This window comes from Streptomyces sp. NPDC048142 (genome assembly GCF_043202835.1).
Lineage (GTDB): Bacteria > Actinomycetota > Actinomycetes > Streptomycetales > Streptomycetaceae > Streptomyces.
Map to the genome: position 1 here is coordinate 1 of NZ_JBIDBC010000028.1, position 104,804 is coordinate 104,804.

Here is a 104,804-nt window from a genome sequence, read left to right on the forward strand (position 1 = left end):
TCCAGCGTCAGGTCATCGGCGAAACGCCGGTCACCGGTCGCGTCGGGCACGTACTTCACACAGACAACGATCCTCAAGCTCACGCCGGCTCTCCTACTGCATCGTCTTTTCCGGGCTGCCTTGTTGCACGCAGCATAGGCGCCTTGTCGGGTCGAATCCGGTCAGGACGACCGAGGCTCCGAGCCCGATATTACTCACCAGTACACCCAGTCTCTTACCCCTGGGCAAGCGCCGCACATGTGACCTTGCCAACGCGGCGGGCCTGTGCGTGCGTGGCCTCAGTCTCGCAGAGCCGTGAACCGTCCCTGGTGGTAGACCAGCGGGCGGCCGGCTCCGGAGGGCGCTCCCGCCACGGCCTCGGCGATGACGATGCGGTGGTCCCCCGCCGGGATACGGGTCACGACGCGGCAGACCAGCCAGGCGGACACGTCGGCGAGGAGCGGAACGCCTTCGGGGCCGCTGCTCCAGTCGGTCGACGGGCCGAAGCGGTCGGCTCCGCTGCGGGCGAAGGTCGCGGCCAGTTCGCGCTGGTGCTCGCCGAGTATGTGGACGCCGACGTACTCGGCCCCGGACAGCACGGGCCAGCTGGAGGACGACGTACCGATACCGAAGGAGATCAGCGGGGGTTCGGCGGCGACGGAGGTCAGCGAGGTGGCGGTGAAGCCGACCGGGCGCTCCCCCGTGGCCGTGATCACGGCCACGCCCGCGGCGTGGCGGCGGAAGACCGAGCGGAAGAGTTCGGGCGTGGCGGCCCTCGGGTCGGGGGCGAGGTCGGGCGTTGCCGTCATGGACGTGTCCTTCTGCGAAAGCGGCGTACGGGTCCGTGGGGGCTCAGACACCCGGACAGCGCGCATTCGCATGGCGTGCGAGGTCCACATGGGCCCGGCCGTGAAGAAGGAGTTCTGGCGGCATAACGTCAGACTGACGATGCTTGGTGGGTGCAGTCAAGAGCGTGCCGGAATGTGGGAGATGCGTCACGGTCCGTCATATGGCGTGCCCGAGCGCCGCGACGACGTCGACCGTGCGGGGCTGGCCCGATGCCCGGCGGACCACCTCGCCCTCGGCGTCGAGCACCAGGACGGTCGGCGTCTTCGTGATGTCCAGCTGCCGCACCAGTGCGAGGTGGGCCTCGGCGTCGACCTCGATGTGGACGACCCCGTCGACCATCCCGGCCACCTCGTGGAGCGTGCGACGGGTGGCCCGGCACGGCTGGCAGAAGGCACTGGAGAACTGGACGAGCGTCGCTCGCTCCCCGAGTTCCGCGCCGAGTCGGGATGCGTCGAGCCGCTGTCCGTGCGTCCCTCGGTCCACCTGGTGCCTCCTGATCAGAGCTCTTCGTAAGGGCTCAGCACCGACCGCCGCCCGAACATTCCCGCAGCTCCCGGGGGATGTACACGTGACGAGAATCTCGCGCCCTACGTCCGCCGGGACTGGCCAGCGGCTCGCGCATGGGGCACCATCGCCACAATGCCGAAAACCTACGGCTGCGTAACTTCCGCCGGGAGAACCCTCCCCAGGCGCTGAAGAAGGGTCTTCTCCAGATGGCAGAACTCGTCTATCGACCGGTCGTCGGCGCCGCTCGCACCCTGTTCAAGGCGCTCGACCTGAAGATCGACACACAGGGTTCGGAGCACATCCCGAAGACCGGTGGTGCGGTGCTGGTCAGCAACCACATCAGCTATCTCGACTTCATCTTCACCGGCCTGGGCGCGCTGCCGCAGAAGCGGCTGGTCCGGTTCATGGCGAAGGAGTCCGTCTTCCGGCACAGGATCTCCGGTCCGCTGATGCGGGGAATGAAGCACATCCCGGTCGACCGCGACCAGGGCGAGGACGCGTACGCCCACGCGCTCCGGTCGCTGCGTTCCGGGGAGATCGTCGGCGTGTTCCCCGAGGCGACCATCTCGCAGTCCTTCACGCTGAAGAGCTTCAAGTCGGGTGCCGCGCGGCTCGCCCAGGAGGCCGGGGTCCCGCTGATCCCGATGGCGCTCTGGGGTACGCAGCGGATCTGGACGAAGGGGCGGCCGCGCAATTTCCGGCGCAGCCACATCCCGATCACCATCCGCGTCGGCGAGCCCGTGGAGGCGCCCTCCGACCAGTACGCCGGTGCCATCACCCGGCGGCTGCGGGAGCGGGTCCAGGAGCTGCTGGAGGCGGCGCAGCGGGCCTACCCGGTGCGCCCGAAGGACGCGGGCGACACCTGGTGGGTGCCGGCCCATCTCGGCGGTACGGCCCCGACCCCCGCCGAGGTGCGCGAGCTCGGCTGACGGCCGCCCCGCGACGGGGCGGCCGTCATGTCGCCGCGGTGCGTGGACGGTGATCCGCGCCCCGGGACTCAGCTGCTCCAGGGTCGCGGCGAGTTCGGCGCCCGCGGCGTCGAGCTCGCCGTTCGTCATGGGTGCGAGGCCCTCCAGGCGTTCGGCGAGCCTGCGGGCGGCGTCGTCCAGCAGGGCGGCGCTGCGGGTGTCGCTGGGGCCGTTGACCAGGCCGTGCGCCTCGACGGCGAGGTGGGTGAAGCCCGGTGCGATCGTGCGCACCTCGTCGGACACGGTGAGGGTGATCGTCTGCCTTACTGCCTGGCCGGGTGCGGTGGCTCGGCGCGGTGGTGCGGGGTACTGGGTGGGTTCAGAGGTCTCCGGGGAGGTTCCGCCAGAGCTCCGAGCGGTCCCGGGCACCTCTCAGCGCGCGAAGAATCACCTCGGGCGGTGCAGCATAGACTACCGGATAGTCGATTTCATTGAACTCTTTGCGTGCCACCCAGGCCAGTCGCTCCCGCTCCGGCGAGAACTGCGCGTCGATACCCGGCTTGTTGCCCCGGGGATCCACCCGCGCCCAGCGCCCGGCCCCGGGAAGCCGCAGCGCGACCAGGCCGTGGACCACCGGGTTCGCTCCGTCGCCGTCGGCGAGGCGCTGGTAGCAGAGACCGGCCGGGATGCCGCGGGCCCGCAGCAGGGCCGTGAGCGCGATCGATTTCGCGTGGCAGATGCCGTTACGGGTGGCGAGCACCTCGGATGCGCGCCAGGCGACCCGCGGGTCCCCCGAGTCGGCGGAGTGCGCAAGGGCGTCGCGGACATACTCGAAGGCGGCCCGCGCGTATGCGTATGCGGTGTCGGCGTCGAGCGCGAGGCGGGTCACCACCTCGCGGACCTGGGGATGCTCATGGTCGATGGCTTCGTCGGCGGCCAGATACGCGCCGATGTCCGGGGACTGCTGCGTCAGCTCCATGCTCGGAGAGCGTACGAAGCGGCCGACCGGAAGTCCATCGATTTCCGATCGGCCGCATAACTATGCGCGAGATGCGCTAGCGCGCCATTTCTTCCTTGAGCGCCTGGAGGAAGGCGTCGACATCGTCCTCGCCGGTGTCGAACGCGCACATCCAGCGGACGTCCCCGGCCGCCTCGTCCCAGAAGTAGAAGCGGAAGCGCTGCTGGAGCCGCTCGCTGACCGCGTGCGGCAGCCGGGCGAACACGGCGTTGGCCTGGACCGGGTAAAGGATCTCCACCCCGTCGATCGCCCGGACGCCCTCGGCGAGCCGCTGGGCCATGGCGTTGGCGTGCCGGGCGTTGCGCAGCCACAGGTCCTTGGCGAGCAGCGCCTCCAGCTGGACGGAGACGAAGCGCATCTTGGAGGCGAGCTGCATGGAGAGCTTGCGCAGATGCTTCATCGCCCGGACCGCGTCCGGGTTCAGCACGACGACGGCCTCGCCGAAGAGCGCGCCGTTCTTGGTGCCGCCGAAGGACAGCACGTCGACGCCGACCGCGTTGGTGAACGTGCGCATCGGCACGTCCAGGGAGGCGGCGGCGTTGGCTATCCGCGCCCCGTCGAGGTGCACCTTCATGCCGCGCTCGTGGGCGTGGTCGCAGATGGCGCGGATCTCGTCGGGGGTGTAGACGGTGCCCAGCTCGGTGTTCTGGGTGATCGAGACGACCTGCGGCATGGCCCGGTGCTCGTCGTCCCAGCCGTACGCCTGCCGGTCGATGAGCTCGGGGGTGAGCTTGCCGTCCGGGGTGGGCACGGTGAGGAGCTTCAGCCCGCCCATCCGCTCGGGCGCGCCGCCCTCGTCCACGTTGATGTGCGCGGACTCGGCGCAGATGACGGCGCCCCAGCGGTCGGTGAGCGCCTGGAGTGCCACCACGTTGGCTCCGGTGCCGTTGAAGACCGGGAAGGCCTCGGCCGTGGGGCCGAAGTGGCTGTGCATGACCCGCTGGAGGTGACCGGTGTAGTCGTCCTCGCCGTAGGCGACCTGGTGGCCGCCGTTGGCGAGGGCGATGGCCGCGAGTACTTCCGGGTGCGCGCCGGCGTAGTTGTCACTGGCGAAGCCGCGTACCTGCGGATCGTGGTGACGTCGTGCGTCGGTCCTCACGGTTGCGGAGTCAGCCACAGGCGCTTTCCGTTCACTTCGGGGGCGGGCTTGTCCCAGACGCCGGCGATGGCCTCGGCCAGCTCCGTGACGTCGGTGAAGCCCGCGAACTTCGCATGCGGGCGCTCGGCGCGCATCGCGTCGTGCACCAGTGCCTTGACCACCAGGATCGCAGCAGCGGTACGCGGCCCCTCCTCGCCCCCCGCCTTGCGGAAGGCGTCGCCGAGCGCGAGGGTCCACGCCTCGGCGGCGGCCTTGGCGGAGGAGTAGGCGGCGTTGCCCGCGGTGGGCTTGCTGGCCCCGGCGGCGCTGATCAGGAGATAGCGGCCCCGGTCGCTGCGCTGGAGGGCTTCCTGGAAGGCCAGCGAGGTCGACTGGACGGTGCGGATGAGCAGCTTCTCCAGGGCGTCCCAGTCGGACAGCACGGTCTCCTGGAACGACTTGCTGCCGCGCCAGCCGCCGACGAGGTGGACCAGTCCGTCGATGCGGCCGAACTCCGCCTCGGTGCGCTTGGCCCAGTCGCGGGTGGCGTCGAGGTCCAGCAGGTCGACGGTCTCGCCGGTGACGGTCGCGCCCCCGTGGGCGTACCGGGCGGCGTCCACCGCCTCGGCGAGCCGTTCGGGGTTCGCGTCGCATCCGACGACCGTCGCGCCCGCCTCGGCGAGCCGCAGCAGCGTCGCGCGGCCCGCGGGGCCGGCCGCTCCGGCGACCGCGACCACGGCTCCTTCGAGCACACCCGTCCCCTCGCCCGTACCGTTCGCGTTCATGGCCACCGCCTCCTCGGGAAAATGGTTCACGCGGCTGCCCGCTCGTCGTTCGCCGCGGTGATTCCCTTGGTGGAGGCAATCACGTGTTTCAGCTTCTTGGCGAGCGCCTCATAGAACATGCTCAGGGGAAACTCGTCCGGAAGCACGTCGTCAACGAGCTTGCGAGGAGGAAGTGTGAGGTCCAGGGCGTCGGGGCCCTTGGCCCAGCGCGATCCCGGGTGCGGGGCGAGGTAGGTGGAGACCAGGTCGTACGCGGCGAACCAGTGGACCAGCTTGGGCCGGTCGATGCCGTCGCGGTAGAGCTTCTCGATCTCCGCGCAGAGCTGGTTGGTGACCTGCGGGGCACGGTCCCAGTCGATCTTCAGGGTGTTGTCGGTCCAGCGGACCACGTCGTGCTTGTGGAGGTACGCGAAGAGCAGCTGGCCGCCGAGACCGTCGTAGTTGCGGACGCGCTCGCCGGAGACGGGGAAGCGGAACATCCGGTCGAAGAGCACCGCGTACTGCACGTCACGGCCGTGGGCGTTGCCCTCGGACTCCAGCTTCACGGCCTCCTTGAAGGCGGTGAGGTCGCAGCGCAGCTCCTCCAGTCCGTACATCCAGAACGGCTGGCGCTGCTTGATCATGAACGGGTCGAACGGCAGGTCACCGTGGCTGTGGGTGCGGTCGTGGACCATGTCCCACAGGACGAACGCCTGCTCGCAGCGCTGCTGGTCGCCGATCATCTCGCGGATGTCGTCGGGCAGCTCCAGGCCGAGCAGGTCGACGGAGGCCTCGGTGACGCGGCGGAAGCGGGCGGCCTCGCGGTCGCAGAAGATGCCGCCCCAACTGAAGCGCTCGGGGGCCTCGCGCACGGCGATGGTCTCCGGGAAGAGCACCGCGGAGTTGGTGTCGTACCCGGCGGTGAAGTCCTCGAAGGTGATGCCGCAGAAGAGCGGGTTGTCGTAGCGGTTCGCCTCCAGGTCGGCGAGCCACTCGGGCCAGACCATCTTGAGCACGACCGCTTCGAGGTTGCGGTCGGGGTTGCCGTTCTGCGTGTACATCGCGAAGACGACGAGGTGCTGGAGGCCGTCGGTCCGGTCCTTCGCGGGCTGGAAGGCGAGCAGCGAGTCCAGGAAGTCGGGGACACGGAAGCCGTCGGCGGCCCAGCGGCGCAGGTCGGTGACGAGCGCACGGTGGTAGGCGACGTCGTGCGGGAGGAGCGGGGAGAGCTCCTCGACCGCCGCGATCACCCGGTCGAGGACCTGCTCGACGGTGGCCGGGGACGGGGCGCCCTCGGCCTCGAAGTCGATGGATCCGTCCTTGGACTGCCAGGGGCGGATTTCCTCGACGGCATCCTTGAGCACGGGCCAGGCCGGGTGCTCGACCACCCGCTGGGCCGTAGCTATCGCGCCGTCGGTGGCGTTGTGCACAAGAATTTCCGTCATAACACTTCCTCCACGGGAGAACCTCGCGTGGATTCACCGTAGCCGTGCAGGGTTCCTCCCGACAAGGGGGCACTGAAAATTATCCTGCGTACCCCCCATGGTCACCGCTGTTTTTCCTGTCGTATTCCGGGAAGGCGCACAGTTCCCGCCGCCGCTCCTGGGCCCCGGCAACCGGGCCCGCACGGCAAGGGACATCGCGGGCCGTGGCCGCTACCCTCACCGGTGCCGTAGTGCCGTAGTTCCGCGCGGGCAGGAGCGGTCGACGGACAGCCGCCGACGGAAGCGAGGTCGCCTTGTCATTTCTCACCCTGGGTCATCGCGGAGTGATGGGCGTCGAGCCCGAGAACACCCTGCGTTCCTTCGTCCGCGCCGAGGCCTCCGGAATGGACGCCATCGAGCTGGATCTCCACCTCAGCAAGGACGGCGCGCTCGCCGTGATGCACGACGCGGAGGTGGACCGCACCACGGACGGGACCGGCCCGATCGCGGCCAAGACCCTGGCGGAGCTGCGCGAGCTCGACGCGGGGCAGGGCGAGCGGATCCCGGTCTTCGAAGAAGTCCTGGAGGCCGTGTCCTCCCCGCTCCAGGCGGAGATCAAGGACGTGGCGGCGGCCCGCGCGCTGGCGGACGTGATCCGGGAGCGCCGGCTCGTCGGCCGGGTCGAGGTGTCCTCGTTCCACGACGAGGCCGTCACCGAGATCGCCCGGCTGGTGCCCGGCGTACGCACGGTCCTGATCGCCAGTCGCTGGGGTGCGGACGTGGTGGACCGGGCGAGGACGGCGGGCGCGGCGACGCTCGCGCTGAACATCCGCCGCCTCACCCTGGAGGTGGTGGAACAGGCGCACTCCGAGGGCGTGAAGGTGATCGGCTGGGTGGTGAACACCCAGGACCAGCTGCGCCTCGCGCGGGCGCTCGGTCTGGACGGCGCGACGACCGACTTCCCCGAGATCCGCCGCACCGGGCGCTTCACGGCCTGAGAGCGGGCGCTCTCACGCGCTTTCCCCGGCGTTCTCGACGAGCGGGCCTTCCCCGATGTTCTTGACGAGCAGCTCGAAGGCCAGGTCGTCGCGCTGCGGAATGCCGAAGCGCTCGTCGCCGTACGGGAACGGGGTGAGCTGTCCCGTACGGCGGTAGCCCCGGCGCTCGTACCAGGCGATCAGGTCCTCGCGCACCGAGATCACCGTCATATGCATCTCGCCGACGCCCCAGGTCTCCCCGGCGATGCGCTCCGCCTCGGCGATGATCAGCTTGCCGAGTCCGCCGCCCTGGTGTCCGGGACGGACCGCGAACATGCCGAAGTAGGCGGCTTCGCCCCGGTGTTCGAGCTGGAAGCAGGCGACGAGCTCGCCGCCGCGCTCGACCGTGAGGAGCCTGCCCGCCGGGGCGTCGAGGACTTCGCGCACCCCCTGCTCGTCGGTCCGCTGCCCCTGGAGGATGTCGGCCTCGGTGGTCCAGCCGGTGCGGCTGGAGTCGCCGCGGTAGGCGGACTCGATGAGGGTCACCAGCGCCGGGATGTCGTCCTCGGTCGCGTCGCGGAAGGTCAGCCGGGCCGAGTCGGGGGTCGTCGCGGTGTCCATGGTGGGGCGCTCCGTTTCTCTGCTGCCGTACGCGCTCTCTGCTGCCATACGTATTTCTCCGCTGCCGTACGCACTCTCTACTGCCGTACGTAAGGCTCCGCTGCCGCGCGCACGGTCTCGCGGTCTCCGCCGTCGCGCGTGCGGTCGAGAGTAACGCGACCCCGTGCGCCCTGGGCGGGCCCCGGGCGCACCTCCTTCACACCCCCGTGCGCCGGGTTCGACGGCGGCCGCCCGGGCATCGATGGGGCGACCCTTAACAGTGGGTACGTCCGATCGGGGGGAGGCGCGCCGTGCACGGAGGGGCCCTGACCGGCTGGCTGCTGATGGCGTTGTGCGCGGTGAGCGGCGTCTACTGCCTGCTGTGCACGCGCGCGGGAACGCCGCAGGAGCGCCGCACCGCCCGCTCGGAGGCGCTCATGGGCTTCGGCATGGCGGCGATGGCCGTTCCGGCGGCGGCGCTGTCGCCCCCGGACTGGGCCTGGGCGGTGTACGCCGTGCTGTTCGGCGCGGCGGCGCTGCGGGCGCTGCGGCCCGCCCTGCGCGGCGGCCACCACCGGCACCATCTGGTCGGCTCGCTGGCCATGGTCTACATGGCCGTGGCGATGGCCCCGGCGGCAGCAGCAGGGAGCGGCGGGGGCGGGCATACCGGGCACGGGGCGGGCGGCGGAGCCGGAGGCATACCCCTGCTGACCGGGGTGCTGCTCGTCTACTACGCGTTCTACGTGCTGGGCTCGGCCGGCCGTCTGGTGCCCGGGACCGCCGTGGCCCCGGCCGGCGGCCCGGGAGTCGCCGGGCGGGGCCCGGGAGGCTTCGGGGGCGGGACGGACGGACGGCCCGAGCTCACGACGGCCTGCCGACTGACGATGGGCATCGGCATGTTCGCCATGCTGCTCACCCTGTGAGACAGGAAGTGGGACAGAACCCCCGCCGGACCGTGGTCTGCGTCACTTGCCGGTCGGGGCCGTACTCCGGCCGACCCGCCCCTCCTAAGCTGGAGCCATGCTGGTCTCCCTCGCGCTGCTGCTGCTCGGTGCACTGACCGCCCTGGTGACCCCGCGCCTGATGGCACGCGCCCGGTGGCCGGAGCGCGAGCCGGTCGTGGCCCTGTGGGTCTGGCAGTGCGTGGTGGCCGGGGTGCTCCTGTCGTTCGCCCTGTCCATGACGTTGAGCGCGGCCGCCGCCTGGCAGGCGGTGCGCGGCCATGTCTTCGCCCCCGCCCCGCACGCCGTCGTCGAGGCGTATGCCCTGGCGGCGTACGGACCGTGGTCGGCGGTCATCGCGGTGCTGCTGGCACTGGGCGGGCTGTGGACCGGGGCGATGCTCCTGCGGGAGATCCGGCGGGCGCGGCGTCGCCGCGCGCAGCGCCGGGCGGAACTGCTGGTGCGGGCCCCGCTGATGCCCGGCGAGGAGCCCGGCGCCGACCGTCTCGTGGTGCTGGAGGGCGAACGCCCCGACGCCTGGTGGCTGCCCGGCACGGCTCCGCGACTCGTCATCACCACCGCCGCGCTGGGCCGTCTGAAGGGACGCCAGCTCGATGCCGTGCTCGCCCATGAACAGGGGCACGCCCAGGCCCGGCACGACTGGCTGCTGCACTGCTCGTCGGCGCTGGCGATCGGTTTCCCGCAGATCCCGGTGTTCGCCGCGTTCCGCGACGAGATGCACCGGCTGGTCGAACTGGCCGCCGACGACGTGGCGTCCCGCCGCTTCGGCCGGCTGACGACCGCGCTCGCCCTCGTCGGACTCAACGAGGACCGGGGGGTGTTCGGCCCCTGCCCCACCCCGCACGCCCAAGTGCCCCTCCGGGTCAACCGGTTGCTGTCACCGGTCGATCGGCTGACGGCGGGCCGCAGGATCCGGCTGACGGCCGCCGCCGCACTGGTGCCGGTCGTCCCGCTGGTCGTGGCCTTCGTGCCGGGGCTCCGCGCGCTGGGATAGCCCCCGGGGCGCGGGGAAGCCGACTCCGCCGCCTTCCCCGCCGGGCCCGCCTGACGGCCGTCGTGAGCTGCGGGCCGCTCGTCCGGCTGCGCCGGGCGTACTGGATGCATCTGGGGGTGCTCCGGCTGACCTACGTCGTGGGCGGTGCGCTGCGGGGAGCGACCGTGGTGACGGCGAGCACCGCCGGGTACTCCCGATACGCGGCGCGCCCCGGGCTCCGGCCGGAGGGGAAGCGGCCCCTGCGGGCCCGAGAGGGGCGCTCTTGTCCGCACGGGGACGGAGCGGGAAGGATCGGCCCCATGGTGATCAAAGGCGTGCTGTTCGACTTCTCCGGAACCCTGTTCCGTATCGAGCCGGTCCGGGACTGGCTCGCCGCTGTGCTGCGCGAGGAGGACATCGACGTAACCCCGGAGGATTTCGAGCGGTACGTGAGAGAGCTCACGGCGGCCGGCGCCCTGCCGGGCGGCCCGCCCCCGGTCCGGGTCCCGCAGCAGCTGGCCGGCGCGATGGCACGCCGGGACCTGAGCGCCGCTCTGCACCGCGAGGCGTACACCGGTCTGGCCCGGGGCGTCACCCTGCCCGATCCGGGGCTGTACGACGCGCTGTACGACCGTCATATGCGGCCGGAGGCCTGGCAGCCCTACCCGGACACCGCGGAGGTGCTGGCGGCGCTGCGACGGGCGGGGACCCCGGTCGGCGTGGTCAGCAACATCGGCTGGGACCTGCGCCCGGTCTTCCGCGCCCACGGGCTCGACGCCCTGGTCGACGCCTATGTCCTGTCCTTCGAGCACGGACTCCAGAAGCCCGCCGCGGAACTGTTCCGCACCGCCTGCTCACTGATCGGCCGGGACCCGGCGGACGTGGTCATGGTCGGTGACGACCGGAACGCGGACGGGGGCGCGGCGGCGCTGGGCTGCGAGGTCCGGTTCGTGGACCATCTGCCGGCGCCGGAACGGCCCGACGGCCTGCGTTCACTGGGGCTGGTCCCGCGCTGAAGCCCGCAGCGAACAAGGGAAATCGGGCCGAAGTGTGAGGCATATCCCGCTGCGGATGGGGTAATGGCAGTCGCTTGTGGCCGTAGCCTGGTGGACATGTCCCCGATGCCGTCGTCCGTATCCGCGCATTCCGCCGTATCCGTGCGTCCCGCAACCGAGGTCAACGCGGAGATCCGCGAGCTGTGGCAGCGCTCGGGCGGCTGCCTGACGCCGCAGGACGAGGCGGAGTATCAGCGGCTGCTGGTGGAGTGGTCCGCCGCCACCGGCGGGAGCGTCCGCGCCGCCGCCTGACCTCCCTGGCGCCGCGGCCGAAGGCGGGGTGGGGAGATCGCGCCCGATCCGGCGATCCCCCGCGTCGCCGGATCCAGGCGCACCCTCGGCGTGCCACGTGGGACACGGCCGGGGGCCGCGCCGGGGACCGGAGTTGCGCAGTCCGCCGTCGCAGGGATCCAGCATGTCCCCACCCGGCTCATCGGTCAATGAATTTCCGGCGGCACACGCACCGGGGCCGGTGCCGCACGGGCGGATGACCGCCCGGGAGACACCGCCCCCGGAATGCGTGACGAGTCGGCTACCGGAACCGCTGACGGATCAGCGCTCGAAGTAGTCCGGCTGCGTCTGCACGTTGAGCTCGTCCAGCTTGACCCGCTTGGCCGGGTTGGTGCGCCGGTCGTTCAGCTTCAGCACGTCGAAGCCCTTGGCGATGTCGCTGGAGTAGATGTGGCCGTTGTAGTAGTACGCCGACCAGGGGCCGGCCGTGGTGACCCGGTCGAGCGTGACCGGGCCGCGCTCGAAGAAGGCGATCTCCTTGGGCTTGGACGAGTCGGTGAAGTCCCATACGGAGATGCCGCCCTGGTACCAGGCCTGGACCATCAGGTCGCGGCCCTTCACCGGGATGATCGAGCCGTTGTGGGCGACGCAGACCTCGACGTCGGCCTGGTGACGGTCGATCTTGAAGTAGCTGCGGAAGACCAGCTTGCGCTTGTCGCCCTTGCCGACGATGTCGTAGATGCCGTCGGCGCCCCGCTCGGGACCGACCTCCTCGTTGCAGGTGGCCGCGCCGCCGCCACCGAGCTCATCGGTGAACACGACCTTGTTCGCCCCCTGGTTGAAGGTCGCCGAGTGCCAGAACGCGAAGTTCACGTTGTCCTGGACCCGGTCGATGATCTTCGGGCGCTCCGGGTCCTTGATGGAGAACAGCAGACCGTCACCCATGCAGGCTCCGGCGGCCAGGTCCTTGGACGGCAGCACCGTGATGTCGTGGCAGCCGGTCGTGCTGGAGACGCCCGGGTTCTCGGGCGCACCGGGATTGCCGCCGTCCGGGAAGAGCACCGGGAAGTTGACGATCCGGGCCCTCTGGGGCGCCTTGAGCGGCACCTTGATGATGGAGATCCCGTCGTGCGGCGGCCGGCAGTCCGGGAACGCCTCGCTGGGCGAGTACGAGGAGACGTACACGTACACGTTCTTCTTGCCGTCCGGCACCAGCGTGTGCGTGTGGGAACCGCAGGCGGTCTCCACGGCGGCGATGTACTCCGGCCGCCGCTTGTTGCTGATGTCGAAGATCTTCATGCCCTCCCAGGAGGACTTCTCCGTGGCGGGCTGGGTGGTGCTGGAGCAGGAGTCGTCGCTGCGTGAGGAGTCCGTCGACAGGAACAGCAGGTTCCCGGAGACGGAGATGTCGTTCTGCGAGCCGGGGCAGAGGACCTGGGCGACCGTCCTGGGCTTCTTCGGCTTGCTGATGTCGTAGATGACGAAGCCGTCGTAGTTGCCGACGTAGGCGTACTTGCCCTGGAACGCGAGGTCCGTGTTGGTGCCCTTCAGGGCGCCCTTCGGCACGTTCGTCAGGTGCTTGATGTTGGAGCTGTGGACGATCTCGTCCACGCCGGGTATGTCACCGCCGGCTATCGCGGCCCTGGCCTCGGCCTGCTCGCTCCTGGTGACGGAACCGCGGTCGGCCGGGGCGTCACCCGGGTCGGGGGTCGCGGCCGCTGTGGTGGCCGTCAGCAGCGTGGCGAGGAGTCCGGCTGCGGCTGCCACCGCGCCCAGACGTCTGCGCCGCACGCGGGTGGTGTGCAACGAGGTCACTGCGTCCTCCCTTGTATCCGTTCGGGGTCGAACGGTTCATGGACCCCCGGCAGTATCGTCCCTCCCATGTACACATCAACAGATGGCAACACAGACGTAGGAAGAGTTTTTGATCTTTGGCCGGTGGAAGCGTGTTAGGACGGTCCGCAACAAACCATGTGGCACAGGAGGTCTCCGTGTTGATCCATCGCCGGTCCGCGACTCTGCGCTCAACCGCTCTCGCGGCGGCGGCGGTTGCCGTCGTACTCGCCCTGGGAGCCTGTGACGCGGACAGCAGTGACGGGGCGTCGAACCAGGCCAAGGACGCAGGTCCGGGCGTGGTCGCGCCCGGCAGACCGGGTGAACCCGCCCGGACGCTCTCCGCCGAGGAGGCCGTGAAGGAAGCCGGTCAGGACACGGCCAACTCCGCGGACTTCCGCTATACGCAGATGATGATCGAACATCACAGGCAGGCGCTCGTGATGACCGACCTCGTCCCGGAACGGGCCTCCTCCACCACCGTCGAGCGGCTCGCCGAACGTATATCGGCCGGTCAGAAGCCGGAGATCGGCGCGATGGAAGGATGGCTGAAAAAGAACGGCGGCGACCGGCGCCAGCAGCAGCACGACCACTCCGGGATGCACGGCATGGCGACCGACGCCCAGTTGAAGAAGCTGCGCGCCGCCGAGGGCAAGGCCTTCGACGTGCTCTTCCTGAAGCTGATGATCACCCACCACCAGGGAGCGATCACCATGGCCACGGAGGCGCTCACCGAGGGGAACGACGTCATCGTCGAGGAGATGGCGAGCGACGTGATCGCCCAGCAGACCGTGGAGATCAACCGGATGCGCGGGCTGATGGACTGAGCCGCTCGCGCACCCGGCCGCCTGCCCCGTGCATGCGGCGGTGCGGATCGGCCCGGTGGTGCGATGCTGGAAGCAACCTCCGGGAAGAGGTGCGCCGTGCTCTCAGTCGCCGTCGTCGGTTCCGGTCCCAGCGGGGTCTACACCGCCCAGGCCCTGCTCCAGCAGTCGCTCGTGCCCGATGTGCGCGTGCACGTCCTGGACCGGCTGCCCACCCCGTACGGACTCGTGCGGTACGGGGTGGCGCCCGACCACGAGAAGATCAAGTCGCTGCAGAACAGTCTGCGGGCGGTGCTGGAGGACGAGCGGGTCACCTTCGTCGGCAACGTCGGCGTCGGCGGGGCGGACGGGGTCTCCCCTGCCCGGCTCGCTGAGCTGTACCACGCGGTCGTCTACTGCGTCGGGGCGTCGGCGGACCGCCCGCTGGCGGTGCCGGGCGAGAGTCTGCCGGGCAGCTACTCCGCCACCCGCTTCGTCTCCTGGTACAGCGCCCACCCGGACATCGGCTCCGATCCGTTCGAGCTGGACGCCCGCTCGGCCGTCGTGATCGGCGTGGGGAACGTGGCGGTCGACGTGGCCCGGATCCTGGCGCGCGGCGCCGACGAACTGCGGACCACCGACGTACCCCCCGCCGCGCTCAGCGCGCTGGCGGCCAGCCGGGTGCGCGACGTGCACATCGTGGGCCGACGGGGCCCCTCCCAGGCCCGGTTCACCACCAAGGAGCTGCGTGAGCTCGGGGCGCTGCCCGGGGCGCGGGTCGTCGTCGACCCGGCGGAGCTCGCGCTCGACCCGGCGTACGCGGCTCCGGACGGCCCGCCCGGATCGCTGCCGCTGCCCGCCGTGGTGCGGCGGAACCTGGAGGTTCTGCGCGGCTGGTCGGCGGGCGCGGCCGAGGATGTGCCGGGCGGGGCTCCGGGCGCGGCCGGTGCCGCGCGCCGTATCCGGCTGCGGTTCTTCCTGCGGCCGGTGGAGGTGCTGGAGCGTGCCGGGCGGGTCGCCGGCGTACGGTTCGCCCGGACGGCGCCGGACGGCGCGGGCGGGGTCCGGGACACCGGGGCGTACGAGGACGTCGAGGCCCAACTGGTCCTGCGGGCGGTCGGCTATCGCGGGGTGGAGCTGCCGGGGCTGCCCTTCGACCCGGCGCGCGGCACGGTGCCGCACGCGGCGGGCCGGGTGCTGAGGGACGGGTCGCCGTCGCCGGGTGAGTACGTGGCGGGATGGATCAAGCGGGGGCCGACCGGGGTGATCGGCTCGAACCGCTCCTGCGCCAAGGAGACGGTGGCCTCGCTCCTCAAGGACGCGGCCGGACTGACGCGGCGTGCGGCGGCGGACGATCCGCTGGCCATGCTGCGGGCGTGGGGGCTGCGGCCGGTGGAGTGGGCCGGCTGGCTGTCGATCGAGCGCGCGGAGGCGGAGCTGGGCCGTTCGCTGGGGCGCGGCCCGGTGAAGATCCCCGACTGGCCGGGGCTGCTGGCCGCGGCCCGGGACGAAACCCGCTGAGCTGCGCCCCGCCCGCGCTATCGCTCCCGGGTCGCCACCACCAGCCGGGCCCGGGGACTGCCGTCGGGGCGCGGTCCCAGATCGGTCAACGGCAGCAGCCGCACGGAGAATCCCGCCTGCGTCAGGTCCTCCAGCACATCGCCGAGCCGGAACGTGCGGTAGTACATGATGAACCGCGGCCGCCACAGGGCGTTGCGCACCCGCATCGCGGCGTCGAAGCCGAGCAGCGACCAGTAGGCGCGTGACCCGACCGGGGGCGGTGCGCCGAGCGGGAAGACGAACTGTCCGCCCGGCCGGAGGGATCCGTGCACCTCGGCGAAGAGGCCGAAGCGTTCGGCGGGCAGGAAGTGGCCGAACGCGCCGAAGCTCAGGGCCAGATCGAAGACGGGCGCGAAGGGCAGGGAGCGGGCGTCGGCCCGTACCCAGTCCACCGCCGGCCCCGCGCTCCCGGGCGGGAAGGCGCCCCGGGCCTCGGCGAGCATGCCCGCGCTGAAGTCGACCCCGACGGCCCGTTCCCGGCACAGCTGCCGGAGCACGCCCACTCCCGCGCCGGTGCCGCAGCAGACGTCGAGCCCGGTGTCGAAGGGGCCGAGCTCGCGCACCGCCCGGGTGACGGCGTCGAGCACGCGGTCAGGGGTGCGGTAGGGCGTCCGGTCGAACTTCGGGGCGAGGAGGTCGTATCCGCGCTCGGTCGATGAGAGCGCCTGGACGGCCAGTTCGCGCACGGTGGGGCCCTGTTCGGTGAACATCAGTGGCCACCTTACCGACATCGCGCACGCAGCGCTGACGGTCGCGGCGCAGTGCGGGGACCCGGACGCGCCGGGTGCGTCAACGGCCTTCGGGGAGCCGCCGCTTGAGGGTGATCGCGGTGTCGGCGGCGTACGCCTGGGTCCAGCTGCGGCCTGCTCCGGACTTCCAGGTGACGTGGACCGTGGAGCCGTCGGTCCGGGCGCTCTCCACGGTCATGGCCCGGTCGCCGTCGCGCACGTCGCCGCGCCGCAGTTCGCCCGCCTCGACCGTGACGGGTCGCTCCCCCGGCGCGTTCTCGGTCTCCTCGGCCGCCCGGAGGAGTGCGGCGGCCAGCTCGCGGGCCGCCTCGGGAGTGCAGGACCAGAGGAGCTCACCGGCCTGGGGCGAGAGCCGGATGCCGACGCGGGGAGCCGGGCCGGCCTCGCCCTCGACGACCGTGACCGGAGCGGGCTCGTCTGCGGTGACCTTGACCGGGGCGGGCTCCCCCGCGGTGACCGTGACCGGCACGGGGTGGCCGTCGGCGTCCGTGATCCCGCTGCCCATCATCGTCTCCTCGGTGTCTCCTGCGCCGTTCCCGGACTGCTGTCCGGGCCGCCCCCGGGTTGCTGTCCGGCCGCTGTCCCTCCTTCGCCAGCATGTCAGCTGCCGACGGCGGGGCGCGCGGGCGGGGCGCGCGCCGGCCTGGTCCGCCGGGGGCTTGGGACCGCCCGGGGGCTCGGGCGGTCCGGCGGGCGGGCTCCGGGCAGGGGAACACGCCACCGGCGGGCCGCGGGCGTGTGCGCGGGCCACTGTCAGTGGCCGGGTGCAAACTGACACTGTTCCGGCACAACAGCGTTTCGGGAGGTCCAGGACCATGACCGACGTACTGCTCACCGCAGGCACCCGCAAGGGTCTCTTCATCGGCCGCAGACGCGGCGGGACCTGGGAGATCACGGGCCCGCACTTCAACGCGCAGGCGATCTACTCGGTCGCCGTGGACACCCGGGGGGACACTCCGAGGATCCTGGTCGGCGGGGACAGCGCGCACTGGGGACCGTCCGTCTTCCACTCGGACGATCTGGGTGAGACCTGGGTCGAGCCGCGACAGCCCGCGGTGAGATTCCCCAAGTCCACCGGGGCGTCGCTGGAGCGCGTCTGGCAGCTGCACCCGGCCGGCCCCGAGGCGCCGGACGTGGTCTACGCGGGCACGGAGCCGGCCGCGCTGTTCCGTTCCGAGGACCGGGGCGAGTCGTTCGAGCTGATCCGCCCGCTCTGGGAGCACCCGACCCGCTCGCGGTGGGAGCCGGGCGGTGGCGGTGAGGGGCTGCACACCGTCCTGACCGACCCCCGGGACGCCCGGGCGGTGACCGTCGCCGTGTCGACGGCGGGCGTGTTCCGGACGAAGGACGGCGGTGCGAGCTGGGCTCCCTCGAACAAGGGCGTTTCGGCGGTCTTCCTTCCCGATCCGGACCCGGAGTTCGGCCAGTGCGTCCACAAGGTCACCCGGGACGCGGCCGACCCGGACCGGCTCTATCTGCAGAACCACTGGGGCGTGTTCCGCAGCGACGACTCCGGCGACCACTGGAGCGACATCGGTGCGGGCCTGCCCTCCGACTTCGGGTTCGCCGCCGTCGCGCACCCGCACCGCGGCGACACGGCGTACGTCTTCCCGATCAACGCCGACGCCGACCGGGTCCCGGCGGAACACCGCTGCCGGGTGTTCCGTACGAGCGACGCGGGGCGCACCTGGGAGCCGCTCACGCAGGGCCTGCCGGACGGGGCGCACTACGGCACGGTGCTGCGGGACGCGTTGTGCACCGACGACGCCGATCCCGCCGGGGTCTACTTCGGCAACCGCAACGGCGAGCTGTACGCCAGCGCGGACGACGGGGACAGCTGGCGGCAGCTCGCCTCGCATCTGCCGGACGTCCTGTGCGTGCGGGCGGTGACGCTCGGCTGACGGCAGTTGATCGGAGTGGTCGTATCAGCAGTAGAGTGCGGGCCGTGGCAGCACGACCGTTGAAAGAGATCATCGAGCCGGGGTGGGCCGACGCCCTCGAACCCGTCGCCGAACGCATCGCCGCTATGGGCGACTTCCTCCGCGCGGAGATCGCCGGGGGGCGCACCTACCTGCCCTCCGGGGCTCACGTACTGCGGGCGTTCCAGCAGCCGTTCGAGGAGGTGAGAGTGCTCGTCGTCGGCCAGGATCCGTATCCCACCCCGGGACACGCGATCGGGCTGAGCTTCGCGGTGGCCCCCGACGTCCGGCCGCTTCCGGGCAGTCTGGAGAACATCTTCCGGGAGCTGCACGCGGATCTGGGGCTGCCCAGGCCGTCCAACGGCGATCTCACGCCGTGGACGCGGCAGGGGGTGCTCCTGCTCAACAGGGCGCTGACCACCGCGCCCCGGCGGCCCGCCGCCCATCGGGGCAAGGGCTGGGAAGAGGTCACCGAGCAGGCCATCAAGGCGCTGGTGGCCCGGGGCACTCCGCTGGTGTCGGTGCTGTGGGGGCGCGACGCCCGCAATCTGCGCCCGCAGCTGGGCGACTTTCCCGCGATCGAGTCCTCGCACCCCTCCCCCATGTCCGCGGACCGGGGTTTCTTCGGTTCGCGGCCGTTCAGCCGCGTCAACGAACTATTGGAGCGCCAAGGGGCTCAACCGGTGGACTGGCGGCTTCCGTGAGCCACCCCCCGGCGTCGCCCGGTCCGGCCGGAACGGGTCCGCCCGGAGCCGGCGCACCTGTCCTCGGGGTCGACTCCGGGGGCTCCGGGCTGCGGGTGGCGCTCGGCCGGGTGGGGCTGCCCGGGGCTCTCTCGACGACGGTCTGTGCCGAGCCGGTACGGACGGGGCCCGGCGGCATCGACGCCGGACATCTGCTGGACCAGCTGCTGCCCGCCGCCCGGGAGTTGCTGGCGCGGGCGGCCGTGTCCGCGCCCGACGACGCCCCGACGGGCGAGATCGCGGCGCTGGCGATCGGGGCCGCCGGGATGGCCACCCTGGGCGAGCGGCTGCGGGCGGAGCTGCCCGGCGCACTCGCGGACGCGCTGGGGGTACGCCGGCTGGCGCTGGCCGCCGACGCGGTGACGGCCTACGCGGGCGCGGTGGGACAGCGCCCCGGGGCGGTCGTCGCGGGCGGCACGGGCATGATCGCCCTCGGTACGGACCTGACGGAATGGCACAGGGCCGACGGGTGGGGTCATCTTCTGGGTGACAGTGGCGGCGGTGCGTGGATCGGCCGGGCCGGGCTGGACGCGGCGATGCGCGCCCATGACGGGCGGCGCGGCGGTTCCCCCGCGCTGCTGGACCGGCTGCGGGCCGTGTTCGGACCGGCCGAGGCACTGCCGGGGCTGCTCTACCCGCGCTCCGACCGGCCGGCCGTGCTGGCCTCGTTCGCCCCGGAGGTGGCGGCGTGCGCCGGAGCGGATCCGGTCGCCGCCGGCATTCTGCGGGCGGCCGCCGGCCATATCGCAGAGGCGGCGGCCGCCGTGTGCCCGGCGGCCGCGCGCGCGACGACCGCCGGGCAGGACGGCGAGGCCGGTGGGGTCGGCGAAGTGGCCCTGACGGGCGGCCTGTTCCGGATGGGTGACCCACTCCTCCTGCCCCTGCGTGAGGAGCTGGCGCGTCTGTTGCCAGGGGCGCGCGTGACCTCGGCGGCGGGCGATCCGCTGACAGGCGCACTCCGGATCGCGTGCGCTCTGGCGGCCGGGGATCTGCGCTTGCCGCGCCACCCGACGATGCTGTTCGTGCCCCGGGAGCACGAGACCGGACAGCCCGTCGGAACGACGGTGCGCGACGAGCCCCGTACGGAGTGACGGGCCGGGGGACGGAGAGGGAGGCGGAGCGGAAACGGACGCAGACCGGGCGGAACGACGAGCCGACAGACAGGGACACTCCGGTGGTACATGACTGATCGGACATAAGCGGATAGTTAACGCTCGACCGGACCCTCCCCGAACAGAGGGGGAGGCAAAACCAGTAGCATGCGGCGCCATGAGCACCCCCACTGGGCCCGCTTCCGGCCTGCCTGTACGAATGCCGCGACCTCGCCAGTCCGGACGGCACCGCCGCCCGGAGCCCGTGGTCGCACCCGAGGGCGCTGCCGCGCTCGTTCTCGCCGTTCCCGGTACCCCCTCCTCGGCCACGCGCAGCCTGGCCGAAGAGGTGATCAGCATCGCCCGTTCCGAGCTGCCCGGCCTCAACGCCCGGATCGGCTACCTCGACGGCGACGATGCCGAGTACCCGACCCTTGCCACCGTTCTCGCCCACACCGCCGCGGAGCGCGTCGCGCGCTTCGAGCAGGCCGTCGCCGCCGGGCGTGAGGTCGCCGAGCCCGCGGGTCCGCCCGCCGTCGTGGTCCCGCTGCTCGCGGGTCCCGACAGCGCGCTGATCCGGCGGATACGGCAGTCCGTGATGGACAGCGGTACGCAGGCCGAGCTGACCGATGTGCTCGGCCCGCACCCGCTGCTCGCCGAGGCCCTGCACGTACGGCTGTCGGAGGCCGGTCTCGCGCGCGCCGACCGCGCCAGGCTGTTCACCGTCGCCACCGCCGCCGACGGCATCGTGCTGGCCACCGTGGGCGGCGAGGAGGCCGTGCAGGCCGCCGGGATCACCGGCATGCTGCTGGCCGCCCGGCTCGCCGTGCCGGTGATGGCCGCCGCGCTGGACGTGGAGGGCTCGGTCGCCTCGATCGCGGAGCAGCTCCAGGGCTCCGGCTCCGCGCAGCTGGCGCTGGCGCCGTACCTGGTGGGTCCGGAGGTCGATCCCGGTCTGCTGGACGCCGCCGCGAAGGAGGCGGGCTGCGCGACGGCCGAGCCGCTGGGCGCCTACCCGGCGATCGGCAAGCTCGTGCTGTCCCTGTACGCCACGACGCTGGGCATCACGCCGGCGACGCCGCAGGGCGCGCAGGCTCACTGACCGGACGCCGTCGCCGTCGGGCGGCGGCTCGGGAAGCCGGACAGCGCGGCGGGCCCGGACCGGAGGAAATCTCCGGTCCGGGCCCGCTGTGCTGTCGGGGCGGCTGCGCTGTCCGGGTCGGCCGCTGTCAGACGAGGACGACGCAGGAGGCCGCGGGGACCTCGACGGAGCCCGCGTGCTGCGGGACGCCCGTCCCGGCGTCCACGGCGAACCAGCTGACGTTCCCGGAGCGCTCATTGGCCGCGTACAGCCACTGGCCGCTCGGGTCGAGAGTGAGGTCGCGCGGCCAGCGGCCGCCGCAGCCGACGGTGGCCACCAGGGCCGCCTGCTCGCCGCTCTCGTCGAGGGTGAGCACGGAGATGCTGTCGTGGCCCCGGTTGGCGGTCCACAGGAAGCGTCCGTCGTGCGCGACGACCACCTCGGACGGGTAGGTGCGCGCCGCGTCGTCGGCCGCCTCGCGCTCGGGCAGCACCGGCGTCTCCCCGAGCACGTCGAGGCGGCCCGTCGCCGCGTCCCAGCGGCACACGGTCAGGGTCGGCTCCAGCTCGCCCAGGACGTAGGCGAGGGAGCCCGAGGGGTGGAAGGCCAGATGGCGCGGTCCGGTACCCGGACGCAGGGCCGTCTCGCCGTGCGGTCGCAGGGCGCCGGTGGCGGGGTCCAGGGCACAGACGTGCACGGAGTCGGTGCCGAGGTCCACGCTGACCACCCAGTTCCCGGAGGGGTCGGCGAGCACCTGGTGGGCGTGCGGCGCCTCCTGGCGTCCGGCGTCCGGCCCGCTGCCCTCGTGCCGGAGCACCGATGACGCCGCCCCGAGCGATCCGTCGGCGAGGACCGGGAGTGCGGTGACGCTGCCGGAGCCGTAATTGGCCGTGACCAGGTGGTTCGCGGCGAGCGCGAGGTGGGTGGGCGCTTCGGCGTCGACAGCCCGGACGGGGCCCAGGAGGGCAGGTACGTCGCCGTCGAGGGCGAAGGCGGCGACGACACCCGGGGTGCTCTCGCCGACCGCGTACAGGGCCGTACCGCCCGCCTGGGGGCCGACGGCGAGGAACGAGGGGTCGGGCACGGCGTCCGTGGATCCGAGCACGGTCAGCGCACCGGTGTCCCGGTCCACGGCGGCGGCGGTGATTCCGCGCCCGCCCGCCGAGGTGAACGATCCTATGAATGCCCGCCCGGCGCTGTTGCCGATCATCGCGCTCCCCCTCTTCACCGTCGCCGCGATCCTCACGGCCGACGGTAGCAGGCAGCCCGCCGCGGTCCAGACCAATGCGGGCGGAGGGAATCGGCGGCTGCGGGACCGCGGAGGCGCGGGCCAGGGCTTCGGCAACGGTCACCTTGTGTTCAGGGGCGACGCGGGCAAACACACCGACGTCATCGATGCGGTCCGTGAGCTCCTTGTCGCTCATCCGGGTCAGCTCGGCCCCCGAGACGATGTCTCCCGTGATGCCGAGTTCAGGGGCGATGGCGGCTGCGGTGTCCGTATGCTCCCCGGTGACCGTCTTGACGGTCACACCGGCCGCCTGAGCCAGGCCAACCGCGTCACGGCCCTGGGGACGTGGCGGATCGGCGATCCCTGCGATGGCTGTGAAGGTCAGCCGCGCCACCTCTCTCGGTCAGCACATGGGTGCAGCGGTCCAGAAGGACGTCGACGGCTCCCTTGGCATGGAAGCTGACGCGGTCAGGGCCACCGCCCGAAGGGCGAGGTCGGCGAGCTCTTCGCCCCGTAGGAGGGCCACGAGGGCGTAGGCGGCCACGGCCATGCCGCTGACACGGCCAGGCTCCGGCCCAGGATGTCCATCTGTACCTGGAGCGGGCTGGAGGGTTCCGCGCCGGTGCGCAACGCCTCGGCGATCGCGCCGACCTCGGTACGCATACCGGTGGCCGTGACGATCATCTCGGCGCGACCGCGAGTCAGCGCGGTGTTCATGAAGAGCATGCCGGTGCGCTCGGCAACGGGTACGTGCTCCTCGGCGATGGCCGGGCGCCCGTCGTCCGGAACACGGTCTCCGGCTTCCAGAAGGACGGTGTCGCCGCGGACCAGAAAGCCGGCCGGGACCACCTGGGCCTCGCCGTCGCGGCGCACTCGGTCAGTGGGGACGAGCATCCGGCACAGCGCTTCGAGGCTGCGCTCGGCACGGCGTTCTGCAGGCAACCGATGGTGGCGTTGACGAGCAGGACGACGACGATGACTGCGGCGGCAAGCAGGATGCCGATCTGCCAGCTGCGGAACTGGTCCAGCAGGCGCAGCCCACCGCTGCCGGCGGACCGGTTCGGCCAGTTCGTCGGCTCCCCGGGCGTCGGCCCGCCGTTCGGCGTCCGCGGTGGTCAGGCCACGTTCCGGAACCACTTGCGAGCGAGCCCGCCACGTCGGCGGCGTCGCGTCGATGGGCATCCGGCTGCGGGCCCCCGGTACCGGCAGAGCGCTGCTCTCGGTCGTGTGGTCTGCTGAGGCACGGTCATTCCTGGCCGCGGACCACGGTGACGGGGCAGTGGGCGTGGTGCAGCAGAGCCTGACTGACCGAACCGAGCAGCAGTCCGGTGAAACCACCGTGTCCCCGGGCGCCGACGACGACCAGTTGGGCGTCGCGGCTGGCGTCGAGCAGGGCCGGGCGGATCCGGGCACGCTCCAGCCTCCGCTCCACCCTGACGTGGGGAAAGACCTTCTGCCAGGGCGCGACCGTCTCGTCCAGCAGGCGTTGCTCGGCCTCTCGGAGCCGTTCGATGTCCACCACCATGGCGTTGAGGGGGTCGCCGGGGCCTTCGTAGGCGCGCTCGCTCCAGGTGTTCCAGACGTGCAGGGCCACCAGTGGTGCCCCGCGCAGGGCGGCCTCGGCGAACGCGAACTCCACCGCCGACCCACCGGCATCGGAGCCGTCGACGGCCAGCAGCACCGCTCCGGACGGATCGGTGCGGCCTCGCACCACCATCAGCGGGCAGTGGCCATGTGCGGCCAGATGGACCGCGGTCGAGCCCAGCAGCAATCCCGAGAACCCGTTCAGTCCCCGGCTGCCGACGACGGCCAAGGACGCCGACCGCGATTCGATCTCCATCACCTCCAACGCCTCCCCCGCCACCACCGACCGAGTCACGGCCACGCCCGGTGCCGCCGCGTGGGCCCGTTCCTCGGCATCGGCCAGCATCCCCCGGGCCATCGGCTCCAGACCGTGGTCGGCCGGGCTCCACGGCGGCCCGCCGGCCGGACGGTGGCCGGGCGCGTGGCCGAAAGCGTGCACGATCCGCAGCGGGGCTCCACGCAGGCGCGCCTCACGAGCCGCCACGTCGACCGCCTCAAGACCCGAGGCGGAACCGTCCACCCCCACGATCACCGGATCAGTCATTGCATTCTCCCGTCCTGGACGCCGCCGATGCGCGGCTCATTGACCCCCATCCTCGGCGCGGCCACTCCGTTGCGCCCAGGGACCAACAGGCCGCCTTCAGGACCACTCGGCCCTGCCGAGCGGCCCTGAAGCCGTCGCGACCGAGCAGGGCTGCGCCCCCCGCCGTGCGTACGTACATGCCGCGCGGCGTCATCACCGTCTGTTCGGCAGTCCGCGTCCGCACCTCAGAACGCGTCGGCGGGCCCCGCGCCAAGGCGTGGTCAGTGCCGAGCGCCCGCCGCCCGCACCACGACGACCGGGCAGTGGGCGTGGTGCAGCACGGCCTGGCTGACCGAGCCGAGCAGCAGTCCGGCGAACCCGCCGCGTCCTCGAGCACCGACCACCATCAGCTGTGCGGAGCGGCTCGCGTCGATCAGCGCCTCACGTGTTCGGCCGTGCACCACCCGGCGCTCCACCACCACATCCGGATACCGCGCCCGGTAGCCCGCGAGCGCCTCGGACAGCAGCGTCTCCTCCTCCTCGGCGAGAGCGCCCGGCGGGTTGGCGTACGGAGCGGACGCGTCCTGCGGAGCGGGCAGCGGCGCGTTCCACGTCGTCCAGGCGTGCAGCGCCACCAGGGGGACCTTCCGCCGCTCCGCCGTGGCGAAGGCGAAGTCCACCGCCGGTTCGCCCGCGGCCGAGCCGTCGACGCCCAGCACGACCGGACCGTCCGCGAGGGGCTGCTCGCGAACCACCAGCACCGGACACCGCCCGTGTGCCACCAGGTGCACCGCCGTCGACCCGGCCAACAGCCCCACGAACCCGCCCAGCCCTCGGGACCCCACCACGACCAGCTCGGCCGCACGGGACTCCGCCTCCAGGACGCTCAGGGGTTCACCCGTCACCACGGCGTGGCTGACCTCGACTTCCGGCGATTCCGCCCGCGCACGCCCGACCGCCTCGGCCACCAGCCCCCCGGCCATCTTCCGAAGCCCGTCCTCGGACGGGTCCATCGGCGGCGGCCCCAACGGCGACGCGCCCCCCGGCGAAGGGCGCGGAAGCACATACGTCACCGGCCAGACCAGCGCGTGCACCACCCGCAGCCCCACCCCACGCGCCCGCGCCTCCCGAGCCGCCGCCTCCACTGCGGCGAAACTCGACTCCGACCCGTCCACACCCACAACCACCAGACCACTCACCATGCCTCCTACGTCCGGACCGCCTGACTCTCGTATCCCAGTCCACCCCGCACATGCTCCTCCTGCCATGGGGCATGTGGGCCACTTTCAGGGCCAACCGTCCCGACCCACTCGTCCGACACGACCGCTGCCAGCGCCCCGGTCGGAGCCGGCCCCGCATGGAGGCCCGTCCGGCCCTCCGTGCGGGGCCGGACGGGCCCTGCCGGCCCAAGCGCAACGAGAGGAAGAGTGACCAGTGGGCCTCCGCGGCCGAGGCCGGAGCTTGAGCTGCCGTCCTCGGATGCCGAGTACCCAGGGCAGGGCGGTCGGGATACCGAGCCGCACGACAACGATTTCACGGCGGACGGGATGAGTGCGGGTGGACGTCAACGAAGTGCTACTGCCGGGTGTGGGGCTGCTCTACGAGTTCGTCAATCTGGAGGGTGACAAGGTCGGCGTGGTCGCACGGCGCTCGGGCGACTTCGAACTGGCGGTCTACGGAGAAGGGGACCCGGACCAGGCACGGGCCGTGTTCCGGCTCACCGGCGAGGAGGCCGACGTCCTCGCCGAGATCCTGGGCGCGCCGCGCATCGCCGAGCGGTTCGCGGATCTGACCAGAGAGGTGCCCGGGCTCAGCGCCGGGCAGGTCGAGGTGCTCGCCGGCACCCCGTTCGTCGGCCGCCCGCTGGGAGAATCCAGGGCACGGACACGGACGGGCGCGTCGATCGTGGCGATCGTTCGTGGTGAGGAGGTCATCCCGTCCCCCGGGCCGGAGAAGGTCCTCAGTGCGGGGGACGTACTGGTGGTGATCGGGACCCGTGAGGGGATCGCCGCGGTGGATCAGCTCGTCCGGGGCTGAGCGGATGCACATCTCGGTCGCCTTGCTGCTGGAGCTGGGCATCATCCTCGCCTCCCTGAGTCTGCTCGGCACGCTGGCGCGACGCTTCGCGCTGTCCCCGGTCCCGTTGTATCTCCTGGCAGGCCTGGCGCTGGGCGAGGGAGGAATCGCCCCCGTCCCGGCAGCCGGCTCCTTCGTGGAAACCGGCGCGGGCATCGGCGTCGTCCTGCTGCTGCTGGTGCTCGGTCTCGAGTTCACCGTGCCGGAGTTCACGGTCAGTCTGCGCCGCCACCTCCCCTCGGCATGGGTCGATCTCGTACTGAACGCGACCCCCGGCGCGGTGGCGGGATGGCTGTTCGGGCTGGACGCCGGAGGGATCCTCGCGCTCGCCGGGGTGACCTACATCTCCTCCTCGGGCATTATCGCCCGGCTCCTGGGCGACCTGCGGAGGATGAGCAACCGCGAGACCCCGGCAGTACTGTCCGTGCTGGTGCTGGAGGATTTCGCGATGGCCGCGTACCTTCCGCTGCTCGCCGTCGTGGCCGCCGGAGGCACCTGGCAGCAGGCGTTGCTCGGAGTGCTGCTGGCCCTGGGCGCGGTGGCGGCCGCGCTCACCATGTCCTACTGGTGGGGGCATCACCTGGGGCGACTGCTGTCGCACCCCGACGCGGAGCAACTGCTGCTGCGCGTCCTGGGCGTGACACTGGTCGTCGCGGCCCTCGCGGAGGCCGTCCACGTCTCGGCGGCGGTCGGCGCCTTCCTGGTCGGGCTCTCCCTCACGGGCGAAGCGGCCGACCGGGCACGGAAGGTACTGAGCCCGCTGCGAGACCTGTTCGCCGCCGTGTTCTTTCTCGCCATCGGCCTGTCCATCCCACCGGACTCGCTGCTGCCGGTACTTCCGGTCGCCCTGCTCCTGGCCGTGGTCACCGCCGCGACGAAGGTGGCGTCCGGTTGGTACGCGGCACGCCGCGAAGGAGTGGGACGCCGAGGACGGCTGCGGGCGGGGACCGCGCTCATCGCTCGGGGCGAGTTCTCCATCGTCATCATCGGCCTCATGGGCAACGGCCATGACCGGCTCGGCGCCCTGGTCGCCGCCTATGTCCTCCTGCTCGCCGTGGCCGGCCCCGTCATCACCCGCTTCACCGGACCGCGCCCGTCCGATGCGAAGCGCTCACCGCGACGCGGCACGCCCGTGTCCTGATCCGGCAGACGGCAGACGGCACCGCGATCCCCGCACGGGGGTGGCGTTCAGCCTCGAAGGACCAGCGTACGAGCCTGCGACAGCGCCGGGGGCCTCATGGCCTGGTCGCCCGGCCGAGAGCCCCGGGCCCGCGGTACGGATCCGTCCACCAAGCGGAACTCCGCTGCCCTCCTCCTCATTTGGCACCTTGCCTGCCTCGACCAGGGGGGGGCAGCCTGGGTCAAGAGTCGTCGCAGTAGGCGAAAGCGTTTCCGACCAGCAGCACGCCCCGACCGGACAGCCGCTGGAGGAGGGCCGGCCCGCAGACCGGTTCTGGGTCATCCGGAGCGGCACCATCTCTCTCGACTCGCACCTCCCCGGACGCCGGGCCCCGGCCATCGAGTCGCTGGGTCACGAGGATCTCCTCAGTTGGTCCTGGCGCTACCCGCCCTATCGGTGGCAGCTGGGCGCCAAGACTTTGAGCCCAGCATCGCCCTGCGGATCGGTCGACACGCGCAAGAGCGCTAATGACCCACAGTGGCCTTCGGCCCAGTTCTCGCGCTGCCACCGTACGGAGCGGCCGACGGCCCACGGGCAGCGCCCGCCGTACCAGCCTCCGGGGCGGCCCGATCGGTCACGGCCGGGGGCAAGCGGTGTCTCGGCCGCCGGTCCTGCAGTTCGTAGCGCACCGGCCTCTCTCGGCGGTTCGCTTCCGGTACCCGGCGAAGGCGGCGTAGATCTTGTGCACGTACGCGGCGAACGGCTTCGCTCAAAGCAGTTCCCGCAGTAGGTGGCCGGCTCTGCACCAGGCACGGCGGCGGGACGTCGTCGGAGCCCGGGTGCGGTCCCGAAGACGTCCCACCTGTCCCCTCGTCCACACCGGAGCCCTCGCACTCACTTCACGTCCGGCACGACCACGACAGGGCAGCCGGAGTGGTGCAGGACCGTGTGGGCGACCCGTCCGAGACGGGGCCCCGGGCGGCCGGGACGTCGTCGGCCGATGACGAGGAGGCCAGCGTCTCGCGAGGCGGCCAGGAGGACCCTGTGGGCGGGCCCCTCCACCGTGCGCCGCCGCAGCCGCACCTCCACGGGAGCGTCGGCGAGAGTCTCCTCCAGCTCCTTGGCCGCCCGTTCCTCGTGCAGTCGGTCGGGACCGCCCGTGAGCAGAGGGTGGTCGACCGTCTCGTGCATGGGGCACCGCCACGCCCGTACCGCCTCCAACGGGACACCACGCCGCTTCGCCTCCTCGTAGGCGAAGCGCACGGCCGCTGTCGGCCCGTCGGCCACTCCGACGACGATGTGATCCCGGCCCCCGCCCACAGCGCGGTTGCTGTGGTTGCCACCGATCACGACGACTGGGCAGTCGGCTTGCGCGGCCACCGTCAGGCTGACGGAGCCCAGAAGCAGATCGGCGAGACCACTGCGTCCTCGGCTGCCCACGACCACGGCGGACGCGTCGCGGCCTTCGCGCACGAGGGCGTGCCCAGGCTCCTCCAGCACGTCGGCGGTCGTCACGGGCAGCCCGGCATGATGGCGCAGCGCCCGCAGGGCCGCGGCCGCGAGGATGTCCTCCGCGGCGACACGTCCGGACGAGCTGCCGACCTCCGGCGCGAGAGCGGGCCCCTCGTAGCGCTCCCACAGGGAGGCGTACATGATCCGCAGGGCCACCCGGCGCAGGGCTGCCTCGTCGGCCGCCCAGTCGACGGCCCGCAGGCTGTGCTCGGAGCCGTCGACGCCGACGAGCAGGGGCAGGCTCACCGCTCCCGGCCTCCCGCGCCGAGGTCGAAGACGATGCGGGCCTTGACCTGGCCGTGCAGGACCTCGTCGATCGATTCGTTGACGGCGGTGAGCGGGCGGGTCTCCTGGATGACCTTCGTCCGGCCGGCCACGTGGAGCTGGAAGACCTCCGCGAGGTCCTGGCGGGTGCCGACGATGGAGCCGATCACCGAAGTGCCGTTGAGCACGGTGTCGAAGATGGGCACCTGGATGGTGCCATGCGCGGGCAGGGCCACCATGACGAGCTTCCCACCGCGCCGCAGACCCGAGTTGACGGCCTCGAAAGCGGCCGGGCTGACGGCGAGAGCGAGGGCGGCGTGGGCGCCGCCGTGCCGCTTCAGCTCCGCCCCGACGTCCTGGGTACGGGCGTCGATGAGGATGTCGGCGCCCAGTTCCCGGGCGAGTTCGAGCTTCTCGTCGGTGACGTCGATGGCCGCGACGGTGGCGCCGGCGATCTTCGCGTACTGCACCGCCAGATGGCCGAGACCGCCCACGCCGGAGATGGCGACGAGCTGTGCGGGCCGGACGCCGGCGACCTTCAGGGCCTTGTAGGTGGTGACGCCCGCGCAGGTCAGCGGGGCGGCGTCGACGGCGCTGACGCCCTCGGGCACCAGCTGGGCGAAGTCGGCCCAGGCCAGCATCTTCTCGGCGTATCCGCCGTCGCAGCCGTAACCGGTGTTGACCTGGCTCTCGCACAGCGTCTCCCAGCCCGACAGGCAGTGCTCGCAGCGCCCGCACGCGCTGCCCAGCCACGGCACGGCGACCCGTTGACCGACGGCGAGATGGCTGACCCCCTCGCCGAGCTTCTCCACAAGGCCGACACCTTCGTGACCGGGCACGAACGGCGGGGTGGGCTTGACGGGCCAGTCGCCGTGGGCGGCGTGGATGTCGGTGTGGCACAGCCCGGACGCCTCGACGCGGACACGGACCTGTCCGGGGCCGGGCTCGGGGTCGGGGCGCTCCTCGATGACGAGGGGCTGACCGAATTCCCGTACGACCGCTGCCTTCATGATGTCCTCGTTCTCTTGTGTCCGGACGTGCGTCAGTCGTGCGCGACGACGGCGACGGGCGCGGTGGAGTGGTGGAGCACCGCGTGGGTGACGGCACCGATGTGGGTGCCGAAGGGGTTACGGCGTACACGCCGGCCAACGACGACGAGGGAGGCGTCACGGGAGGCATCGATCAGGAGAGCGGCGGCGCTGCCCGGGCGGGACACCTCGACGACCTCGACGTCCGGGTACTTCTGCCGCCACGGACGCAGGGTCTCGGCGAGTGCGTCGGCTCTCCGTCGGGAGAACTCCTCGTGGTGCTCGAAACCCGGCCCGACGGTGTAGACGGCATAGGGCCACGAGTCCCAGGCCTGGACCGCGTACAAGGCGGCCTCCCGACGCTTCGCCTCCTCGAAGGCGAAGGCGATGACGGCGCCGTCGGGGCTGCCGAGGCCGAGGACGACGGGGCGGAAAGCGGTGGCGGCGGACGGAATGCCGGCAGGGTCCATGACGTGCTCGTCGGCGGCCTGTTCCCCGGCGCGCACCAGGACCACGGGCACCTGGGTCCGGGCGATCACGGCCTGTCCGACGGAGCCCACGAGGAATCCGCCGAGCCCGCTCAGCGCTCGGGACCCGAGGACCAGCAGCTCAGCGTCGCGGGCGGCTTCCGCGAGGGCCTCGGTCGGCGTCCCGGTACGCTGCTCGGTGCTCACCTCGACCCCCGGGTGGCGCAGCCTGAGCCCTTCGGCGGCCTCGCGGGGGACCCGCTCGGTCCAGTGCTGCTGGGTCTCTGCTCCCAGCAGAGGTGCCTGAGCCATCGGCTCCGGCACCGGCATCCACACGTGGATCAGCCGTACCGGCAGGTCACGCAGCTTCGCCTCGCGCGCCGCCCATTCCGCGGCGGCTCCGCTCTCGGCCGATCCGTCGAGCCCTACGGTGATCGTGCGGGTCATGATGGTCTCCTCCGGTGTCGGATGCTCTGGTTCCAGAGTCGCGTTCGGCAGGTTCTCGGGGCAGGGGCCGCTGGTCCCCCGCGGGGGCCGACCGGCCCCATCGGTGCGGGTGCGCGGCGGTCCGAGGGCGCCGGGGGTGCTCAGCCGCAGTCATCCGTTGCCTCGGACGGCCGGAAGCGGACGGCCACAACCGCGCCAGGTCGAGCGGCACCGGACGGGTACCGCTCGGGCCGGGCGCGAGCGAGCGGTCCGGCCGGCGCGGGAGAGAAGGCATCGCACGCGCCTTCGTGCGCACGGTGAGGGGATGTGGGCGACGGCCCTACCCAGGGGGACAGTCGTGAGGCACGACCGCAACGGGGGCTGTGGCGTGGTGCAGAACGGCGTGGGTGACCGGGCCGAGACGTCGCAGGCCCGCCTCGTGGCTGCGCCGCCCGACGACCACGAGGCCGGCACCGACGCTATTGGACAGCAGGACCTCGGAGGCCGAGCCGATCTCGAAGTGCTCGACGACCTCGACCTGCGGATACGTGTCGCGCCACGGCTTGAGGGTCTCGGCCAGGACCTCCCTGTTGATCTGCTCCAGACCGTTCGCCTCGTCGACCAGATACAGCGAACCCGGACTCCAGGCGAGGGACATCGGTACGCTCCAGGCGTGTACGACACACAGGGTCGCTCCGCGTTCGGCCGCGGCTGAGAAGGCGAACTCCAGGACCGCGTCACCGATCTGCCCGGGTTCCACGCCGACCACCACTTCCTGATCCTGCTGGGGCGTGCCGGAATGCGGCTTCCCGACCATGACGACCGGCCCGGCCGCATGGCGCAGCACCTTCATCGAGATGGAACCGATCAGGTAGCCGGCCAGGGTGCCGTAACCGCGCGATCCCAGCACCAGCATGTCGGCGCGTGCGGCTTCGGCCAGGAGGGTGGGCACCGGGTCGTCGACGATCAGCTCGGTCGTGACGTCCAGGGCCGGATGCTCCCTGGCCACGCGGGACCGGGCCTCGTCGAGCATGTTGCGCACCCAGCGCTCCTCGGCCGCCCGGTCTCCGACGTACACCACGTCGGTGGGGCGCCAGACCCAGGCGTGCACCAGTCGCAGGGCCGATCCCCGGCGCTCTGCCTCCTGGGCCGCCCAGTCCGCCGCCGCCGAAGCGTGGTCGGTCCCGTCCAGTCCTACGGTGATGATGCCGGACATGTCGCCTCCTGATGCTGCCGCTGGTAGGGGAAGACCCCAGCGGACGTAATGACGTGATGGTGTGAGCCTCACACGGGGCCCGGCATCCGGTACTGGGGCCGATCGTCCCCGGTGTGGGCCTGAGCGGCCCTGGTTGTGCTGCCCGACGGGGCCTCGAACCGGTCTCGGGCCGGGTGGACGGCGCGACCGCCGGAAGGGCCGATCCGGGGAGCTGATGTGCCATGGAAGCGGAGACAGCCGGCCCCGGCGGTCTCTCTGTCCGCGTCGAGCCGACCGTACGTGTTCACAGGTGGGGGACCACTGCCACTGGGGCCGCGGCGTGGTGCAGCACCGCGTGCGTGACCGGCCCGACGTGCGTGACGAACGGTGCTCGGCGTATACGCCGCCCCACCACCAGCAGTGAGGCTTCCGCGGAGGCGTCCACGAGGTGGTGGGCGGCCCTGCCGACGACAGACTGTTCCGTGACCTCGACCTGCGGGAACGTGCCGCGCCACGGCCGCAGTACGTCCGTGAGCACGCTCGCTTCGCGCAGTCCCCGGGCGACACGATGGCCGGGGTCGGCGGCTGCGGGGTCGTGGTCGAAGACCGCCGGGGCGGTCCAGCCATGGATGACCCGCAGCCCGGCCGCGCGAGCGGTGCCGGCTTCGAAGGCTCAAGAGATCAACTCGTCACACGGCCGGGAGAGGTCGAGGCCGAGCACCACACCGAGGAACTGCCTGCCGGCCGCGCTGCCACCGGCTCTGTCGTCCTCGACCCGTTCGCCGGGCCGCACGACGACAACCGGGCGCTCGGCACGTGCGATGACGCGCGTGGACACCGATCCGGCCAGGAAACCACCGAGGACACCGAGCCCTCGCGATCCCATCACCAGGACCTCCGCCTGCTCCGTCGCGGAGAGCAGCACCTCCGCGGGGCGCCCGATGACCTGCTCGACGCTGACGTCGAGGTCGGGATGCCCCTTCGGGCAGCCCACGCCGCTGCGGCGAGCGACTCGGCCGAGCCGTCCACAGCGGCGATGACGGTACGTCGTGACATGGTTTCCTCCGAATACGGGGTGCGTCTGGTCGAGGAGCGGCGGCAGCGCGAAGGCGAGGGCAGGGCGAAGACCCGGGCGCGGTGCCTGGCGGCGGCGCGCGGGCCGTCGACCGCGAGCTGTCCGATCCCCCAAGGGGCGGCGCGGTGGTGAGTCGGTTACCCCCACAGGGCCGGGGCGATCAGGACGCTCAGCGGTCCCTCGAAGTCCCGTTGTCGGCCGGTGGTCCCGAGCGACGCCATACGCTGCCGACCGCCGACAGCGTCCCGGTGAACCACGCTGTCGTGCCCTGGGACCAGGTCGGTGAAGAGCCAGAAGTCGTGGTCCATGGCCTCCAGGTCGATCACGGCGTCCTGCGGTGTCTGCCGGGCCAGGCTGAACGACTTGTGCCGGATGCTGCGGCGCTCTTCGGCCGGAAGGTGCTGTCGGTGCGGGCGGTGCTCATGACCCGAGCCGTCCCGCCACGTCCGGCCGTCCGGGCCGCCACCGTGCGATCCGCGCGCCCTGTACCGCCGACCCGGTCAGGCTGATGCGCTTGTTCGGTACCACCTCGCACACAGCGATCCACTACGTCCGCACGGCTTACTCCGAGCGCTTCACCATCGACCCCGCCCAGGCATGAAGGGATACTTCCTGCCCTGCTCAGCTGCTGTTCAAGGCAGTGAGTGACGGCGGCCAGTTCAGATTCCCCACGTACGGCCAGTTGAAATGTCACTCTGTGTCGCGTGTCGGGGACTGCGCTTGTGTGGCTGCGTATAGCGAGAATCGGAGGCCGCTCATGTTCCAGCCGACGGCGTGCTCGGTCTTGACCCTCCTGGTTCTTGATGAAGCTCGGCATCCGGGACTGGCCGACCCCCTGCGCACTGGTCAGCACCTCCACGATGCGGCCAGGCGCTCTGACGTGCTGCGGCGCCAGTTTGGCGAAGGCCGTGGACAGCGGCGCGTGGCTGCGGCTGCGGTTCACCGGCATTCTCGGCCCCCGCGTGCCGACGGCCACGCAGCTGTTCTATCCGCCACACTAAACGATCATTATTGACCGACCGCTTTCCACATGTACGGAGGACGCTTTGTCGAGCGATGTGAGCTGGGATTCAGAGGGCAACTGGACAGCGAAGGGGGGCTGGGGGACGGCGGCTTCGGACGGAGGCGGCTTCTCTCTCGACCGCTGGCAGGCTCGGCTGGATGAGCTGCGTGATGCCCACCGCGTGCCGGGCGCGACCCTTGCCGTACTCAAGGACGGCGAAGTTCATGAGCTGGCCAGCGGGGTGCTGCACCGTGGCACCGGCGTGGAGGCGACGACCGACTCGGTGTTCCTGTCCGGGTCGGTCGCCAAGGTCTACACCGCCACGCTGGTGATGCAGCTCGTCGACTCCGGCGACCTGGACCTCGACGCACCCGTCGTGGACATCGTGCCGGAGTTCGCCACCCCGGACGCGGAAGCCACCAAGGCGATCACGGTGCGCCAACTGCTCAGCCATACCGGCGGATTGACCTGCGACTTCACCTTCGACTCCGGGCGGGGCGACGACTGCCTGGCCAAGTATGTCGAGGCTGCCCAGGGCGTCGCGCCGGACTGCCCGCCCGGGACGGCGATCTCCTACAGCAGCCTCGGCTACGTCGTGCTCGGCCGCATCGTGGAGGTGTTGACCGGCCAGACCTGGGACGAGGCCCTGCGGGACCGGCTCCTTGCCCCACTCGACCTCGAACACACCATGACGCTGCCCGAAGAGGCGCTGCGGTTCCGGGTCGCCATGAGCCACCTGGGAGAGCCCGGCACCTACCCTGACCCGGCGCCCGTGTGGGACTTCATGCCGCGCTCGGCGGGACCGTACGGCCGCGTCATCTACTCCGCGGGCGACGCCGTCCGATTCGCCCAGATGCATCTGAACGGCGGCACCGCCCCCGACGGTACCCGCGTGCTGTCGGCCGAGTCCGTCGCGGCGATGCAGACCGCCGAGGTCGACTGCCCGGACAAGTGGACCGTCAGCGCCGACGGATGGGGCCTGGGCTGGACGCTGTACGACTGGGACGGCATATCCGGCTACGGCCACGACGGCTCAGCCGTCGCACAGCACTCCTACCTGCGCGTCGTCCCGCAGGCGGGCGTCGCCATCGCACTACTCACCAACGGCGGCGACGCCCGCGCGCTCTACTCGGACCTGCTGCGGGAACTGTTGGCCGAGCTGGCCAGCGTGCGCATGCCGGACGACTTCGCACCGGCCGCACAGCCCCCCACCGTCGACATGACACCACTGGTCGGCACCTACAAGCGCGAAGGCGTCCTGCTGACCGTCAGTCAGAAGGACGACGGCAGCGCGCACCTGCTGTACGAGTTCGTCGACGGCATGAAGGACATGTCCCCGCCCCTCGACATCGAGCTCGTACCGGTCACCGAGTCGGTCTTCGCCGGCACGGGCGCCGGGCCGTCGTTCAGCGAGGGCTACATGCCGGTGGTCTTCTCCATCCTCACCGACGGCACCAGGTGCGTCTACGTCGGCATGCGCGCCACACCGAAGACCATATGACGCCATAACCGTCCAGGCCCCGCCACCCGCAACGGCCCGCCGAACCTTACCGACCCTGCGGGTCGGTTCCAGGATCCGACGCGGAACCGGCGGGGACATTCGCCACACGGCCGAATGCACTCGGAGCGGTGGCCAGCAGGACTGTTGCGCCTGGCTTCGCCCGCCACCTTGCACTGCCCGAGCAGCAACTCAGTGTGACCATCGGTGGCCAGGTGACTCCCCATCAAGTGGCCGCCAACGGGGAATCCTTCAGAATCTGCGAACCCGCTGGCTTCCACCTTCCTCCGGGCGTAGGCTTCCGCCCCGTCCGGCACCTGCCCTCGGTTCCGTACCTGGACGTCGACTTCTTCGCTGGTCCTGAGACCGCTCATGGCAACTCCTCCTCGGTCTCCCCAGCCTGGCTCCCGCCGTTCCTCCCCGGCAGAACCGACGAGTCCGCGCCGAGATGCCACCCGTACCCGTGGGAGGCCCGTGCGCGAGGACCACCGGACTGCCGGGGAGGGCCCTTCGGCCCACAGCCACCCGCGGAGCTCGGAGGATCGGGAAGGACGATCGGCGCGGTCCGCGCCGCGCCGATCGCCGGCAGGCAGCCCGGATCATGGACGGCTCGTACGGACCGGGCTCGTGAACCACCGGTGCCCCGGGCAGAGATCAGAAGAGGCCGGTCGCGCCGGCCGGAGGGACACCGCCGCAAAGCTCCTGCGAGGTAGGACGATCTCGTGTCGGCGGAAGGTGGGGGCCGGTGTCCGGGAGCACCCGACAGCTCACGAGGGCAGGTTCACTCCGTGGAGGGTGCGCCCGCCGGCCAGTTCCCGGCCGGTGACCAGTTCCGGCTCGATACGGACGAAGACCTCCACGGGCCAGGGCACCCAGGAGCGGGGCCCGGTGCGGACCAGGCGCTCGTGCTCGTCGGGGTCGGTCACCACAGAGGCGAGACCAGTGACGACAACGCTCCAGCCGGAGTGCGCTGCGGTGTCGACCTCGTCGGCCTCGAAAGCGACGACGGCGCCGTCGACGGCGCGGACCAGCTCGGAGGAGGCTGACGTACGCAGCAACACGGCACCGTTGTCTTCGAGAAGATAGTTGACCGGCAGGACGGCCGGCAGGGCGTCGCGCGTGTGGACGATGCGCCCCACCGTCACCTTGGCCAGTCGGCGCAGGCTCTCCCGTCGGTTCAGTTCCCGAAATCCGTCATTGCGGTACATCAGCCGGCCGCCTTTCCGGGCCTGGTCCTGCGCGGATCTCCATCCTTCACGGCAGGGCCGGTCGGCGTCGAGGGCCGACCGTCCTGACACTGCCGGAGAACGCCCTCACGTGCCGTACTCGGGCTGCGTAGACGTGGCGGGCCACCTCGCACCGTCACCCGCGGCCGGTCGTTCGCGGCGCCGCGTGGCACGCTCGTGCCGTTGCCGAACCGGGAATCGTCGTAGGGGTGGGTAGGCCGGAACACGTCGATACCGCCGGAAACACTCCGCAGACCGCGCTCCAGCACCTCGCGGATCACCGATTCGCGGATCACCGATTCGCGGATCTCCGCTTCCGGGTGCAGGAAGACGTGCAGCAGGTCGTGCCGGGCGACGATGCCGGACCGGCGCGGACAGGAGCCCGGTGGCCGTCGTGGCAGCAGGCGTGTCCGCGCGTCAGTCGTGAGCGACGACGGCGACCGGCGCGACGGCATGGTGCATGACCGCGTGGGCAACGGTACCGATGTGCGCGCCGAAAGGGCTGCGGCGCACGCGCCGGCCCACGACGACGAGGGAGGCGTCGCGAGAGGCGTCGATCAGAAGGCCGGCGGGACTGCCGAGCCGGGAGACCTCGGCCACCTCCACGTCCGGATACTTCTCCCGCCACGGCAGAAGCACTTCGGCGAGTGCCATGGCCTGCTCCCGGATGATGTCCTCGCGGAGATCCACTCCGGCGGCCAGGCTGTACGCGTAGGAGGATGGGAGGTTCCAGCCCGTGACGACGGTCAGCGTGGCATCGCGACATCGCGCCTCCTCGAACGCAAAAGTGATCATCGCGTCGTCGGGGCTGTCGGTGTCCAGGCCCAGGACCACAGGCCGCAGACCGGTAGCGGTGGACGGAAGGCCGACGGAGTCCTCGACGTGCTCGTCTGCGGCCCGTTCCCCGGCGCGCACCAGCACCATGGGCACCTCGGCCCGGGCGACCACCGACTGGCCGACCGACCCGACCAGGAAGCCAGTGAGGCCACTCAAGGCGCGAGAACCCAGTACCAGCAGTTCCGCGTCATGCGTGGCGTCGAGCAGAACCTCGGCCGGAACTCCTGTCCGCTGCTCGGTGCTCACCTCCACGCCAGGGTGACGCAGCTTCAGTCCCTGCGCGGCTTCCCGGGGAATCCGCTCGGTCCAGTGCTGATGTGTCTCGGGGCCGAGAGGCTCAGCGTGTCTTGCGGGGTCCGAACGGGGCAGGGGCCGCTGGTTCCGGAAGAGAGCCGACGGTCCCTGTCGACGGGCTGGTGGGGCGGGCCCGTCGGCGGACCCGCCCCACCAGCCGTGTTCAGCGCAACCACCCGTGGTCACGGATGACCGGGAGCCTGGCCCACAGCCGGCCCAGACCGAACACGTCACCGGCCGAGCCAGCGGCCAGAGCGACCAACAGCACCGCGTAGACCAGGTGATAGTCGGCGAACGGATTCGTCGACATACTCGCCGACCCGTCCGACAGGTGCTGTGCGGGCGGCCACTCAGCCACCCACATCAACGCCATCATCAGCGTTCCCGCGAGCGCCGTCAGACGCAGCGCCACCCCCGTCGTCAGAGCCGGCCCGACCCCGAGCAGACCCAGCATGAACAGCCAGTGCGCCCAGGCCGCACCGGCCCATGCGTGGAACGTCGACTCCATCGGGCCGACAGCGACACGCCCGAGGAAGCCCGCGGTGGGCGAAGCACCGTCGATCCAGCCCTTGCCGGAGGCGGTCGCGTAACCGAGGCCGAACGTCTTGTCGAGGAAAGCCCACAGGAAGACGAAACCCATCAGCACACGGGCCGAGGCGAGAACATGAGCCTGCGCGGTACGCGTGTCGGCACCCGCCGACACGTCCGCCTCCGGTCCGGCAGCGGCCTGAGTCCTGCGCAACGACGGCAGATGGAAAGGCGAGCGACGGCGAGTGGGCTGGTGCACGGCCATGACGATGGTCCCTCCAACCCTGTCCGAGTGGTTCCCGACATCGCTCACTCTTCCGGCCCGCGCCACCGCGCACCCGACGCCAAAGGTCCGCAGTGCAGGGCTGAACGGCCCCTAAACGAAGGGGCGTTCGGGGCAGTCGAGCGAACAGGCCGGACCGACCGGCGCCGGTGCCACAGAGGAAGGGGGGAGCCGCAACGGGACGGACGCCGACCGGGCCGCCGAGAAAAGGGGCCGAGGGGCCGCTCAGCAGCTGAGCCGCGCTTTACGAGGCGGGACGGGCACCCTCCGCAGTGCCCGAGGACTGCCCCAGGGGAGCGTGCCACACGAGCCGCGCCCCCTTTCCTTCCGGGCTCCGCAGCTCCATGTCGCCGCCGAGCGTCCGCGCGCGTTCCGCCATGTTGGCCAAGCCGCTGCGGCGGCCTCCGGCCGGGATGCCGACGCCGTTGTCCGTGACCGTCAGGCGGACCTGCTTGCCGTCGGTGTCCAGCACCACGTCGGCGCGGTCGGCGCGGGCATGCCGGGCGATGTTGGTCAGGGACTCGGTGAGGACGGCCATGACATGGTCGGCGGTCCTACCGGGCACGTGCGTGTCGAGCAGGCCCTCCATACGGACACTGGGGGCGAAGCCCAGAAGAGGAGCAGCCTCACCGATCGCGCGCACCGCGCGGGAGCGCAGGCCGGGCGCCGTGTCGTCGTCGCGGGAGCGCAGGCCGAAGATCGTCGACCTGATGATCTTGATGGTTTCGTCGAGGTCGTCCACCGCCCGCAGGATGCGCTCGGAAGCCACATCGTCCTGGACCCGCCGCCCAGCGCTCTGCAGCGTCATTCCGGTGGCGAAGAGCCGCTGGATGGCCAGGTCGTGCAGGTCGCGTGCGATCCGGTCGCGGTCCTCCAGCAGCGTGATCTGCTCGGCGTCCTGGCGGCGTTCCGCCAGCTCCATCGCGACGGCGGCCTGCGCGGCGAAGACCTGGAGAGACTCGGTCTCCCTGCCGGTGAACTCCCGGCCGCCCGACTGGCGGACCAGCAGGACCACCCCCTGGGCCTCGTCGCGCGAGCCGATCGGCACGGCGACGGCCGGTCCCAGCCCGCCGGAGCGCGGCGGGCCGACCGAGAGCGGGGAGTCACGTGAAACGTCCGCGGTGCTGACAGGAGCCCGGTGAACGAACGCCTGCCCGACGAGAGTGCCTTCCACCGGCAGGACGACCCCCCGCCATACGTCGGCCTCCTGGCCTATCGCGAGTTCCACGGCGAGTGTGTCCGTCCCGCTCACCGGCAAGGCCACCACGCTCAGGGCCGAAGCGGTGATCTCCCTGGCCCGCTCCGCGATCAGCGGCAGCACCCCGCCCTGGTCGGCACCGGACATCAACGTGTGGGTGATCTCCGCGTTCGCCTGCAGCCAGCGCTCACGTAGCCGGGACTCCTCGTAGAGGCGGGCGTTGTCGATCGCCACGCCGGCCGCCACGGCCAGCGTGGCGAGCACCGACTCGTCGTCCTCGTCGAACTGTTGCCCGCCGCGCTTCTCCGTCAGGTACAAGTTACCGAAGACCTGATCGCGCACCCGGATGGGGACGCCGAGGAAGGTGTTCATCGGCGGGTGGTGGGCCGGGAAGCCGTAGGAGGCCGAGTGCTCGGAGAGCTTGGGCAGTCGCAGCGGCTCCGGGTGGCGGATCAGTTCGCCCAGGATGCCGTGGCCTTCCGGGTAGGGTCCGATCCTCGCGATCTGTTCCTCGTCCACACCCACCGTGTGAAAAGCCGACAGCCGTTTGCCGTCCGGGCCGATCACCCCGAGCGCGGCGTACTCGGCATCGACCAGTGCCGCCGCGGCCTCCACGATACTGCGCAGCGCCTGCTCCAGGTCCAGCTCACGGCCGACCGACAGCACGGCCTCCAGCAGGCTGTGCACCCGGTCCCGGGTCCCGCGCGCCGCGTCCAGCCGGGCCTGCAGCTCCTCCAGCAACTCGTCCAGTCGCAGTTGCGGCAGCCGTACCCGTGCCTCACGGGCTCCCTCGGCGTTCTCCACCCGCTACTCCTCCAACGCCACGCCGCCTGGCAACCGTCCCGTGCACCACCACAGTAACGGCTCGAACAGGAGCAGGACGAGGTACCGTCCCAGCCGTGCGGGCCCGCCCGCCGGGCCTTCGCCTTCAGCGCCCGTCGGGTCGCATACGGTCGCGGGCCTGCGTGGCGATGACCGCGGCCTGGATGCGGCGCTCCACGCCGAGCTTGGCGAGCAGGCGGGAGATGTGGTTCTTCACCGTCTTCTCCGCGAGGTACAGCCGCTGCCCGATCTGCCGGTTGGTCAGCCCTTCACCGATCAGGTCGAGGATCTCGCGCTCGCGGACGGTCAGGCCCGGCAGCATCTCCGGCTCCTCGGCCGGCTGTCCGCCCCGCAGCCGTGCCATGAGCTTGGTCGTGGCGCTCGCGTCCAGCAGTGACTGGCCACGGGCCACCGTCCGCACGGCCGTGACCAGGTCCGATCCCTGGATCTGCTTCAGGACGTAGCCGGCGGCCCCCGCCATGATCGAGTCCAGCAGTGCTTCCTCGTCGTCGAAGGAGGTCAGCATCAGACAGGCCAGGTCCGGCATCGTCGAGCGCAGTTCACGGCAGACGGTCACCCCGTCGCCGTCGGGCAGACGCACGTCGAGGACGGCCACGTCGGGCCGCAGGGCGGGGACCCGCACCAATGCCTGCTCCGCCGTCGCCGCTTCTCCGATGACCGCGATGTCCGGTTCATCCTCCAGCAGGTCGTGCACCCCTCGCCGTACCACCTCGTGGTCGTCCAGGAGGAACACCCTGATCGGGCTGCCCGTGCTGCCGTCCTGCTCGCTGTGCGCCATCGACCGCTCCTCGTGTGCCTCGTCCGGTGCTGGCATCCTCATCTTCTCGGACGGCCCAGGACCAGGGCCGGTCGGCCCCACTTTCGCCCGCGTCAATGGGCCGCGAGCCCATGTTCGCGGAGCTGACCCCGTACCCGGTCCACCAGCGCCGGGTCGCGAATCGGCGTGTCACGCAGAGGAAGGGGGACGCCCAGTGCGTCGTACTTGGCGGCGCCGAGCTTGTGGAACGGCAGCACGTCGACCCGCTCCACACAGCCCGGGCCGGAGAGGAGCGCGGCAAGTCCGTCGACGGCGGACTCGTCGTCGGTCCAGTAGCCGAGGTAGAGCCACTGCACGGCCTCGTGCGCGGTAGCCGCAGGACGGCTGACGTCACAGCCGTACGTCGTCGCCATCGCCGTCAGCTCGCCCAGCGCCCGGACCTGTTCGGCCAGTTCCTCCAGGTCGCGGATGACATCCGCGGTGGACGACCTGCCGTCGAGGCCGGCGCGTTCGGCGTGCTTGGCCTCGATGAGCCGGACTGCCCCGAGTGCGAGCCCCGCAGCTGCCCGCGCGGGGCGTCGTACTCCTGGTACACCTACTCGCCCAGCAGGGTCCGCTGCCCGTACGTGCGCGGCGCGCTGCTGACACTGTGGCGTGAGGCCCGCAAGCGCCTCGGTGACCCGGTGGCGGCCTGGGCCGAGATCACCGGCGACCCGGCCAAGGCCCGTGCGTACAAGCGGGCCCGTGGCAGGGGCGGCCTGGTGCGCGCCGGCTGGAAGGAGGTCAGCTAGTGCTGTGACCGCGTAGGTTCGCCGGGTTGGTGGTCGCGACGGTTGGATGTGCGGTGACGTCCATTCGACCGCTGGAGGCACGGTGGCTGAGCCTGTCCGTGTACGCAGACTGACCGACCGGGAGGGGCAGAAGCTGCAGCAGATCGTGCGCCGGGGCAGCACGAGTTCGGTGCGCTACCGGCGCGCGATGATGCTGCTCGCCTCGGCGGGCGGGAACCGGGTGCCGGTGATCGCCCAACTGGTCCAGGCCGACGAGGACACCGTGCGCGATGTGATCCACCGCTTCAACGAGATCGGCCTGGCCTGCCTGGACCCTCAGTGGGCGGGAGGCCGTCCCCGCCTGCTCACCCTTGACGACGAGGACTTCGTCATCCGGACGGCCACCACTCGCCCCACCAAGCTCGGCCAGCCCTTCACTCGCTGGTCGATCCGCAAACTCGCCGCCTACCTGCGGAAAGTGCACGGCCGTGTCATCCGCATCGGCCGTGAAGCCTTACGGTGCCTCCTCCAGCGCCGCGGCATCACCTTCCAGCGCACCAAGACCTGGAAGGAGTCGCCCGACCCTGATCGCGACGCCAAGCTCGACCGGATCGAGGAGGTGCTGGGGCGCTTCCCGGACCGGGTGTTCGCCTTCGACGAGTTCGGTCCCTTGGGGATCCGGCCCACCGCGGGCTCTTGCTGGGCGGAGCAGGACAAGCCGAACCGGCTGCCGGCGACCTACCGCCGCACCCACGGGGTCACCTACTTCCACGGCTGCTACTCCGTGGGCGACGACCGTCTGTGGGGCGTCAACCGCCGCCGCAAGGGCACCGCCAACACCCTGGCCGGACTCAAGTCGATCCGCGCCGCCCGACCCGACGGCGCCCCGATCTACATCATCCTGGACAATCTCTCCGCCCACACCGGTGCGGACATCCGCCGCTGGGCGAAGAAGAACAAGGTCGAGCTGTGCTTCACGCCGACCTACGCCTCCTGGGCCAACCCGATCGAGGCCCACTTCGGCCCGCTGCGGCAGTTCACCCTGGCCAACTCCCACCACCGCAGCCACCCCGCACAAACCCAGGCACTGCACCGCTACCTGCGCTGGCGCAACGCCAACGCCCGCCACCCCGACGTACTCGCCGCCCAACGCAAGGAACGCGCCCGCATCCGCAGCGAGAAAGGCATCCGCTGGGGCGGACGCCCCCACGCAGCCGCAGCTTGACCAACCCGGCGAACCCGTACGGACACGGCACTGGCCCTCCGTGAGCTACGGCCGGCGGCCCGCTGTCTGAAGGAATCCGGTCACTGCATCCACGTAGTCCTTTGGGTGGGTCACGTGAGGGATGTGCCCGGCCCCTTCGAAGGTGTGCACCTGCGCCTGCGGCAAGGCTTCGGCGATTCGGGTGGTGATCGTGGCGAACCACGGCGGGCCCGCGGTGCCCCTGGTCACCAGCGCGGGCTCGGTGAACTGCGACAGGGCCGTGAGGTCCAGCATCGCCCAGCCAGGATCCTTCTGTTCGTCGAGGAAGGTGGGCGCATTATGCAGAAACGTCTCACGCATCTGTTCCGGAAGCTGCTCCCAGGCGCCGGGTCCGAGGGCGACCTCTTCAACGAACAGGCGGGCACCGGCCTGCGTCTCACCCGCACGCAGGTGGGCGAGGACAGAACCGATCTTCTGGTCGGTGGCGTCCATGAGTGGCTGGAGTTCGGGCTCTCCGGTGACAACGCCCGCCAGCGGCGGCTCGTGGGCGATTAGGCCCCGGAAGAGTTCAGGGCGTCGGGTGGCCAGCCCAAGAACGATCGACGCACCGAAGGAGTTTCCCGCGACATACGCCGGCGCGAATCCCAGCTCGTCCATCAGCGCGCCCAGGTCGTCCTCGTCCTCTGTGCGAGAGCCTTGCCTCGGCGGGCGCTCGCTCTGGCTGTGGCCGCGCCGGTCGTAGACGAGCACCTGGTACCGCTGGACCAGGTCAGGCAGGACCGGTTCCCAGTTGTGGTGATCACCCCACGAGCCGTGTACCAGCACCAGCGGATCGCCGGCGCCCACCGTCTCGTAGAAGAGGCCGACGCCGTTCACGCGAACACCTGCCATACCAGTCCTCCGTTACTTGACCGCACCACCGCGTGCCGGGGCCGCTCTTGCATTTAGCCAGCCCATGACCTGGTGGGCATCCCGGCCACGGAGGGGACGGGACCGGACGGCGTAAAGACACGGCGCTCGCCCAAGCAACCCACCCAACCCGGTGAACCTATGCGGTCACAGCACTAGCTGACCGCCGCCGCCCAGGTGCACACCGTCAAGGAGTACGGCCCCGACCGCGTCGCCGGGAACTCGCCGATCCCGGCGATGTCGATGGCGTCGTTCGCGGCCGGGGCGCGGTTCCACTCACCGCGCCGCGGTCTGGGTCGTGAGCATCGCCCTGTTCTGGTATCTGACCCTGCACTGCCTGGAGTGGGGCATCGTCCGCGTGCCCCATGATGTGTCGGCGGTCGTGCGGGACACGCAGTGGATGCTCCTCGGCGCCTGGTACGCAGCCATCGCGCTGCTGGTCCTCACGCGCTTCTGGCCTTACTGGGGCGGCCTGTTGTGACCGGCCACGCAGCCAGGACCGTGCCATCCGGAGCTCTGCTTGAACCAGGACCCCGCATCGCCCGCAGCCGGTGTGTTCTGCCGGGGGCGTGGACGTCGCGCGTCGGCAGCAGCCGCTGTTCCGATTCCCCAGGGTCACGGGATCTGGTGAGGTGGACACTGGAGTGGGCCCGCAGGATGCGGAGCGACCATCGCGGTGATGTGCTGTGTCCACCGATCCGCTCACTGGGTACCTGGTGAGCGGAGACCGCACTTCGGTCTATGTGAGGAAGAGCCGTGGCATTGCGACATGTCGATGAGGAGACGGTGGTCACCTTGGTGACCGGGGCCACGGCGGCACCCTCCATGCACAACGCGCAGCCGTGGCGCTTCCGCTTCCTGACCGGCGAAAGTCTTCTGCTGCTGTACGCCGATGACGAGCGGGCCATGCCGCGCTCCGATCCCGGTAACCGGGCGCTGCACATCGGCTGTGGGGCGGCGCTGTTCAATCTGCGTGTCGCCGCCGCGCACGCGGGCCTCGCCCCGGACGTCCGGCTGCTGCCCGATCCGCAGGACCCGCTGCTGCTCGCCGCCGTCCATCTGGCCGAGGAGGCCGGGCGCGAGCGAGACTGCTCCCTGGCGCGGCTGCACGCGGGGATCCGGCAGAGGCACACCAGCCGCCACCCCTTCGCGGAGGAGGACATTCCCGAAGATGTACGGACCATGCTGCAGGACGCCGCCGCGCGCGAGTCCGCCGCTCTGCACTTCCCCGGCCCCTGGCATGCCGAGACGGTGCTCGACCTGGTTCGCGACGCGGAGAGCCGGGACGCCATGGACCCCGGCGCCCGCGAGGACCTCGTCCGCTGGACCCGGCTCGGACCGGAAGCGGACACGGCCGTCGACGGCGTCCCCGAGTACGCCTTCGGGCCACGCAAACGGGACGGCAGAGCCCCCGTACGGGACTTCGCCGGACGTCGGCCGGTGGCCGACCGTGGCAGCACCACCTTCGAGTTCACCCCGCACCTGGCCTTGCTGAGCACCTCCGGTGACGGCCCTGAGGACTGGCTGCACGCAGGGCAGGCACTGGAACGGGTGCTGCTGGAGGCCACCCTGGCCGAGCTGGTGACCTCTCTGACCTCCCACGCGCTGGAGACCGCAGAGCTGCGGCTGCTGGTCCGCGACCCGGGGTCGGGCGTGGGGCAGGTGCAGATGGTGCTGCGTATCGGCTACGGCCCGAGAGGCCCGGCCACTCCCCGCCGCCCGGTGAAGGACGTTCTGCGCATCATGTGACCGGGCCCCGCTGACGTGTGAAGTCTCCCACGCATCAGGCGCCGGCGGCCGCCATGGCAAACCGGGCGCGCACGCACGGCCCGTTCCGGCCGATGGGCGGGTAGGACCTCCGCGGTCGCGCGGTCCCGGTCGGCGGGGCCGTTCTCAGACTCCCGGATGCACCCGAGCCGGTTGGCCCCGCGGAGAGGTCCGATCGGCCCATCTGGCCCGGTACACGGACCGCCAGGATGGTGAGCACAGTTCCCCCTGCGCACCACCTTGTTGAGGAGACCCATGCTTTCGCCCGATTCGGCCGCCGTCGTCCGCGCAACCCTGCCCGCCGTCGGCGGAGCTCTGGACGAGATAACGGCGCGGTTCTACGGCACCATGTTCGCCGAGCAGCCCGACCTGCTGGACGGGCTGTTCAACCGCGGCAACCAGGCCAGCGGTGGTCAGCGCCGTGCCCTTGCCGGGTCCATCGCCGCCTTCGCGCAGGCGCTGCTCGCCGATCCCGAGGCCAGGCCGGACGCGCTGCTGTCCCGGATCGCCCACAAGCATGCCGCGCTCGGTGTCACCGAGGACCAGTACACGATCGTCCACAAGTACCTCTTCCGTGCCATCGCGGAGGTACTCGGCGATGCGGTCACGCCGCAGGTGGCCGCCGCCTGGGACGAGGTGTACTGGCTCATGGCCGGTGCCCTGATCGCCCAGGAGGCCCGTCTCTATCAGGAGGCGCAGGTCGACCCTCGTCACCCGTGGCGGCAGTGGACGGTGGTGGAACGGCGCGAGGAGACCCCCGACGTGGTGTCCTTCCTGCTGCGCCCGGCCGACGAGGGTCCCGTGCCGCCCGCCCACGCCGGCCAGTACGTCAGCGTCAGGGTGCGGATGCCCGACGGCGTACACCAGGTGCGCCAGTACAGCCTGTCGGGCGCCCCCGGCGACCAGCCGCGCCGGGTCACCGTCAAACGGGTGGCGAGCCTGTCCGACGCGCCCGAGGGCGAGGTGTCCAACCTGTTGCACCGCACCGTCGGGGCCGGTGACGAACTCACCCTGTCCGCTCCGTTCGGCGATGTGGTCCTCGACGAGGCCGACAGCTCTCTGCTGCTGATCTCGGCCGGTATCGGCTGCACCCCGATGGTCGGCATGCTCGAACACCTCGCGGCGACCGGAGCCACCCGCCCGGTCACGGTGCTGCACGCCGATCGCTCTCCGGCAGACCATGCCTTGCTCTCGGACACCCACCGCCTGGTCGGCCGCCTGCCCGCTGCCCGGGCAGAGTTCTGGTACGAGCAGAACGCTGCCGCCGAGCCCGGCGCCCGCTCCGGTCTGATGGACCTCAAGGGACTGAACCTGTCTGCCGACGCGGATGTCTACCTTTGCGGCTCGCTGCCCTTCATGCGGGCCGTCAGGGCACAGCTGCTCCAGTCGGGTGTCCCGGCGCGCCACATCCGTTACGAGGTCTTCGGTCCCGACCTGTGGCTGGCCCACACGGAAGGCTGAGCGCAGGCGGCGCGGGGGACGTAGGACCGACGACCTGGTCTGCGGCGGAGGCTGTGCGGGCTGCCCTGACGGTGGCGAGGAGCGAGCCCGTCGTCGCGGCCCCCGGGTTCCCCCCTGGATCAGGCGGACCACGGTTCGGGGCCGTGTGGCGGGCGGGGAGGGGTCGCCCAACCCTCCCGTGAGCGGGCATGGGTGCCGCAGGGTGGGTGACACGCGGAGAGCTTGCGAAGGCGGAGGGGAACGGGCAGCAGGCGACACACGGGCTTCTCGGCCCTGATGCCAGGGCCGAGGAGTCCCTCCCCGCCAGGACCGGCCGCCCCTGGTACGTGACCGGGGAGCGCGGCAGTCTTGGGGCGCGGCACAACGGTCACAGGCCGTGGAGCACCGGCACCGCCCGGCACTTCGGTGCCCGTGAGACCTCTGCCACCATGCGGGCACACCACGACCGGTACCGAACCTGCTCACCACGGCGGCGCCCACCGGACGACCGCGCAGTCTCCGTGGCGGGACGGCATGCAGAAGTGGGCGTCACGCGGCGCCTGCCTGGTGTGGCGGGGCACTGGAGTCGGCCATCGGCTCCGGCTCTCTTCGCCCATCCTCGTGAAGGAGGACCCATCGTGACCCCTCGCACTGTCGGTGAGGTGATGACACGGGACGTCGTGCAGGCCGGCCCGACGACACCGTTCAAGGAGGTCGTGCGGTTGCTCGACCACCACCGGATCAGCGGACTGCCGGTGGTCGACGCCGACGACAAGGTCCTCGGTGTCCTGTCCGGAAGCGACCTGGTACGAACCCAGGCCTGCCGGGAAGGCTCCGCTCCGCCCCCGGCCGTGACCGCGCAGGACATGATGTCCAGCCCGGCCGTAACCGTGCACCCGGAGCAGTCCGTGCCGGACGCCGCCCGGCTCATGGAGCGCCGGGGTGTCGAGCGGCTGCCCGTGGTGGACGAGGCCGACCGCCTGATCGGCATCGCCACCCGCCGCGACCTTCTCCGGGTCTTCCTGCGTGCGGACGAGGACATCCGCCGGGAAGTGACCGAGGAGATCGTCGGCAGCGCGGAGGGACTGCCGTCCGACGCGGTCCTCGTCTCCGTTCGCGACGGTGTCATCACTCTCGCGGGCCAGGTGGAACTGCGTTCGCGGATACCGGAGATCGTCCACGCCGCCTGGCGCCTCGAAGGCGTGGTCGGCGTGGTGAACGGCCTGGGCTTCCGCATCGACGACTGTGCGGCAACGGCCGGGCCCGCTCGCATCGGGAGTTCATGAGCACGCGGCGAGCAGCCTCGAACCGCGGCTCGGGCGGCCTGGGCTGCCGATCCGGGCCGGACGGCCCCGATAGAGGCCCTCTGGCGCCTCCTGCGGCAGACGGCGCCGGAGGACAGTGAAGGCGGAGAGCGGCACGGTTCACCGCCGCACCGCTCCTGGCCGGCACCGCCGTACACCACGGCGGCCCCTGGCAACGGAGGCACATCACCATGACTCGACAGAACGTGCGGACCGAGGACCGCGTCAGGACCGACGCCCCGTCCGACACCGCGGTCGCCGTGGGCCGTCTGGTCGCGGCCGGTCTCAAGGCACTCGCCGAGTTCCGCACCCTGCACGCCCATCTGGCCACCCCGCAGGAGAGGGCGAAGCTGGAGACCTTCCTGTTCCCCGCCACCGGCGGTTCGGGCGCCGGCTGCGAGCCCAAGGTCAACGCCGCCGTCGGACAGAGCCCCGCGTGGATCGCCGAGCGGGCCGGGTTCTCGGTGCCGTAGAACACCTCGGCCCTCCTGGTCGATCGAAGCCGAACCCGTCGGCCCCGACGAGCCGTTGACCCGCGAGAAGCTCTGCCCGGTCCTCGCCGCGCTGCGCGCCGAGGAAGAACGTCACGGCTTCGGCCTCTGGCCGCCGACATGGTCGCCTTCCACGGCCAGGGCCACAGCGCCGTCATCCACACGGAAGACGCGGCCGTGGCGGAGGCGTACGGCATGCGGATGAAGACCGCACGGATCATCGTCAACTCCCCCTCCTCCCAGGGTGCGATCGGCGGCATCTACAACGGCCTGCTGCCCTCACTCACCTTGGGCTGCGGCTTCTCGGGCAGCACCTCGGTGTCCAACAACGTCTCCGCCGCCCAACTGCTGAACGTCAAGCGGGTCTCCGCCCGCCGCAACAACCTCCAGTGGTTCAGGGTCCCACCGAAGATCTGCTTCGAACCGCAGGCCATCCGCTACCTGACCTCCATGCCCGACGTCCACGAGGGCGTGGAGTTGCCCGCCGCGGCCGTCGAGCGCCTGCGTGACGCCGCCGGCATCGAGCCGACGTTCAAGGCGCTGGGAGTCGACGAACGGACCTTCCTGGACGCGCTGTCGCAGCAGGCCCTCAACGCCTACGAGGACCAGTGCGCACCGGCCAGCCCCCGGATGCCGATGCTGGACGACATGCGGGGGCTGATGCGCACGGCCTACTACGGCTGAACACGGGGCGGTCATCTCCGCGCGGAAGCTGCCGAGGTCCTCCCTGACAGCCCTGGCGGAGGACCGCCCGCAGGCACGATCACCGTCCAGCGTGCTTCGCGATCCGGGCCGGGAGCGGGCGGAGGAACGGCTCCCGCCCACCGCCGGATCCGGTGCGGCGGGTTCGGGTCAGAGCGGTGTGAGGCGCGGGCTCCGAAGCGTCTCAGCCGGTGGCGGGGCCGGTCCAGTCCGTGGGGACGTGGCCGATGCGGACTCGCTGCGGGTGGTCGCCGACGGGGATCGAGGTGACCTTCTTGCCAGTGGAGAAGTCGATGACCGTCACCTGGTCGGTGCCGCTCTCGGACACCACGCAGTGCTTGCCGTCTCCACTGACGGTGGCCCAGTACGGCTTGGAGGCGGTGACGAGCGGGCCCTCCTGAAGCGTCTCGCGGTTCACGACAGTGACGTAGTCGTCCATGGTCCCGGCGATGCAGAGCTTGTCACCCCGAGGGCTCATGGACATGCCGTGATGGCGGGAGTCGTTGACGTAGGTGGTGCGTTCGTCGCTGGTGTCCGGGTTCTTCGACAGCGTCTTCACTCGGGTGATCCTGTCGTTGCGCACGTCGTACTCGACGAAGCCGTTGAAGAAGGAGACCTGGAAGTACATCTTCGACTCGTCAGGCGTGAAGGCGACGGGGCGCAGCGCGTCGGACAGGTCCTTGCGGCCGAAGGCGTCGAGCCGCTCGCGCATGTCAATGATCTTCTTGACCTGGAAGGTCTTCGCGTCGGCGATGGTGATGCGGCGGTCGCCCTTGGTGAAGTCCTGCCAGGGCGCGTCCATGTCGGTGTTGACCTCGCCGATGGCCATGTTCCAGAGGTACTTGCCGCCGTCGGTATACACGTTCTCGTGCGGCTTGTCACCCGTCTTGAAGTTGCCTGCCTCCTTGCCCGTCGCCATGTCGAGGACGTGCACGGTGTTGGAGATGGAGGAGGAGACGGCGACCTGGGTGCCGTCGGGTGAGACCGCCATGTGGTCGGAGCGGAAACCGGACACCGGGAAGCGCCAGTTGATTTTGCCGCTCTCCATGTCGATGGAGACCACGTCGGCGAAACTCGGCCGGGAGGCGACGACGGACTTGCCGTCCTTCGTGGTGTACATGTCGTCGACGTACTGGTCATGACCCTCGCCCGGACCGAGTCGGATACCGAGGAAGAAGGCGAGCTTGACGGGGTTGAGGTAGATCTCCCACAGCCGCTCCTTCTTGTCGGGGATCATGTTGATCCGGCCGATTCTGGCGTAGTCGCCACGGGAGTTGATGACGTCGGCGGTGCCCTCCCAGTTGTTACCGACGAAGAACACCTCCTTGAGCTCCTCCAAGGCGACTTCCCGCCCCTGCTTCGGGATCTCGCTCGCGCCGGCCGAGCCGGGGACGGTGGGCAACGCACCTGCGGTCAGCCCCACGGCGACAAGGGCCACCGCGCCGAAGTTGCGCCGACGGCGAGGGCGACGGGCGGTGGAACGCGTCATGGTGAACTCCAGAGGCAGGGGTGGGCGGCGCGCCGTCAGACAGGCCCGCATCTGTTACTGGAGGTAACGTAGCCAGGAGAGGGAAACTTGAACAGAGTCCCATCGAGATTCCTCGACGGGTGCGATCGAGCCTCCGACGGTTCGCCACGGGCAGGCCCATCCGAGCCGCCTTACTCACGACGGACGAAGCCCGGAAACCCAAGCGTCTACATGGGCGTCAAGAATCCTGGGACATGCGGCGAGTCACTGTCTTCCAGGTCACCCATTCGCAACAGCATCGCAGGTCAGCTTCGGCAGGCCGACCGCAGCTCGACTTGTTTGACAGCCGGAAACAAGTCGGCTGCGAAGGCTGGAGAGGCAGGACCTGGCTGACGCGTGGCGCCTTGCCCCATGACTCCGGACTTCAGGCGTTTGTCGACGCCGTATAAGGAGCGTGGCTCAGCGGGCTGACGAGTGCGGCGAGCGCCCGCTCCAGGCCGTGCAGGTGGGCCAGGGCGGGGTCCGCGGCGGCCCCGGGAAGCTCGGGCAGATGGAAGCCCCGGGAGCCGTCCGGCGCGGTGAGCGCCTCGACGGCCGCCTCGACCCGGGAACACGCGGCCGACAGCCGTGCGTCGTGCGAGGCGTCCGGGTCGGCGGCGATGGAGGCCAGCCCCCGGACCTCCCGTACGCAGTCGTCCAGCAGCGCGAGCACCTGCCGGGCGCGCGCCTTGCGGGCCGGCAGCGGGCTCAGGGGGTGCACCAGCGGCGCGAGGGAGAGCCGGACCCGGCCGAGCAGCACCTCCAGTTCGGCGACGCGGGGGCCGGGGTCGGCGAGCGTCGAGCCGGCGAGGCGGTCGGCGGCCTCGGCCGTGCAGGCGTGCACGCAGCGCAGCGCCTTCTGGATCCACGCGTCGGTGATGGCGTGGGTGGTGACGGGAAGGACCAGCAGCACGGCGAGCACCGCGCCGAGCGCGCCGACGGCGGTCTCCGCGACGCGCAGCCAGAGCAGGGCGGCGTCCAGGACGCCCAGCACGCCGTAGAGCATCCCGACCATCACCGTCACGAAGAACATCATCCAGCTGTACGAGACCGCTGCCGTGTAGAAGATGCCGAAGACGCAGACCGCGACGATGGCGGCGGTCGGGGCGCCCGCGCCGTCGAGCGGGATGGCCACGGCGAAGCCCGCGACGATGCCGATCACCGTCCCCAGGACCCGCCGGAATCCCCGCACAAGAGTCTCGCCGCGCGAGGTGGTGTTGACGAAGACCCACCAGGTGGCGCCCACGGCCCAGTACCACCGCTGGTCGGACAGGACCTGCCCCAGGCCCAGCGCGAAGGCCCCGCCCAGGGTGGCCTGGACGGCCTGCCGGGTGGTGATGCGCAGCCGGCCCCTGCCCTCCGGGGGAGCGGGCGCGGCCATGACGGGCAGCCGCCGCTCGTAGCACCACAGGCCGAAGCGCACGGCGGACGAGGCGCACAGGGACAGCACCACGGCGACGTACAGCTCGGGCAGCTGCCCCGGCACGGTGTGCAGGAACTGGGCGGCGAAGAACGTCATGAACGCGAAGACGCCGAGGGCGTGCCCGCGTGGCCCCCAGCGCCGGGCGTACACGCCCGCCCCCAGCACGGCGAGGAAGATCAGGTCGCGGGCGACCGGCTGTTCGTGCAGCACGGCGGCGACGGCGAGAACGGGCAGACCGACGACGGGGAGCAGGACGGTGGTGACCGCCTGCCCGCGCACCGTCGGGTCGGTCACGGTGAAGAGGGCGAGCAGCGCCGCGAGGCCGCCCGTGATGGCCGCCACCAGCGAGAGGCCGGCGAGGCCGCACAGCGCGACCGCGAGGCCGATGCCGAGCACGGCCCGGCCGGCGAAGCGCAGCCGTACCCGCCCCGGGTCCGGCGCCACGAACACCCTCTTCAGCACACTTCCGCCCCTTCCGCGTCGCCGCGGGACTCGCATGAAAAAGGCGCCGCGGAAGTCCGCAGCGCCATCGACGGATCCATTGCAGCATCTATCGGGCCCCTGGATCAAACCGGGAGGAATATCCTGTACCAATGGCTCAGCGAATCCGCTGAGAGACCGACCATCAGCATGCCAACGGATCACTGGACGAACGGATCATCCGGACCGGACTCCCGTCCAGGAAACCGGAGCCGGTGGGGATCGGTGGCGTGCCGACGGCTCGCACCGGACGCAACACCCCACCGGCACCTGGTACCGCCGACGCAGCACCCCGCCGGCACGAGGTACCGCCGACGCGACGCCTCGCCGGCACCAGGTGGCTCCCTCGCCCCTGGGTACAGTCGGAGCCGCACCGGACGGCTCGGAAGGAGATCTGCGGATCATGGCGGTGGACGCTCTCGACACCCGGATCCTGCGCCTGTTGATCGAGCAGCCGCGCACCAGCGTCCGGGAGTACGCACGCATCCTCGGCGTGGCCCGCGGCACCCTGCAGGCCCGGCTCGACCGGCTGGAGCGCGACGGTGTGATCACGGGCACCGGACCCACCCTCTCCCCCGCCGCGCTCGGCCATCCCGTGCTCGCCTTCGTCCACCTGGAGGTAACCCAGGGGCATCTGGTCGAGGTGGGCGACGCCCTGGCGGCCGTGCCCGAGATCATCGAGGCGTTCTCGACGACGGGCGGGGGCGATCTGCTGACCCGTGTGGTCGCCCGGGACAACGGACATCTGGAGGACGTGATCCAGCGGCTGATCCAGCTGCCGGGGGTCGTCAGGACGCGAACGGACGTGGCGCTGCGCGAGCGGGTGGCGCACCGGGTCCTGCCGCTGGTGGAATCCGTGGGGCGTACTGCGGGCGACCGGGACCGGCCCGGGACCGGGACCGGTCAGGGGTGACCGGTCCCGTCGGTCCGGGCTGCGGCATGCTGGGGCCATGACATTCCGCCCCGTGACCGTGCCCGGATTCCACGTGATCTTCGATCTCGACGGGACGCTGGTGGACAGCGAGCCGAACTACTACGAGGCGGGGCGCCGGCTGCTCGCCCGGTACGGGGTGCGGGACTTCGACTGGGAGGTCCACACCCGGTTCATCGGCATCGGAACCCTGGAGACGCTGACCGCCCTGCGCGCCGAGTACGGGATCGACGTCCCGGTCGAGGAGCTGCTCGCCGGGAAGAACGCCCTGTATCTGGAGCTCGCCCGGGCGTCGACGGAGGTCTTCCCGCAGATGCGCGCGCTCGTGGAGTGCCTGCACGCGGACGGGGTGCCGATGGCAGTGGCCTCCGGTTCGTCCCGGGCCGCGATCGGGGCGGTGCTCGCGGTCACCGGGCTTGACGCGTACATCCCGCTGTACGTCTCCGCCGAGGAGGTCGCGCACGGCAAGCCGGAGCCGGATGTGTTCCTGGAGGCGGCCCGGCGGATGGGGGCGGAGCCTGCGGACTGCGTGGTACTGGAGGACGCCCCGGCCGGAGCGGCGGCCGCGCATGCGGCGGGCATGCGGTGCATCGCCGTCCCCTATGTGCCGAAGACCGCGTCCGACCCGGCGTTCAAGGCCGCCGACCTGATGTTCGCGCGCGGGCAGTCCGCGTTCACGGCCGAGGCCGCGTACCGCCGACTGCTCGGCTGACCCGGGCCCGGCGGCGGGCCGCACGTCCGGCCGGCGGCGCTCCCCCGGTGGGCCCTGCGGCGCTTCCCGCGCCGGAGCCCGCGGGGAGAGGTGCCGGGCCGTCAGCCCGGCCCGGTGAAAGGGCCGTCGGGCCATCCGGGCTCCGCCGGACCGATATCCTGATCATGTCGTTCGCCGCACCGCCCAGGACTCCGCCGGAGACCGGGGACCGGGGCCCCCGGGGGGGGGCCGACAGCCGGAGCGGGCCACCATTCGAGATAGGTGTACAGGTGCTGGTAGCTGGTCGGTACCGATTGATATCCCCCATCGGCCGTGGTGGCATGGGCGAGGTGTGGCGCGCCACGGACGAGGTGCTGGGACGCGCCGTGGCCGTGAAGCTGCTGCTGGGGGACCAGGCGGACGCCTCGTCGACCGCCCGCTTCCGGCTGGAGGCCCAGACCGCCGCCCGGCTGAGCCACCCGCACCTGGTGGCGGTGTTCGACTTCGGGGCCTGGGAGGACCGGTTCTTCCTGGTGATGGAGCTGGTCGAGGGGCAGAGCCTCGGAGACCTGCTGGCCGCCCAAAAGCGGGTCCATCCCGAACAGGTCGCCCTGATCGCGGGCCAGGCGGCCGCCGGGCTGGCCGCCGCGCACCGCCAGGGCATCGTCCACCGCGACATCAAGCCGGGCAACCTGATGCTGGACGCGGACGGTTCGGTGAAGATCGGCGACTTCGGGATCGCCCAGTTCGTCGACGACCCCTCGACCGCGCTGACGACGGCCGGTCACATCGTGGGCACAAGCCTCTACCTGGCTCCCGAACGCGCACTGGGACGCACCGCCGACTCCGCGTCCGACATGTACTCCCTGGGCTGCGTCGTCTATCAACTGCTGCTCGGGCAGCCGCCGTTCCGCTCGGACACCGCCACCGCGACGCTGTACCAGCATGTCGACACCCCGCCGGTACCGCTGCGGCAGCGCGGCGTGGAGATCTCCGCCGCCTTCGACTCGTATCTGCTCGGGCTGCTGGCCAAGAAGCCCGAGGAGCGGCCCACCGCCCAGCAGGTCTCCGACTGGTTCCGCACCGACGCCTGGCGCGGCCGGCCGGAGTCCCTCCCGATGCAGACGCCCACGTCCCACCGGGCGTCCGCCCCCACGCCCCCGAAGCCCTCCCCCGCGGCGCCGCCCGCACCGGTCGGCCCGGCGACGTACCGGCTCCCAGGTCCCACGGGGCGAAGACGGCAGGCGTCGGCCCGGTCGGCTCCGGCCCGCCGCCGCAGTACGCGCGAGGCGATTCGGCGGCGCCCCAGGGTGGCCAGCGCCATCGCGGGCACGGCGACGTTCCTGGCCGCCGTGTATCTCGGCATGATCCTGTTCTCCCCGGACTCCAGTTCCGCCGGCACGCCGGATCAGAGTCCGTCGTCGGGGCCCTCACAGGACGTCCGGGGCGACGGGGACGGCGACGGCGGGCAGCAGCAGTCGGAGCAGCAGGGCGGGGACCAGCAGAGCCAGAATCCGGGTCAGGACCAAGGGCAGGACCAGGATCAGGGCCGGGGCCGGGAAGACGGCGACAGCGACGGGGACGACGACGAACGGGACGACTGAGTTCCGCCCGCCGTTCCCGCGCCCGCGGTCACCAACGGTCGTGGACCTCCGCGCGGATCGACCGGTCGTACAGTTCCCGCACCGCGTCCAGCGTGGACTGCGGCAGCGGGGGCAGGGCGGCCGCCGCCGCGTTGGCACGGGCCTGTTCCACCGAGCGTGCGCCGGGGATCACGCTGGTCACGCCCGGCTGCTGGATGATCCAGCGCAGCGCGGTCTGTGCGGGGGTGGCGCCCTCGGGGGCCAGTTCGGCGAACTCGGCGGCCGCGGCGACACCGGTCACGTAATCGATGCCGGAGAACGTCTCGCCCCGGTCGAACGCCTCGCCGTGCCGGTTGTACGTCCGGTGGTCGTCGGGGCCGAAGACCGTGTCCTTGGTGTACGTGCCGGAGAGCAGGCCGGAGGCGAGCGGGACCCGGGCGATGATGCCGACGCCCGCGGCGACGGCCGCAGGGAGGACCTCGTCCAGCGGCTTGAGGCGGAACGGGTTGAGGATGATCTGCACGCTCGCGACGCCGGGGCGCGCGATGGCGGTGAGGGCCTCGGCGCAGGTCTCGACGCTCACCGCGTAGGCGGCGATCCGCTGCTCGGCGACCAGGGTGTCCAAAGCGTCGTAGACGGCGTCGGAGGAGTAGACGGCGCTGGGCGGGCAGTGCAGTTGTACGAGGTCGAGGGTGTCGGTGCCGAGGTTGGCCCGGGAACGGTCGTTCCAGGTACGGAAGTTGTCCAGGACGTAGTTCTCCGGCACCTGGTCGGCGCGGCGGCCCATCTTGGTGGCGACGAAGACGTCAGCGTCGGGGCGGTTCTTGAGGTAGCGGCCGATGAGCTGTTCGCTGCGGCCGTCCCCGTACACGTCCGCGGTGTCGAAGAAGGTGACGCCGGATCCGACGGCCGCGTCGAGGACCCCGAAGGCGTCGTCCTCCGTGACCTCGCCCCAGTCGCCCCCGAGCTGCCAGGTGCCCTGTCCGATGACCGGGACGTCACGGCCGGTCCTGCCGAGTGTGCGCTGTTCCATGAGGATCATGCTATTCCGCTTCTCGCGCGGGAAGGCCGGGAAGGGGTGAACAGCCGCACGGGCACCGCTCTGCCCCCGCTGTCGCGAGCGGCGGAGATCACCACCGCTGGTTCCGCCGCTCGGCCGGGGTGCGCCGCTGGAAGACGTTGCCGTCGACGGACCAGGTGCTGGGGCCGGGCGCACGGTCGACGGCGAGGGTGGGGAAGTCGACGGCGTACCCCTGCCCGCCCGGCAGCGTGTACGCGGCGCCGATGCCGCCGGATCCGGAGTATCCCGGGCCGTGCGGGTGCCGTGGGCGGTGCCGGGCTCGAAGCCCACAGGCAGCGGCCCGTCGTGCGGTTCGCACCGGGCGGCAGCAGAGTGGAGATAGCGGAGATGGTGGAGATGCAGAGGTATGGAGAGTCGGACCGGCGGAACGGGCCGGATCGGCGGAACGGAACGGATCGGCGAAGGGAGCACGACGTGGAGAACGACGGCGCACCGCGGCCCCACTTCGTCGTGCAGATCCATGACGCGCGCCGGCTGCACTTCGACTTCCGGCTGGAGGTCGACGGCGTACTGAAGTCCTGGGCGGTGCCCCGCGGGCCCTCGGAGAACCCCAGCGACCGCCGGCTCGCCGTGCCGACGGAGGATCACGCCCTGGAGTACCGCGAGTTCGAAGGGGTCATCCCCCGGGGCGAGTCCGGCAGCGGCACAGTCATCGTCTGGGACCAGGGCACCTACCGGCCGCTCGGGCACGACGGGCAGGGCGACCGCGTCCCCTTCGCGGAGTCCCTGGAACTCGGCCATGCGACGTTCTGGCTGTACGGGGCGAAGCTGCACGGCGAGTTCGCGCTCACCCGCATCCAGAAGGGCGACGAGCCGGACAGCGGCGGCCACGAGGCGTGGCTGCTGATCAAGGCCAACGACCGCCTCGCCGTACGCGACAGGCCCGGTTCCCCCGACCCGTACCACGCCCGCTCCGCCCGTACGGGACGGACGCTGCACCAGGTCGCCGCGGCGGCGGCCCGGGAGCCCGGGGGCTGACCGCGCGTCCCCGGGGTGGCGCTCGTGCGCCCCACCGGAGTCCGGCCCGGGGCCCCCTCTAGCCTCCCGCCCCGCGGATCTCGGCGAGCACACTGGTGTAGAGGGACCGCCGGTCGGGCCGGGCGTGGGCTGCGGCCCGGCGCAGGACCGGGACGGCCGCTCCGCCGAAGCCGGCGAGCGCGTCCCGGGCGGCCCTCCGGACCACCGGCTTCGCGTGGTCGAGGAGCCGTACGAGGTCGGGCAGCGCGGGCTCCCAGGAGGCGCGGCCGAGCGTCCGGACCGCCATGCGCACCACGTCCGGCAGCGGATCGGACAGCAGGAGCGCGGTGAGCCGGGCGTGGGTGTCCCGGTCGAACAGGGCGCGCGAGGTCCGGTGGGCGTGCAGGCGTACCCCGGTGTGCGGGTGGCGCAGCAACTCCTCGACCAGTGCGCGCAGCCCCGGGTCCGGAACGGCTCCGGGCGCGGGCGCGTGCTCCTCGACGAGGCGGGTGAGCACCCGGCGGGCCTGCTCGGGCGTTCCGGTGCGGGCGAGGCCGAGCAGTTCCGGCAGCGACGGGGGGTCCGCCGGGGCCGCCGGGGTCCGGGACGGGGTGCGCAGGGCGTCGAGCGCGGCGGCGTCCTCGTGTTCGGCCCCGGGCGCGCGCAAGGGGCCGCCGACGAGGATGAGCGCGTCGGCCAGGGCATCACGTCCATCGGTACGCAGGAGGCGCTCGGCCCTGGTGAGCGCGGGGGTCCGGAGCAGGCGCAGTCCGGTCAGCAGGTCGAGCAGCCCGAGGTCGCCCGCCTCGATACGAGGCTCCAGGAGGTGGGCGAGGACATCGGCCCGAACGGTGCGCAGCGTGGTGCGGGCCGCCTCGTGCACGGCGGGCGGACCGTGTTCCCACCACCCGACGATCAGCGGGACGAGCGGGGGCAGGTCGTCCTCGGGCAGCCGCGCCGCCCAGCGCAGCGCCCGCTCGGGCAGCACGCCGGGGGCGGTCAGTTCCGCGACGGCGGGGTGGCTGCCGCCGCCCGCTGCGGGGTGAACCTCGAGGCGGGCCCCGGAGTGGGCGAAGAGGTCCGGGGAGGCGGTGTCGGGAAGCACGTCGACCCGGCCGCGCAGATGCGCCCGCAGCACGGCAAGCGACGCATCCGGCTCGGGCCAGTCGCGCAGGGCCCGCGCGGCGGCGGTGCGGCGCTCCGGACTCCCGGCGTCCAGCATGGCCAGCAGCCGGGCCCGCTGGGCGGCCGACCGGGGCTGGTCGAGATCGTCCGCCCGCGCCGGACGCGATGCGGCTCCGGCGGCCGCGCTCGCCGCCCGGGTCTCGGCGATGATCCACTCGGGTGCGTCGAGCGGCTGGAGCTCGGTCATCCAGTCGACGATTCGCCCCCGCACGCCGGGCGCGGCCCCCGGATACGCCCCGACGAGCGCGGAAAGCAACTCCCGGGACCCGGGCACAGCGGGCACGGCGGGCACACGGCCGACCTCATCCGCACCGGCGGCACAGCAAGCCCCTTCCGCACCAACGGCACGACAGGCCTCTTCCGCACCAGCGGCACCGGGGACACACCGGGCTCCAACACCGGCCCCGGCGCGGGCACCGGCAGGGGCACCGCGCCCCCGAAACTCCGCCAGCGCTTCGGGCGTCCGCACTGCCTCGGTCAACGCGGCGCGCCAGACGGTTGGTTCGCCGATATTCGCCCGCTCCTCCGGTACGCCGAACGCCTCGCGGAGCACCGCGGGCGCGGCTCGCCAGGGGTCGGCGCCGAGGTGGGCGGCGGCCAGAGCCCGGTCGAGATCGGCGCGGACGAGCACCGCGCCCAGCTTCCGGAGCAACGTGAGTGCGGAGGCGGCCGTACCGGAACGGGGCCTGCTGTCCGGGCCGGCGGGTGGCAGGGCGCGCAGCCCCTCGACGACGGTGAAACGCTGGACGCCGGACAGGTGCGGTGCGACCGCGTGCAGAACGTCGATCAGCTCCCCGCAGAACCGGGCCGGCGCCCATGGGGCCGCGGCCCCGCCTGCCCCGGCCGCCTCCGCCCCGGCCGTGGCGGCGTCGAACACGTCGGTCACCGTAGCGCCGTGCCGGGCGAGTACCGCCACCTCGTCGGCGGACCACGGCGCCGGACACAGACGCAGCGCGCACAGCAGGAGACGGCTACGCAGTCCGGCCTCGCCGATGCTGTCCGCCAGGCCGAGCCAGTAACCCAACAGGCCGCGTGCTGCGGGACGTTCGCCGGAGTCGCAGATGTCCGGGGGCACCGGACGCCGGGCGATGCGCAGGGCGAGCGCCGGGTCCCAGCCGGCCCGCAGCAGAGCCGTCACATCGGGGTCGGCCCCGCCCGGTGGCCCGCCCGGGGCGCCGGGCGGCGTCGGCACGCCGTGCCGGGTCAGCGGCTCCGCCAGGTCCGCCACGGTGCCGGCGGCGAGCCGGACGCCGCCTTCGGCGACGAGCGTCAGCAGGGCGGGGACGACCGGCGAGGCCCCCGCGTCGAGGGCGAGCACGGCGCGGGCGGTCACCTCGCGGTCGAGGGCGCTCAGCAGGAGACGGCGGGTGCGCTCGTCGCGGGCCGCTTCGGCTGCGGCGAGGAGCGTGGCGGTGCAGGCGTTGCCCACGACGGCCCGCAGCGCCCGGGTCAGTGCGGACCGCAGCCCCGGATTGTCGTCGCGGCCGAGCGCCCGCAGGAGATGCGGTACGGAGGCGGGTGAGCCCGCGTGGAGGAGGGTGGCTGCCGCGGTCTTCCTGATGTTCATGTTCGGGTGGTGGAGGCAGGCGGCGACCGCCTCGCCCGCCCAGCGGGCCCGTGCCGTGCCCAGGGCCAGCAGGGCCGCCCGTACGGTCCGGATGTCCGGGTCGCAGGTCAACGGGACGAGCGTCGCGGACAGGGCGCGGGCGTCCTTGCCCGAGGCGTCGTGGGCCAGCAGGGCGATGACGTGCTTGCGCACGTGCGGGTCGCGGCCGCGCAGCAGCCGGTGCACCCGGGCGCGGGTGGACGCGGTCGCGGGGACCTGGAGCAACGCCTTGAGCAGCACCGCCTGTTCGCCGCCGGTGAGCCCGGGGCGCTCCAGCAGGCCGAGCACCGTCGCGGCGAGGAACGCGTGGCCCGCGCCCGTGTCGTCCGGCGCGTCGAGCAGACAGACGGGCCTGATCCGCCGCCGCCCCCGCAGCCGGCGCCCGAGGGCGCGCACCGCTTCCAGCACCTCGTGCGGCAGCTCCGGTTCGCCGTCCGGTCGGGCCGGGCCGGCGGGTTCGGCGCCGGGCCGAAAGGCGTCCGTCCTCGGCCGGGGCGGGCCGGCGGCGGGGTCGCGGGGCGCGGCGAGATCGCGCACGATGCGCAGGAGCAGGTCGGCCATGAGGGACAGGGCCCCCGCACCTGTGTACTCCGTGATCCGGCACAGCGACGCCACGGGGTCGTCCACGTCCACGCGGGCGCGCAGTACGGCCAGTTCCCGCTCGTCGGGTGCGCCGAGGTCGGCCTCGATCTCGTGCGGCAGGACCTGGGGGTCGAGCCGGGCGAGCAGGTCCCGGCGCTGCCCGGGGTCGCGGGTGAGGTGCCACAACAGGGCCAGCGCCCGGTCGCGTACGGGGCGCAGTTCGGGTGCGACCGGGAGGCGGGGGGACCCGTCCGGGGCTGTGGGCGGGGCGTCCACCGGGTCGCCGACGCCGAGCCCCCGGGCCAGCGCCGATCGCGTACGGTCCCCGCCGATGGCCTCCAGGGCGTCCAGCGCGGCGGCCGGGGCCGTGGGCAGCAGGGCGAGTACGGCCTCCTCGGCGCCCGGGGGTCGCAGGACGCGGATCGCGTCGAGGAACGGGCGCGGGGCGCGGGCGGCCGGGAGGAGCTGTGCGACGGCCTCGCCGATGGGGACGTCGGCGGCCCCCTGCCGTGCCAGGGCGACGAGCAGTTCCAGCCGGCGCGGCCAGTCCGGGGCGGTGGGCGGGGCGCCGGTGAGGGCGTCGAACAGCGGGCGACGGCAGGTGTAGAGGACCGTGGCGAGGTCCTCCGCCGGAAGGGTGCGGTCGGCCAGGGCCAGGTCGAGGAGCGGCCCGACGTCCGGATCCGCCGGGAAGTGGCCGCGGCGGTGCAGTGCGCGCAGACTGCTCAGTACGGGCCCGGCGAGCAGGAGCGGGTCCGTTGCGGCCAGGGCCACCAGGCGGGCGGTGTCGGTGCGTTCCGCCCGTTCGCCCAGGAGTTCCACGGCCTGCCGGCGCAGAGCCGGAGTCCCGGCCGGGTCCTCGGCCGTGGTCCACAGCACCGTGTGGTGACCGTGCCGGGATCCGGTGACGAGAGCGGCGGCCGCGCGGGCCGGCGACGACCCGACCTGGTCGGCGCACCGACCGTCCCGGGCATCCGCCGCCCTGCTCAGCAGTGACGGGTCCAAGGGCGTCACCGCCGCCCAGGGCTCGGCGAGTTCGCGCAGCGCACCGGTCACGACGTCGTGGTCGGGCGCGTCGAGCAGCCGGACCAGCCGGCCGCGTACGAACGCCGGTGCGAGCAGTCCGGCGTACAGCCCGTCGCGGGCCAGCCGCAGCGCTTCGGCCCGAAGGACCGGGTCCCCGGTGTCGACGAGTTCGGCCACGAGCAGGTCGGGGCGGTGCGCGTCGGCGGCGTGGCTCTCGCGGACGGCCCGGTAGAGGAGTTCGCCCGCCGGTTCCGTGCGCAGCACCGCCGGGTCGCCGAGGAGTTCGGCGCGCAGCCAGGCGATCCGGACCCGGACGGGCAGCCCGGCCGCGCGCCAGTCGGGCAGCCGGTGCCCCGGCCGCTGCCTCGCGAGCCGGGCGTGGAGCCCCGCGAGCAGGAGGGACTCCTCGGGCGACGCCCCCGGGGAATCGGGCAACAGACGGGCCATCAGGGCCGGCTGCTCGGCTCCGACCGCTCCCCCGCCTCCGGCATCCGTGGTGCCCATGGCGGCCGTGGCGTCCATGACGCCCGTGGCAGCCGTGGTGCACGTAATGCCCATGACGCCCGTGGTAGCCGTGGCGTTCGCGATGTCCGTGCGCTCGGCGAGGAGGGTGAGGCCGAGGTGCCGTATCCGGGGCACGGCGTGCCGGACCATCCGGGCGAGCAGTTCCGGCGGGCAGGTACGGGCGTCGAGGCGCCGGGCGAGCAGACCGGCGTCGGCGCGATCGAAGGCGGCGTGGACCGGTTCATCCGGCAGAGTGGTCACCGGCGGAGCGTAGGCGGGCGGTTCACTCCGCCGCCTCGGATTATTCGGACGCCTGGTACCGCACCGGCCCCGCCCTGGTCGATGATGTGGCCCGGGGCCGCCGCCCCGGCAGGGGCAACGGCCGTTGGACGAAGGGGTTGTGATGCGGGAACTGCCACCGGATCCGGCGACGACGAACGCACGGAAGGCGTCCCTCGGCGGCGAGGACGCCCAGGTGATCGTGGTGGGGGCGGGTCCGGCCGGCTCGTCGGCCGCGTATCACCTGGCGCGGGCCGGAGTGGACGTGATCCTGCTGGAGAAGGCCCGTTTCCCCCGGGAGAAGGTGTGCGGCGACGGTCTCACCCCGCGCGCGGTGCACCAGCTCATCCGGATGGGCGTCGACATCACCGCACCGGGCTGGACGCGTTCGCGCGGTATGCGCTGGGTGGCCGGGGAGCACCGGGTGCACATCGAATGGCCCGCGCTGGGCCGCTACCCGGACTTCGGCCTCTCCCGCAGCCGGCACGACTTCGACGACATCCTGGCCCGGCACGCCGTGGCGGCCGGGGCCCGGCTGTACAGCGGCTGGAAGGCGGAGCGGCCGCTGACGGACCGGGCGGGCCGGGTCACGGGGGTCGCCGCGGTCCCGGACTCCCCGGACGCCCGGGAGCCGGCCGACTTCCGCGCGCCGATCGTCATCTCCGCCGACGGGGCGTCCGCCCGCCTCGCCCTGGCGCTGGGTCTGGAGCGGGACCCCGGCCGGCAGATCGCGACCGCGGCCCGGCGCTATTACCGCAGTCCGGAGCGCTCCCAGGAGGAGTACCTGGAGTTGTGGGCCGACCTCCGCTTCCCGGACCAAGGCCCGTACCTGCCCGGCTACGGCTGGATCTTCCCGATGGGCGACGGCCGGGTCAACGTCGGCCTCGGTGCGCTGCCCCACCGGCGGCACGGCACGGCGGACCTGCGCGCCACCCTGGACCAGTGGCTGGCCCGGACCCCGGAGGACTGGGGGCTGCGCGAGGAGAACGCGCAGGGCCCGGTCCGCAGCGCCGCCCTGCCCCTCGGTTTCAACCGCCATCCGCTGTACGCGCGCGGGCTTCTGCTGGTCGGCGACTCCGGCGGCATGGTCAGCCCCTGGAACGGCGAGGGCATCGGCCAGGCGATGGAGGCGGGCGAGGTCGCGGCCGAGACCGCGGCCCTCGCCCTGGCCCACCCCCGGGGGCCCCGCCGCGAACAGGTGCTGCGCGGCTACCCGGTGGAGATGAACCGCCGCTGGGGCCGCTACTACCGCCTGGGCAACACCGCCGCCGACCTGATCTTCAGCCGCTCGGGCTTCCAGCCGGTGCTCAACCGGTACGTCATGGGCTCGCCGTTCCTCCTCAACACGCTGGCCCGGCTGCTCACCGACCTGACGGACAGGCCTTCGCGCGATGGGATCGACCACGTACTAAACACGGCGTTCCGCCTCGTACCGGCCCCGAGGCCGGGCCCGCGCCGCGGCCGGTCCCGGAAGGTCTGACGTGGGGCTGAGGCGGAGGGCTGACGCGGGGCGGGAACGCGTCGGCCGGCCCGTCTCCGGCAGCGGGCGGCCCGGAAGATGGTGTCCCGGAGGCGGGTGTCCGGGAGGCGGGTGGCCGGGCAGCGCACCGGGCGGCGTACGGTTTCGACGACAGGTGACCGGTGGACCGAGGAACGGACCGATGACGGCATGAGGATGACCGCGCGGGGGCTCAACCGCTCCACGCTCGCCCGGCAGTTGCTGCTGCGGCGCGAGCCGCTGGACGCCGCCGAGGGGGTGCGGCGCGTGGTCGCACTCCAGGCCCAGCAGCCGGCCTCGCCCTACCTCGCCCTGTGGAACCGGCTCGTGGGGTTCGACCCGGCCGGTCTCGACGCCGCGTTCACGGAGCACGCCGTGGTCAAGGCGACGCTGATGCGGCTCACGCTCCATGCCGTGCACGCCGACGACCACCCGGCGTTCCGGGAGGCCATGCATCCGGTGGTGCGCGCGACCCGGCTGAGCACCCGCTTCACCGCCTCCGGGCTGACGGCCGAGGACGCCGACGCGCTGGTCCCCCGGCTGCTGGAGTTCGCGGACCGGCCCCGGAGCACCGCCGAATGCGAGGCGTGGCTGGGCGAACAGCTGGGCGAGCCGCCGAGGCCCGGCGCGTGGTGGGGGCTGCGGCAGTACACACCGCTGCTCCACGCGCCCACCGCCCCGCCGTGGTCGTTCGGTCACCGGCCCTCGTACATCGCGCCCCGGACCGGTCCCCTGCGGACGGATCCCGGCCCGGAGGCGTCGGCCGCGGCCCTGCGGACACTGGTCCTGCGCTACCTCTCGGGGTTCGGGCCCGCCTCGGTCGCGGACGTGGCGCAGTTCGCGATGGTCACGCGGACCAGGGCGCGAGCGGCGCTGGCAGACGTCGCCGGGCTCCTGGAGCGGCTGACGGGGCCGGAGGGCGAGGAGCTGTTCGACCTGCCGGGCGCCCCGCGTCCGGACGGCTCGGAGCCGGCACCGCCCCGGCTGATGGCGATGTGGGACAGCGTCCTGCTGGCTTACTCGGACCGCGGCCGGGTCCTCCCGGAGGCGTACCGCCGGGTCGTGATCCGTGCGAACGGTGACGTCCTGCCGACGCTGCTGGTCGACGGGTACGTCGCCGGGGTGTGGCGGCCGGTCGCCGGGGGCGTGGAGGCGACCGCGTTCCACCCCCTGGCCGACGATGTCTGGGAGCGGCTGGCCGTCGAGGCCCGCTCGCTGGTGGGGCTCCTCGCCGACCGTGAACCAGAGGTCTACCGCCGCTACGGCCACTGGTGGGGCCACCTCCCGGACGCCACCGTGCGGCTGCTGCCCGGGGGTTGAGCGGGGGGTTGAGCCGGGAAGCCTGATCTCGAACTCGCGAACGATTGCTCTACAGCACTGTAGATTCAGCACTGCCAGGGGCGTCTGGGAACCGGATGCCCCGTCGTCCAGTCCGCTCCAGAGAAAGCAGTAACCATGTTCGGGATCGGCGAGCTCACTCTCCTACTCCTGGTGATCGTGGCGGTGCTGGCCGTGAAGAGGCTGCCCGACCTCATGCGGTCGGCCGGTAAGGCCGCGCGCATCCTCAAGAGCGAGAAGCGGGCGCTCAAGGAAGAGGACGGCCGGGCGGCGGAGGCGGGCGGACAGCCGCCGTCCCCGCGGGTGATCCGCGGGGAGACGGCCGAGCGGGACACCCCCTAAGAGCGTTCCCGGGGGTCCTCAAGGTCCTCCCCCGGGGGGCGTCGGCGGGTGCAGCAGTCTGGCGAGCAGGTCGTCCAGGCTGACCAGCCCCGTGAGCCCGCCCTCCCCGTCGCGTACGACGGCGATCGTGGCCCGCCGCTCGCGCAACTGCTCCACCGCGTGTGCCGCGATCGCGTCCGAGGCCAGTTCCGGGACCGGACGGGCCAGCGCGCGGGCGAGGACGTCCCGGCCTCCGGCGCGGGCCACCAGGGCGTCCCGGGCGTGCACCGATCCGAGGACCTCCTCCCCGTCCCGTACGAGCAGGCGGGTGCGGTCGGCCTCGGCGGCGGTGGCCAGGATCAGGTCGATTCCGGCGTCCGCCGGGACGGTCACGATCCGCTCCACGGGAATCCGGAGCGCGGAGACCGGGGTCTGCGGCTCGGTCAGGGACCGGGTCATCAGTCCGGAGTCGCCCTTGCTGATCAGGCCGAGACGCTCGGACTCCTCGATCAGGTGGGTGAGCTGGTCGCGGTTGTGCACCGAGGCGAGTTCGTCGCGCGGGGTGACCCGGCACAGCCGTACGAGGGAGTTGCTGATCGCGTTCAGCAGCCGGATCAGCGGGCGTACGACGCCGACGACAGCCCGGAAGGCCGGGCTCAGCAGCATCGCGGAGCGCTCCGGGTGGGCGATGGCCCAGGATTTCGGGGCCATTTCACCGACCACCATGTGCAGGAAGACGACGACGGTCATCGCCAGCGCGAAGGCGATGCCGTAGCTGAGGGCGGCGGGCAGTCCGAGCCGCTCCAGCAGCGGGTCCAGCTCGTGCGAGATGGCGGGCTTGGACACGGAGCCCAGGCCCAGGGTGCAGATGGTGATGCCGAGCTGGGCTCCCGCGAGCATCAGCGACAGCTCGCGCATCCCGGCGAGCGCCGCCTTGGCCCCGCGCTGCCCCTGGGCTGCGGCCTGTTCCATGCGGTGTCGCTTGGAGGCGACCAGGGCGAATTCGGCGGCGACGAAGAAACCGCTGCCGATCAGGAGCAGGACGGTCACGAAGAGCGCCATGGGGAAGCTCATGCCTGCGGCTCCTGTTCGGTGTGTTCAGTGCGTTCGCCGCGTTCCGTGCGTTCGCCGGCCTCGGTACGTTCGCCGTCCTCGGTACGTTCGATGCGGACGTACTCGGCGACGTGCCGGTCGAGGGAGCGCACCTCGATCCGGACCGCGTCGACGGTGAGCCGGTCGCCCACGGTGGGGAAGCGGCCCAGCCGGTCGATGATCAGTCCGGCCAGGGCGTCGTAGTCGTCGCTCCCCTGGGGGAGTTCGACGCCGGTGGCCTCCTCGATCTCGTCGAGGCGACGGCCCGCGTCCACGATCCAGCCGGAGCCGTCGGCGACCGCGAGTTCGACGACGGTGTCGGACTCGTCGGCGATGTCCCCGACGAGTTCCTCGGCGATGTCCTCGTAGGTGACGATCCCGGCGAGACCGCCGTGCTCGTCCAGGACGACGGCGAACTCCTCGTCGCGCTCACGCATCTGCGCGACCGCCGCCGGGAGTCTGAGGAGCTCCGGCAGCAGGAGGGGGCGGCGCGCCAGGGATCCGACGGTGGTGCTCCCGACGTCGGCGGCGGGCAGCCGCATCAGCTCCTGTACACCGAGGACTCCGGCGGGGTCATCCGGGTGGTCCCCGAGGACCGGGTAGTTGGAGTGCCCGTGCCGGGCGATCAGTTCGACGGCCTCGGCGGCGAAGGCGTCCCGGCGGACGAAGGCCACGTCGGCGCGCGGCACCATCACCTCGCTCAGGGGCCGCTCGGAGAACTCCAGGACGTGGTCCATGAGTTCGGCCGTGGCAGCGGGGAGTTCACCCTGCTGGTGGGACTCGCCGATGAGGTGGCCCAGCTCCTCCAGGGTCGCGCCGTGGTGGAGCTCCTCGACCGGCTCGATGCCGATCCGGCGCAGCAGCCTGTTGGCGACGCCGTCGAAGACGTGGACCACGGGTCCGACGATCCGCAGGTAGACCAGAGTGGAGGAGGCGAGCGACTTCGCCATGCTCTCGGGCACGGCGAGCGCGAGGTTCTTGGGAGCGAGCTCACCGAGGACCATCTGGATGACGGTCGCCACCACGAAGGAGAGCACCACGGAGATGCCCGAGACCAGTCCGTCGGGGAGCCCCGCGCCGTTCAGGGCGGGCCGCAGGAGGGCGGAGACGGACGGTTCGGCGAGGAAGCCGACGACGAGTCCCGTGACGGTGATGCCCAGCTGCGCGCCGGACAGCATGAAGGAGAGGCGCTCCAGCACGTTCACGGCGCGGGCGGCCCGCTTGTCCCCGGCCGCGGCCTCCCGGACGAGGGTCAGCCGGTCGGCGGAGACGTACGCGAACTCCTGGGCCACGAAGTAGCCGGTCCCGGCGGTGAGGACGAACACCGCGAGGAGGCCGAGCAGGGCGGAGGTCATCGGTCACCCGCCCCAGGTGTGAGGCGGCGGGCGGCCCTGCCCGGGGCCGCGGGTCGGTGACGGTGGGGGTCGGGCCCTGAAGGACCCGGACTGGCGGACAACGCATGGCTCCTGTCCTGCTGGATGCTCCAGCTACGACAATCGGGTGGGACGCGTTCCGGTCGGGCGGTGTGACCGGCCTCCCGGCGGTGACGCCGGGTGGCGTCGGGTGTCGCCGTCGTACTCCTGCGCGACGATCGGAGTGAGGGCCCGGACATGATTCTCCATGCCGGGCGGTGACGGACCGATGTCCGCTCCGCTTGTCGCGGTGCGTTTCCGGTGCCGACGAGGGTGAATCCGAGGGCGTACAGCTCTTTGACTGCGGGCTACGACGGCGTCGACGCCTCCAGTACGAGGAACAGCGCGACGGCCGCGTTCAGTGCGCACAGCGCGGAGACGGTCGTCCCGGCCGCGGCGACGAGTGCGGCGGCGAAGGCCGGGGTGAGGGCGGGGGGCCAGCCCCGGTCCGGCGGTACCGGGCCCAGGAGCGCTGCCACCCGGCGCGGCACCGGCCCCGCGGCGGCGAAGGCGGCTAAGACCCTGCCGGCGGAGACCGGGCGGGAGACGAGCGCCGCCTTGCCGACCGCGCGTGCGGTCAGCCGGCGGTCGCCGGTGACCCGGGCCGCCTCCTCGTCCGCCCAGCGCTCCGTGCTGTAGACCAGGGCGCCGAGCAGCGGCCACAGCAGGGGGTTGACGCAGCCGGCCAGCCGCGTCGCGAGCAGCAGCCGGTGGTGGCGGCCCGCCAGGTGGGCCCGCTCGTGGGCGAACAGCGCCCGGTGCTCGGCCGGTTCGAGGGAGGCGAGCAGGGCCGTGGAGACCATCACCCGCCCCGGGGAGCCGGGGAGCGCGTAGGCGTACGGGACCTCGTCGGGCAGCACGGTGACGTCGTCGTCGCCCGGCAGACCCGCGAGCGCCCGGTGGGCCCGTGCCCGGAAGCGGTAGTGGCGGTGGACGGTGAACCCGCAGCCCGCCGTGACGGCGACGAGCGCCAGGATGGACGCCTTGCCCGCGAGCGCGTCGTGCGGGACGGCCTCGCGGACCTCGTCGTCGGACCAGCCGTCGGGCAGCGGGTTGCCGGGCAGCTGGGCCGTGCCCACGACGACCAGCAGCCCGAGGCACACCAGGCTGCAGGACGCGAGGATCACGGCGACGGTGGTCAGCAGCCGGGCGGCCCGGCGGGGGTGCAGGTGCTGTTCGGCCAGCCGCGCGATCGGCAACGCCGTCAGGGGCAGGACGAGGGGCAGGTAGACGAAGACGCCCATCGTCAGTACTCCGGCCGGTCCGCGGTCGCTCCGGTGGCCTCGGGACCGCTCCCGGCGAGCAGGGACCGCAGCAGGTCCTCGTCGTGCGAGGAGAGGACGGAGACGAAGCTGGAGAGCACCGCGTCGCGGTCGCTCTGCTTGTCCAGGAGGCGGCGCATCCGCAGGGCGGCGAGCCCCGCCTCGTTCGCCACGGGCTCCCACAGGACGGGGCGCCCCCGGCCGGTGCGCGTGACCGCCTGCTTGGCGTGCAGACGCGTCAGGATCGTGATGACGGTGCTGTACGACAGGCCCGCGCCGAGCCGGTCCAGCACCCAGGCGGCGGTCACCGGCTCGCTCGCCCCGCCCAGCACCGACAGCACCTGGGCCTCCAGCTCGCCCTGGCCACGCCTGCGGACAGGCGTTTCCCGTTCGCCACCGGCACTTTCGGCGTCCACGGTCCGGCCCCTTTCTCCGTACGGCCGCCCCGGGCTCGGCGCTTCGCCTGCCGGGCATCGGGAAATCGTATCCAGCCGGCGGCGGGACCGGCTACCGACCGGGGCCGGGCCGCTCGCCTCCTGGCTCCGAAATCTACAGTGATGTAGATTTTATTCATGGTCACAGAGTGTCCGCGCCGCCACCCGTGGCGTGGCCGCCACCATGTGAACACCCGTCACCGCACAAGGGAGAACATCATGGGCGTGAGCCTCGCCAAGGGCGGAAACGTCTCGCTGAGCAAGGAGGCTCCGGGGCTGACAGCCATCCTCGTCGGTCTCGGCTGGGACGTCCGCACCACCACCGGCACCGACTACGACCTGGACGCGAGCGCGCTGCTCTGCGACGAGGCGGGCAAGGTGCAGTCCAACGAGCACTTCATCTTCTACAACAACCTGAAGAGCCCCGACGGTTCGGTCGAGCACACCGGCGACAACCTCACCGGTGAGGGCGAGGGCGACGACGAGATCGTCAAGGTCGACCTCGCCTCGGTGCCCGCGACCGTCGCGAAGATCGTGTTCCCGGTCTCGATCCACGAGGCGGAGGGCCGGGGCCAGAGCTTCGGCCAGGTGCGCAACGCGTACATCCGCGTGGTGAATCAGGCGGGCGGCGCGGAAATCGCCCGCTACGACCTGAGCGAGGACGCCTCCACCGAGACCGCGATGGTCTTCGGCGAGCTGTACCGGCACGGCGCCGAGTGGAAGTTCCGTGCGGTCGGGCAGGGTTACGCATCCGGCCTGAGCGGTATCGTCGCCGACTTCGGCGTCAGCCTCTGAGCGTCCGGCATCCGGACGCGCTCGCCCCCGACCGAAGTCACCACAGGCACACAGTCACCGAAGGCGGAAACGATGACGATCAACCTCACCAAGGGGCAGCAGGTCAGCCTCACCAAATCCGGCGGCGGCGAGCTCGGCGTCGTACGGATGGGGCTGGGCTGGAAGTCCGCTCCCCGTAAGGGATTCCTGGCGCGGCTGACCGCCCGCGAGATCGACCTGGACGCCTCGGCGGTGCTCTTCGCGGGCCCGGATCCGCAGGACGTCGTCTTCTTCCAGCACCTGACCAGCGACGACGGTTCGGTCCAGCACACCGGGGACAACCGGGTCGGCGGGGCGGGCGAGGGCGGCGACGACGAGTCCATCGTCGTCGACCTGCGGCGCGTGCCGGTCCATGTGGACCAGATCGTCTTCACGGTGAACTCGTTCACCGGCCAGACCTTCGAGGAGGTCGAGGCGGCCTTCTGCCGTCTGGTCGACGAGAGCAACGGCCAGGAGCTGGCCCGGTACACCCTGACCGGTGGCGGGCGGCACACCGCCCAGATCATGGCCAAGGTCCAGCGGACCGGCTCGGGCTGGCAGATGACCGCGATCGGCGCGGCCGCGGACGGGCGGACCTTCCAGGACCTCATGCCCGCGGTCGTGCAGCACCTCTAGGAACCTCTCGCCGGCAAACCGCCGGGGGCGCGCGCGTGGCACGCGCGCGCCCCTGCGGTGCGGCGGGCGGAACGCCTCACCACACGGGTATCGACCGAGGGACACATGGGCAGACCTTCCCGGCTCGGGGACGAGGACAGATCCGACTACGCGAGCGCACTCGACGAGGTGATCGCCTCCCCGGAGATCCGGCGCCTGCTCGAAAGCTCGGGAGTCCCCGGCGGCCGGCTGCGTGTCCGGGGTCTGGCGGCCGTCGCGCGCACGACCGCGGCCGCCGACGCCGAGCACCGCCGGTACGCGGCCCTGCGGCGGGAGGCTCACGGAGGGCGACGGGACGCCGGGACGGCGCCGCTCTCCGGACCCGGCGATCAGGAGCGGCCGGGCGCCGGGGTGCTGGCGGTTCTCGGGGTGCTGACGCCGGTGCTCGCCGCCGTGGCCGCGGTGACGTTCCTGTTCCTCGGGTACGGGCTGCGGTTCGCCGACGCCCTGCCGGCGCCGGCGGACACCCTCGTCGGCGTCGGCTGGTTCAGTCTGGTTCTCGCGGCGGTCGCGGGCCTGGTCAGCGTCGTCGCCCTCTACCGCACGGCGGCGAAGCAGTCGGCGGACGGCACGACGGCCGTGCCCGACCGGTCCCCGGCTCTCGAGGCCGCCCGCGCGGTGTGGCTCGCGGCGCTGCGCGACCGGGGGATCCGGCCGTTCCTCCTCCAGGAGCTCTCCGGGGCGACGGTGCCCCCACCGGGTGCGGGCGACGGCCCCGGCTCCCGCTTCAGCTCGCCGGCGTTCGCGGGACCCGACTTCTCCGGTCCGGGGTTCGAGGGCTCCGTCAGGTCCGGGCTGCCCGCCCCCGGTGGCCCCGGCACCCACCACTGAGGCCCCTGCTCCTGCCCCCTGCCCCGGTCGGGTCAGCTCATGGCTCGTACCGGCGCTTCGGCGGCGGGACGGGCATCGGGCGGGCCCGTCCGTCCCCCGGCGGCTCGTCCCCCGGCGGCCCGGACCAGGGCGGCCATGACCCGGGTGTCCTCACCCGCCTCCGGGTGCCACTGCACACCGAGCACCAGGCTCCCGTGCCCGGGGAGTTCCAGGGCCTCCACGGTCCCGTCGGGCGCGTGGGCCGAGGCCACCAGGCCGGCGCCCAGGCGGTCGACCGCCTGGTGGTGGTAGGCGGGCACCACGGCGGTCTCCGGTACGGCGTGCGCGTACGCGGTGCCGGGCACGGGGGTCACGGGGTGGCCGGTGAAGACGCCGGGGCCGCCGGTGTGGTCGTCCAGGTGCTGGTGCAGGGTGCCGCCGAGGGCGACGTTCAGCAGTTGCATGCCCCGGCAGATGCCGAGCAACGGGACCTGCCGTTCGATCGCCGCCCGAATCAACGCCAGTTCCCAGGTGTCGCGTTCGCGGGCCGGGGGGCCGGTACGGGGGTCGGCGACCGCCCCGTAACGCGCCGGTTCGATGTCCGCGCCCCCGGCGATCACCAGCCCGTCCAGGGCGGCGACGGTGTCCCGGGCCGCGTCCTGGGCATCGTCGGGGGGCAGCAGTACCGCGAGTCCGCCCGCCGCCCGGACGAGGCGGGGATAGCCGGCGGGCAGCAGCACCGCGGGCATCTCCCACACACCCCAGCGGGCCGGGTCCTGGTAGGTGCTGATGCCGATGACGGGCCGGGGCATGGAACGGACTCCTTCGGGTCGGGGTGCTCTCGGTGCTCGGTGCGGGGCCTCGGGGGGGCGTCGCCTCGAACGGGGGCGGGCTCAGTCGCGGGCGAGTTCGGCCTCGGCCTGTGCCAGTGCGGCGAACTCCTCCTCGGGGGCTCCCGCGACCAGCCGGTGGCGGCTGTAGAAGGCGAAGTAGGCCAGCGCCACCACGTACACGCCGAGCGCGATGAACGCCGCGTCGCGGTCCACCAGGAAGGTCGCCACCAGGGCCGAGCATGCCAGAACGAACGCCACGGACGAGGTGAGCGCGCCGCCGGGGGTGCGGTAGGGGCGCGGCAGCTCCGGTTCGCGGCGGCGCAGCACCAGGTGGGAGAGCGCCATGAGGGCGTAGCTGATCGTGGCGCCGAAGACGGCGACGTTCAGCATCCGGCCGCCGTCGCCGCTCCAGGCGGCGAGTGTGAACCCGATGAGGCCGGGGATCAGCAGGCCCAGGTAGGGGGACTTGCGGCGGTTGGTCAGCGACAGGAAGCGCGGCAGGTAGCCGGCCCGGGAGAGGGCGAACAGCTGACGGGATCCGGCGAAGATCAGGGAGAAGAAGGACGCCACCAGGCCGGCGAGGCCCGCGTAGTTCACGAAGCGGCTCAGGGCGGTCGGCTCGCCGGCGCCCTGCAGGGCCACCACGAGGGGGTTCCCGGCCTCCTTGATGGCGTTGGCGCCCTGGGCGCCGGTGGCGGAGACGAAGGTGATGACGGCCAGGAAGACCAGCACGGCGAGCGAGATGGCCAGGGCCTTCGGCATCGAGCGGACGGGGTCCTTGGCCTCCTCGGCGGCGAGCGGCACGCCCTCCACGCCGAGGAAGAACCACATGCCGAACGGGAACGCCGCCCAGATGCCGAGAAGTCCGTACGGCAGCCAGGAGTTGGAGCCGAAGGCGGTGGGGTCCGCCGGGATGTCGTCGAGGCGGCCCGCGTCGAACTCGGTGAACGCGCCGACGGCGAAGATCAGCAGCGCGGCCACCGCGATGACGGTCACCACCAGGCTGAAGCGGAGCGCCTCGCCCACTCCCCAGAGGTGGATGCCGATGAAGATCGCGAAGCAGGCGAGATAGACGGGCCAGCCGGAGGTGAGTCCGAACAGGCCGAGCGATTCGACGTAGTCGCCGATGAAGAGGGCGATGGCGGCGGGGGCGAGGATGTACTCGATGAGGATGGCCGTGCCGGTCAGGAAACCTCCCCGGGTGCCGAGCGCCCGCCGGGCGAAGCCGTAACCGCCGCCCGCCGTGGGCAGGATGGCGGAGAGCTCGGCCAGCGCGAAGACCAGACACGCGTACATGACGCCCATCAGGACCATGGCTGCGGCGAGCCCGCCGAATCCGCCCTTGGACAGGCCGATGTTCCAGCCGGAGAAGTCGCCGGAGACGACGTAGGCGACGCCGAGCCCGGTCAGCAGGAGCCAGCCGGCGCTGCCCCGGCGCAGGGTCCGGCGGTGCAGATACGCGTCCGTGCCGGACACTCCCGGGCTCGCGTCACCGGGTGGGCCGGCGGGTGTTTCGGTTCCCTGAGCCATGAGCGCTCCAGATGTCTGTCGACCTCGTCGATGGGACTGCCTCGATGGAACCTCGTCATCGACGGGACTGCGCCGACCAAAGGTTCGTCGGCACACCTTTGTGGAACATCGGGGGGTATGGCAAGGGGCGTGCGTTAACGAGTGGTTACGGATTCGGCTCGCGGCCCGGTCACCGCCCGGGGGCGGCTCAGGAGAGGAAGCCGCGCAGCAGCGCCGCCGTACCGCCGCAGTGCTCGCGCATCATCTCGCGTGCCGCGTCCGCGTCCCGGTCGAGCACCGCCTCGACGACGGCCGCGTGCTGCCGCTGGGAGTGTTCCAGGTTGCGCACCAGCAGCGGGATGCAGTCGAGCAGTTCGTTGAGGGTGGCCCGGACCGCCGCGTACTGGGCGGCGAGCGTGCGGGTCCCGGAGAGTTCGGCGAGCGTGAGGTGGAGCAGGGTGTCCTGGCGGCGGTAGTCCTCCAGCCGGGCGCCCCGCGTCGCGTCGAGCGCGGCGCGCAGCCGCGTCTCGCCGTCCGCCGGGAGCCCCTCGGCGCACAGGCCCGCCGCTCCGGCCTCCAGCACCTCGCGGAAGCGCAGGGTGTCCTCCACGTCGACGGCGGCGATGCGGCGGCGCAGCTCGTCGCTGCCGTCGGGGGCGGTGGTGCGCGGCAGGACGAATGTTCCTCCGTAGCGGCCGCGGCGGCTCTCGACCATGCCCTGGTCCTGGAGGACCTTGAGGACCTCGCGCAGGGTCACTCTGCTGATCGTCAGGTGCTGGGACAACTCACGCTCGGGCGGCAGGCGTTCACCCGGCGGGACGAGGCCGAGGCGCAGGAGCTGGAGGATCTGCTCCAGCGCCTCCTCGAAGCCGTTGCCCGCGCGGACCGGTCGCAGCACGGAGACCGGCCGGCCGGCCGGGACGCCGTACTCCTCCCCCGCCGCCCCTGCCCCTGCCGCCGGACGGGTGTCGTCCGATCTTCCCCTCGTGACCACTGGCGGATCCCCTTCCCAAGCAATGGTTCTCTGTCATACCTTAAGCCTCCCGGTTCACCCAAGGAGGCATCCCGTGGCAGACCGCACACCCCCGCTCGGCGTCGACGAGCTCCGCTCACGTGTCGCGGACGGATCGATAGACACCGTGGTGCTGGCCTTTCCGGACATGCAGGGCCGGCTTCAGGGGAAGCGGTTCGCGGCCGGGTTCTTCCTCGACGAGGTACTGGAGCACGGGACCGAGGGCTGCAACTACCTCCTGGCCGTGGACACCGAGATGCGGACCGTCGACGGTTACGCGATGTCCTCGTGGGAGAACGGTTACGGCGACTTCGGCATGGTCCCCGACGCCGCCACCCTGCGCCCCGTCCCCTGGCACGAGGGGACCGCCCTGCTGATCGCGGATCTCGCCTGGCACGACGGCAGTCCGGTGGTGGCGGCCCCGCGTCAGATCCTGCGCCGCCAGCTCGACCGGCTGGCGGAGCTCGGCCACACCGCCCAGGTCGGCACGGAGCTGGAGTTCATCGTCTTCCGGGACAGTTACGAGGAGGCCTGGGACCGCGACTACCGCGGGCTGACCCCGGCCAACCAGTACAACATCGACTACTCGATCCTCGGCACGGGACGCATCGAGCCGCTGCTGCGCCGGATCCGTAACGAGATGCAGGAGGCCGGGCTGACCGTCGAGTCCGCCAAGGGCGAGTGCAATCCCGGTCAGCACGAGATCGTCTTCCGCTACGACGAGGCGCTGACCACCTGCGACCAGCACGCCGTCTACAAGACGGGCGCCAAGGAGATCGCGGCCCAGGAGGGCTCCTCGCTGACCTTCATGGCCAAGTACGACGAGCGCGAGGGCAACTCCTGCCACATCCATCTCTCGCTGACCGACGAGGACGGCGAGAACGTGATGGCGGGCGAGGGCCCGGACGGCATGTCCGAGCTGATGCGGCATTTCCTGGCCGGTCAGCTCGCCGCCCTGCGGGACTTCTCCCTCCTCTACGCGCCCAACATCAACTCCTACAAACGCTTCCAGCCCGGCTCCTTCGCCCCCACCGCCGTCGCCTGGGGCGTCGACAACCGCACCTGCGCCCTGCGGGTCGTCGGCCACGGACGCTCGATGCGCTTCGAGAACCGGCTGCCCGGCGGGGACGTCAACCCGCATCTGGCCGTCGCCGGTCTGGTCGCCGCCGGACTGTACGGGGTCGAGCACCGGCTGCCGCTGCCCGAGGCCTGTACGGGCAACGCGTACACCGGGGACTACGACCAGGTGCCGACGACCCTGCGCGAGGCGGCCGAGCTGTGGGAGGCCAGCCCCATCGCCAAGGAGGCGTTCGGCGAGGAGGTCGTCGCGCACTACCTGAACATGGCCCGGATCGAACTGACCGCCTACGACTCCGCGGTGACCGACTGGGAGCTGCGCCGCTCCTTCGAACGCCTCTGACAGCCAGCACACCTCCGCGCCACCACCAGCTTCCGTGATCGGGGTCCGTACGTGTCACAGCCCACCCTGGACGTCCTGAACCCGGCGACCGCCGAGGTCGTCGCCACCGTCCCCGCAGCCTCCGCCGCCGATGTGGACGCCGCCGTCGTCCGAGCCGCCGCGGCCCAGCGCCGCTGGGCGGCCGCCGCGCCCGCCGACCGGGCCCGCCTGCTGCGCCGCTTCGCCGTCGTCGTCGACGAACACGTCGAGGAACTGGCCCGGCTGGAGGTCCGCGAGGCCGGCCACACCATCGGCAACGCCCGGTGGGAGGCGGGCAACGTACGCGATCTCCTCGACTACAGCGCGGGCGGGGCCGAACGGCTTCTCGGCCGGCAGATCCCGGTGGCGGGCGGCATCGACTTCACGGTCCTGGAGCCGCTGGGCGTCGTCGGCGTCATCGCCCCGTGGAACTTCCCGATGCCGATCGCCGCCTGGGGTCTCGCCCCGGCCCTCGCGGCGGGCAACGCCGTCCTCCTCAAGCCCGCCGAGACGACCCCGCTCACCGCCCTCCGGCTGGCCGAACTCGCCCTGGAGGCAGGCCTTCCCGAGGGGCTGTTCCAGGCGCTGCCGGGCGAGGGGCCGGTGGCCGGAAGCGCCCTGGTCGAGCACCCGGGCGTCGCGAAGATCGTGTTCACCGGCTCCACCCGGACCGGCAAGCACATCATGACCCGCTGCGCGGAGCGCGTGAAGCGGCTCACCCTGGAGCTGGGCGGCAAGAGCCCCAACGTCGTCTTCGCCGACGCCGATGTGGAGGCCGCGGCGGCGGCCGCCCCGATGTCCTTCCTGGACAACGCCGGTCAGGACTGCTGCGCCCGCACCCGGATCCTGGTCGAGCGGTCCGTGTACGACCGCTTCCTCGACCTGCTCGTCCCGGCCGTGTCCGCCGTGGTGGTGGGCGACCCGGCCGACGAGAAGACCCAGATGGGGCCACTGATCTCGGCCGTCCAGCGGGACCGGGTCCGGGGCCTCGTCGACGGCGGCCGGCAAGCCGGCGGCACCCGGACCATCCTCGGAACGGCCCCCGAGGGCCCCGGGTTCTGGTATCCGCCGACCGTCCTCACCGGGGTCTCGCCCGATGCGCCGGTGGCCGTCGAGGAGGTCTTCGGGCCGGTCGCGGTGGTCCTGCCGTTCGAGGACGAACAGGACGCGCTGCGCCTCGCCAACGCCACCGAATACGGACTCGCCGGCTCGGTCTGGACCCGGGACGTCGGCCGCGCGCTGCGCGTCGGACAGGGGCTGCGGGCGGGCAACCTCTCCGTCAACTCGCATTCCAGTGTGCGTTATTCGACCCCCTTCGGCGGCTACAAGCAGTCGGGCCTGGGCCGCGAGCTCGGCCCGGACGCCCTCGCCGCCTTCACCGAAACCAAGAACGTCTTCATCAGCACGGAGGCCTGAGCACCATGACCGACACTTCTTCCGTCTGCCGCCGCCTGGTCGGCCGCACCGCCGTCGTCACCGGAGCCGGCAGCGGCATCGGCCTGGCCACCGTGCGGCGGCTGGCCGCCGAGGGCGCGCACGTCGTCTGCGCCGATGTGGACGAGGAGCGGGGCAAGGCCGCCGCCGAGGAGGCGGGCGGGCTCTTCGTCCGTACCGACGTCACCGACGCCGAGCAGGTGGACGCCCTCTTCAAGGCCGCGTTCGACACCTACGGCTCGGTCGACATCGCGTTCAACAACGCGGGGATCTCGCCGCCGGAGGACGACTCGATCCTGGACACCGGTCTGGAGGCCTGGCGGCGGGTGCAGGAGGTCAACCTGACCTCCGTGTACCTCTGTTGCAAGGCCGCCATCCCCTACATGCGCGCGCAGCACAGGGGCTCCATCATCAACACGGCCTCGTTCGTGGCCCGGATGGGCGCGGCCACCTCGCAGATCTCGTACACCGCGTCCAAGGGCGGGGTGCTGGCGATGTCGCGCGAGCTGGGGGTGCAGTTCGCGCGCGACGGCATCCGGGTGAACGCCCTGTGCCCCGGCCCGGTCAACACCCCGCTGCTCCAGGAGCTGTTCGCCAAGGATCCGGAGCGGGCCGCCCGACGTCTGGTGCACATCCCGGTCGGCCGGTTCGCCGAGCCGACCGAGATCGCCGCCGCCGTCGCGTTCCTGGCGAGCGACGACTCCTCGTTCGTGAACGCCACGGACTTCCTGGTCGACGGCGGGATCGCGGGGGCGTACGTCACCCCGGTCTGACCCGGACCGGCCCCGGTCCGATCCCGGCCCCGGTCCGATCCCGGCCCCGGTCCGATCCCGGCCCCGGTCCGATCCCGACGCCTCTTCTGACGGCCCCGGCGGGCCGGGCGCCCTGGGACGGTCCGGCCGCCCGTCGTTCAGCCCGCCTCCGGGGCCGCATCGCCCCGGAGGCGGCGGGCCCGGAGCGCCAGGAGCATCTCGAAGCGCTGGTCCGGTTCGTCGATGGCTTCGCCCCACAGTTCGCGGATCTGCCGCAGCCGGTAGCGGGCCGTCTGGGGGTGGACGCCGAGGCGGGCAGCCACCTCGGGGGCGCCGCCGGGGGTCTCGATCCAGGCGAGCAGCGTCTCGGCCAGGCGCCGCGCCTGGGTCGGGCCGAGTCCGTCCAGCGGGGCGAGGCAGCGGCGGGCGGCGGCGTCGATCAGCTCCTGGGCGGGAAGCAGCAGCAGCTCCTCCGTCTGCTCGGTGCAGTGCAGCACCTCGCCCTGCGGCAGCAGGCCCTTCTTGATCAGCTGGACCGCGGTCTCGGCCCAGCGCAGGGAGGTCGCCGCCGCCGCCAGCGGGACCGGCGGGCCGATCGCCCCGGACCAGCCGGCCGTGGCGCGCCGCAGGGTGTCCGCACGGCCCGCCGTGTCCGGATCCGGGATGACGATGCGCGGCTGCTCGCTCTCCATCTCCAGCAGGATGCCCTGCCCCACCGCGGGGGCGACGGCCTCGCGGGCCGGGCGCATGAGCACGCCCACGGCGATCGTCTCCGGCAGCTCCCAGCCGATGCGGGCGGCCCGCTCGGCCAGGGCCATGGACACGTCGCCGCGGTGTTCCATCAGCAGGAGCTCGATCAGCTGGCGCTGGAGGCGGAGCCGTTCACTGGCGCGCCGGGCCGCCGCCTCGGCGTAGCCCCGTACCGACTGTTCCACGAGCCCGTCCAGATACTCGAAGCCCGATTCGGCCAGCTCGTACATGGCGGGCGCGGGGATGTCGGCCTGCTGGCCGATCTCGGCGAGCCGGCGCCAGGTGAGCCGGACCCCGAGGCGATAGATGGCCTGGAGCGCGTCGAGGCTGCGGCCCTCCAGCCCCTCGCCCCGCCCGAACTCCTGGAACATCTCCGGCGGCACCCGGGGGTGGGCGCCGGCGGTGAGGTTGTGGACGAAGCCCTCGATGGCGCGGCGGATCCCGACGAGGGCCAGCGGCTCCCCGGACTCGCCCTCCACCAGGTGCAGATAGGGATATTCCTGGCGAATCTGGTGCAGGATCGTCTGGGCGAGCTCCGGGGCCTCGGACCGGGCGATCTCCTCGAAGCGGTCGAGCTTCTGCCGGGGGACCTGCTGCCAGGCGAGCCGCGTCATGGAGCTGCCGGACCGGTGTCATAGCTGATCAGAGGCGTATTGGGCTGGTCGGGGGTGGCGTCGAGCAGTGCCACGACACCGACCGCCGCACCAACGGCGAGCGTCGCGGCCACCAGGACGGTGACAGCGGCGGCGATGAGTCTGCGCATAGTCGGGTCAGCTCCTTGCTGGAGAGATCCCCACCTCTTCAGCCGGGCCCCTCCGGCTGGGACACAGTGTCGACAGCACATTGACATTCCGTCAAGGGCTTGCTTACTGTTCACGCCATTCAAGGGCTGACCGGCCCGGGGCCCGTGCACCTCCGCGAAGAGATTCGACCCAGGAGTGCCCGGATGCGCCACAACGCTTCACCCCTGTCGCTTGTCCTGCTGGGAGCAGGGGTTTTCCTGCTCGTCCTCGCGCCGCTGCTCGTCCGGTACGTCCAGCCGCACGCCAAGCGCACCCCCATCGACATCGACACCACCACCGTCTTCACCGGGACGGGCAGCTACTTCGACACGTCCGAGGTGAAGACGGTCGAGGGCAGAACGATCACGATCACCCGGCAGGTGCGCGGGGACGTGGCCGACAGCGAGAAGAGCGGCCATGCCGTGTGGGACGTGTCCACCTCGGTCGACCATCAGGACACCCTGCCCGCTTCGGACCCCCGTGACGCCCTCCAGTGGACGCTGGAGCGCTGGGTGACCGACCGGACCACCAACGAGCCGGTCCACTGCTGCGAGGAGTCCCCGGCGTTCGACGGGGAGGCGTACCTGAAGTTTCCCTTCGACGTCGAGAAGCGCTCCTACCGCTGGTGGGACAGCACGCTCGGCGGGGTGGTGCGGCTCTCCTACGCCGGTGAGCAGGAGATTCAGGGCTACTCCGGCTATCGCTTCAAGGGTGAGGTGGAGCCCACCAGGACCGGGGTCCGCCAGGTGCCGGGGCTGCTCGTGGGGAAGAAGACCCCCCAGGTGCTGGCCGAGGAGTGGTATTCCAACAGCGGCATCGAGCTGGTCGTGGACCGGCGGACCGGGCGCATCATCAACGCGGCGATCGGCCCGAGGAAGACGCTGCGCGCTCCCGGCTCCACGAAGGACGCCGTCGTGCTGCTGGAGAGCAAGCGGGTGGAGTTCACCGAGGAGACCCAGCTCAAGCAGGTCGAACTCGCTTCGGCGGACAGCGACCGGCTGGCGATGCTCGGCACGACCGCGCCCGCCGGGGCGGCCGGGCTGGGCGGTGTGCTCGCCCTCGTGGGCGTCGTCCTCGTCGTCCGGGGGCGCCGGACGGAGCCGGAAGCCCCGAATGCTCACATGACGACGATTCCGCACACCTGAGTTACCGGCAAGTTGTTGCACCGGTGAGTAGCCGGGCGCGTACCCGTGCCGAAAACTGTCTATCCCCACCAGAGCACGGCCCCCCGGTCTCGTCCCCGTCCGTCCCGCTCCTCCCCTCTTCTCCTCTCCTCCCTTCTCCTCACCTCCTCCTGTCCTCTTTCTCTCACCTCTCCCGCCTGCCCCTCGGCACGTCCCCGCAGCGCGCGGCCCTCGTCCCCGTGGACCGCTTCCCCGATTCCCCGCATCCTGAGCCGAGTTGGAGCACCGATGCCCCAGCACGTACCTCCCCCACTGCTCGACGCCGCCGCACGCCCGGGTCAGGGCCCGGCGTCCGCCCCGGTCCCCGTCACCCCGAGACGCATCGTCTTCCTCGCCCATCGCGACCTGGGCAATCCGGCCGCCGGCGGCTCCGAGCTGCTGGTGGACCAGCTGGCCCTGGGTCTCACCGAGCAGGGCCACGACGTCACGCTGCTGTGCGGCGGGCGGGCAGCCCGCCGGCCCTACCGGGTCGTCTCGGCGGGCAGCACGCTGGGGCACTACGTCGGCGCGCGGTCCGCGTTCGCCCGGCACATCGGGGCGTGCGACCTCCTCGTCGAGGTCTGCAACGGCATGCCCTATCTGGCGCCCCTGTGGCACCGCGGGCCCACGGTGTGCCTGGTCAACCATGTGCACACCGACCTGTGGGACATGCGCTTCCCGGCGCCGGTGGCCCGTGCCGGGCGCAAGCTCGAACACTGGGCCCTGTCCCGGGCCTACCGCGACCATCTGATGATCGCGGTGTCCCCGTCCACGGCGGGCGCCCTGCGCGACCTGGGCGTGCCCGACCGGCGGATCCGGGTGGTGCACAACGGGGTCCAGGAGCCGGGTCCGCAGAACGAGAGGTCCCAGGCGCCGCTGTTCGTGGCGCTGGGCCGGCTCGTCGACTACAAGCGCATCGATCTGCTGCTCCAGCTCTGGGAGCGGGTCCGGCCGGTCACCGGCGGCCGGCTCGTCATCGTCGGTGACGGCCCCGAGCGGGCCCGGCTGGAACAGCTCGCCGGTCCCGGTGTGGAGTTCGCCGGTCATGTGACCGAGGCGGAGAAGCACCGGCTGCTCTGCGCCGCGTGGATGCTGCTGCACCCGGCGGCCGTCGAGGGGTGGGGTCTTGTCGTCACGGAGGCCGCGGCCCGGTCCACCCCGACCCTGGGCTTCGACGTGCCGGGGCTGCGCGACTCCGTCGAGGACGGCGTCACCGGGATCCTCGCCCGGGGCGCGTCCTCCTTCGCCGCCGCCTGGTGCGCGCTGGCGCTGGACGACGAGCGGCGCGAGGCGATGGGCAAGGCCGCCCGCGAGCGCGCCGCCGACTACCGGTGGACCGCCAGTGTGCGCCGGTTCGCGGCGGTGGCCGCCGAGGCGGCGGCCGGTTCCACGGCCGCGACGGCGGACGGCCAGGCCGCCCCGGCGATCGGCGCGAGCGCGTGAAGGACCCTTCGTTCCGGCGGTCGGCCGCCCTGTTCCGCGCGTTCCTGAGCGAACAGGGCGACCCCGCCACGGCATACACCCTGCTGGCCCGTGACGCGGCCGACCAGGTCGAACAGCACGGTCCGCTCCGGGACAGGATCGTCGTCGACATCGGCGGCGGCGACGGCTACTTCACGCGGGAGTTCCGGCGGCGCGGCGCGCACAGCTACCTCTTCGAACCGGATCCGGCGGAGATCGGCCCCGGTCAGCGCGCGGGCACCGTCGTCGCCGACGGTTATCTGCTGCCGCTCGCCGACGGCACGGCCGACGTCTGCTTCTCCTCCAACGTGCTGGAGCATGTCGCCGATCCGCACACCTTCCTCAGCGAGATGGCACGGGTGACCCGCCCCGGTGGTCTCATCTACCTCTCGTTCACCAACTGGCTCTCCCCGTGGGGCGGCCATGAGTGGGCGCCCTGGCACTACCTCGGCGCCGAGCGCGCCCGGGGCCGCTACGAGCGGCGCACCGGCGGCCCGGCCAAGCACCGGCTCGGCGAGAACCTCTTCAAGATCGGCGTCGGCGAGACCCTGAGCCATGTGCGGGGCCGCTCCGACGTGGCCGTCCTCTGCGCACGCTCGCGCTACTGGCCCGTCCTTCCCCAGCTCGTGCCGCGGATCCCCGTACTGCGGGAATTCGCCACCTGGAACCTCCTCCTCATCCTCCGGCGGTGTTCATGACCAGCGCTGTCCACCCACCCCGGCCCACGGCCCCGGACGGCACGGGACCCGTGCCGTCCGGCTCCCCCGAGGGCCCGCCCCGGTCGCGGCGCTGGCTGCTGGGCTTCTGGGCCGCCGTGTTCGCGGCGTTCCTCGCGGTGTCGCCCGGACGGATGACGTTCGACACCAAGCTCGGCGTCGTCGTGGATCCCTGGCGCTTCCTGGGTGATCTGGGCGAGCTGTGGCACAGCCGGGCCGGGTTCGGCGGGATCGCCGACCAGTACGTGGGCTACGCCATCCCGATGCTGCCGTACTACGGGGCCGCCGACCTGCTGCACGTGCCGGTCTGGCTCGCGGAGCGGCTGTGGCTGTCGCTGATCGTGGCGACCGCCTTCTGGGGTGCGCTCCGGCTGGCGGAGCGGCTGCGCGTGGGTTCCCCGGCCACCCGGCTGCTGGGTGCGGTGGTGTACGCGCTGTGGCCGACGTACACCATCGTCGTGGGCTCGACCTCGGCGGCGGCCCTGCCGGGCGCCCTGCTGCCGTGGGTGCTGCTGCCGCTGACGAACCCGCGGCTCGCGCCGAGGACCGCCGCGGCCCGGTCCGCGCTGCTGATCCCGCTGATGGGCGGCGTCAACGCCGCCTCCACGCTGGCCTCGCTGCTGCCGGTGGGGCTATATCTGCTGTCCCGTCCCGGCGGGCCGCGCAAGCGCGCGCTGCTGGCCTGGTGGATCCCGGGCGTGATCCTGGCGACCGCCTGGTGGATCGTTCCGCTGCTGCTGCTCGGGACCTTCGGCGAGAACTTCATGCCGTACGTGGAGTCCTCGTACACCACCACGACGACCATGTCGGCGACCGAGGTGCTGCGCGGCGGCGGGAACTGGGTCGGCTATCTGAACTTCGGCGAGGCCTGGCTGCCCGCCGGCTGGACCGTCGCCACCGCGACCGTCACCGTCCTCGGCTCGGCGCTCGCCGCCGCCCTGGGGCTGGCGGGACTGGCGCGGCGTGATCTGCCCGAGCGCCGCTGGCTGGTGCTGAGCGTCCTGAGCGTCGCGCTCATCACGCTCGCCGGGTACGGCGGCGCGCTGGGCGGGCTGTTCCACGGGACCGTGCAGGACTGGCTGGACGGGTGGCTGGTGCCGTTCCGGAACGTCTACAAGTTCCAGACGGGTCTGGCCCTCGCCCTGGCCCTGGGGCTCGCGCATCTCACCTCGGTGGCGTCCCTGGCCGCCGCCGCGCGCGCCGGCGGCGGCGCGGTGCGTGCCCGCAGGCTCGCGCCGGTGATCGCCGCCGCGCTCGTGCTGCCGGGTCTCGCCTGGCCGTACGTCAACGGGTCGATCCTGCAAGCGGGTTCGTTCCAGAAGCTGCCCACGTACTGGGAGACGACCGGGGGCTGGCTGAAGGACAACTCGGCGAACGACCGCGCCCTGGTGGTCCCCGCGACCGCGCACGGCATCTACACCTGGGGCTCCCCCATCGACCAGCCGCTGGACGTGCTGGCCACCTCGCCGTGGGCGCAGCGCGACTACGTGCCGTTCGGCACCCCGGGCAACCGGCGGGCGATGGACGCCGTCGAGCAGGCGCTGACCTCCGGCGGCGAGGTTCCGGGGCTGAGCGAGTTCCTGAACCGGGCCGGGCTGCACTATGTGGTGGTCCGCAACGACCTGGATCCCGACCAGTTGGGGTATGTCCCCACGACCACGGTGAAGCGCACGCTGGAGTCGTCCGGGTACCGGCGCGTGACCGGGTTCGGTCCGGTGATGACCGGCGGCCGGATCGCCGCGGACACCCCCGTGCAGGTCGAGGGGCTCTATCCGCGGCAGCGGGCCGTGGAGATCTACGAGCCGCCCGCCGGGACGGAGCGTCCGGGACGGGCGGGTACGGCTCCGGTGGCCGCGACGGCCGTCGTGAGCGGTGGGCCCGAGTCGCTGCTCCCGCTGTCGGCGAGCGGTGCGCTGGACGGACGGCCCGCCGTGCTGGCCGGTGACGCGCACCCGGGTCTGGGACGGCCGTCGCTGTACGCGGCGGGCGACGGGCTGCGGCGCGCCGACACCCGGTTCGGGCTGGTCAACTCCAACACCTCGTACACGTACACCGCCGATGAGCGCAACGCCGCCGAGGCGGTGCAGGATCCGGGCCGGAGCCCCCGGCAGATCCTGCCGACGTCCGGCGCGAAGCACCAGAGCACCGCCGTGCTGCGCGGTGCGAAGAAGGTCAGCGCCTCGTCGGTGGGGAACTGGCTTTTCCACCTGCCGCAGTACGACCCGGTCAACGCCTTCGACGGCAATCCGGACACCGGCTGGGCGGAAGGGTCCCCGGGCTCGCCCGAGAGCGAGTGGGTGCGGATCGACTTCACCACCCCGACCGATCTTCCGGCCTCGCTCCAGGTGACGCCGCTGCCCAGCGCGAACGTGCGGGCCGCGCCGACCGTCGTCCGGGTCGAGACCGAGCGGGGCTACCACGACAGTCCGCTGCGGCCGGACGGCTCGACGCAGACGGTGGCCGCGCCCACCGGGCAGGCGACCTGGCTGAAGGTGACGATCCTGGAGTCCCAGCAGGGGCGTCCCGGGCTCACCGGCGCCGGGTTCACGGAGATCGCGGTCCCCGGGGTGCAGGTGACCCGGATGCTGGAGCTGCCCACCGACGCGCCGCGTGAGGGCGCGGACTCCACGGTCTACTCGCTGCGGCGGGGCAGCGACCCGGGCGGTCTGTCGTCGGTGGCGGCCGAGGTCGGCCTGCACCGGCAGTTCACCGCCCAGGAGGCGGGCACGTACAAGGTGTCCGCGAGTGCGGTGCCGGTGCCCGGCGATGACCTGGACAAGCTGCTGTTCGAGCTGACGGGCGAGCGGGACCGGATCGAGGTGAGTGCCGACTCCACGGCACGTCTGGGCACCAGCCTGAGTCCGCGCAATCTGACCGACGGTGATCTGACCACGGCGTGGATCGCGGGCGAACGCCCCGTACTGCATCTGTCGTGGCCGGAGAAGAGGGAGGTCGGCGAGATCGTCTTCGCGGCGGCCGGCGGTCTGTCCACCCGGCCCGAGCAGGTGCAGATCAGCTCGCCGGACGGCACGGCGGTGGCCGCCGTGGACGAGAACGGCATGGCCCGTTTCTCGCCGATCAGGACCGACCGGATGGACATCACCATCTCGCGTCAGGCGCCGCTGACCGTCCACAACCCGGTCGCCGACGCCCAGTTGCAGTTGCCCGTCGGCCTGAGCGAGGTCTACATCCCGGCCCTGGAGGAATTCCGCTCGCCGCAGCCCGCCCCGGACAAGTCCTTCAGCCTGCCCTGCGGCAAGGGCCCGGTGCTGTCCGTCGGCGGTACGTTCCTGGAGACCCGGGCCGAGGGGCGGGTGCGGGACCTGACCCAGCGTCGCCCCATCGAGGTGACGCCGTGCACGAAGGACGGCTCGGTGGAGCTGGCCGCCTCGTCCACCACCGTCGAGGCGGGGGACACGGGACCGCTCGCCATCACCGATGTCACGCTCAGCAACGGCGCCTCCGAGGCCGGGGCGGGCACGCCGCGGTCAGTGGAGGTCGAGCGGGGCGACGGCGACCGGCGCACGATCGCGGTCGGCGCGGGCGAGGCCTCCTACCTCCAGATCCACGAGAACCACAACGCGGGCTGGAAGGCCGCTCTGGACGGCAAGGAGCTGACGCCGCTGCGGATCGACGGCTGGCAGCAGGCCTGGCTGGTCCCGGAGGGCGAGGGCGGCAAAGTCACCCTGGAGTACGCGCCTGCCCGGATCTACCAGGTGGGTCTGATCGGTGCGGGGGCTCTGCTCCTGGTGCTCGTGGGGCTCGCCTTCGGGCGCCGGCGGGGAGCCGGGCCGTACGCGGCCGAGGAGCAGCCCGTTCCGCCGGGACCGGGTCTGGTCCTGGGCACCGTTGCCCTCACCCTGGTGGGCGTGGTGATCGCGGGGCCGCTCGCCCTGGCGGTGCCCCTCCTCGCCGTACTCGCCCGCTTCCGGCCTCGGCTGCTCGCGCCGGTGGCGTTCGCGGCGATGGCCGGCGCGGGTGTCGTCGCGGCGGTGGGCACCGGGGACACCACGGCCGCGGGCGAGGGCGCGTTCGGTGCGACGGCCCAGTTCCTGGCGCTGGTCGGCCTGTTCGCCGCTCTGGTCACGGTCGGGCGCGGGCCGCTCGGCAGGCGGGCCGCAGGTGGCCCGGGTACGGCCGCCCCGGCATCGGCGGGCGGCGCGCCACCGGCGGTCCCGGCGCAGGCCGCCTCGCCCTCGGGCCGGACGCTGTCCACCGACGCGAAGCGACAGCAGGGACCTCCGCCGCCCTCTCCCGGAGTCGGGTACGGATACGACGCGGGCGAAGGCGAGGGCCGTAACGGTGACAGGGAGGGTCACGGCCGTGACGGCGACGGTCGTAACGGCGACGGCTTCCGTGACGGCGCCGGCGGTGACGGTTCCGCGCAGCAGCCGGGCGGTCAGCAGCCGCCGTCCCGTCCCGGCGGGAGCACCTGATGGCGACCACGCAGCCCTCACCGGCGCGGGGCGGCGGGCCCCGGTCCGGGCCGCCGGACCGGGTGCCGTTCCCGGTGGTCGACGAGGTGGCCCGGCACTGCGCGCAGGACGCCGAGCCGAACACGGTGCACATCGAGATCCATCTGCCCGGCCGGGTGGACGAGGGGCGGCTGCGCTCCGCGTTCGCCGAGGCGCTGGCCCGGCACCCCCGGGCGCTGATGCGGGAGCGCCCCCGGGGGCCGTTCGCCCGGCGCTACGAGTGGGAGCTGACCGGGAGCGCCGACGCGGACCCGGTCTCCTTCCCGATGCCCGGACCCGGAGCGCTCGCCCGCGCCCGGACCCGGGCGCTGGACCAGGCCCCGCCGCTGACGGCATCGCCGCCGCTGCGGCTGGAGGTGGTCGAGGAGCCGGGGCGCGAGGGCTGTGTGCTGGTGTTCGCCGTGCACCACGCCGCCCTCGACGGGCCGGCGTGTCTGCGGCTGGCGGCGACGGCCGCCGAGATGTACGGCGCGCACCGCGCACCGCCGCCGCCCGCCCCGGCGCGCCCGGCGTCCGCGCCGCTCGTCGGGGAGTCCCCGGCGGCGCCACTGGCCCGGCCCGCCCGGATCGCGGCAGGCTCGCCGGGGCCGTCCCCCGTACCGGGCAACGCGATGCTGCTGGCCGAACTGCCGGTCCCCCGGCGGGAGTCCGGCGCGCCGTACACGGTGAACGACCAGCTGATGGTGGCCACCGTGCTCACGGTGGCCGACTGGAACCGGGCTCAGGGCGCCCCGGGGGCCGACCGTCGGCCGCTGCGGATCACCATGCCGGTCGACGACCGCGGCCGGGGGCCCGAGATGCCGATCGGGAACGGCACCCGTCTGGTGGAGGTCGGGTTCGCCGCCGCGGAGGCGGCGCCCGGGGCGGACGTCGCCGCCCTGCTCCGGGCGACCGCGGAGCGGACCCGGGCGCTCAAGGCGCGCCCCCGGCCCCCGTTGGGCCGTTCCGCTTCCCTGCTGACCGCGCCGCTGCTGCCGGTGGCCGCCCGTGCCGCGTTCACCCGGGGGCTGCGGGTGCTGGCGGGACCGTGGACCTCGACGACACTGCTGAGCAACATCGGCCGGGTGCCCTACCCGCTGGACTTCGGGGAGGCGGGCCGGGCCACCGCCGTGTGGCTCTCCGCGCCGGCCCGGATGCCCCGGGGGCTGACGTTCACCACGGCGTCCACGGGCGGCCGGCTGCATCTGGCGCTGCGCTGGTCGCGCACCCTGCTGGGGGACGAGGACGGCGTGCGCCTGCGCGAGCTGTTCACCCGTCACCTGGCCTCGACGTCCTCGGAGACCGTATGACCGACGCCACCTCTCCCCCGGCCGGGCTGCGGGACTTCTACGAGAACCCGGCGATCCCCGTGGCCTCGGGCGACGGGCGCAGCAGACGGCAGGCCCGGCTGCTGGCCGACGCGCTGGCCGCGCCGGGGCAGGTGATCCTCGACATCGGGTGCGGCGACGGTACGGCGGCGGCCACGGCGGCCCCGATCCTCGCCGGGCACCAGCTGATCGGTGTCGACTGGTCGCAGGACGCGCTGCGCAGGGCCCGGCCCCGGATGGGTCTCGTGGTGCGCGGCGAGCTGGAGCACGGCGGGCTGCCGCTGGCCGGCGGGTGCGCGGACGCGGTGCTGTTCAGCGAGATCCTGGAGCATCTCGTCGACCCGGACCAGGCGCTGGACGAGCTGCGGCGCGTCCTGCGGCCCGGCGGCCATCTGATGCTGTCCACCCCGAACCTGGCGGCCTGGTACAACCGGGCGCTGCTGCTCGCCGGGGTGCAGCCGGTGTTCTCGGAGGTCAGCCTGCGGGGGATCCACGGCCGCCCCGGCTCGGAGGTGGTCGGGCATCTGCGGCTGTACACGGCCCGTGCGCTGCGCTCGTTCCTGACGGCGTCCGGCTTCACCGATGTGACGATCAAGGGCGCCCCCTTCCACGGGGTGCCGCGTCCGCTGCGGCTGCTGGACCGGGCCGCGTGCGCGGTGCCCGGGGCGGCCTCCATCCTGCTGGCCCACGCGCGGCGGAGGTAGCAACGGTGTGGTGGGGTGTCGGCGCGGCGCTGGTGGCCAACGCGCTGTACAGCGTGGGGTTCGTGGTGGAGAAGCGGGCCCTCGGCTCCCTGCCCGCGCTGTCGGCCGGCCGGCCGCTGCACCTGATCCGGGTGCTGCTGACCAGCCCGCTGTGGATCGTCGGCGCGCTGGCGCTGGCAGCCGGGTTCGGGGCCCAGCTGGTCGTCTACCGCGCGCTGCCGATCGCGGCGGCGCAGGGCATCTTCGTCTCCGGTCTGGTGCTGCTCCTGCTGTTGTCGTCGGCCGTGCTCGGCGAGGAGTCGACGGGCCGCGAACGCTACGCGCTCGGCGGGGTGCTGGTCGCCCTGCTGATGGTGGTGGCCTCGGTGCGCGAGGGCGAGGACGTGGTGAGCGGCGGTGCCCCGTGGACGCTGGTGCTCCTGGTCTGTCTGCCGGCCCTGGCGGCGGGCGTCTGGCTGTACGTACGGGTCGAGAGCCGGGCGGCCAACCGGCACCGGGTCCCGACCAGCGGCATCGGGTACGGAGTGGCGGTGGGTCTGCTCTACGGGGTCAGCTCGCTGGCCATCAAGGGCACGTCCAGCCGCCTGACCGGCACCGGTCCGGGCGAGGCCGCGCTGTCGCTGCTGGGGTCCCCGTACCCGTATCTGCTGCTGTTCACCGCGGCGGCCGGTCTGGTGATGTCGCAGGCGGCGCTGCAACGCTGCCGGGCGTCCCTCATCGTGCCGGTGTGCACCACGGTGACCTGTCTGTTCACCGCGGTCCTCGGGACGCTCGCCTTCGGCGAGACGCTTCCGGAGGATCCGCTGCTGCTGGCCCTGCGGGTGGGCGGCACGGCGCTCGCCCTGTCCGTCCTGCTGGCCATGCCACGCCACGACCCGCCGCCCGCCGTGCCGTCCTGACCCCCGGATCCGATCCGCCGTCCGGTCCACCTGAGTTGAGGGAGCTGTACCGATGAACCCCGACGACCCGCTGCTCGCCATCCTGGCCTGCCCGCTCGACAAGGGACCGCTGTCCCTGCTGCCCGAGGAGGAGGCGCTCTACAACCCCCGGCTGCGCCTGAGTTACCCCATCGTGGACGGCATCCCGCAACTGCTGCCCTCATCGGGGCGGAAGGTCGCCCCGGACGACCACGAGCGCCTGCTCACCCGGCTCAAGGCCTCGGCCACGTGACCACGTTCGCCGCGGCGGTGGCGTCCCGGCTGCCCGGCCGTCTCGTCGGCTCCGCCGCCGTCGCCCTGTATCCGCGCTTCGAGCCCGAGCTCCGGCGGCTCGCCGACTTCTGCCCGCCGGACGGCATCGCCCTCGACATCGGGGGCTGGTACGGCCCCTGGTCGCGGCGGCTGGCCGCCCGCTGCGCCGAGGTGGTCACCATCGAGCCCGTGCCGCATCTGGCCGAGCATCTGCGCCGGACGCTGCCGTCGAACGCCCGGGTGGTCCGGGGCGCGGCGACCGACCGGGAAGGCACGGCGCGGCTGTGGTTCCCGGCGGGCGACCAGGGCGACCGGGGGGTGTCGTCGCTGGCGCGCCGCGATATCCACGCGCACTGCCTGGAGGTGCCGTCGGTCACCGTCGACAGTCTGGGGCTGCGCGGGGTCGGCTTCGTGAAGATGGACGTCGACGGCGGCGAGCGGGCGGCGCTGCTCGGCGCGGCGGAGCTGCTGCGCAAGGACCGCCCGGCCCTGCTCATCGAGCTGGAGAGCCGGCTCGGCCCGATCGCACCGGCGGTCGACCTGCTGACCGGACAGGGCTACGCGGGCTGGCTCCTGGCCGGCCGGCGCTGGATTCCGCTGGACGGGTTCGACCTGGTGGCCCACCAGGCACGGACCGAGCACCTGGTGCACCAGGGTCTGCTGCGCCGGGCTCTCGTGCCGCACCGCGACCGGTACATCAACTCGGTGCTCTTCCTGCCGGACGGGCGGGCGCCGGGCACGGCCTGAGGGCACGGTCCCGGCGAACGTGCGGGCCGGACGGGACGGCTGGGGACCTCGCGCGCCATGCCCGGGGGCGTGTCGCGTCGTGCGGCGCCTTCTCGGCGCCCGCACGACACGCCCCCTTGGTGCGTACGTCAGCTGATGGCCCGGTAGCCGGTGAGGGTGTCGGGGCGGAGGGTGGCTCCGGTGGCGGGTCAGGGGCTGGCCACGTCGAAGGTGTACCGCAGCGGCGCGCTGTCCGGGTGGGGGTCGCGGCGGTAGACGTACAGCGCCGACACCTGTACGTCACCGCCGGGGGCGTCGGGAGCGTCGGGGCCGTCCGGCGGGCAGGGGCGGGTCACCTGCAATATGTGCGGCCGGTCGGCGACCCTCGTGCGCAGCCCGTCGGCCGGACCTCCGTGGAGCACCGCGGGCTCCCAGCGTGACGCGTCGTTCCTGTCCATGGCGACAGTTTAACTATTGCGCAATTCATGAATGCTTGTGAGGTCGTCGGGCGGGCCCGGACCCTTCTCTTCCGCCCGGAGGAGCTGCCTTGCCGCACCCCGGCGCCGGGTCCATGCTGGTGCCATGGGTGACCAGGCAGGCCCCGAACCGACGGTGTCCGTCCGGCAGGACCTCCGGTTGCTGGAGGCCGCTGGGGCGCACCCGGACGGTGCCTCCGTGCGGCAGCTGGCCCAGGCGGCCGGGCTGTCGGACGCCACCGCCCGGCGGCTGCTGCACGACCTCGCCCGGGACGGATATCTGCGCGAGCTGGACGACGGCGCGTTCGTCCTCCGCGAGGCGGGCCCCGGGTCGCATGCCGCCGTCGGCGGCGAAGCGCTGCAGGAGCACATCCGCCCGCTGCTGTCCTCGCTGCGCGACAGCCTGTCCGCCGCCGTCTATCTAACGCTGTACGACGAGGGCGAGATCCGGGTCCTGGAGATCGTCGACAGCCCGCGGGCCCCGCGGGTGGACCTCTGGGTGAGCTTCCAGGACGCCGGACACGCCACCGCGCTCGGCAAGAGCGTGCTCCGCGAGCTGGACGAGGAGGCACGCGCCAACTACCTCTCCCGGCACTCCCTGGCCGACCTCACCGCCCGCACCATCACGCGCCGGGAGGAGCTGCTGCGGCAGCTCGACTCCACCCCCGCGGGTCCGCTCACGCTGGACCGGGAGGAGTACGCGCGGGGTACGACGTGCGCGGCGGTGCCCGTGTACAGCGGTGACCAGGTCGGTTCGATCGGCATCTCGTTCCGGTCGGACCGGATGTACCGGACCACCGAGGTCAGGGCGCAGTTGCTGGAGTCGGCGCTGCGCGTCACACGGCGGCTGACCCTTCCGGAGTGCTGAACCCTCCGGGGTTCGGAGCGCGAACCTTCGGGGCCTCTCAGATGAGCAGCACCACGCTGCCGACAAGCCCGGACAGGGCTGCCGTGACGACGAGTTCCTCGGCGACGGGCCGCCAGGGCCAACGGCAGGCGGCGGGCACCGCCATGGCGAGCGCGGCGCGCAGGGCGAAGCCGCTGGAACGCCCCCCGGGGGGGCGTCTCAGCGGTTTCAGCGATCGTCGGTCATGGCCGGGGGCTGCTGGTCGGCTAGTCGGCCTTCCTGTCCAGGTTCGTCCTGTCCCGGTTCGGGGGAAGGCCCGCTTCCTCGCGGTCCTCCACCAGCCGCTCGTCGAGTTGCTTCGCGTCCGGGCGGCGGGGCATTCCGCGGCTGTGGCCGGTGTCGGGGTCGCCCTCGACCTCTTCGTTCGACTTGTGGTGGTGATGGGACATCGGTCACTCCTTGCTGTCGGGGGTGGCGGCCGCCGCGCCGACCTCGTCGGCAGCGGAGCTCTTCCCGGCGCCGTCGCCCGTGCGGATCGTGCAGTGCAGGGAGTCGTCGACCACGTCGGCGACGATCGTGTCCCCCGGGTCGGCCTCGCCGCCCAGGAGCAGGGAGGCGACGCGGTTGTCCAGTTCCGTCTGGATCGTGCGGCGCAGTGGGCGGGCGCCGAACTCCGGCTGGTAGCCGTGGGCGACCAGGAGTTTCTTCGCCGCCTCGGTGACCTCCAGCGTCATGCCCTGGGCGTGGACCCGGTGCTTGCTGCGGTCCAGCAGGTGTTCGACGATCTCGGACAGGTCGGCCTCGGTGAGGCTGTGGAAGACGATGATGTCGTCGATGCGGTTGAGGAACTCGGGCAGGAACCGTCCCCGCAGGTCCTCCATCAGCTCATCCTTGAGCTCGGCCGCGTCGCCCTGGTGGGCGAGGATGCGGTGGGCGCCGATGTTGGACGTCATGATGACGACGCAGTGGCGGAAGTCGACGGTGCGGCCCTGGCCGTCCGTGAGCCGGCCGTCGTCGAGGATCTGGAGCAGGGTGTTGAAGACGTCGGGGTGCGCCTTCTCGACCTCGTCGAAGAGCACGACGCTGTAGGGGTTGCGCCGCACCTTCTCGGTGAGCTGGCCCGCCTCGTCGTAGCCGACGTATCCGGGCGGCGCTCCGACCAGCCGGGCGACCGTGTGCTTCTCCTGGAACTCGCTCATGTCGAAGCGGATCATGCGGTCGTCGTCGCCGAACAGCAGCTCGGCCAGGGTCTTGGCCAGCTCGGTCTTGCCGACGCCGGTGGGCCCGAGGAAGAGGAACGAGCCGACGGGCCGGTTCGGGTCGCCCATGCCCGCGCGGTTGCGGCGTACGGCTTCGGAGACCGCGGTGACCGCCTCGTCCTGGCCGACGATCCTGGCGTGCATCTCCTCCTCCAGCTTGAGGAGCTTCTCCTTCTCGCTCGCGGTGAGCTGGGAGACCGGGATGCCGGTGCGGCGGGAGACGACGTCGGCGATGTCAGAGGCCGTGACCGAGACGACGCCCTCGCGGCGCTCCTCGATCCCGGCGAGTTCGGCCTCCACGTCGGTGATCTGCTTCTTCAGCCCGGAGGCCTTCTCGAACTCCTCGCCGGCGACGGCCTCCTCCTTCTCGCGCCGCAGCTTGGCGAGGCGGTCCTCCCGGCCGACGACCTCGGTGGAGCGGTTCGCGCTGCGCAGCCGTACGCGTGCCCCGGCCTGGTCCATCAGGTCGATGGCCTTGTCGGGGAGGAAGCGGTCGCTGATGTAGCGGTCGGACAGCTCGGCCGCCGCCGCCAGGGCCCCGTCGGCGAAGCGGACCTGGTGGTGGGCCTCGTAGGCGTCCCGCAGCCCTTCGAGGATCTGTACGGTCTCCTCGACGGTCGGCTCCGGGATGAGGACGGGCTGGAAGCGGCGCTCCAGGGCGGCGTCCTTCTCGATGTGCTTGCGGTACTCGTCGATCGTCGTCGCGCCGACCACGTGGAGTTCGCCGCGGGCGAGGGCGGGCTTGAGCATGTTGCCCGCGTCCATCGAGCCCTCGCCGGCCGCGCCCGCGCCGACGACGGTGTGGAGTTCGTCGATGAAGAGGATGATCTCGCCCTCGGCGTTCTGGACGTCCTCGATGACTTTCTTGAGGCGTTCCTCGAACTGTCCGCGGTACTGGGCCCCGGCCACCATGCCCGACAGGTCCAGCGAGACGACCCGTTTGTCCTTGAGGGTGTCGGGCACCTCGCCCGCGACGATGCTCTGGGCGAGGCCCTCCACGATGGCGGTCTTGCCGACGCCGGGCTCGCCGATGAGGACGGGGTTGTTCTTGGAGCGCCGCGAGAGGATCTCGATGGTCTGCTCGATCTCCTCGGCCCGCCCGACCACTGGGTCGAGCTTCCCGGCCTTCGCTTCCTCGGTCAGGTCCCGGCCGAACTCGTCCAGGGTCGTCGACGGCTGCTGCTTCCCCCCGCCGGAAGCCCCGCCCGCGCCCGCCGCCCGGTCCGTGGTGCCGCGCAGCGTCCCCACGTCCAGGTCGTCCGAGCCCAGGAAGCGGCCGGCCCCGGAGTCCGCGTCGTCGATGAGCGCGCCCAGGATGTGCTCGGGCCCGATGTAGGACACCCCCGCCGCCTGCGAACGGGCGTAGGCCGCGGTGAGGGTGCGTTTGGCCGCCGGGGTGAGACCGGGTTCGGCGGACGGCTCACCGGACTCCCGGGGCAGCACCTCCTCCAGCTGCCCCGCGAGGGCGTCGGGGTCGACCCCGGCCCGGGAGAGCAGCCCGCGCGCGGGGTCGACCTGGGTCGCCGCCCACAGGAGGTGCTCGGTGTCGAGGTCCGCCGTGCCGTCCTCGGCCGCTTTCCTCGTGGCCCGGCCCAGCAGCTCGTGGGAGGACTCCGTCAGCAGCCGCCCGATCGGAACGCGCTGCACGGCGGGGGGCGAGGAGGCGGGCGACATGCCGAAGAACCGGTTCAGCAGGTCACTGAACGGGTCGGACGGACCGAGGGGTGAACCGAACGCCATCGACATGTCAGCTCCAGGGAGGCGGGAGGGGCCCTCTCACTGAAACGCGATGTCCACCACCCCGCAAACGGGGGTGACGCCACGGACCGCCGCGTGGGCGGCACGCGAGAACACGACCCGGGGGGAGCGTCCCGGCAATCGCGGCATGTGCCGATGTGGGCCGGGGGCACGTGCCGGTGTGGGCCGGGGGGCGCACCCCCGGCCCACCGCACGCCGCTGGGCGAGCGGGGCTACCGCGCCATCTCGTACGCCCCCGACAGCGCCTCGACGCGCTCCCAGATCCGCGCCGAGCGGGCCGCGTCGACGACCGGACGGCGTACCGCGCCCAGCGCCCACTCCTGCTGGTCCCCGGTGGCGGAGTCCTTGCCGTGCAGTTCGACGGCGTGCGCGGAGAAATCACGTACGAGCACGGCGAACAGCTCGTCGAGCAGTTCCTCGTCCAGGCCGGTCAGCCGGGCCTGCTCCAGGATCAGCTGGCCGTGGACGACGAGGGCGAACAGCTGGCCGACGGCGAGGAGGAGGTCGAGGTCGCGGCTCTGCTCCTCGTCGGGGGCGGCCGTCCCGACGAACGTGCACAGGGCGTCCGCCTGCTCGCGGAAGCGGGCGACGTTCGGCACCTCGGCGTACGCGTCGAACGCGGTGCGCCAGTCGTGGAAGCGTACGGAGCCGAGGCCGCGCGCCGGGCCCTGCTGGAACAGGAACGCGTCGTCGGCGGCGTCGAGGCGGGTCGGGACGACCGGGTGGTCGACGGGGTTCAGCAGGTGGTTCCGCATGAACTTGAGGATCAGGGCGAGGTTCACGTGGACCGTGCCCTCCAGCTTCGGCAGGCCCCGGATCTCGATGGCGGCCTGGGCGAAGTAGTTGTCCTTCTCGAAGCCCTTGGCGGCGATGACGTCCCACATGAGGTCGATGACCTTCTCGCCCTCCGTGGTCACCTTCATCTTCGTCATCGGGTTGAAGAGGAGGTAGCGGCGGTCGTCGGGCCCGGCGGAGCGGAAGTAGTCGACGGCGCGGTCGCTGAACAGCTTCATCCCGACGAGCCGGACGTACGCGTCGGTCAGCTCGCGGCGCACGTGCGGGAACGCGGTGACGGGGCGGCCGTAGAGGATGCGGTTGCTCGCGTGGGTGACGGCCTCGTACATCGCGTGCTCGCAGATGCCGATGGAGGCGGTGCAGAGGTTGAACTTGCCGACGTTGACGGTGTTGAGCGCGGCGTCGAAGGCGGCCCGGCCGGTGTGCAGGATGTCGGCGGGGGCCACCGGGTAGTCGGCGAGGCGGAATTCGCTGACGTACTTCGAGGAGTCGACGACGTTCTTCACCAGGTGGTACGCCTCGTGGCGGCTGTCGGCCGCGAAGAAGACGTAGCCGTCGGGGCCCTCGATGTCGGTGCGTCGGCCGAAGACGGAGACGAGCCCTGCGGCGTTGCCGTTGCCGATGTAGTACTTGGAGCCGGAGGCCCGGAAGCCGCCGGCACCGTCGCTGTCCGGCGTCAGCAGCATGTCGGTGGAGTAGATGTCGGCGCCGTGCGTCTTCTCGGACAGGCCGAACGCGAACACCTCTCCCTGGGAGAGGAGTTCGGCCGCCCGGTCGCGGGCGGCGGCGTTGTCGCTCTGCCAGACCGGGCCGAGGCCGAGGATGGTCACCTGCCAGGCGTACCAGTAGTCCAGACCGTAGAACCCGAAGATCTCGTTGAGGGCGGCGATCCGGGCGGTGTCCCAGCGCCGGTCCTTGTCCCCCGCGGCGGAGGCGGCGGACGCGGGGGTGAGGAAGGTGGCGAACAGGCCCTCCTTCGCGGAGAAGGCGAGGAAGTCCCCCAGCCAGGCGCGGGAGCGGTAGTCCTCGATCAGCCGGCGCTTGCCCCGCTCCTCGAACCAGTCGATGGTGGCGCGCAGGAGCCTGCGGGTCTCCGGGTCGAAGTGCTGCGGGTCGTAGGTGCGCGGGTTGAACAGCAAGGACGAGGACTCAGCCATGGCGGTTGCCTTCCGGAAGGGTGAGGGTGAGGGAGGTGGTGTGGTTACGGAGGTGGCGGCCGGGGTGCCGTTCAGGCGCCCGGACCCGGCGCCGCGAGCCGGTGGAGCGTGGTGAGCACGTCGTCGAGCCAGGCGATCGTCATGCGCTCGAACGCGATGCCGCCGCGCAGCACGACGTGCTGGAGCTCCTGGCCGGCGTCCGGCGGCGCGGGGGCGTCGGGCCCGGTGAAGTCGCGCAGTTCCCCGGCGAGGTAGTGCGCGAGCCGGTCCCGGTGCACCTGGTGGTGCCGCTCGACCTCGCGGATCAGGGCGGCCGGGTCGTCGAAGGCGGCGCCCCGGATCTTCACGGCGAGGTCGTGCCGGAGGCTCTCGGGCTCGATCGGCTTGTGCAGCCACGCGGCGAGGGCGGAGCGGCCGGGCCCGGTGACGGAGTACTCCTTCTTGTCCGGCCGGCCCTGCTGCGGCACCTCGCGGACGAGGAGCAGTCCGTCGGTCACCATGCGCCCGAGCACGCGGTAGATCTGCTGGTGGGTGGCGGTCCAGAAGTACCCGATGGACCGTTCGAACCGCCGGGCCAGCTCGTAGCCGGAGCCGGGCCGCTCCAGCAGGGAGACGAGAATCGCGTGGTCGAGGGCCATACCGCGATCCTTCTATGCAACTCGTTGCATAGACAAGTCATGGAGCCCCGGTGAGACACGGCTCACCCGGGCCCCGGCGACCCCAACGACAAAAGGGGTGTTTCGACCAGGCTCGGCAGGGCACCCGGAGCGCTGGGCACCGCCGAGCAGGAAGGACAGGACCATGACGAGGAACGAACCGCCGCAGGACCCGAACCGGCTGCACCCGCGCCCCGACTTCCCCCAGCAGGAGCAGGAGCATCCCGGCTGGACCGGCCCCATGGATCCGCCGCCCGATCACGGCGAGGAGTCCTACCGGGGGTCGGGCCTGCTCGACGACCGGAAGGCCGTGATCACCGGAGGCGATTCCGGCATCGGCCGTGCGGTCGCGCTGACCTTCGCACGGGCGCTATCAAGTTGTCTGCGGGGCCGTGGGATGATCTTGGTGTTGGTCGTCGTGGGAGGGGCTGTTGGTGGGGGCGGAGTCGTCGGTGTCGTACAAGGGGTACCGGTTCCCGGCGGAGGTGATCGGTCACGCGGTGTGGCTGCATCACCGGTTTCCTCTCTTGTTCCGCGAGGTCGAGGAGCTCCTGTTCGAGCGCGGGATCACCGTGTCCTACGAGAGCATCCGGGCCTGGTGTGCCACGTTCGGGCCCGCCTACGCGGCCGCTCTGCGCCGCCGGCGGCCGAGGCCGGGTGACAAGTGGCATCTGGACGAGGTGTTCATCAAGGTTGACGGGCGGATGCGGTACCTGTGGCGGGCCGTCGACCAGGAGGGTCAGGTCCTCGACATCCTTGTCACGGACAAGCGGGACACCGCTGCGGCCAAGCGGTTCCTCCGCAAGCTCCTCAAGGGCGCCGAGACCGTGCCCCGTGTGATCGTCACGGACAAGCTGCGCTCCTACGGGGCCGCCCACCGGCAGGTGACGCCCTCGGTCGAGCACCGGAGTTCGAAGTACTTGAACAACCGGTGCGAGAACAGTCACCAACCGACCCGGCAGCGGGAGCGCGCCATGAAAGGCTTCCGCTCGATGGGAGCCGCGCAGAGGTTCCTGGCCGCCTTCTCCGGAATCTCGACCCTCTTCCGACCCCGCCGCCATTTGATGACAGCGAGTAACTACCGTACCGAGATGACCGAACGCTTCCGCGTCTGGAAGAACACCACCGGTGTGCCCGCCGCCGCCTGACGAGGTACCACCACCGGAACGACCACACCCTCAACACGCCCCAACTCGACGACCACACCCATAACTTGACGACGCCGTACCTGTCTGTCCGGCTGTGAGCACTGATGCGACGTCCGGCGGGAGGCGTGGGGCCCGCTGTGGAGACGACCGTGACCAAGAGCGGACACGACCACCTCAAACGCCAAGCCCGCGCGATCGGCCGGGCCACCGGCCGCCGCTTCCCCGATGTCCTTGCCGAACTGCGCGGCACGCCCCGCCCGGCGGCCACGTCGAAGGCCCTCGTCCTCGTGTGCTCTGGCTTCGCGCACCCGATCGATGGTGGGCGTTGCGCCCGGCCCGCCGGCCACCTCGGCCAGGACGGCGGCTGGGGCGGCTGCTCTGGGGACCCGCACTATCCGATCCGGATCTGGGAGGGGTACTTCGAGGTCCGGGCCGGCGCCCAGCACGCACAGCACGAGGCGTGGCTGGCCTCCCTCCCCCCTCAGCAGCGCGCCAAGTACGAAGCGGAGAACGAAGCCGACTACTGGGCGGACATGACCGCGGCAGCTCAGGAGCCGAACGACCCGCACGAGGACGAGTACCGGTTCGCGGAACCGGATGATGAGCCCACCGTCGAGGACGGCTACAGGCGGGAGGAGGAGTACGACGGCGACGATGGCGGCTGGGATGGAGACCGCTGGTGAACCCCTACTGGACGATCGTGCAGGAGCGTGCGGCCGAGTACTCTCTCGCCCACGCCCGGCCCGATGTCCCCCTGACCGCCGGCCTGCCCGCTCGGTGCCGTCGTGCGCGCACTGCTCCACCAGCGCGATCTGCACGCCCAGCCAGTCCAGGAGAACCCGCTGAGCCGGGGAGACAACGCGGGCGGCAGCAAGGGCGCCGGCGTGAGCGCGTTGCCTGAGGTGGACGGGGTCCTGGCCGCGGCCCTGGTCCGGTGCCTCCAGCCACTACGGGGACGGGTCCGGGCCGTCCTTGCCGAACTGCTCGCGCCAGCGGAGGACCTCGATGTTCTGCCACGTCGCGGCGGCCTCGATCTGGTTCGGGGCCAGCCCGGTCTCCGCGGCCAGGTCCTCCTCGCTGATCCGGCCCTCGTATTTCTGCAGAGCCCTGGCGATCTTTCCGGCCCAGAGTTCGGCATCGACGAACGGGCGGCGTTTGTATTGCTTGATGAGCTCGGCCAAGTGCTCCTTCACGCACCCGACGACCAAGCGCTTGCCGTCGAATCGAGCGTCGACCGCGTGGATCGACGATGAGTCCGGGACCAGGGCATACCACTCGGTGCTGCCCGATACCACGGCCCCACACAGGTCACACAGCTCGGGCAGGGCCTCGTCCTCGGCGTCATCGTCAGGCTTGCTGCTGTCCGTCACCCTTCCTGTCTATCGCTCCACGGCGGCCACGGCGGCCTGACGCTCCGAGTTTCAGCAGCCATCGCCCTCACACAGCAGGAGGTTCGGTGTGCTCTCGGCAGTCAGAACGAATAGTGATGGGTCAGAACACTGCCTCTTCCTCAGTGTTGCTCACTCATGATCAGGTCCGCGAGCACGAGCTGCCACCAGCCGAGGTGTAGCGCCTGGACGTGCCCGCGTCGCCGAGGAGACGCGGCAGCGCGCGCGGCTCCGCGTGGTTCAGAGGATGCGCCCCGCCGGCTGACGGGCGAGGGCCCAGATGCCGACGCGGACACGTAATCCCTGCCGCCGTCGCCGCCGCGCTCCTGTTCCGCCTCGCCTCCGCCGCCGGGCTGCGCCCGCACTGGTCCGTCGCCCTGCACCGATCGCGTCAGGGAGCACGGAGGCCGCGTCCAGGAACGACCGAACCAGGGCGTGAAGGGGCGTCGGGGGTGCCGATCTCCAGGAGCCGTCGATGAGGTCGGCGGCGATCTGGTTGCGCAGTTCGGTGAGCTCGGCGATGGGGTCTCGGAGTTGTGCGGTGGGGGCGGGGTTCTGCGCCCTCCGGCAAGAAGACCACGCGCCGAACCCCGACTCCGCACTACCAATGGAGCCCGTCATAGCCGGCAGGGGGGAACCCTCCTGCCACCAGTGCCGGAACTCCCGCAGCGTACGGCGGGTGACTCCGACAGCACCGCCACGCGGCCGAGACTGGGACGCATGCGCATCAACTCCCACACTCTGCTGGGGCGGGGGGCATGGTGCCGGCGGAGGGCTGGGACGGGAGCGGGCCGCGGTGATCGCGAGTTCGGTTTCCGTGCGGGTTATGAGCTTGCCTTTTAACCTCTGACCTCGAACGTCGTCTCGTACGGGCTCACTCGTTGGGAGATTCGCGAGGCACGCTGACGGCCTTCGCATGACC

Annotated in this window: 92 protein-coding genes and 7 pseudogenes; 48 read left to right on the forward strand and 51 right to left on the reverse strand. The window is 72.2% G+C overall.

From position 1 onward, the window contains the following. The 3 genes and pseudogenes from ACGF2Y_RS28105 to ACGF2Y_RS28115 all read right to left on the reverse strand — a co-directional run. Nucleotides 1–83 (reverse strand): annotated as a pseudogene (locus tag ACGF2Y_RS28105) (electron transfer flavoprotein subunit beta); the annotation flags it as partial. A 195-nt stretch (nt 84–278) separates the two neighbouring features. Beyond that, complete coding sequence (locus ACGF2Y_RS28110; RefSeq protein ID WP_392952971.1) at nt 279–788, reverse strand: flavin reductase family protein; 510 nt, start codon at nt 786–788, stop codon at nt 279–281. A 196-nt stretch (nt 789–984) separates the two neighbouring features. Continuing rightward, the gene (locus ACGF2Y_RS28115; RefSeq protein WP_392952973.1) at nt 985–1,311 is read right to left on the reverse strand and encodes a thioredoxin family protein; all 327 of its coding nucleotides are present in this window, start codon (nt 1,309–1,311) and stop codon (nt 985–987) included. Between the two features lie 230 nt (nt 1,312–1,541). Here ACGF2Y_RS28115 and ACGF2Y_RS28120 point away from each other — a divergent pair, with 230 nt between their 5' ends. After that, on the forward strand, nt 1,542–2,264 hold the full coding sequence (locus ACGF2Y_RS28120; RefSeq protein WP_392952976.1) for a lysophospholipid acyltransferase family protein: 723 nt from the start codon (nt 1,542–1,544) through the stop codon (nt 2,262–2,264). A gap of 129 nt (nt 2,265–2,393) precedes the next feature. Here the strand turns inward: ACGF2Y_RS28120 and ACGF2Y_RS28125 are convergent. From ACGF2Y_RS28125 to ACGF2Y_RS28145, 5 genes and pseudogenes are all read right to left on the reverse strand, one after another. Beyond that, nucleotides 2,394–2,558, reverse strand: a pseudogene (locus tag ACGF2Y_RS28125) (cytoplasmic protein); the annotation flags it as partial. Between the two features lie 64 nt (nt 2,559–2,622). Continuing rightward, on the reverse strand, nt 2,623–3,222 hold the full coding sequence (locus tag ACGF2Y_RS28130) for a transglutaminase family protein (RefSeq protein WP_392952979.1): 600 nt from the start codon (nt 3,220–3,222) through the stop codon (nt 2,623–2,625). 76 nt (nt 3,223–3,298) lie between these two features. After that, nucleotides 3,299–4,360: a threonine aldolase family protein gene (locus ACGF2Y_RS28135; protein WP_392953186.1), complete on the reverse strand. Its 1,062-nt coding sequence runs from the start codon at nt 4,358–4,360 to the stop codon at nt 3,299–3,301. Continuing rightward, nucleotides 4,357–5,124 carry an SDR family NAD(P)-dependent oxidoreductase gene (locus tag ACGF2Y_RS28140; RefSeq protein WP_392952982.1) on the reverse strand — a complete coding sequence of 256 codons (768 nt, stop codon included), beginning with the start codon at nt 5,122–5,124 and terminating at the stop codon, nt 4,357–4,359. The genes ACGF2Y_RS28135 and ACGF2Y_RS28140 overlap by 4 nt, the downstream gene beginning before the upstream one ends. A 26-nt stretch (nt 5,125–5,150) precedes the next feature. Then, the gene (locus ACGF2Y_RS28145; protein ID WP_392952985.1) at nt 5,151–6,548 is read right to left on the reverse strand and encodes a DUF6421 family protein; all 1,398 of its coding nucleotides are present in this window, start codon (nt 6,546–6,548) and stop codon (nt 5,151–5,153) included. Between the two features lie 293 nt (nt 6,549–6,841). On the opposite strand from ACGF2Y_RS28145, the gene ACGF2Y_RS28150 reads away from it, so the two are divergent. Beyond that, nucleotides 6,842–7,525 (forward strand): glycerophosphodiester phosphodiesterase, encoded by a 684-nt coding sequence (locus ACGF2Y_RS28150; RefSeq protein WP_392952987.1) that lies wholly within the window; start codon nt 6,842–6,844, stop codon nt 7,523–7,525. 12 nt (nt 7,526–7,537) lie between these two features. Here the strand turns inward: ACGF2Y_RS28150 and ACGF2Y_RS28155 are convergent, their stop codons facing one another. Further along, nucleotides 7,538–8,125 carry a GNAT family N-acetyltransferase gene (locus ACGF2Y_RS28155; RefSeq protein ID WP_392953189.1) on the reverse strand — a complete coding sequence of 196 codons (588 nt, stop codon included), beginning with the start codon at nt 8,123–8,125 and terminating at the stop codon, nt 7,538–7,540. A 290-nt stretch (nt 8,126–8,415) separates the two neighbouring features. Between ACGF2Y_RS28155 and ACGF2Y_RS28160 the strand changes: the two genes are divergently transcribed. The 4 genes from ACGF2Y_RS28160 to ACGF2Y_RS28175 all read left to right on the forward strand — a co-directional run bounded on the left by ACGF2Y_RS28160 (nt 8,416) and on the right by ACGF2Y_RS28175 (nt 11,346). Next, complete coding sequence (locus ACGF2Y_RS28160; protein WP_392952990.1) at nt 8,416–9,027, forward strand: DUF5134 domain-containing protein; 612 nt, start codon at nt 8,416–8,418, stop codon at nt 9,025–9,027. Between the two features lie 97 nt (nt 9,028–9,124). Beyond that, complete coding sequence (locus ACGF2Y_RS28165; RefSeq protein ID WP_392952992.1) at nt 9,125–10,060, forward strand: M56 family metallopeptidase; 936 nt, start codon at nt 9,125–9,127, stop codon at nt 10,058–10,060. Nucleotides 10,061–10,359: 299 nt separating this feature from the next. Beyond that, the gene (locus ACGF2Y_RS28170) at nt 10,360–11,055 is read left to right on the forward strand and encodes an HAD family hydrolase (protein WP_392952995.1); all 696 of its coding nucleotides are present in this window, start codon (nt 10,360–10,362) and stop codon (nt 11,053–11,055) included. Between the two features lie 96 nt (nt 11,056–11,151). After that, complete coding sequence (locus ACGF2Y_RS28175; RefSeq protein ID WP_392952998.1) at nt 11,152–11,346, forward strand: hypothetical protein; 195 nt, start codon at nt 11,152–11,154, stop codon at nt 11,344–11,346. A gap of 300 nt (nt 11,347–11,646) precedes the next feature. Here ACGF2Y_RS28175 and ACGF2Y_RS28180 read toward each other — a convergent pair whose 3' ends face one another. After that, nucleotides 11,647–13,140 carry an LVIVD repeat-containing protein gene (locus ACGF2Y_RS28180; RefSeq protein ID WP_392953000.1) on the reverse strand — a complete coding sequence of 498 codons (1,494 nt, stop codon included), beginning with the start codon at nt 13,138–13,140 and terminating at the stop codon, nt 11,647–11,649. 158 nt (nt 13,141–13,298) lie between these two features. Between ACGF2Y_RS28180 and ACGF2Y_RS28185 the strand changes: the two genes are divergently transcribed. Beyond that, the gene (locus tag ACGF2Y_RS28185; protein WP_392953003.1) at nt 13,299–13,985 is read left to right on the forward strand and encodes a DUF305 domain-containing protein; all 687 of its coding nucleotides are present in this window, start codon (nt 13,299–13,301) and stop codon (nt 13,983–13,985) included. Between the two features lie 96 nt (nt 13,986–14,081). Further along, a complete protein-coding gene (locus ACGF2Y_RS28190) occupies nt 14,082–15,482 on the forward strand; it encodes an FAD-dependent oxidoreductase (protein WP_392953006.1) in 1,401 nt (466 codons plus the stop codon). A 17-nt stretch (nt 15,483–15,499) separates the two neighbouring features. Here the strand turns inward: ACGF2Y_RS28190 and ACGF2Y_RS28195 are convergent, their stop codons facing one another. Together ACGF2Y_RS28195 and ACGF2Y_RS28200 are read right to left on the reverse strand one after the other, a co-directional pair. Continuing rightward, a complete protein-coding gene (locus ACGF2Y_RS28195) occupies nt 15,500–16,231 on the reverse strand; it encodes a class I SAM-dependent methyltransferase (protein WP_392953009.1) in 732 nt (243 codons plus the stop codon). Nucleotides 16,232–16,310: 79 nt separating this feature from the next. Beyond that, the gene (locus ACGF2Y_RS28200) at nt 16,311–16,775 is read right to left on the reverse strand and encodes a hypothetical protein (RefSeq protein ID WP_392953192.1); all 465 of its coding nucleotides are present in this window, start codon (nt 16,773–16,775) and stop codon (nt 16,311–16,313) included. A gap of 310 nt (nt 16,776–17,085) precedes the next feature. Between ACGF2Y_RS28200 and ACGF2Y_RS28205 the strand changes: the two genes are divergently transcribed. The 4 genes from ACGF2Y_RS28205 (at nt 17,086) to ACGF2Y_RS28220 (ending at nt 21,125) form a co-directional block, all read left to right on the forward strand. Further along, nucleotides 17,086–18,171, forward strand: coding sequence for a WD40/YVTN/BNR-like repeat-containing protein (locus ACGF2Y_RS28205; protein WP_392953011.1), 1,086 nt, complete (start codon nt 17,086–17,088; stop codon nt 18,169–18,171). Nucleotides 18,172–18,215: 44 nt separating this feature from the next. Next, the gene (locus tag ACGF2Y_RS28210; RefSeq protein ID WP_392953014.1) at nt 18,216–18,893 is read left to right on the forward strand and encodes a uracil-DNA glycosylase; all 678 of its coding nucleotides are present in this window, start codon (nt 18,216–18,218) and stop codon (nt 18,891–18,893) included. Beyond that, on the forward strand, nt 18,890–20,023 hold the full coding sequence (locus ACGF2Y_RS28215) for a BadF/BadG/BcrA/BcrD ATPase family protein (RefSeq protein ID WP_392953017.1): 1,134 nt from the start codon (nt 18,890–18,892) through the stop codon (nt 20,021–20,023). The genes ACGF2Y_RS28210 and ACGF2Y_RS28215 overlap by 4 nt, the downstream gene beginning before the upstream one ends. 178 nt (nt 20,024–20,201) lie before the next feature. After that, nucleotides 20,202–21,125 (forward strand): sirohydrochlorin chelatase, encoded by a 924-nt coding sequence (locus ACGF2Y_RS28220; protein ID WP_392953020.1) that lies wholly within the window; start codon nt 20,202–20,204, stop codon nt 21,123–21,125. A 127-nt stretch (nt 21,126–21,252) separates the two neighbouring features. Here ACGF2Y_RS28220 and ACGF2Y_RS28225 read toward each other — a convergent pair whose 3' ends face one another. The 4 genes from ACGF2Y_RS28225 to ACGF2Y_RS28240 all read right to left on the reverse strand — a co-directional run bounded on the left by ACGF2Y_RS28225 (nt 21,253) and on the right by ACGF2Y_RS28240 (nt 25,638). Beyond that, on the reverse strand, nt 21,253–22,314 hold the full coding sequence (locus tag ACGF2Y_RS28225; protein ID WP_392953022.1) for a lactonase family protein: 1,062 nt from the start codon (nt 22,312–22,314) through the stop codon (nt 21,253–21,255). Between the two features lie 486 nt (nt 22,315–22,800). Then, nucleotides 22,801–23,274 carry a hypothetical protein gene (locus tag ACGF2Y_RS28230; RefSeq protein ID WP_392953025.1) on the reverse strand — a complete coding sequence of 158 codons (474 nt, stop codon included), beginning with the start codon at nt 23,272–23,274 and terminating at the stop codon, nt 22,801–22,803. 304 nt (nt 23,275–23,578) lie between these two features. Further along, nucleotides 23,579–24,460, reverse strand: a complete 882-nt coding sequence (locus ACGF2Y_RS28235; protein ID WP_392953028.1) for a universal stress protein — start codon at nt 24,458–24,460, stop codon at nt 23,579–23,581. A 260-nt stretch (nt 24,461–24,720) separates the two neighbouring features. Next, nucleotides 24,721–25,638, reverse strand: coding sequence for a universal stress protein (locus ACGF2Y_RS28240; protein WP_392953195.1), 918 nt, complete (start codon nt 25,636–25,638; stop codon nt 24,721–24,723). Between the two features lie 358 nt (nt 25,639–25,996). Here ACGF2Y_RS28240 and ACGF2Y_RS28245 point away from each other — a divergent pair, with 358 nt between their 5' ends. Continuing rightward, the gene (locus ACGF2Y_RS28245; RefSeq protein ID WP_392953031.1) at nt 25,997–26,476 is read left to right on the forward strand and encodes a cation:proton antiporter regulatory subunit; all 480 of its coding nucleotides are present in this window, start codon (nt 25,997–25,999) and stop codon (nt 26,474–26,476) included. Nucleotides 26,477–26,480: 4 nt separating this feature from the next. Next, the gene (locus ACGF2Y_RS28250) at nt 26,481–27,656 is read left to right on the forward strand and encodes a cation:proton antiporter (RefSeq protein WP_392953034.1); all 1,176 of its coding nucleotides are present in this window, start codon (nt 26,481–26,483) and stop codon (nt 27,654–27,656) included. A gap of 873 nt (nt 27,657–28,529) precedes the next feature. Here ACGF2Y_RS28250 and ACGF2Y_RS28255 read toward each other — a convergent pair. The 7 genes and pseudogenes from ACGF2Y_RS28255 to ACGF2Y_RS28285 form a co-directional block, all read right to left on the reverse strand. Continuing rightward, on the reverse strand, nt 28,530–29,393 hold the full coding sequence (locus ACGF2Y_RS28255; RefSeq protein WP_392953036.1) for a universal stress protein: 864 nt from the start codon (nt 29,391–29,393) through the stop codon (nt 28,530–28,532). Continuing rightward, nucleotides 29,390–30,421: a zinc-dependent alcohol dehydrogenase gene (locus ACGF2Y_RS28260; RefSeq protein ID WP_392953039.1), complete on the reverse strand. Its 1,032-nt coding sequence runs from the start codon at nt 30,419–30,421 to the stop codon at nt 29,390–29,392. The genes ACGF2Y_RS28255 and ACGF2Y_RS28260 overlap by 4 nt, the downstream gene beginning before the upstream one ends. Nucleotides 30,422–30,453: 32 nt before the next feature. After that, on the reverse strand, nt 30,454–31,353 hold the full coding sequence (locus tag ACGF2Y_RS28265) for a universal stress protein (protein WP_392953042.1): 900 nt from the start codon (nt 31,351–31,353) through the stop codon (nt 30,454–30,456). Nucleotides 31,354–31,672: 319 nt separating this feature from the next. After that, a complete protein-coding gene (locus tag ACGF2Y_RS28270; protein ID WP_392953045.1) occupies nt 31,673–32,548 on the reverse strand; it encodes a universal stress protein in 876 nt (291 codons plus the stop codon). A 283-nt stretch (nt 32,549–32,831) separates the two neighbouring features. Then, a complete protein-coding gene (locus ACGF2Y_RS28275) occupies nt 32,832–33,167 on the reverse strand; it encodes a universal stress protein (protein WP_392953198.1) in 336 nt (111 codons plus the stop codon). A 33-nt stretch (nt 33,168–33,200) separates the two neighbouring features. Continuing rightward, on the reverse strand, nt 33,201–33,749 hold the full coding sequence (locus ACGF2Y_RS28280) for a universal stress protein (protein ID WP_392953047.1): 549 nt from the start codon (nt 33,747–33,749) through the stop codon (nt 33,201–33,203). Continuing rightward, nucleotides 33,740–33,979: pseudogene (locus tag ACGF2Y_RS28285) on the reverse strand (sigma 54 modulation/S30EA ribosomal C-terminal domain-containing protein); the annotation flags it as partial. The pseudogene ACGF2Y_RS28285 and the gene ACGF2Y_RS28280, both read right to left, overlap by 10 nt. A gap of 681 nt (nt 33,980–34,660) precedes the next feature. Between ACGF2Y_RS28285 and ACGF2Y_RS28290 the strand changes: the two are divergent. Further along, nucleotides 34,661–36,106 (forward strand): serine hydrolase domain-containing protein, encoded by a 1,446-nt coding sequence (locus tag ACGF2Y_RS28290; RefSeq protein WP_392953048.1) that lies wholly within the window; start codon nt 34,661–34,663, stop codon nt 36,104–36,106. A 764-nt stretch (nt 36,107–36,870) separates the two neighbouring features. On the opposite strand, the gene ACGF2Y_RS28295 is transcribed toward ACGF2Y_RS28290, so the two are convergent. The 7 genes from ACGF2Y_RS28295 to ACGF2Y_RS28325 all read right to left on the reverse strand — a co-directional run bounded on the left by ACGF2Y_RS28295 (nt 36,871) and on the right by ACGF2Y_RS28325 (nt 42,599). Further along, nucleotides 36,871–37,311, reverse strand: a complete 441-nt coding sequence (locus tag ACGF2Y_RS28295) for a pyridoxamine 5'-phosphate oxidase family protein (RefSeq protein WP_392953051.1) — start codon at nt 37,309–37,311, stop codon at nt 36,871–36,873. Next, the gene (locus ACGF2Y_RS28300; protein WP_392953207.1) at nt 37,311–37,784 is read right to left on the reverse strand and encodes a hypothetical protein; all 474 of its coding nucleotides are present in this window, start codon (nt 37,782–37,784) and stop codon (nt 37,311–37,313) included. Before ACGF2Y_RS28300 ends, ACGF2Y_RS28295 begins: the two co-directional genes overlap by 1 nt. After that, on the reverse strand, nt 37,747–38,535 hold the full coding sequence (locus tag ACGF2Y_RS28305) for a universal stress protein (protein WP_392953200.1): 789 nt from the start codon (nt 38,533–38,535) through the stop codon (nt 37,747–37,749). Before ACGF2Y_RS28305 ends, ACGF2Y_RS28300 begins: the two co-directional genes overlap by 38 nt. 88 nt (nt 38,536–38,623) lie before the next feature. Continuing rightward, complete coding sequence (locus tag ACGF2Y_RS28310) at nt 38,624–39,253, reverse strand: hypothetical protein (RefSeq protein ID WP_392953053.1); 630 nt, start codon at nt 39,251–39,253, stop codon at nt 38,624–38,626. Between the two features lie 262 nt (nt 39,254–39,515). Then, nucleotides 39,516–41,273 (reverse strand): GAF domain-containing protein, encoded by a 1,758-nt coding sequence (locus tag ACGF2Y_RS28315; protein WP_392953056.1) that lies wholly within the window; start codon nt 41,271–41,273, stop codon nt 39,516–39,518. A 124-nt stretch (nt 41,274–41,397) separates the two neighbouring features. After that, nucleotides 41,398–42,090: a response regulator gene (locus ACGF2Y_RS28320; protein WP_392953202.1), complete on the reverse strand. Its 693-nt coding sequence runs from the start codon at nt 42,088–42,090 to the stop codon at nt 41,398–41,400. Nucleotides 42,091–42,182: 92 nt separating this feature from the next. Beyond that, a complete protein-coding gene (locus tag ACGF2Y_RS28325; RefSeq protein WP_392953205.1) occupies nt 42,183–42,599 on the reverse strand; it encodes a pyruvate formate lyase family protein in 417 nt (138 codons plus the stop codon). 6 nt (nt 42,600–42,605) lie between these two features. Here ACGF2Y_RS28325 and ACGF2Y_RS28330 point away from each other — a divergent pair. Continuing rightward, nucleotides 42,606–42,857: pseudogene (locus ACGF2Y_RS28330) on the forward strand (hypothetical protein); the annotation flags it as partial. A gap of 85 nt (nt 42,858–42,942) precedes the next feature. After that, nucleotides 42,943–44,064, forward strand: a complete 1,122-nt coding sequence (locus ACGF2Y_RS28335) for an IS630 family transposase (protein ID WP_392953059.1) — start codon at nt 42,943–42,945, stop codon at nt 44,062–44,064. Between the two features lie 45 nt (nt 44,065–44,109). Here ACGF2Y_RS28335 and ACGF2Y_RS28340 read toward each other — a convergent pair whose 3' ends face one another. Further along, the gene (locus ACGF2Y_RS28340; RefSeq protein ID WP_392953062.1) at nt 44,110–44,919 is read right to left on the reverse strand and encodes an alpha/beta fold hydrolase; all 810 of its coding nucleotides are present in this window, start codon (nt 44,917–44,919) and stop codon (nt 44,110–44,112) included. Between the two features lie 331 nt (nt 44,920–45,250). Between ACGF2Y_RS28340 and ACGF2Y_RS28345 the strand changes: the two genes are divergently transcribed. The 5 genes and pseudogenes from ACGF2Y_RS28345 to ACGF2Y_RS28365 all read left to right on the forward strand — a co-directional run. After that, complete coding sequence (locus tag ACGF2Y_RS28345) at nt 45,251–45,433, forward strand: hypothetical protein (RefSeq protein ID WP_392953064.1); 183 nt, start codon at nt 45,251–45,253, stop codon at nt 45,431–45,433. Nucleotides 45,434–45,708: 275 nt separating this feature from the next. Further along, a complete protein-coding gene (locus tag ACGF2Y_RS28350; RefSeq protein ID WP_392953066.1) occupies nt 45,709–46,701 on the forward strand; it encodes an Acg family FMN-binding oxidoreductase in 993 nt (330 codons plus the stop codon). A gap of 273 nt (nt 46,702–46,974) precedes the next feature. Next, nucleotides 46,975–48,180, forward strand: coding sequence for a globin domain-containing protein (locus ACGF2Y_RS28355; RefSeq protein ID WP_392953069.1), 1,206 nt, complete (start codon nt 46,975–46,977; stop codon nt 48,178–48,180). Nucleotides 48,181–48,797: 617 nt separating this feature from the next. Then, nucleotides 48,798–49,445, forward strand: a complete 648-nt coding sequence (locus tag ACGF2Y_RS28360; protein WP_392953072.1) for a CBS domain-containing protein — start codon at nt 48,798–48,800, stop codon at nt 49,443–49,445. Between the two features lie 308 nt (nt 49,446–49,753). Continuing rightward, nucleotides 49,754–50,458: pseudogene (locus ACGF2Y_RS28365) on the forward strand (bifunctional acetaldehyde-CoA/alcohol dehydrogenase); the annotation flags it as partial. A gap of 382 nt (nt 50,459–50,840) precedes the next feature. Here the strand turns inward: ACGF2Y_RS28365 and ACGF2Y_RS28370 are convergent. Together ACGF2Y_RS28370 and ACGF2Y_RS28375 are read right to left on the reverse strand one after the other, a co-directional pair. Further along, nucleotides 50,841–52,145: a YncE family protein gene (locus ACGF2Y_RS28370; RefSeq protein WP_392953075.1), complete on the reverse strand. Its 1,305-nt coding sequence runs from the start codon at nt 52,143–52,145 to the stop codon at nt 50,841–50,843. Between the two features lie 403 nt (nt 52,146–52,548). After that, nucleotides 52,549–54,048 carry an FUSC family protein gene (locus ACGF2Y_RS28375; RefSeq protein WP_392953078.1) on the reverse strand — a complete coding sequence of 500 codons (1,500 nt, stop codon included), beginning with the start codon at nt 54,046–54,048 and terminating at the stop codon, nt 52,549–52,551. 421 nt (nt 54,049–54,469) lie between these two features. Here ACGF2Y_RS28375 and ACGF2Y_RS28380 point away from each other — a divergent pair, with 421 nt between their 5' ends. The 3 genes from ACGF2Y_RS28380 (at nt 54,470) to ACGF2Y_RS28390 (ending at nt 57,292) form a co-directional block, all read left to right on the forward strand. Next, entirely contained in the window at nt 54,470–54,979 is a 510-nt protein-coding gene (locus tag ACGF2Y_RS28380) for an Lrp/AsnC family transcriptional regulator (protein WP_392953081.1), read from the forward strand. A gap of 37 nt (nt 54,980–55,016) precedes the next feature. Then, complete coding sequence (locus tag ACGF2Y_RS28385) at nt 55,017–55,709, forward strand: HAD family hydrolase (RefSeq protein WP_392953083.1); 693 nt, start codon at nt 55,017–55,019, stop codon at nt 55,707–55,709. 320 nt (nt 55,710–56,029) lie between these two features. After that, nucleotides 56,030–57,292, forward strand: a complete 1,263-nt coding sequence (locus ACGF2Y_RS28390; RefSeq protein ID WP_392953085.1) for a serine/threonine-protein kinase — start codon at nt 56,030–56,032, stop codon at nt 57,290–57,292. Nucleotides 57,293–57,320: 28 nt separating this feature from the next. Here the strand turns inward: ACGF2Y_RS28390 and ACGF2Y_RS28395 are convergent, their stop codons facing one another. Further along, complete coding sequence (locus tag ACGF2Y_RS28395; protein ID WP_392953087.1) at nt 57,321–58,313, reverse strand: aldo/keto reductase; 993 nt, start codon at nt 58,311–58,313, stop codon at nt 57,321–57,323. Nucleotides 58,314–58,404: 91 nt separating this feature from the next. After that, a pseudogene (locus ACGF2Y_RS28400) lies at nt 58,405–58,622 on the reverse strand (glycoside hydrolase family 16 protein); the annotation flags it as partial. Nucleotides 58,623–58,766: 144 nt separating this feature from the next. Here ACGF2Y_RS28400 and ACGF2Y_RS28405 point away from each other — a divergent pair. Then, nucleotides 58,767–59,330: a DNA polymerase ligase N-terminal domain-containing protein gene (locus ACGF2Y_RS28405; protein WP_392953090.1), complete on the forward strand. Its 564-nt coding sequence runs from the start codon at nt 58,767–58,769 to the stop codon at nt 59,328–59,330. Between the two features lie 58 nt (nt 59,331–59,388). Here the strand turns inward: ACGF2Y_RS28405 and ACGF2Y_RS28410 are convergent, their stop codons facing one another. After that, nucleotides 59,389–64,473 (reverse strand): HEAT repeat domain-containing protein, encoded by a 5,085-nt coding sequence (locus ACGF2Y_RS28410; RefSeq protein WP_392953093.1) that lies wholly within the window; start codon nt 64,471–64,473, stop codon nt 59,389–59,391. A 142-nt stretch (nt 64,474–64,615) separates the two neighbouring features. Between ACGF2Y_RS28410 and ACGF2Y_RS28415 the strand changes: the two genes are divergently transcribed. The 3 genes from ACGF2Y_RS28415 to ACGF2Y_RS28425 all read left to right on the forward strand — a co-directional run bounded on the left by ACGF2Y_RS28415 (nt 64,616) and on the right by ACGF2Y_RS28425 (nt 67,669). Continuing rightward, nucleotides 64,616–65,971: a geranylgeranyl reductase family protein gene (locus ACGF2Y_RS28415; protein WP_392953095.1), complete on the forward strand. Its 1,356-nt coding sequence runs from the start codon at nt 64,616–64,618 to the stop codon at nt 65,969–65,971. Between the two features lie 189 nt (nt 65,972–66,160). Next, nucleotides 66,161–67,309, forward strand: coding sequence for a winged helix DNA-binding domain-containing protein (locus ACGF2Y_RS28420; RefSeq protein WP_392953098.1), 1,149 nt, complete (start codon nt 66,161–66,163; stop codon nt 67,307–67,309). 135 nt (nt 67,310–67,444) lie between these two features. After that, on the forward strand, nt 67,445–67,669 hold the full coding sequence (locus ACGF2Y_RS28425; protein ID WP_392953100.1) for a twin-arginine translocase TatA/TatE family subunit: 225 nt from the start codon (nt 67,445–67,447) through the stop codon (nt 67,667–67,669). Between the two features lie 18 nt (nt 67,670–67,687). On the opposite strand, the gene ACGF2Y_RS28430 is transcribed toward ACGF2Y_RS28425, so the two are convergent. From ACGF2Y_RS28430 to ACGF2Y_RS28445, 4 genes are all read right to left on the reverse strand, one after another. Beyond that, on the reverse strand, nt 67,688–68,722 hold the full coding sequence (locus ACGF2Y_RS28430) for a hemolysin family protein (protein ID WP_392953103.1): 1,035 nt from the start codon (nt 68,720–68,722) through the stop codon (nt 67,688–67,690). Beyond that, nucleotides 68,719–70,095, reverse strand: coding sequence for a hemolysin family protein (locus ACGF2Y_RS28435; protein WP_392953105.1), 1,377 nt, complete (start codon nt 70,093–70,095; stop codon nt 68,719–68,721). Before ACGF2Y_RS28435 ends, ACGF2Y_RS28430 begins: the two co-directional genes overlap by 4 nt. 365 nt (nt 70,096–70,460) lie before the next feature. Beyond that, nucleotides 70,461–71,396 (reverse strand): M56 family metallopeptidase, encoded by a 936-nt coding sequence (locus tag ACGF2Y_RS28440; protein ID WP_392953107.1) that lies wholly within the window; start codon nt 71,394–71,396, stop codon nt 70,461–70,463. A gap of 2 nt (nt 71,397–71,398) precedes the next feature. Next, nucleotides 71,399–71,830, reverse strand: coding sequence for a BlaI/MecI/CopY family transcriptional regulator (locus ACGF2Y_RS28445; RefSeq protein ID WP_392953110.1), 432 nt, complete (start codon nt 71,828–71,830; stop codon nt 71,399–71,401). A gap of 237 nt (nt 71,831–72,067) precedes the next feature. On the opposite strand from ACGF2Y_RS28445, the gene ACGF2Y_RS28450 reads away from it, so the two are divergent. From ACGF2Y_RS28450 to ACGF2Y_RS28460, 3 genes are all read left to right on the forward strand, one after another. Next, nucleotides 72,068–72,643: a TerD family protein gene (locus tag ACGF2Y_RS28450; protein ID WP_392953112.1), complete on the forward strand. Its 576-nt coding sequence runs from the start codon at nt 72,068–72,070 to the stop codon at nt 72,641–72,643. A 72-nt stretch (nt 72,644–72,715) separates the two neighbouring features. Next, nucleotides 72,716–73,297 carry a TerD family protein gene (locus ACGF2Y_RS28455; protein WP_392953115.1) on the forward strand — a complete coding sequence of 194 codons (582 nt, stop codon included), beginning with the start codon at nt 72,716–72,718 and terminating at the stop codon, nt 73,295–73,297. A gap of 105 nt (nt 73,298–73,402) precedes the next feature. Beyond that, nucleotides 73,403–74,167, forward strand: a complete 765-nt coding sequence (locus tag ACGF2Y_RS28460; RefSeq protein ID WP_392953118.1) for a hypothetical protein — start codon at nt 73,403–73,405, stop codon at nt 74,165–74,167. Between the two features lie 32 nt (nt 74,168–74,199). Here the strand turns inward: ACGF2Y_RS28460 and ACGF2Y_RS28465 are convergent, their stop codons facing one another. From ACGF2Y_RS28465 to ACGF2Y_RS28475, 3 genes are all read right to left on the reverse strand, one after another. Then, nucleotides 74,200–74,958: a gamma-glutamyl-gamma-aminobutyrate hydrolase family protein gene (locus ACGF2Y_RS28465; protein ID WP_392953120.1), complete on the reverse strand. Its 759-nt coding sequence runs from the start codon at nt 74,956–74,958 to the stop codon at nt 74,200–74,202. Nucleotides 74,959–75,039: 81 nt separating this feature from the next. Beyond that, nucleotides 75,040–76,509 carry an ethanolamine permease gene (gene eat / locus ACGF2Y_RS28470; protein ID WP_392953123.1) on the reverse strand — a complete coding sequence of 490 codons (1,470 nt, stop codon included), beginning with the start codon at nt 76,507–76,509 and terminating at the stop codon, nt 75,040–75,042. Nucleotides 76,510–76,696: 187 nt separating this feature from the next. Further along, nucleotides 76,697–77,482 carry a FadR/GntR family transcriptional regulator gene (locus tag ACGF2Y_RS28475; protein WP_392953125.1) on the reverse strand — a complete coding sequence of 262 codons (786 nt, stop codon included), beginning with the start codon at nt 77,480–77,482 and terminating at the stop codon, nt 76,697–76,699. 73 nt (nt 77,483–77,555) lie between these two features. On the opposite strand from ACGF2Y_RS28475, the gene ACGF2Y_RS28480 reads away from it, so the two are divergent. From ACGF2Y_RS28480 to ACGF2Y_RS28490, 3 genes are read left to right on the forward strand one after another with little or no spacing between them, the layout of a single operon-like run. Continuing rightward, nucleotides 77,556–78,920, forward strand: a complete 1,365-nt coding sequence (locus tag ACGF2Y_RS28480; RefSeq protein WP_392953128.1) for a glutamine synthetase family protein — start codon at nt 77,556–77,558, stop codon at nt 78,918–78,920. A gap of 51 nt (nt 78,921–78,971) precedes the next feature. Beyond that, nucleotides 78,972–80,354 carry an aldehyde dehydrogenase family protein gene (locus ACGF2Y_RS28485; protein WP_392953130.1) on the forward strand — a complete coding sequence of 461 codons (1,383 nt, stop codon included), beginning with the start codon at nt 78,972–78,974 and terminating at the stop codon, nt 80,352–80,354. A gap of 5 nt (nt 80,355–80,359) precedes the next feature. Next, nucleotides 80,360–81,145: a 3-oxoacyl-ACP reductase gene (locus tag ACGF2Y_RS28490; RefSeq protein WP_392953133.1), complete on the forward strand. Its 786-nt coding sequence runs from the start codon at nt 80,360–80,362 to the stop codon at nt 81,143–81,145. Between the two features lie 137 nt (nt 81,146–81,282). Here the strand turns inward: ACGF2Y_RS28490 and ACGF2Y_RS28495 are convergent, their stop codons facing one another. After that, nucleotides 81,283–82,488, reverse strand: coding sequence for a helix-turn-helix domain-containing protein (locus ACGF2Y_RS28495; RefSeq protein WP_392953135.1), 1,206 nt, complete (start codon nt 82,486–82,488; stop codon nt 81,283–81,285). Next, a complete protein-coding gene (locus ACGF2Y_RS28500; RefSeq protein ID WP_164494007.1) occupies nt 82,485–82,637 on the reverse strand; it encodes a hypothetical protein in 153 nt (50 codons plus the stop codon). The genes ACGF2Y_RS28495 and ACGF2Y_RS28500 overlap by 4 nt, the downstream gene beginning before the upstream one ends. Before the next feature lie 183 nt (nt 82,638–82,820). Between ACGF2Y_RS28500 and ACGF2Y_RS28505 the strand changes: the two genes are divergently transcribed. From ACGF2Y_RS28505 to ACGF2Y_RS28545, 9 genes are all read left to right on the forward strand, one after another. Beyond that, nucleotides 82,821–83,801 carry a DUF3068 domain-containing protein gene (locus ACGF2Y_RS28505; protein WP_392953138.1) on the forward strand — a complete coding sequence of 327 codons (981 nt, stop codon included), beginning with the start codon at nt 82,821–82,823 and terminating at the stop codon, nt 83,799–83,801. Between the two features lie 267 nt (nt 83,802–84,068). Continuing rightward, nucleotides 84,069–85,262: a glycosyltransferase family 4 protein gene (locus ACGF2Y_RS28510; protein ID WP_392953141.1), complete on the forward strand. Its 1,194-nt coding sequence runs from the start codon at nt 84,069–84,071 to the stop codon at nt 85,260–85,262. Further along, nucleotides 85,259–85,978 carry a class I SAM-dependent methyltransferase gene (locus ACGF2Y_RS28515; RefSeq protein WP_392953143.1) on the forward strand — a complete coding sequence of 240 codons (720 nt, stop codon included), beginning with the start codon at nt 85,259–85,261 and terminating at the stop codon, nt 85,976–85,978. Before ACGF2Y_RS28510 ends, ACGF2Y_RS28515 begins: the two co-directional genes overlap by 4 nt. Then, nucleotides 85,975–90,432, forward strand: a complete 4,458-nt coding sequence (locus tag ACGF2Y_RS28520) for an alpha-(1->3)-arabinofuranosyltransferase family protein (protein ID WP_392953146.1) — start codon at nt 85,975–85,977, stop codon at nt 90,430–90,432. Before ACGF2Y_RS28515 ends, ACGF2Y_RS28520 begins: the two co-directional genes overlap by 4 nt. Next, nucleotides 90,432–91,760 carry a condensation protein gene (locus ACGF2Y_RS28525; protein WP_392953148.1) on the forward strand — a complete coding sequence of 443 codons (1,329 nt, stop codon included), beginning with the start codon at nt 90,432–90,434 and terminating at the stop codon, nt 91,758–91,760. Before ACGF2Y_RS28520 ends, ACGF2Y_RS28525 begins: the two co-directional genes overlap by 1 nt. Then, on the forward strand, nt 91,757–92,482 hold the full coding sequence (locus ACGF2Y_RS28530; RefSeq protein WP_392953150.1) for a class I SAM-dependent methyltransferase: 726 nt from the start codon (nt 91,757–91,759) through the stop codon (nt 92,480–92,482). Before ACGF2Y_RS28525 ends, ACGF2Y_RS28530 begins: the two co-directional genes overlap by 4 nt. A gap of 5 nt (nt 92,483–92,487) precedes the next feature. Then, on the forward strand, nt 92,488–93,381 hold the full coding sequence (locus ACGF2Y_RS28535) for a hypothetical protein (RefSeq protein WP_392953153.1): 894 nt from the start codon (nt 92,488–92,490) through the stop codon (nt 93,379–93,381). A gap of 52 nt (nt 93,382–93,433) precedes the next feature. Continuing rightward, nucleotides 93,434–93,652, forward strand: coding sequence for a Trm112 family protein (locus ACGF2Y_RS28540; RefSeq protein ID WP_392953156.1), 219 nt, complete (start codon nt 93,434–93,436; stop codon nt 93,650–93,652). Then, nucleotides 93,649–94,419, forward strand: a complete 771-nt coding sequence (locus tag ACGF2Y_RS28545) for an FkbM family methyltransferase (protein WP_392953159.1) — start codon at nt 93,649–93,651, stop codon at nt 94,417–94,419. The genes ACGF2Y_RS28540 and ACGF2Y_RS28545 overlap by 4 nt, the downstream gene beginning before the upstream one ends. 188 nt (nt 94,420–94,607) lie before the next feature. Here the strand turns inward: ACGF2Y_RS28545 and ACGF2Y_RS28550 are convergent, their stop codons facing one another. Beyond that, nucleotides 94,608–94,856 (reverse strand): hypothetical protein, encoded by a 249-nt coding sequence (locus ACGF2Y_RS28550; RefSeq protein WP_392953162.1) that lies wholly within the window; start codon nt 94,854–94,856, stop codon nt 94,608–94,610. 124 nt (nt 94,857–94,980) lie between these two features. Between ACGF2Y_RS28550 and ACGF2Y_RS28555 the strand changes: the two genes are divergently transcribed. Next, the gene (locus ACGF2Y_RS28555) at nt 94,981–95,742 is read left to right on the forward strand and encodes an IclR family transcriptional regulator (RefSeq protein ID WP_392953165.1); all 762 of its coding nucleotides are present in this window, start codon (nt 94,981–94,983) and stop codon (nt 95,740–95,742) included. Between the two features lie 245 nt (nt 95,743–95,987). Here ACGF2Y_RS28555 and ACGF2Y_RS28560 read toward each other — a convergent pair whose 3' ends face one another. The 4 genes from ACGF2Y_RS28560 to ACGF2Y_RS28575 all read right to left on the reverse strand — a co-directional run bounded on the left by ACGF2Y_RS28560 (nt 95,988) and on the right by ACGF2Y_RS28575 (nt 101,328). Beyond that, nucleotides 95,988–96,170 (reverse strand): hypothetical protein, encoded by a 183-nt coding sequence (locus ACGF2Y_RS28560; protein WP_392953168.1) that lies wholly within the window; start codon nt 96,168–96,170, stop codon nt 95,988–95,990. 3 nt (nt 96,171–96,173) lie between these two features. Beyond that, nucleotides 96,174–98,726: an ATP-dependent Clp protease ATP-binding subunit gene (locus ACGF2Y_RS28565; RefSeq protein WP_392953171.1), complete on the reverse strand. Its 2,553-nt coding sequence runs from the start codon at nt 98,724–98,726 to the stop codon at nt 96,174–96,176. A gap of 224 nt (nt 98,727–98,950) precedes the next feature. Beyond that, on the reverse strand, nt 98,951–100,690 hold the full coding sequence (locus ACGF2Y_RS28570; protein WP_392953174.1) for an acyl-CoA dehydrogenase family protein: 1,740 nt from the start codon (nt 100,688–100,690) through the stop codon (nt 98,951–98,953). A 71-nt stretch (nt 100,691–100,761) separates the two neighbouring features. Next, nucleotides 100,762–101,328: a PadR family transcriptional regulator gene (locus tag ACGF2Y_RS28575; protein WP_392953176.1), complete on the reverse strand. Its 567-nt coding sequence runs from the start codon at nt 101,326–101,328 to the stop codon at nt 100,762–100,764. Between the two features lie 163 nt (nt 101,329–101,491). On the opposite strand from ACGF2Y_RS28575, the pseudogene ACGF2Y_RS28580 reads away from it, so the two are divergent. The 3 genes and pseudogenes from ACGF2Y_RS28580 to ACGF2Y_RS28590 form a co-directional block, all read left to right on the forward strand. Then, nucleotides 101,492–101,713 (forward strand): annotated as a pseudogene (locus tag ACGF2Y_RS28580) (NAD(P)-dependent dehydrogenase); the annotation flags it as partial. A 64-nt stretch (nt 101,714–101,777) separates the two neighbouring features. Then, nucleotides 101,778–102,494, forward strand: coding sequence for an IS6 family transposase (locus ACGF2Y_RS28585; protein ID WP_392953178.1), 717 nt, complete (start codon nt 101,778–101,780; stop codon nt 102,492–102,494). 149 nt (nt 102,495–102,643) lie between these two features. Next, nucleotides 102,644–103,177, forward strand: a complete 534-nt coding sequence (locus ACGF2Y_RS28590; protein ID WP_392953181.1) for a hypothetical protein — start codon at nt 102,644–102,646, stop codon at nt 103,175–103,177. Nucleotides 103,178–103,441: 264 nt separating this feature from the next. Here ACGF2Y_RS28590 and ACGF2Y_RS28595 read toward each other — a convergent pair whose 3' ends face one another. After that, complete coding sequence (locus ACGF2Y_RS28595) at nt 103,442–103,864, reverse strand: hypothetical protein (RefSeq protein WP_392953184.1); 423 nt, start codon at nt 103,862–103,864, stop codon at nt 103,442–103,444. Between the last annotated feature and the right edge of the window lie 940 nt (nt 103,865–104,804).

What these genes read in the sequence shown, in the direction of transcription:
- ACGF2Y_RS28530 (WP_392953150.1), top strand. Translation starts at nt 91,757, where the DNA reads ATGACCGACGCCACCTCTCCCCCGGCCGGGCTGCGGGACTTCTACGAG.
- ACGF2Y_RS28505 (WP_392953138.1), top strand. Translation starts at nt 82,821, where the DNA reads ATGCGCCACAACGCTTCACCCCTGTCGCTTGTCCTGCTGGGAGCAGGG.
- ACGF2Y_RS28175 (WP_392952998.1), top strand. Translation starts at nt 11,152, where the DNA reads ATGTCCCCGATGCCGTCGTCCGTATCCGCGCATTCCGCCGTATCCGTG.
- ACGF2Y_RS28300 (WP_392953207.1), bottom strand. Translation starts at nt 37,784, where the DNA reads ATGCCGTCGCGCCGGTCGCCGTCGTCGCTCACGACTGACGCGCGGACA.
- ACGF2Y_RS28565 (WP_392953171.1), bottom strand. Translation starts at nt 98,726, where the DNA reads ATGTCGATGGCGTTCGGTTCACCCCTCGGTCCGTCCGACCCGTTCAGT.
- ACGF2Y_RS28155 (WP_392953189.1), bottom strand. Translation starts at nt 8,125, where the DNA reads ATGGACACCGCGACGACCCCCGACTCGGCCCGGCTGACCTTCCGCGAC.
- ACGF2Y_RS28295 (WP_392953051.1), bottom strand. Translation starts at nt 37,311, where the DNA reads ATGTACCGCAATGACGGATTTCGGGAACTGAACCGACGGGAGAGCCTG.
- ACGF2Y_RS28430 (WP_392953103.1), bottom strand. Translation starts at nt 68,722, where the DNA reads ATGAGCTTCCCCATGGCGCTCTTCGTGACCGTCCTGCTCCTGATCGGC.
- ACGF2Y_RS28165 (WP_392952992.1), top strand. Translation starts at nt 9,125, where the DNA reads ATGCTGGTCTCCCTCGCGCTGCTGCTGCTCGGTGCACTGACCGCCCTG.
- ACGF2Y_RS28440 (WP_392953107.1), bottom strand. Translation starts at nt 71,396, where the DNA reads ATGGGCGTCTTCGTCTACCTGCCCCTCGTCCTGCCCCTGACGGCGTTG.
- ACGF2Y_RS28145 (WP_392952985.1), bottom strand. Translation starts at nt 6,548, where the DNA reads ATGACGGAAATTCTTGTGCACAACGCCACCGACGGCGCGATAGCTACG.
- ACGF2Y_RS28455 (WP_392953115.1), top strand. Translation starts at nt 72,716, where the DNA reads ATGACGATCAACCTCACCAAGGGGCAGCAGGTCAGCCTCACCAAATCC.
- ACGF2Y_RS28260 (WP_392953039.1), bottom strand. Translation starts at nt 30,421, where the DNA reads ATGAAGGCAGCGGTCGTACGGGAATTCGGTCAGCCCCTCGTCATCGAG.
- ACGF2Y_RS28110 (WP_392952971.1), bottom strand. Translation starts at nt 788, where the DNA reads ATGACGGCAACGCCCGACCTCGCCCCCGACCCGAGGGCCGCCACGCCC.
- ACGF2Y_RS28370 (WP_392953075.1), bottom strand. Translation starts at nt 52,145, where the DNA reads ATGACGCGTTCCACCGCCCGTCGCCCTCGCCGTCGGCGCAACTTCGGC.
- ACGF2Y_RS28200 (WP_392953192.1), bottom strand. Translation starts at nt 16,775, where the DNA reads ATGGGCAGCGGGATCACGGACGCCGACGGCCACCCCGTGCCGGTCACG.
- ACGF2Y_RS28555 (WP_392953165.1), top strand. Translation starts at nt 94,981, where the DNA reads ATGGGTGACCAGGCAGGCCCCGAACCGACGGTGTCCGTCCGGCAGGAC.
- ACGF2Y_RS28355 (WP_392953069.1), top strand. Translation starts at nt 46,975, where the DNA reads ATGCTTTCGCCCGATTCGGCCGCCGTCGTCCGCGCAACCCTGCCCGCC.
- ACGF2Y_RS28310 (WP_392953053.1), bottom strand. Translation starts at nt 39,253, where the DNA reads ATGGCCGTGCACCAGCCCACTCGCCGTCGCTCGCCTTTCCATCTGCCG.
- ACGF2Y_RS28415 (WP_392953095.1), top strand. Translation starts at nt 64,616, where the DNA reads ATGCGGGAACTGCCACCGGATCCGGCGACGACGAACGCACGGAAGGCG.
- ACGF2Y_RS28395 (WP_392953087.1), bottom strand. Translation starts at nt 58,313, where the DNA reads ATGATCCTCATGGAACAGCGCACACTCGGCAGGACCGGCCGTGACGTC.
- ACGF2Y_RS28450 (WP_392953112.1), top strand. Translation starts at nt 72,068, where the DNA reads ATGGGCGTGAGCCTCGCCAAGGGCGGAAACGTCTCGCTGAGCAAGGAG.
- ACGF2Y_RS28575 (WP_392953176.1), bottom strand. Translation starts at nt 101,328, where the DNA reads ATGGCCCTCGACCACGCGATTCTCGTCTCCCTGCTGGAGCGGCCCGGC.
- ACGF2Y_RS28460 (WP_392953118.1), top strand. Translation starts at nt 73,403, where the DNA reads ATGGGCAGACCTTCCCGGCTCGGGGACGAGGACAGATCCGACTACGCG.
- ACGF2Y_RS28490 (WP_392953133.1), top strand. Translation starts at nt 80,360, where the DNA reads ATGACCGACACTTCTTCCGTCTGCCGCCGCCTGGTCGGCCGCACCGCC.
- ACGF2Y_RS28510 (WP_392953141.1), top strand. Translation starts at nt 84,069, where the DNA reads ATGCCCCAGCACGTACCTCCCCCACTGCTCGACGCCGCCGCACGCCCG.
- ACGF2Y_RS28380 (WP_392953081.1), top strand. Translation starts at nt 54,470, where the DNA reads ATGGCGGTGGACGCTCTCGACACCCGGATCCTGCGCCTGTTGATCGAG.
- ACGF2Y_RS28130 (WP_392952979.1), bottom strand. Translation starts at nt 3,222, where the DNA reads ATGGAGCTGACGCAGCAGTCCCCGGACATCGGCGCGTATCTGGCCGCC.
- ACGF2Y_RS28465 (WP_392953120.1), bottom strand. Translation starts at nt 74,958, where the DNA reads ATGCCCCGGCCCGTCATCGGCATCAGCACCTACCAGGACCCGGCCCGC.
- ACGF2Y_RS28385 (WP_392953083.1), top strand. Translation starts at nt 55,017, where the DNA reads ATGACATTCCGCCCCGTGACCGTGCCCGGATTCCACGTGATCTTCGAT.
- ACGF2Y_RS28525 (WP_392953148.1), top strand. Translation starts at nt 90,432, where the DNA reads ATGGCGACCACGCAGCCCTCACCGGCGCGGGGCGGCGGGCCCCGGTCC.
- ACGF2Y_RS28540 (WP_392953156.1), top strand. Translation starts at nt 93,434, where the DNA reads ATGAACCCCGACGACCCGCTGCTCGCCATCCTGGCCTGCCCGCTCGAC.
- ACGF2Y_RS28425 (WP_392953100.1), top strand. Translation starts at nt 67,445, where the DNA reads ATGTTCGGGATCGGCGAGCTCACTCTCCTACTCCTGGTGATCGTGGCG.
- ACGF2Y_RS28520 (WP_392953146.1), top strand. Translation starts at nt 85,975, where the DNA reads ATGACCAGCGCTGTCCACCCACCCCGGCCCACGGCCCCGGACGGCACG.
- ACGF2Y_RS28270 (WP_392953045.1), bottom strand. Translation starts at nt 32,548, where the DNA reads ATGTCCGGCATCATCACCGTAGGACTGGACGGGACCGACCACGCTTCG.
- ACGF2Y_RS28250 (WP_392953034.1), top strand. Translation starts at nt 26,481, where the DNA reads ATGCACATCTCGGTCGCCTTGCTGCTGGAGCTGGGCATCATCCTCGCC.
- ACGF2Y_RS28220 (WP_392953020.1), top strand. Translation starts at nt 20,202, where the DNA reads ATGAGCACCCCCACTGGGCCCGCTTCCGGCCTGCCTGTACGAATGCCG.
- ACGF2Y_RS28560 (WP_392953168.1), bottom strand. Translation starts at nt 96,170, where the DNA reads ATGTCCCATCACCACCACAAGTCGAACGAAGAGGTCGAGGGCGACCCC.
- eat (WP_392953123.1), bottom strand. Translation starts at nt 76,509, where the DNA reads ATGGCTCAGGGAACCGAAACACCCGCCGGCCCACCCGGTGACGCGAGC.
- ACGF2Y_RS28140 (WP_392952982.1), bottom strand. Translation starts at nt 5,124, where the DNA reads ATGAACGCGAACGGTACGGGCGAGGGGACGGGTGTGCTCGAAGGAGCC.
- ACGF2Y_RS28420 (WP_392953098.1), top strand. Translation starts at nt 66,161, where the DNA reads ATGAGGATGACCGCGCGGGGGCTCAACCGCTCCACGCTCGCCCGGCAG.
- ACGF2Y_RS28265 (WP_392953042.1), bottom strand. Translation starts at nt 31,353, where the DNA reads ATGACCCGCACGATCACCGTAGGGCTCGACGGATCGGCCGAGAGCGGA.
- ACGF2Y_RS28495 (WP_392953135.1), bottom strand. Translation starts at nt 82,488, where the DNA reads ATGACGCGGCTCGCCTGGCAGCAGGTCCCCCGGCAGAAGCTCGACCGC.
- ACGF2Y_RS28195 (WP_392953009.1), bottom strand. Translation starts at nt 16,231, where the DNA reads ATGTTCACCGAACAGGGCCCCACCGTGCGCGAACTGGCCGTCCAGGCG.
- ACGF2Y_RS28435 (WP_392953105.1), bottom strand. Translation starts at nt 70,095, where the DNA reads ATGACCTCCGCCCTGCTCGGCCTCCTCGCGGTGTTCGTCCTCACCGCC.
- ACGF2Y_RS28205 (WP_392953011.1), top strand. Translation starts at nt 17,086, where the DNA reads ATGACCGACGTACTGCTCACCGCAGGCACCCGCAAGGGTCTCTTCATC.
- ACGF2Y_RS28235 (WP_392953028.1), bottom strand. Translation starts at nt 24,460, where the DNA reads ATGACTGATCCGGTGATCGTGGGGGTGGACGGTTCCGCCTCGGGTCTT.
- ACGF2Y_RS28320 (WP_392953202.1), bottom strand. Translation starts at nt 42,090, where the DNA reads ATGGCGCACAGCGAGCAGGACGGCAGCACGGGCAGCCCGATCAGGGTG.
- ACGF2Y_RS28570 (WP_392953174.1), bottom strand. Translation starts at nt 100,690, where the DNA reads ATGGCTGAGTCCTCGTCCTTGCTGTTCAACCCGCGCACCTACGACCCG.
- ACGF2Y_RS28550 (WP_392953162.1), bottom strand. Translation starts at nt 94,856, where the DNA reads ATGGACAGGAACGACGCGTCACGCTGGGAGCCCGCGGTGCTCCACGGA.
- ACGF2Y_RS28170 (WP_392952995.1), top strand. Translation starts at nt 10,360, where the DNA reads ATGGTGATCAAAGGCGTGCTGTTCGACTTCTCCGGAACCCTGTTCCGT.
- ACGF2Y_RS28225 (WP_392953022.1), bottom strand. Translation starts at nt 22,314, where the DNA reads ATGATCGGCAACAGCGCCGGGCGGGCATTCATAGGATCGTTCACCTCG.
- ACGF2Y_RS28390 (WP_392953085.1), top strand. Translation starts at nt 56,030, where the DNA reads ATGGGCGAGGTGTGGCGCGCCACGGACGAGGTGCTGGGACGCGCCGTG.
- ACGF2Y_RS28120 (WP_392952976.1), top strand. Translation starts at nt 1,542, where the DNA reads ATGGCAGAACTCGTCTATCGACCGGTCGTCGGCGCCGCTCGCACCCTG.
- ACGF2Y_RS28500 (WP_164494007.1), bottom strand. Translation starts at nt 82,637, where the DNA reads ATGCGCAGACTCATCGCCGCCGCTGTCACCGTCCTGGTGGCCGCGACG.